Below are 111823 nucleotides of genomic sequence, written 5' to 3'. Positions count from 1 at the left end.
TCAGGCGCCAATTGGCCAGGCCCAGCCCGCAGGTGTGCGCGGGCGGTCTGATATCACGGCCGAATACAACGGATCGACCTGGGCGTTCTCATCGGAAGAAAACCGCGCAAAATTCCTGGACAACCCCGCGTTTTACGCGCCGCAATATGACGGTCACTGCGCTTATGGGGTGTCAAAGGGTGGCAAGGTTCCCGGAAACCCGAACCTGTGGCGGATTGTTGACGACAAGCTGTACCTGAATATCACGGATGTCGTGGTTGGCTTCTGGGAAGAAGATGTCCCCGGCAATATCAACCTGGCCGAAGGGAACTGGCCGGGTATCGAGCCCGCGGATGCCTCGACCAACGTCATTCCGAAATTCACGTCGGAAGGTCCGGTCAAGAACTGAACTGAAACAAAGCAAAAAGCCCGGTCCAACAGACCGGGCTTTTTCAACAGGCGATACCGTCAGCTGGCAATCCAGAATTCGTCGCGTATCTGCTGATCTGCTTCGAACCGGATTTTGACGCTTTTGGCGCCGGGAAACTTCCGCTCGCGGATCGTGTCGGGAATGACGACGTCGCCCGATCCCGAATCCCTGGACTGAAAGGACAAGATCTCGGTCTCGTTGTGACGGCGGCTTGTCAAAACCGATGTCGGCAGGGCGACACGGTTTGCGCCCTCGCAGACCGGGGTCGCGACGAAAAAGGTCAGGTCCCGCCCGAAACAGCCGACGGCATCGGGAACATGGTCGGATTCGCATGTCTTGTCGCGGCAGGTTCGGTCGCCGCAATCGGCGTCCGGCGCGTCTGGCAGGTGCGACAGGGCTAGGTCGGGGTTCAACCGCGCCCGGCAGGCTGCGATCTCTTCCGCGGCCAGTTCGATCACCCGTTTCTTGAGGCGCGGCCGCCGGGGCATGGTCGAAAACTCGGCGCCCTTGCCGGTCAATCCCTCTTTGCGCAGGAAATCATAGGCGGATTTCGCTTGCGAGAAATCGGAATAGTCGCCCCCTGTGTGGTCAGGATGCGCATGAAACGCAATCTGACGCCAGGCCTCGCGAATATCTTCCGGTCCCGCCGATTGGTCCAAGCCCAGCGCATTCAGCGCATCAGCCCGAGCCTTTATCTTGTCAACTGGCTCCATAAAAAGGCACTCGTAAAAAAACACTACACGGGTACCATTTTTAGAAGTGACATCTTTTTGTCAAATTTTCCAAAGTATTGAGGCAGTTTGCGGGAACAATATTCGGGTGTCTTCGGGCATTGTTCTCTGAACGGCGTGGATCAAGGCTTTGCGTTTGGGGTTTAAAGGCCTGGCGGGGGGCTGAAACGAAAAACGGGCCGTTCAAGCGACCCGTTTCCAGACTTTGTGCAACCGTCAATCAGGCGACGTTTTGCAGCTGCGTTTTGGGCGTGATGCCAAGGGCAAAGCAAACATCCCGGGTCAGCTCGGGGCGGTTCAGCGTGTAGAAATGCAACTTGTCCACGCCACCGTCGATCAGCTCGGAACACAATTCGGTGCACAGCGCAGTTGCCAGCAAGTCTTCGCGGTTGTCACGCGTGGCCTTGTCGAATGCCTGCTCGACCCAGGCCGGGATACGGGCGCCACAGCGGCGGGCAAAGTTGCGGGTGCCTTTCCAGTTCTCGATCGGCAGGATGCCGGGGACGATGGGCTTGTCGATGCCCGCCTTTTCACAGGCATCGCGAAAACGAAAAAAGGTTTCGGCCTCGAAGAAGAACTGGGTCAAAGCCTCGTCAGCCCCGGCGTCCAGCTTGGCCTTGAGCCAATCAACATCGGCCGTCGCGTTTGGGGCTTCGGGGTGAATATCGGGATAGGCCCCGACCCGAATGGCGAACTTGCCGGTATCGGCCAGCGCCGAGATCAGTTCGACCGAGTTTTCGAAGCCGTCGGGATGAGGCACAAAGCGATCATGCCCGCGTGGCGGGTCGCCGCGCAGGGCCACGATGTCCTTGACCCCGGCCGCTGCAAAGGTCTCGGCAATCTCAAGGGTTTCCTGCCGGGTCGCTTCGACACAGGTCAGGTGCGCCGCAACCGACAGACCGGACGATTTGTGCAGCGTAGCAACCGCATCCCGTGTCAATTCGCGGGTTGTTCCGCCCGCACCATAGGTGACCGAGACGAAACGCGGATCCAGCGGCGCCAAGGTCTGCACCGTATCCCACAGCCGAAACGAAGCCTCCAGCGTCTGGGGCGGGAAGAATTCAAAGGAAATTTCTGGCTTGGTCATGGGTATCTCACAGGTTGCGGCAGGCACCTTGTGCCACGACACGCATTGTGAGACAAACTCATATTGCTCAAGAACAACATGAGTCAGACTACATGCATATCGAATTTCGGCATCTCCGCACCATCAAGGCCATACATGATTGCGGCGGGTTGGCGCGGGCTGCCGACCAGCTGAACATTACGCAATCGGCGCTGAGCCACCAGATCAAGGGGCTTGAAGATCAGGCCGGGGTCGAATTGTTCCTGCGCCGGTCAAAACCGATGAAGCTGTCGGCGGCTGGTCTGCGCCTGCTGCGCTTGGCCGAACAGATCCTGCCCCAGGTCGAGGCGATGCAGGACGAGTTTTCATCCTTGCGCGATGGGCGCACCGGCCGGATGCATATCGCGATCGAATGCCATGCCTGTTTCGAATGGCTGTTCCCGGTGCTCGAGTCCTTTCGCAAGTCCTGGCCCGATGTGGATGTCGATATCCGCCCTGGGCTGGCTTTCGATGCCTTGCCTGCCTTGCAAAAGGAAGAGGTCGACCTGGTTGTCTCGTCAGACCCGGAAAGCCTGCCAGGTGTCGAGTTCGTCGAGCTTTTCGATTACAACCCTGTCTTTGTGGCCGCGTCCTCGCACCCGCTGGCCGAAAAACCGTTCATCGAGGCCGAGGATTTTCGCGGCCAGACGCTCATTACCTATCCGGTCGAACGCACGCGGCTGGACGTGTTCAGCCAGCTGTTGATCCCGGCACGGGTTGAACCCGCGACGATCCGGCAGGTCGAACTGACGGCGGTGATCTTGTTGCTGGTTGCGTCGAACCGGGGGATATCCGTGCTGCCCGACTGGGTCGTGCGCGAGGTCAAGTACAGTTCCGACTATGTCACGCGCCCGCTGACGCGCGACGGGATCACGCGCAGGCTTTTCGCGGCGGTCAGGACGGAAGACCTGGAAAAACCCTTTGTCCAGGAATTGGTGAAACTGGCCCGGACCGAGGCGCGAAAGCTTCAGGAGCAATAGGCGCAAAACAAGGGTCCGGTATGCGCATCATTCCTCTTGGCAAGGACGCATTGCCCCAGTATACGCGCGGTTTGACCGGACAGGAGCCTTTGGACAATGGTTGGCAGTGCAAACCTCAACATCATGATCAAGGCCGCGCGCAAAGCGGGGCGTTCACTGGTCAAGGATTTTCGCGAAGTCGAAAACCTGCAGGTGTCGATGAAAGGTGCCGGTGACTTTGTGTCCAAGGCCGATATCGCCGCCGAGGCGATCCTGAAAGAGGAGCTGCTGGGCGCGCGTCCGACCTATGGCTGGCTGGCCGAAGAAGGCGGGGCGATTGATGGCGAAGACCCGACCCGCCGCTGGATCGTCGATCCGCTGGACGGCACCACCAATTTCCTGCACGGCCTGCCGCACTGGGCGGTCTCGATCGCGCTGGAGCACAAGGGCAAAATCGTCGCCGGTGTGATCTATGACGCTGCCAAGGACGAGATGTTCTTTGCCGAAAAGGGCGAGGGCGCGTGGATGAACGAGACGCGTATCCGCGTCTCGGGCCGTCACCGGATGATTGAATCGATCTTTTCAACCGGACTGCCCTTTGGGGGCCGTGCGGACCTGCCTGAAACCCTTCAGGACCTGGCCCGCCTGATGCCTGCCTGCGCCGGTGTACGCCGCTGGGGCGCGGCGGCGTTGGACATGGCCTATGTGGCCGCGGGCCGCTACGAAGGGTTCTGGGAACGTCGCCTGAACGCCTGGGATATGGCGGCGGGTATCATCATCGTGAAAGAGGCCGGCGGCTTTGTTCAGCCGCTGAACCCCGAAGGCCGTGTGTTGGAAGATGGCGAAGTGATCTGCGCCAACGAGCCGATTTTTGACACGTTCGCAAAAGTGATCCGGGGCTGATACGTCCACCCCGGTCAGCGTTTTCGCAATAGGCGCGCCCCGGGCAGGGCGCGCTTTTTTGTTCAGAGGTCGACCTCGGTCGCAATCCCGTGCTGGACGGCCAGATCGACGACCGCAGCCGCGACAGCCAGATCCTGCAGCCCGACGCCGGTGCCATCGAACAAGGTCACCTCATCATCCGAGCTGCGGCCGGGATGGGTGCCGTTGATGACCTCACCGATCTGCCGGATATCGCTTTGTGTTTTCAGACCCGCAGCAATGGCGTGCTGGCTTTCGCCCAATGTGACGGCCTGAGCGACCTCGTCGGTAAAGACGCGGGCCCGCGCGACCAGTTCGGCTGCGACCTCTTGCTTGCCCACGGTATCGGTGCCCATGCACGCAATATGAGTGCCGTCGGCGGCGTGTTCTGACATCAGGATGGGCGCAAAAGAAGAGGTGATCGTGATGATCACATCCGCCTCGACCATGCCGGGCAGATCGACCGCTTGGAAGGGCACACCGCCCTCGGTTGCGACCTTTTCGATATTTGGCAGCATCTCGGGGTGCAGGTTCCAGCCGATGACTTTCTCGAACCTGCGTTGTTCCAGGGCGGCGCGAAGCTGGAACGTCGCCTGATGCCCGGCACCGACCATGCCGATCACCTTGGCATCCTTGCGCGCAAGGTGGTTGATCGACACGGATGAGGCCGCCGCCGTGCGAAGCGCGGTCAAAAGGTTGCCGCCCACAAGGGCCTTGACCCGTCCTGTATCGGGATCAAACAGAAACACCGTTGACTGGTGATTGATCAGCCCGTGGGTTTCCAGATTGTTCGGCCAATACCCCCCGGCCTTGAGGCCCAGCGTCATACCCGCGCGGTCAAACCCGCCCTTGAACCCATAAAGCGCATCGGCATGGCCGATGGCCTCGCGCACCACCGGAAAATTACAGGCATCACCAGCCGCCATGGCGGCGAATACCTGTTCAACCGCCTGATAGCTTTCCTTCCGCCCCATAAGGGCGCCGATTTCCTTTTCAGGAACAATGATCATCGCGTTTGTCTTTCTTACTGATGGCAGCGAAAGGGCGGCGCAAAACGCCCGCCCGTGTTTTCACCTTTGGATCAATAGGCCTTGCCGCGTGCGGAAACCGGCCACAGGGTTTCGACCTTTCCGCCCCGCACGCCCACATACCAGTCATGGACATTGCAGGTGGGGTCACAATGGCCGGGCACCAGCCGCAGCTTGTCATTGACCTTGAGCACGCCGCCGGGGTCACCGATCACCCCGTGTTCATCCGAACATTTCAGGTATTCCACGTCGTTCCGTCCAAAGACAAAGGGCAAGCCGCTATCGACCGATTGCGCCTTGAGGCCCGCATCGCAGATGGCCGTGTCGGCCTTGGCGTGGCTCATCACGCTGGTCAGAATGAACAGGGCGTTTTCCCATTCGCCCTGGTCGATGCGCTTGCCGTCCTTGTCCAGAATCCGGCCATAATCGGCGTCCATAAAGGCATAGGACCCGCATTGCAGCTCGTTATAGACGCCCGAGTCGCTCTCGAAGTAATACGAGCCTGTGCCGCCGCCCGAGACCAGCTCGCATGCGATCCCTTCGGCATTCAACCCGTCGACGGCGTCCTTGACCATGGCGATGGCCGTATCCAGCTTTTCCTTGCGCGCCGCGTAGCTGTCGAGATGCTGCATCGCGCCCTGATAGGCCTGAATGCCGGTGAATTTCAGGTTCGGCGCGGCCGCGACCGCCCTGGCAATCTCGATCACGGTCGATGTTGTCGTCACGCCACAGCGGCCAGCGCCGCAGTCGATCTCGACAAAGACCTCCAATTCGGTGCCGTGTTTCACCGCGGCGGCAGACAGATCGGCCACGTTGTCGATATCGTCGACGCAGACGATGGTGCGCGCGCCCAGCTGGGGCAGGCGGGCCAGCCGGTCGATCTTGACCGGATCGCGGACCTGATTTGAAACCAGAATGTCCTTGATGCCGCCGCGGGCAAAGACTTCGGCCTCGGACACTTTCTGACAGCAGACGCCGATCGCGCCGCCCAGCTTTTCCTGCAGCTTGGCCACGTCGACCGACTTGTGCATCTTGCCATGCACCCGGTGACGCATCCCGTGCGCCTTGGCGAAATCGCCCATCTTCCTGATGTTGCGTTCCAGCGCATCCAGATCAAGGATCAGGCAAGGTGTCTGGATTTCGCTTTCATCCATGCCGATGGCGGCCGGGATGTCATAGCCGACCTCGCGTTCGTCGAAATGTGCAGGCTGGTTCATCTTGTTCCTCCTTGCCCTTTCAGCCAGGGCAGTTTGTCCAGATCCACGTTGCCGCCCGTGATGATCACGCCAACCCGCTTGCCCCTGAAAACGTCGGGGTTCTTGAGGATCGTGGCCAGCGGCACTGCCGAGGATGGCTCCATCACCACGCGCAGGTATTTCCAGGTCAGTTTCATCGCGTCGATGATCTCTTGCTCGGACGCGGTGAAAATGTCGGTCACGTTGCGCGACACAAAGTGCCAGGTGTTTTCCTTGAGCGGCACCAAAAGCCCGTCGGCGATTGTTTTGGGGGCGTCATCGGCAATGATGTGACCGGCCTTGAACGAGCGATAGGCGTCATCGGCCTGTTCCGGCTCGGCCGCATAGATCGCCGTCTGCGGCGCCAGGGTCGAAACGGTCAGGCAGGTGCCGGACACCATTCCACCGCCGCCAATGGGCGCAATCACGGCGTCCACCCCACCTGTTTGTTCCAGCAGTTCAGCCGAGCAGGTCGCCTGACCGGCGATCACGCGGGGGTCGTTGTAGGGATGCACAAACGCGCCGCCGGTGCGGGCCTGCACCTTGGCAAAGGTCGCCTCTCGCGATGAGGTGGACGGCTCACATTCCGTGATCGTGCCGCCAAAGCGCCGCACCGCGTCCTTTTTGGCCTGCGGGGCCGTGCGCGGCATGACCACGTGGCACGGGATGCCGCGCCGCCCGGCGGCATAGGACAAAGACAGCGCGTGGTTGCCGCTGGAATGGGTGCAGACACCCTTTTCGGCCTTATCATCGCTCAAGCCGAACACGGCGTTGCACGCCCCGCGTACCTTGAATGCGCCCGCTTCCTGAAAATTCTCGCATTTGAAGAACAGCTGGGCGCCCGTCTGATCGTTCAGGAACTCCGAGGTCATGACCGGTGTGCGACGGATATACGGTTTGATCCGTTCATGCGCCGCGTGCATGTCGTCAATCGTCAGGTCTGCGGCAGGGATATGATCCAACATCAAACCCTCCTCAGGCCGCGGCTTTGGCCTGTCCCGAAGGACCGGTGCGGAAATATTCCTGTGCGGCGGCCACACCGCTGCCCAGCTTGATCGGATAGTTCAGGTCTGCCATCGCCATTTCAATGGTGCCAAGGCCGGACAGAACCATGACATCCGTCAGACTGCCCAGATGACCAATTCGAAAGGCCTTGCCGTTCAACTCACCCAGGCCAATGCCAAAGGACACGCCATAGGCGTTGAACGCATGGTCGGTCAAAACGTTGCTGTCGTAACCGTCTGGCACGTAGATGGCGCTGACCGTATCCGAGTAGAGATCGGGCGACTGCGCGACCAGGCCGAGCCCCCAGGCATCCACCGCGCGGCGCACGCCTTCGGCCAGCCGGAAGTGGCGGGCATAAACGTTGTCCAGACCTTCTTCGAACAGCATTTTCAGGCTTTCGCGCACGCCATAGATCAACTGCAACGGAGGGGTATAGGGAAAGCCGCCGGACGCATTTGCCGCCATCATGTCGCGGAAATCAAAGAAAGTTCTGGGCAGTTTGGCCGTTTCCATCGCGTCTTGTGCCTTGGGGCTGACGCACAGGATTGCCATGCCGGTGGCCAGCATGAACCCCTTTTGCGACCCCGACACCGCGATATCGACGCCCCATTGGTCGAATTCGAATGGCATCGACGCCAATGAACTGACGCAATCCACAAACATCATCGCGGGATGGCGGGCCGCATCCATTGCGCGGCGCACTGCCGCGATGTCCGACCGCACCCCGGTGGCGGTTTCGTTATGGGTGATCAGCACGGCCTTGATCTGATGGCCGGTATCTTTCGATAGCGCCTTTTGGAACTGGTCGGCAGGTGCTCCGGTGCCCCAGGGGCAATCGATGACCTGAACGTCCAGCCCGTGCCGTTTGCACAGGTCGATCCAGCGATGGCTGAAGACACCATACCGTGCGACCAGAACCGTGTCGCCGGGGCTGAGGGTGTTGGTGACGGCCGCCTCCCACCCGCCGGTGCCGCTGGCGGGGAAAACCATGACCTGGGCCTTGTCGGTGCGAAAAACGCGCTTTGCGCCGTCCAGTGCCGGGGCAAAAACCTCGACAAATTCCGGGGCGCGGTGATCTTGTGTCTGGACCTGCATGGCCAGCCGCAGCCGGTCGGGAATGTTCGTCGGTCCGGGGATGAAAACCGGGTTTTGGTTAGACATCTTCAATCCTCCAATCTCGGCAAAACAGTGCCGGGGAAGGATGTATTTTGCAATTTTCTTGAAAAATATTTCCATTTTCGTGGTTTTTCACGTAACCTATTGTTAAGGAAGCAATTTGGGTTTCTCATTTGCCGGGTGTGGGAATTCGCGCCCAGAAAAAATGCCCAACAGCCCGTCACGATTTGCACGAAAGCACCCAGGATGGAGACACAAAAAAGACCGCGTGGCCGACCCAAATCCCTGTTCAAGGAAAGCTCGGCTGGAACGATGCAATCACTGGATCGCGCCTTGGGTGTCCTAAGCGCAGTTGCCCGGGTTGAACATGTCGCGCTGAGCGATCTTGCGCGTGAAGTCGACGTGCCGACCGCGACGACGCATCGCATCCTGACGACGCTGCAAAAGCACGGTTTTGTCAGCTTTGACGACGAACGGCAGGAATGGATGATCGGGATCGAGGCCTACAGGACCGGGGCGGCGTTCCTGCGGCGCAACAGCGTGCTGGAAATCGGGCGTCCCATCCTGCGGCGTCTGATGCAGGACAGTGGCGAAACGGCCAATCTTGCGGTTCCGGACGGGGCGCAGGTCGTGTTTGTCGGTCAGGTTGAAACCCCGAACCCGATCAGGGCCTTTTTCCCGCCGGGTGCCCGCACGCCGATGTATGCCTCGGGCACGGGCAAGGCGATTTTGGCAGCGATGAGCGAAACCCGTCGCAACAAGGCGCTTGAGGCGGCAGACCCCGTTCAATTCACCGATCACACGCTTTTGCCCGCCTCGGGGTTGAACGCAGATTTGGCGCGGACGCGTGATCGCGGCTGGTCGCATGATCGCGAAGAGCGCTATGAAGGCATGTCTTGTGTCGGTGCGGCAATTTTCGACAACCGGTCCGAGCCGTGTGCCGGGATCTCGGTCTCGGGGCCGACCGCCCGGTTCAACGGCGAACGGGTGGTCGAGCTGGGCCAGCTTGTCACCCGTGCCGCGCGTGAGATTACCCAGCTCAGCGGCGGGCAGTTTCCGGGTCAACCCGGTTTGTCAGAGGGGTGATTGACGCCGTCATTCCATGGGATGGGGCCATGCGTTCGGGGGTTGCCACCCTGGATGCAACCCAGGTTCACACCGCATTCGCCGGGGTCGGACCGTCTTTGGTGATAAACATATATCCCGCAGGTCTGGCAGAAATAGTGTTTGGCGGTATGCGTTCCCCAGGTGTAAAGGCGCAGGTTTTCCGCTCCTTTCAACACCTGCAAGGTCTCGGTGACCGCGGTTACGGCTGCAGCCCCGCGACGAATGCAAAAGGAACAATCGCAGCGCGCGGCGGATTGCAGGCCGTCTGGAAAATCAGCCTCGATCTCGACCGCGCCGCAATGACAGGTTGCACGCAGGCGGGTCATCGGCGGGGAACTCTGGGTATGCGGGACCGCGTCAAAGTATATGCGTGTTCAGGATGTGGCGGATGCCCGTGGGTGCGCGCCCAGAACGTGCGCCCGCCCCGCCTGAGCCACAGGGGCACCGAAAAAAGCAACCCGGCAAGAAATCCGCCGGTATGGGCCCAATAGGCCACGCCGCCTTCGTCCGGGTTGCTGCTGAGGCTGCCGAGGAACTGCATGCCCAGCCAGATGCCCAGCATGACATAGGCCGGAATCGTGAAGACCCGAAAATAGATGATCAGGATCAGCAGGATATCCACTCGCGCCCTTGGGAACAGCAAAAGATACCCGCCCATGACCCCTGCAATCGCGCCTGATGCGCCGATTGTCGGCACCCCGGAACCGGGCGCGGTCAGGATATGAATCACTCCGGCGCCAATGCCTGCGGCAAGGTAGAATACCAAGAACGGCAGATGCCCCATCTCGTCTTCAAGGTTGTCTCCGAAAATCCACAGAAACAGCATATTGCCTGCCAGATGCATCCACCCGCCGTGCAGGAACATCGAGGTCACCAGCGTTTCATAACCATGCCCCTCGGCGATCCGGGCCGGGATGATGGCATAGGCCCCGTAAATTCGGCCGATCAGTCGCGGGTCATCCATCGCCCCGGCATAGCTGAGGAAGATCAGGATGTTGGCCGCCATCAGCAGGTAAACAACATAGGGTCTTCGCCCCGAAGGGTTATGGTCACGAATAGGAAACATGGCGTGACGCTGGGCCTTTCCCGGCCCAGCGTCAAGTCAGGCTTGGTCAGCGCCGCCCAAAAGTGCGGCATTGCCGCCCGCTGCGGTCGTGTCGACACATACGTGGCGCTCGCCCAGCACGCGGGCGCGGTCCGGTTTGCCCGGTACAAGGGGCAGGATCGGGCCGTCACGGCGCGACAGGTGGCGTTCGATCTGGCGGGCCGCGTCATCATCGCCCCACCACAAGACGCCGGAAAACCCATTGGCGGTTTCAAGCTGTTGCAGGTCGAACGATCCGGTCGCCTGGATGGCGGTTCCGCCCAACGCGGTGACGGTGTCGGCCTGTGCGCGGACCGCCTCGGGGCCGGGACCCAGACACAGCAGGGGCGCACGGGGAAACTCGGTCAGGCGGTTGGATTCTCCGGTCGGGCCGGGCATGGTCCGGGTCACGGGATTGCGCGGCGCGCCTGTGGGCGCGGGTAGGCTTGGCATGGCCCTGTCCCAAACCGTATCGCTCATCTGCCTGTCCGGGGCGCAGAAACGGGCCATGTAATTGGGGCCACCCGCCTTGGGTCCGGTTCCCGACAGGCCTTCGCCGCCAAAGGGCTGCGATCCGACAATGGCCCCGATCTGGTTGCGGTTCACATAGATGTTGCCCGCATGTATCGCCTCGGTCACGTGCTGTACGCGGTCGTCGATACGAGTATGCAGCCCGAAGGTCAGGCCATATCCCGTGGCGTTGATGTCGGCGATTACCTTGTCGATGTCCTGCGCCTTGAAGCGGGCAACATGCAGGACGGGGCCGAAAACCTCGCGTTCCAGGGCTGTGATGCCCGGAACCTCGATCAGGGTGGGGGCGATGTACGTGCCTTGGGGCGGCGTCAGCAGTTCTTTCAGGACGCGACCCTGGGCGCGGGCAAGCGCGACATGCTCGGCAATGGTTTGCCGGGCCGTGTCGTCTATGACCGGGCCGCAATCGGTCGAGATCAGCCAGGGGTTTCCAAGGGCAAGCGCATCCATGGCGCCCTTCAGCATCGTCAAAACGTCGTCGGCGATATCGTCCTGCAAATACAGGCACCGCAGCGCCGAGCACCGTTGGCCGGCGGATTGAAAGGCGCTTTCGATGATGGACTGCACCACTTGTTCCGGCAATGCGGTACTGTCCACGATCATTGCGTTCAGCCCCCCGGTTTCGGCGATCAAAGGGGTGCCCGGGCGCAGGTTCTCGGCCATAGACGCGCGGATTTTCAAGGCAGTCGCGGTCGAGCCGGTAAAGGCCACGCCGGACACGCGCGAATCCGATGTCAGGGCTGCGCCGACCGATGGCCCGCCGGGCAGCAGTTGCAACGCGTCACGTGGAACACCGGCGCTGTGCAGCAGTTGAACGGCCCGGTGCGCGACCAGCGGCGTCTGCGGCGCGGGTTTGGCCAGCACCGCATTCCCGACGGCCAGAGCGGCCGAAATCTGACCTGTGAAAATCGCCAGAGGGAAGTTCCACGGGCTGATACAGGTAAAGACCCCGGCCGGATCGGCGTCGGGTATGTTGGCGGCGTAATAGCGCAGGAAATCCACCGCCTCGCGCAGTTCCGCAACGGCATCGGGCAGCGTTTTGCCCGCTTCTCGGGCCAGCAGGGCGAACAGCTCTCCGAAATGCTCTTCGTACAGATCGGCGGCTGCGTTCAGGACGCGCGCGCGTTCGTTGGCCGGTGCCTGCCAGCGCTGGGCGGATGCCAGTGCCAGGTCGACATCTGCGGTGCTGGCTAGCTGAACCGAGCCGGGCCTGTCCTGTGGGTTGGCCGGATTGATCACGGCCTGCTCGTCCTGCGGTCGGGCCTGGCCTGCAAGCAGGGGCTGCGCAAGCCAGTGATGCGAGGCAAATCGGTCCCGCGCTGCATTGACGGTGTTCAGGGTCTGGGTGTGGTGCAGGTCAAAGCCTGCCGAGTTCTTGCGCTCGGGCCGGTAAAGCGCGGGGCCGGTCGGCAAGTCCGGCGCAGGGGCGCTGATTGCGGCGAACGGGTCCGCGGCGACCACTTCGGGCGGTACGTTTTCATCGACGATCTGGTTGACAAAGGACGAATTCGCACCGTTTTCCAGCAGGCGCCGAACCAGATAGGCCAGCAGGTCGCGATGCGCACCCACCGGCGCGTAGATGCGGCAGCGGGTGTTTTGCGTGTCCTTGACGATGTGATGCAAGGTTTCGCCCATGCCATGCAGGCGCTGGAACTCAAACGGCTGTCCGTCGGACATGTGCAGGATCGCGCTGACGGTATGGGCATTGTGGGTGGCGAATTGGGGGTAAATCCGGTCGGTCATCCCCAGCAGTTTGCGCGCGTTGGCGATATAGGACACATCCGTCGCGGCCTTTTGCGTGAAGACCGGAAACCCGTCGACACCTTCGACCTGGGCGCGTTTGATTTCCGTATCCCAATACGCCCCTTTGACCAGTCGCACCATAAGCTTGCGGTCATGGCGCTGTGCCATGTCATACAGCGTGTCCAGCACCAGCCCCGCCCTGGGGCCATAGGCCTGAACGACAATTCCGAACCCGTCCCAACCGGCAAGGGCCGGTTCGGCCATGACGGCCTCGATGACCTGAAGCGACAGCGCAAGCCGGTCGGCCTCTTCGGCATCGACATTCAGCCCCATTCCGGCCGATTTGGCCAACAGGGCCAGGGATCGCAGCCGGGGCACCAGTTCTTCCATCACGCGCTGTTCCTGCGGCAACTCATAGCGCGCGTGCAGGGCCGACAGCTTGACCGAAATCCCTGGATTGGCGCGGATATCGTCGTGCTGGCAGGCATCTGCAATCGCCGTGATCGCCCGAGAATAGGAAAGATGGTACCGCGCCGCGTCGGCCTCGGTGCGGGCGGCCTCGCCCAACATGTCGTAGGAATAGGTATAGCCCTTGGCCTCCATCCCGGCGGCGCGGTCCATGGCCGAGCGGATGGTTTCACCCAGCACGAACTGGCGCCCCATCTCTTTCATCGCGCGGGCAACGGCGGTGCGGATCACCGGTTCGCCCAGCCGCTTGATCGCCCCGCGCAGGGCTCCGACGGGCGAGGCCTTGCCTTCGTCCAGAACCTTGCCCGTCAGCATCAGCGCCCAGGTCGAGGCGTTGACCAGCGACGACGAGGAATGCCCCAGATGCTTGCCCCAATCCGACGGCGCGATCTTGTCTTCGATCAGCGCGTCGATCGTATCGGCATCGGGAACCCGCAACAGCGCTTCGGCCAGGCACATCAGCGCAATGCCTTCGTCGGTGGACAGGCCGTATTCGGCCAGAAACACCTCCATCAACCCCGGAGATGTGCTGGACCGGATGTCCCGCACCAATTGGGCGGCACTTGAGCATATCGCGGAACGATCAGCGTCCGACAGCGCCGCCCCGGCGACCAGACGGTCAAGCGTTTGGGCCTGGTCGGCATAGGTTTGGCTGTCAATCTGGCTGCGCAGGTGGTTTGTCATGTATCCTCCGGTGCTTTTGTTCAGTATACATGGCACAAGGCAGGACAATCGACTGAACTGATCGAAACCAAGGTCGAATGGACCGAATTTTGGAGGGGACATGATATCAAAGGACTTTCCCGGCATGGATAGCTATGACCGCGCGATTCTGGCGATTCTGGCGGGGCAGGGGCGTATTTCCGTGGCCGATCTTGCGCGCCGCATCGGCTTGTCGAAATCCCCGACCCAGGCGCGGCTGAAACGGCTTGAGGCAGACGGCATCATTGCCGGGTACAGGGCAATACTGGACCCGATCCGCCTTGGCCTTGATCATATCGCCTTTGTCGAAGTGCGGCTGACCGACACCCGCGAAAAGGCGCTGGAAGAGTTCAATGCGGCGGTGCGCGAAATCGCCGAGATCGAACAGGCCCATATGATCGCGTCCAATTTCGACTACCTGCTGAAGGTGCGTACCGGTTCCATGTCGGAATACCGCTCGGTCCTTGCGGAAAAGATCTCGGCCCTGCCGCATGTTTCGAACACGTCGACATTCGTCGCGATGGAGGCGGTGAAGGAAACCGGATTCCTGGGGCCGGTTGATGATACAGGTTGACGGCATCCGGTATCGCCACATCATTGGGGGATGAAAAGGATATTCTTTGCCTGCTTTTCCTGGGTGTTGCTGTGGGGTCCTGCCGGAGCGGCGGACTGCCCGCCGGCGCCGGATCATTCTGCTGATCTGGACGCACTGATTGCCAAGGTTCAACAGGCTGAAACCGAAAGGGCCGCGCAAGAGATATCCAACCGGATGTGGGAGTTTTGGGCCGATGCCCCTGACGAAAGCGCGCAGGCGGTCCTGGACCGGGGCATGAGCCGCCGGAGCGCCTGGGACCTGCTGGGCGCGCTAGAGGATTTCGACCGGCTTATTGCCTATTGCCCGGCTTATGCCGAGGGCTACAATCAGCGGGCATTTGTCAATTTCCTGCGCCAGGACTATCAATCCGCGCTGACCGATCTGGACCGCGCGCTTGCGCTGTCGCCCAATCACATTGCTGCGCTGAGCGGGCGCGCGCTGTCCCTGTTGGGGCTGCAAAGGGTCGAAGAAGCGCGCGTTGCGCTCCGGCGGGCGCTTGACCTTAACCCCTGGCTGCCGGAACGGCATCTGGCCGCGCCCGGCGGTCCGCTGGCACCGCCCGGTGACGACATCTGAGATCCGGCAGAAATCAGGGCCGCGGCTTGTAACGCAAACGGTGTCGGCGGCGCTGCGGCCATAGGTTTGGTCGCGCCAATCGTGACCGATAGAAAAGCCCGATCGGGGATGATTTCGGTTCTTGACGACCGCAGGCGCATGGACTACTCAGCCCAAACGCTGAGCGGGTATAGCTTAATGGTAAAGCCCCTGCCTTCCAAGCAGGCTATGTCGGTTCGATTCCGTCTACCCGCTCCAGTTCAGCCAATCCTTTTCGGTTACAATCGGTCCTGTTGCGTCAAATGGACCTGTTGGCCTGTGGTTGCGCCCTGTACGCTTGACCGCGCGCGTCGCTGCGGCCAAGAAGCTTGAACTCAAGACCGATCCAGACGCAAGGTCCAGAAATGGCAAGATCCCGAACCACGAAACCTGCAACCACTCCGGCACCCGGCGCGAGCGAAGAACGGGCGGGTTCCAAGAAAATCGGTGTTCTGGCCTCGCTTTGGCCTTTCATGAAACCGTATCGCTTGCTGATGGTCGGCGCGACCCTGGCATTGGTGCTGACGGCAAGCATGTCGCTGACGCTGCCGCTGGCCGTGCGTCGCGTCGTGGACAACTTCCGCGTCGAAGACGGAGAGCTGCTGGATCGGTATTTCCTGGCGGCGCTTGGGATTGCGGCGATCCTGGCTGTCGGGACAGGGGTCCGCTATGCCCTGGTGACCCGGCTGGGCGAACGCGTCGTCGCCGACATTCGCAAGGCGGTTTTCGACCGGGTCATCGGGATGAGCCCGGAATTCTATGAACGCATCATGACCGGAGAAGTCCTGAGCCGTATCACGACCGATACGACCCTGATCCAGTCGGTTCTTGGCTCATCCGTGTCCATTGCGCTGCGCAATATGCTGATGTTTGTCGGCGGTCTGATCCTGATGTTGCTGACCTCGGCCAAGCTGACGGGCCTGGTGCTGTTGCTGATCCCGATTGTCGTGGTCCCGATTCTTGTTCTTGGCCGCCGCCTGCGGGTCATCAGCCGCGAGAACCAGGACTGGATCGCGGCCTCGTCCGGTAATGCAGGCGAGGCGCTGGGCGCAGTTCAGACGGTGCAGGCTTTCACCCATGAAACGGCCAGCCGCAAGCAGTTCGGCGATATGACCGAAACCTCTTTCACCGTATCGCTGCGCCGTATCCGGACACGGGCCGTGCTGACGGTCATCGTGATCTTTTTGGTCTTTACCGGCATCGTCGGGGTCCTGTGGATGGGCGCGAATGACGTGCGGAACGGGGTGATGACCGAAGGCGTTCTGATCCAGTTCGTGATCTATTCGGTCATCATGGCCGGTTCGGTGGCCGCGCTTTCCGAAATCTGGAGCGAGCTGCAACGTGCAGCCGGGGCAACCGAACGCCTGGTCGAGCTGCTGAACGCGCAGGATTCGGTTGCAGACCCGGCCACGCCTGTTCAACTGCCACATCCGGTTCGTGGTGAAATTCGGTTCGACGATGTCACGTTCAATTACCCTGCGCGCCCGGATGTCAAAGCGCTGGACCATATGTCGCTGACCGTCAAGCCGGGGGAAACGGTGGCCTTTGTGGGGCCGTCAGGCGCGGGAAAAACCACCGTTATCCAGATGATTCAGCGCTTTTATGACCCGGATGCAGGCGGCGTCAGCCTGGATGGTGTCGATTTGCGCGACATCGACCGCGCGGATTTCCGTCAACACATGGCGCTTGTGCCGCAGGACCCGGTGATCTTTGCCACTTCGGCCCGTGAAAATATCCGTTTCGGCCGCCTGGATGCGACGGATTCCGAGGTCGAAGACGCCGCACGCGCGGCTGCGGCCCATTCGTTTATCTCGGCTTTGCCCGACGGGTATGACAGCTTTGTCGGGGAACGCGGCGTCATGCTGTCGGGCGGCCAAAAGCAACGCATCGCCATCGCGCGGGCCATTCTGCGCGACGCGCCTGTATTGCTGCTGGACGAGGCGACTTCGGCGCTGGATGCGGAAAGCGAACGCGCCGTTCAGGGGGCGGTTGACCAGATGCGCGCAGGCCGGACGACCCTGATCGTCGCGCACCGGCTGGCAACGGTCAAAATGGCCGACCGCATCGTGGTGATGGAGGCCGGGCAGATCGTGGCCCAGGGCACCCATGACGACCTGGTGTCCCAGGGCGGGTTGTACGCGCGGCTGGCGCGTCTTCAGTTCACCGACGGTGTCGCCGCCGAATAGAGTGACGTGCCGGAACCTTGCGATCCGCCGTAGCGTAATTCTACCGATTTCGCGGCTGTGCCGCTAAGCCCTCGCTTGCACGGGCCGGGATTTGCTTCCATCTTGGGTGGTATCAAAAGCCCGTGCACGACATGGGAGATAATCGGGGAGGAACCACATGGCATTTGTGGGGAAGGAAGACAAAGCACGTATTGAATCTGAAATGGCCTGGGAAGACCGTGACCTGCCTGTCACCTTCCATCAGCTGTTGTCGCGAACGGCGAACCGTTTTCCCGACCACAAGGCAATCAGTTTTCAGTTGATGTCAGGCCCGACCGACAAGGCCGAAACCCTGAGCTGGGCCGAATTGCTGGGCCAAGTGAACCAGGCGGCCAACCTGTTCCGGTCGATGGGCGTGGGCGAAAAGGACGTGGTGGCCTATGTGCTGCCCAATTGTAACGAAACGCTGGTCACCATGATGGGCGGTGCCATTGCCGGTATCGTCAACCCCATCAACCCCTTGCTGGAACCGGAACAGATTGCCGCCATCCTGCGCGAAACGCGTGCCAAGGTGGTCGTGACGCTCAAGTCGTTTCCAAAAACCGATGTGGCACAAAAGGTCGAAGAGGCCGTGCGCCACGCGCCCAGCGTGAACACCATCCTGGAAATCGACCTGAACCGGTACCTGACGCCGCCGAAATCGTGGCTGGTTCCGTTCCTACGCCCCAAGATGGGCGACAAAGAGCATCTGGCGCATGCGGATTACAAAAGCTTCCACTCGGAAATCGCCAAACAGCCCACGACGCTGACTTTCGAAGACAGCAAAGAAGACCGGGTCGCGTGCTATTTTCACACTGGTGGGACAACCGGCATGCCCAAGGTGGCGCAGCACAAGTATTCCGGGCTGATCTACAACGGCTGGCTGGGCAACACGCTGCTGTTCGACGAAAACGACGTGATCATGTGCCCGCTGCCCATGTTCCATGTTTTCGCCGTGCATGTCATCGTCATGGCCGCCGTTTCCTCGGGCGCGCATGTGATTTTCCCGACCCCGGCCGGATATCGCGGCGATGGGGTCTTTGACAATTTCTGGAAGCTGATCGAACGCTGGAAGGTCACGTTCATCATCACGGTGCCGACCGCGATTTCGGCCAAGATGCAGCGCCCCGTCAACGCCGATATCTCAAGCGTCAAAACAGCGTTTTCCGGATCGGCTCCGCTGCCGGTGGAACTGTTCCGTCGCTTTGAAGAGGCAACCGGCGTGACCATCGTCGAAGGCTACGGGCTGACCGAAGCGACCTGTCTGGTTTCGTGCAACCCTGTTGATGGCGAAAAGAAGATCGGGTCGATCGGGATTCCGTTCCCCTATACGGATGTGAAAATCCTGCGCGATGGCCCGGATGGGCCAACCGAATGTTCCGAAGACGAAGTCGGCGAGATCTGCGTGTCCAACCCCGGTGTCTTTCCCGGAAATACCTATACCGAGGCGGACAAGAACACGAACCTCTATCACTTGGAAAAATACCTGCGCACAGGTGATCTGGGGCGGTTTGATTCCGACGGCTATCTTTGGATTACTGGGCGCGCCAAGGACCTGATCATTCGTGGCGGTCACAATATCGACCCTGCCGAGATCGAAGAGGCCCTGCTGGGCCACGAGGCGGTGGCCTTTGCCGGTGCGATCGGCCAGCCGGATGCGCATGCGGGCGAAGTTCCTTGCGCCTTTGTCGAACTGGTCGAGGGTGCCTCGGTCACCGAAGAGGCCCTGATCGAATATTGCAAGGTTCACGTCCATGAACGGGCCGCTCAGCCCAAGCATATGACGATCCTGACGGAACTGCCCAAAACGGCGGTTGGCAAGGTTTTCAAGCCTGAGCTGCGCAAGCAGGCGATCACGCGGATCTATAACGGTGCGCTGGACGCGGCAGGGCTGAGCGCGCGCGTTGTGTCGGTCATCGACGACAAAAAGCGCGGCCTTGTCGCCCAGCTTGACGCGAATGGTTCATCCGAGGACGATGTCAGCAAGGTGCTGGGGACGTTCACCCGGCCATGGGAGTGGGCTGACTGATCGGAGAGAGAATGGACTATGAACGTCTGATCGACGAAGAGACCTGGGCGTTCATTCGCCGGACTGCCGAGTGCTATCCGGATGATGCGGTTGACCTGACCATTGCAGATCAGCGTCGCGTCTATGACGAGATGTGCGAGGTGTTCCGGCAACCCCGGCCCACCGGGATCGAGGTGCAGGACCTCAGCGCCGATGGGGTCCCGGTTCGGGTCCATTCATCAGGCAGCCCCACCCGGACCGTGGTCTATACCCACGGCGGCGGGTTCGTCGTTGGCGGGTTGGACAGCCATGGCGACGTCTGCGCCGAGCTATGTGCGCAGACGGGCTATCGCGTGGTATCGGTCGACTATCGGTTATGTCCCGAATACCCGCATCCGGCGCAATTTCTTGATGCCTGGGCGGCAACGAGTTGGGCCATTGGCGAATATGGCGATCCGGTTGTTCTGGCGGGGGACAGCGCCGGGGGCAACCTTGCCGCGGCCGTCGCGCATCATGCGCGCGGGCGTACCGAACAGGTGATCGGTCAGGTCCTGATCTACCCCGGTTTGGGTGGGGATACGGATGCCGGGTCCTATATCGAACATGCGCACGCGCCGCTTTTGACGCGGGATGAGGTTCTTTTCTATCAAAACGTTCGGGTCAGGGGCGACTTGCCTGTCAACGATCCAACCTTTGCCCCCTTGCAGGACACCGATTATTCAAACCTGCCGCCCACCGTGGTGGTCACAGCCGATTGTGATCCGTTGCGCGATGACGGGCGGGTCTATTGCGACAGGATAACCCAGGCCGGTGGGCAGGCCCATTGGATCAACGAACCGGGCCTGGTGCACGGGTACCTGCGCGCGCGCATGACGGTCACGCGGGCGCAGGAGAGCTTTGAGCGGATATCGGTCGCGATCGAGGCGTTGGGCCAAGGGCTTTGGAACTATGATTGACGCTTGCTCGGGGTCGCTTTGGTCCCGGGCTTTGGGTCATTCCAGAAACGGTGTCGCCGTCATGGTATCCGCCAGCGGCGCCCCCATGCGTGACAGCACTGTCGGTGCCAGCTGAAGCTGATCGATCACGACATCTGAACTGGGGCCGTTGGCCTGGCCGAAATAATACAGGGCCGTATCCTGCTGCAACGCGTCGCGCCCGCCATGGTGGCCGCGTTGGTCCTGCCCATGATCCGCCGTTACGATGACCTCGTACCCCATCTGGCGCCAGCGGGGGATGAAGGGGGCCAGCATCTCGTCCATGACAAAACAGGCGTGGTCCATTTCCTGGCAATCGTGGTGGAACCGGTGCCCCATGCTGTCGAGCGTGCAGGTGTGCAGGATGCCGTAATCCAACCCGTGGCGCAGGCACATGTTGGTCAAAGTGGCAAAAAGATCGACATCGGATGGCGTCATCTGGTTGGCGACCCCATAGCCGGTCATGGTGTGAAACCGGCCATGGTTTATCGTCGGGCTTTCGGGTTCGTCATATTCGATGTCGCGGACCTGATCGAATGGGTGACGGTTAAAGAATTCCGACCAGAAACTGTGGGCCACCGCACCGGTCACGCCACCCGCCGCGCGAACCTGGCTAAAGATGTCCTTGTGGCCCAACCGGAAAACATTGCGGTTTCCGGTGCATCCATGGTCCTGCGGGGACACTCCGGTATGGATCGATGCATAACAACTGGCCGATATCGACGGCAGGACCGAGCGGTGTTTCCAGACGCGCGCCTCTCCGCTGTCTACCCACCCTTCCAGATTGCCGAACAGACGCCTGAAATTGCGCCAGGGAACGCCGTCCAGAATGATCAAAAGCAGTTTTTGGTCCATTGCGCGGTCCCGGTGACCAGATTGTTCGTGCCCAGCTTAGCGGCCAATCCAAGCCGGGGCCACCTGTTCGCGACGCATTGATCTGTTCCCGACACAGCACAAAGGTCCGGCGGGCCAAACCCCGCGCGTTTCGGAAAAAGCCGCCAGAAAGGCCGGGATCAGTTCCCGGCGCTTTCCATTTTGCGGTGGGCGACGACCTCTTCCAGCCACCCCAGGTGCATTTCGGGCACCGAGCTGAGCAGAAGGTCGGTATAGTCATCATAGGGCGGGCTCAGCACCTCAGATTTTGAGCCATAGCGCACGACGCGCCCCTGATACATTACCGCAATACTGTCGCTGATGGCCCGAACCGTCGCCAGATCGTGCGTGATGAACAGATACGCCACATCTTCGATCTTTTGCAGGTCCAGCAGCAGCTTGAGAATGCCGTCCGCCACAAGCGGGTCCAGCGCCGAGGTCACCTCATCGCAGATGATCATCTTGGGCTTGGCCGCCAGTGAACGGGCAATGCAGACGCGTTGTTTCTGGCCGCCGGACAGTTCGGCCGGGTAGCGGTCGATGAATTTTTCGCCCAGCTCGATCTCGTCCAGCAGTTCCACGATACGCTTGCGTTTCTCGGACCCGCGCATGTTGAAGTAAAACTCCAGCGGCCGCCCGATGATCGTGCCCACGGTCTGTCGTGGATTCATCGCCACATCGGCCATCTGGTAGATCATCTGCAATTCGCGCAGGTCTTCGCGGGTGCGCCCCTTGAGGTCGGCAGATATCTTGCGCCCGGCAAAAGTGATCTCGCCGTCGCGCGGCGGCAGCAGGCCGGTGATCACCCGCGCCAATGTCGACTTGCCCGAGCCGGATTCACCCACAACCGCCAGCGTCTGCCCAGGGTGAAGCTCGACATTGACGTTGTGCAGCACATCGAAATTCAACCCCTTGTAGCGCGCGGTGATCCCGTCAACGCTCAGCACCGGTTCCGGCGTGGGTTTCTTTTCTTCATGCTCGATCGAACGGACCGAGACCAGCGCCTTGGTATAGTCTTCCTGCGGGCTGTTGATGATCTGGTCGGTGCTGCCGTATTCGACCGTATTGCCCATCCGCAAAACCATGATGTCGTCGCTGACCTGTGCAACGACGGCAAGGTCGTGCGTGATGTACAGCGCGGCAACGCCGGTATCCGCGATTGCTTCCTTGATCGCCATCAAAACATCGATCTGCGTGGTCACATCCAGCGCCGTGGTGGGTTCGTCGAACACCACCAGATCGGGTTCCGGGCAAAGCGCCAGCGCCGTCATGCACCGCTGTAGCTGACCGCCCGAGACCTGGTGCGGGTAACGATCACCGATATTGTCAGGGTCCGGCAGGCCGAGCTTGGCAAACAGATCGCGCGCGCGGGTTTCGGCCTCTTTGCGGCTGAACTTTTTCTGTTCAACGGCGGCTTCGACAACCTGATCCATGATCTTCTTGGCCGGGTTGAAGGATGCGGCGGCGGATTGGGACACATAGGTGACCTCACCCCCGCGCAGCTTGCGAATGTCGCCATGCGACGATTGCAGGATATCGCGCCCGTTGACCCAAACCTCGCCGCCGGTGATTTTTACACCGCCCCGGCCATAAGCCATCGAGGCCAGACCAATGGTCGATTTGCCAGCGCCCGATTCACCGATCAACCCAAGCACCTTGCCGCGTTCCAGGTCAAAACTGACCCCGTGCACGATTTCGATGTCATGGGGTTTTTCACCCGGCGGATAGACTGTCGCGCCGATTTTGAGGTCGCGGACCTTGAGAAGGGTATCACTCATCCCCGACCTCCTTTCAGCGATGTCGTCCGGTTCAGAACCCAGTCAGCCACCAGGTTGACCGAGATAGCCAGTGTCGCGATGGCAACCGCGGGATACAGCGCCGCGCCGATACCATATACGATGCCATCCTTGTTTTCCTTCACGATGCCCCCCCAGTCGGCCAGTGGCGGCTGAACGCCCAGCCCTAGGAAAGACAGGGTCGAGATGAACAGGACCATGAAAATGAACCGCAACCCAAACTCGGCCACCAGCGGTGACAGGGCATTGGGCAGGATTTCCCGGAAAATGATCCAGACCCGACCTTCGCCGCGCAGCTTGGCGGCTTCGACGTAATCCATCACGTTGATGTCCACCGCAACGGATCGCGACAGTCGATAGGGCCGCGTGGCATCCAGCAGGCCCATCACCAGGATCAGCGTCGGAACCGTCACGGGGACGATGGCCAGAATGACAAGTGCCAGGATCAGCGTCGGGATCGACATGATCAGATCAACTGTCCGGCTGAGCGCCTGATCGGCCCACCCACCCAGAACGGCAGCAAGCAAGCCAAAGGATGTTCCGGTGACAAAACTGAGGATCGTGGCCGCAGCAGCGATCAAGATCGTCGTTCGCCCACCGTAGATCATTCGCGTCAGAAGGTCGCGACCGATATTGTCGGTCCCCAACAAGTGCTCGGCGCTTGAGGGTTCCCAGACATCGCCGACCACTTCGGCCATGCCATAGGGGGCAATCACCGGGGCGGCAAAGGCCACAAAGAAATACAGGCCCGTGAAAAACAGACCGATCATGGCCGAAATAGGTATATTCTTCATCATTTCGGATGCCTCAGTCTGGGGTTGGCGACGATCGAGACAATATCGGCAACCATGTTCAGCCCGATATAGACCGCAGCGAAGACGACGCCACAGGCCAGAACGACCGGCACGTCGCGCTTGGTCACGGAATCCACCAGGTATTGGCCCATGCCGGGATAGACGAACACCACTTCGACCACGACGACGCCGACGACCAGATAGGCCAGGTTCAGCATCACCACATTGACGATCGGAGAAATGGCATTGGGGAACGCGTGGCGTGCGATGACCTGAAAATTCGACAGGCCCTTGAGTTCAGCCGTTTCGATATAGGCCGATTGCATCAGGTTCAGGATCGCCGCGCGGGTCATCCGCATCATCTGTGCCAGAACCACCAGTGTCAGCACGAAGGCGGGCAAGGTGATCGCATTGAGCTTTTCGCCAAAGCTCATCGAATCGTTGATCATGGCGAGCGAGGAAAACCACCCAAGCTTGACCGATACGAAGTAAATCACGACATAGCCGATCAGGAATTCCGGGATCGAGACCGTGGTCAGCGTGATTGCAGAAATCAGTTTGTCAGGCCAGCGGTTGCGGAACCGGACGGCCAGCAAGCCCAGAAAGATCGCAAGCGGGACGGACACGATCGCTGCTGCACAAGCCAGAAACAGCGTGTTGCCCAGCCGTTTTCCGATACTTTCAGCGATGTCCAGTTTGTTGGTCAGGGATTGACCCAGATCGCCCTGCAAAATGCCTCCTAGCCATTCGAAATAGCGGGTCAGGGCAGGGCGGTTCAGGCCCATTTCTTCGCGCAGGTTTGCCAGCGCCTCGGGGGTTGCGGATTGACCAAGGACCGCTTGCGCAGCATCCCCGGGAAGGGCTTCGGTGAGGCCGAAAATCAGAGCCGATGCACCGAAGAGAAGCAGGAGTCCCAGCGCAAGGCGCTGGGAAACCAGTTTGATGATAGGATGCATATCCTGTGGCCTGACTTATGCGAACCACATCTTGCGCGACATGTTCCCGTTCATCATCTCTTGGGTAGGGTCGGTTTCCCAGCCTTCCAGCTGGTTGCTGACACCCTCGACAAAGTCGTTGAACATGGGGCAGATCAGGCCGCCCTGATCGCGTACCATCATGCCCATGCTGCTGTAGATATCCTTGCGCTTGTCGTTGTCCAGTTCGGCCCGCGCGGCAAACAGCATCTCGTCAAACTCCGGCACTTTGAACCGGGTGTCGTTCCAGTCGGCGGATGACAGGTACGCGGTCGAATACATCTGGTCCTGCACAGGGCGACCGCCCCAGTAGGATGCGCAGAAGGGCTGCACGTTCCAGACTTCGGACCAATAACCGTCATTGGGTTCGCGCTTGATTTCCAGCGGAATTCCAGCCTGCGCTGCGGTCTGCTGGAACAGAGCTGCCGCGTCCACGGCACCCGGGAAGGCCCCATCGGCCACACGCAGAATGATGGGCGACCCGTCATGGCCGGATTTCTTGTAATGCTCGGCGGCTTTTTCAATGCTGAATTCGCGCTGCGGGATGGACCCGTCAAACAACGGATAAGCGGCGTTGATCGGCATGTCGTTGCCCACCGAGCCATACCCGCGCAGGACCTTGTCGACCAGTTCCTGACGGTTGATCGCGTATTTCAGGGCCAGGCGCAGTTCGTTGTTGTCGAACGGCGCGGTGTCGCAATGCATGATGAACACGTAATGACCGCGGCCAGCGGTCGAATGTACCGTCAGGTTCGGCGCGCGACCCAGCAGATCGGCCACTTTCGGTTCGACCCGGTTGATCGCATGAACCTGACCGGATTGCAGCGCAGCCGTCCGCGCGGTCGCATCGTTGATGACGATCACTTCGACGCTGTCGAAATTGCCGAAATCGGGGTTCCAGTGGTTCTCGAACTTGGTGAACAGGTGACGCACGCCGGGCTCGTCAACCTCAACCTTGTAGGGGCCTGTGCCGATACCTGCGGCGGGGTCGTCCATGCCGCCATCAGGCTGAATGATCAGGTGGTAATCGGCCATCAGATAAGGCAGGTCGGCGTTCGGCTCAGCCAGGGTAATCTGGAAGTTGTCGCCATCGGCCTTCATCGACTCGATGCCTTTCATGATGCCCAAGGCACCGGATTTCGAATCTTCGTTCGAATGACGCTGCATGGTCTTCAAGGCGTCTTCGCTTGTCATGGTCTTGCCGTTGTGGAATTCCACGCCCTGACGCAGCTTGAAGGTCCAGACCTTGGCGTCCGCGCTGCCCTCGACGCTTTCGGCCAGGCGCGGCTCGATCGACCCGTCGGGGGCGACTTCGACAAGGGTGTCGCCGAACTGCCTGCCGTTCTGGAACGGGACCGAGCTGGCATATGTGGCTGGGTCCAGAGAGTTGGTGGATTCACCGCCCTGCAACCCAAGTTTCAAATCACCGCCCTTGTTGGGACCGGCCGCTCGGGCCGCATCGGCAAACAGCGTGCTGGCCATTGCGGCGGAAACGCCCAATGCGGTGGCTTTTCCCATGAACTCGCGGCGGGTCATTTTCCTTGCGGTTACCTGACTGGCCATATGAGTGAGTTGTTCGTTCATTCGGTATTCTCCCAGTTGCTGGATTATCGCCCTTTGGGCATTTTTATTGACGCATGAGTCAACGTTGCGCATTTCCGCCCGTCGGGCAAGGTTAAATGTCCCGCCGAACAGGGGCGGGAACTATAAGTTATCGCGTGGAATTTCGTCCTCCAATTCGCGTGAAAACACCTCAACGTCGTTTTCAAAGGCCTGCATGGTGGCCTTCAGGAAAAACGACCGGTGATCTGACCACATTTCACAGCGGGCCTCGGTGCGCAGAATTGTGCCTTCGCGCTGCTGTTCCGAGGTCCAGTGGCACGCGCCTCTTGCCGATAGCGGGTCGTCGGGATGGATCGACCACGTTTCACGCGCCGAGCCGCCGCTGATCAGCCCGTGGCCGCCGTCTTTGACCAATCCAAAATCGTCCTTGAGGACCAATTGGGTGACGCCTGTATTCATATCCGTTTCCACGCGCCGCGAATGGCTGGGCGCGCGCAAGGTTTCGCACGGGCGCGGCGGGTCTGCTTCCGGTGGGGGGAACTGGTATTCATCCGTCGAACCCGATGCGCGGTGGGGAAGCGTGATCTCGCCGTCCTGCAGGTGCAGTTCAGCGGTCTCGGGCGAGGGCCAGATCAGGGGCCAGTAGGCACTGGAAACCGCCACGCGCAGCTGGTGGCCCTTTGGCACGCGATAGGCAATATGGTCCAGCGCCAGATTGATCTCGACCGGCGTGCCCGGCGTCAGCGGGGCGGGGTGGGCATGGTCGTCCCGGTGGGCCAGATTCAACAGGCCATAGGTTATTCGGGTCGATGCGCCGTCCGGGTGTACGTGGTTCAGCCGAATGGCGATTTGCGCCTGCGCCCTGTCGGCGCTTAGTTTCAGCCACACCTTTGGCGCGCCGACGATATCAAGATCCTGGGCCAGCAGTTCGCCGTCGAAACAGGCCGAAAGGGCATCATCGGGGCGCTGGTCTCCGGGCATGTCCGGGCCCAGCCAGATCGCGCAGTATTCCCCGCTGTCCATCCCGCAATGATGCGGCGAGCGGACGCGTCGGTTCAAACCGATGGACTGGCCCAGGCCGGTGTCGCTCAGGCTCAATGTCAGTTCCGGCAGATGCGCTGTGGCCCCTGCGTCTTCGGCAATCCATCGGCCGGGGCGGTCTGCATACCAGCGGGCGGGACGTACCCCATCCATAAGATAGGCGCGGTAATCCGGGTCGTTTTCAACGCCGGTATCCCTGCCCTTGAGCCAGCGGTCCCACCAGCGCAGCGCCTCTTGCAGAAAGCCGATGCGCGGCTCGGGCACGGCGAAATGCGGGTATTTATGTACCCAGGGGCCGACGATCCCCTTGACCGGGGCCTTCAGGTTTTCGACCAGGGTCGGCACGGTGTTCTTGTACCCGTCCCCCCAGCCGCCGACGGCAAGGGTCGCGGCACGGATGGCACCAAAGTCTTCGCAGACTGACCCGTGCTGCCAATAGGCGTCCCTGGTCTGGTGGCGCAGCCAGACCGATGGCAGGAACGGTTGGGCCTTCAGACGTTCCAGCCACAGCGCGCGCCAGTCGGTGCACAGCGCGGGATCGGGCGCGCGCGACGAATAGGACCACATGGTCGCGCCCCAGCCCAGGTTTTCATTCAGAAGGCACCCGCCCTTGTAATGGATGTCATCGGCAAACCTGTCCGCGGTCGAACAAAGCGTGATGATCGCCTTCAACGGATCGGGCTTCAGGGCCGCAACCTGTAGGGCGTTGAACCCGCCCCAGCTGATGCCCATCATGCCGACCGCTCCGCTGCACCATGGCTGCCGCGCCAGCCAGTCGATGACCTCGACGGCATCGTCCAGTTCCTGCTGGGTGTATTCGTCGGACATCAGCCCCTGGCTGTCGCCATTGCCCCGCATGTCCACACGAATACAGGCATATCCGCGCCTGGCCAGCCACGGATGGGTCAGCGCATCACGATCGGCGGTTCCGTCGCGTTTTCGATAGGGGAGGTATTCGAGGATTGCCGGCACCGGTGACTGCGAAGCATCGACAGGGCGCCAGACGCGGGCGGAAAGACGACACCCATCCGACAAGTGAATTGTCTGATCCGGGTCTTCCTCGATTTCGCATAACACGTTTGGCGGTGACGACATTTGCCAAGCCTTCGACGCTTTGATGCTTTGGGTAATGTAAAAAGCGCCAAATTACCGCTTTAATGCGACAACAAGGTCCATCACGTTGGTGCCGGTCGGCCCCGTCGTCAAAAGGGCCTGATTTTTGTGCAGATAAGTCCCGCTATCGGCGGCGAGAAGCGCGTCTTCGGCCTCTGGCGACCAGGTCGTTCCGTCCACAACCGCCCCGGCGGCATCCGTCGGGCCATCGGTGCCGTCCGTTCCCCCGACGACAAGGGTGATCCCCGGACACCCGGCGATTTCCTTTGCCAATGCCAGGCCCAGGGCCTGGTTCCTGCCACCCCGTCCGGGCGATTTGGGCAGAATGACCGTCGGTTCGCCACCGAAAATCATCGCGCCGGGTTCCATATCGCGAAGCCGCGCGCCCAATGCGGCAGAAACGGACAAATAGTCGTCATGCAATGCTTCTTCGTCGGCCAGAACGGTATATCCGGCCTGGATGGCGGCCTCGGCGGCGGCGCGTCGCGCATGTGCGTTCGAGGCGATGATCCGTGCTTGGCCCTGAAATGCGGGCGCGTCGGGCAGCGCGCCGATGCCGGACCCGACGACCCTGAGGTCGTCGCCCGGAACATCCGATATCGCCAGAACGGTCGCGCGGGCGCCCGTAAACCCGGACAGCAATCCGGCTCCCTTGATGCGCGACAGCTTGCGCCGTTCTTCGTTCATTGCGCCAATGTCCATCCCGGTGGACAGAAGATGCCGGTTGAGCGCGGCCAGATCCGACAGGGTTTTGCCGTCGACAAGATCTTCGGCCAATGACGAGGCCCCCCCCGAGACCAGCAAGAGGACGTGCGCGTCAGGGCCCAAACCCTCGACCGCTTGCCGCAGCGCTTGCCCGCCCGCAAGGCTGCGGGCGTCGGGAACCGGGTGCGCAGCTTCGATTGTCCGGACGTAATCCGGCAATCCGTCGCCGTGGCCGTCTTTGGTTACAACAAGCGTGTCGATCTGGCCGAAATGATCCAGCGCGGCGCGCGCCATGGCCGCCGCCGCCTTGCCAACGGCAAGGATCGCGTCGGGTTTTGACACCTCGGGAAGGGCCTGAAGGGTGGCATCGTACCCACCGACAGCGGCCACGCCGCGCTTCCAGATTTCTACGGCTTGCTCTTCCTGGCGCATCATATCTCCATCCAAATCGTGACCGGGCCGTCATTGACCAGTTCCACTGCCATGTCCGCCCCGAATATGCCGGTTTCCACGGCGATGTCACGGTGCGCCAGTTCCTGTGCGAACAGGTTGTAAAGGTTTTCGCCAATTTCGGGTGCGGCTGCCGCGGCAAATCCGGGGCGGTTGCCACGTGACGTGTCGGCGGCCAACGTGAACTGGCTGATCACCAGGGCCGCGCCACCCACATCCGTGATCGAGCGGTTCATCTTGCCTGCGTCATCGCGAAATATCCGCAGCTTGGCGATCTTGTCCGCCAGTTGCGTGGCCTGCTTGGTCCCGTCGCCTTCCATCGCGCACACCAGGATCATCAGACCGGGGCCACATTGCCCGACCGTGTTGCCGTCAACCGATACCGAGGCGCGGGTAACTCTTTGTATGACTGCGCGCACTATGAACGCCTTCCTTCCTGGTGTTTTGTTTGCGGCTTCAACCGCGCCAATCGACGAAATCCTCCAGTCCGGCCCTGTCGGTTCGGAACGCATTGGCCGCATGGGTTGCGTCGGGATACCCGAAAGAGATGGCGCATAAAACCAGCCGGTCATCCGGTATCTTGAAATACCTGTGCAGAAACGGACCATATGAGGCAACGGCTGCTTGCGGTATGGTCGCTATGTTCAGGGCCTGGGCGGCCAGCGCAAAGGCGGTGACAAACCCGCCGCAATCCATCGCGCCATAGGGGCCAAGCTCGGCCGGACTGGAAAGGATGGCGCAATGGGGTGCGCCAAACAGCGAGAAGTTCTGCATCATTTGCCGCGCTGAGGCGGCCCGGTCGCCCTTTTGAACACCAACCGCGTCATACAGCGCCCAGCCACAGGCGCGCCGCCGGTCCTGGTAGACACCTGAATATGAGCGCGGGAATGGCAGGTCCGGGGCCGAGGTGCCGGTTTCGGCCTCGTGCATCAGGGCGCGGCGAAACCTGTCGGTTTCTTCGCCGCTGGTGACAATGACATGCCAGGGCTGCGCGTTGCACCAGCTGGGAACGCGGCGTGCGCTGTCCAGAATTTCAGCGATTTCCGATCTGGGAACGGGATCCGGTCTGAATGCCCGGCAAGAGTGGCGCTGAGCAAGAAGCGTGTTCAGTGCAGAAAGGGTCACGTTGGCCTCTGGGTATCTTGTTGCTCAGCATGGCCCAAACTCCGTGGGGCTTCAAGGCGTTGCCCGGATCCGTTGGCGTCATTGCTGTCCGGTGGCGACCAGATAACCGATCCCGGCCGCAACCAGCAGTCCCAGGGCAACCGCAATGGTTATCTTGATCGCTGACCAGGGCCGCTCTCCCTGAACGCGCCCGGTCCGTCCGTTCACGACAAAGCGGTAGGTCTGGCCGCGATACTTATACGCGGCCATCCAGACCGGCAGCAGAATATGCTTGAAGGTCACGTCGCGGACGTCGGTGTCGACCGCGTGAATACGTTGCCTGTCGCCACCGATGTCGAAACGAACGTCGCGTTCGATCACGCGCGCCATATGCGCCCGCGCCTCGGCATAACCCTCTTGCAACTCGACCGTATAGGCTTCGGCCCGAAAACCCGCCAGGTATTCCGGCTGATAGGGTTCCAGCGCAGGCAAGTCCCACGGCTCCAACGCGTCGGTATAGGACTTGGGCAGCGATCGGGAGGCCAGGACCAGCACATCATCAAAGAACCGTGCCACCCGACCCGATTTTGGCGTCCAGCGGACCTTGGCCACCTGTTGCTGAACCCGCTTGCCATCACGCGTCACGGTGCGGGTTTCATAGTAGACGACGCCACGCTCGCCCCGATAACTGGAATTCGTGTCGGCATCGAAGGTCCAGTAGGGGACATAGATGCCCTGCATCTTGCGACCCTTGCGGGCATAGTCCTTCAGCCCGTTCGGCGCGAACCACAGACGGCCCAGCCAGGTGCTCATCGCCTTGTGGGCCGTGCGCTCGTCCAGAGCAAAAGGCAGAACGCCGCGCGGTTTGATATGGCGGCTGACACCGGTATCGGTCACCACGGGTGTCGCGCAGAATGGGCATTCCGCGGCATGCGTCGCGGGGTCAAACTCGACCTGGGCGGCACAATTGGGGCAGGTCAGGACCCGCGTTTCTTCCAGCTCGGCCTCGGGCAGCTGATCGGCAAGAGCGGCGTCAAAGTCCAGTTCACGCAGTTTCGCCCCACCCCAGGGGCCGGCACCGATCGGCCGTGCGTGACCGCAATGGTCACAGGTCAACGTGCCATTGCCCGGATCAAACCGGTAATCGGCCCCGCATTGGTCACAGGGAAAACGATGTTCGTCGTGGGTCATCGCACCGCCTTGCAAGTCGTTCCTGGCTTTGACACCTGAAATCAGGCGCCCGGAGGCGGTGGCGGAAGGATCGTGAACAGCTGTGCAAGCTCTTGCACGTCGCCTGCCTTTTTCCAGCCATCCTGACCGGCAGTCCACACGAACGTGTCCCGGTTGATTTCGCCCTCGCTGGCCATTCGGCCCATCTTGGCCTTGGAAAACGGGCCGCTGGTTTGGCCGTCAACCGCGATATGCCACACATGCTCGACCGGCGGCGGGGGCGGGGGGGCCGCATGTGCTGCCGGTTGCTGGGCAGCGGGGGCGGGCGCCCCCCACGGGCCGCGCGGCTGGCCCGCTGCCATGTTCGCCATCTGGTTGGCCATCGCCATGCCCATTCCCATGCCAAGGCCCGCGCCCATGCCGCCACCCTGACCGGGATTGCTGGCGGCGGCTGTCATGGCTTCGGCAGCCGAATACTGGGTGAATTTGCCCAGATCACCGGCAAGCCCCATCGACGTCCGCTTGTCCAGCGCGGCTTCGACCGCGGGCGGCAACGAGATGTTCTCGATATAGAATTCGGGCATTTCAAGCCCGTACCCTTCAAGCACCGGCGAAACCTCGGCTGCGATCAGCTTGCCCAGGTCGGCCGTGTTGGCGGCCATGTCCAGCACCGGAATACCGGAACCGGCAATCACGCGGCTGAATTCCTGAACGATGATGTTGCGGATCTGAAAACTGATCTCGTCCATGGTGAATTCGCCATCGGTGCCCACGATTTCAACCAGGAACCTGGCCGGATCCTTGACCCGGACGGTATAGGTGCCAAAGGCGCGAATTCGCGTAGGCCCGAATTCGGGGTCGCGCAGCATGATCGGGTTCTTGGTACCCCATTTCAGGTTGTTGAACCGGGTTGTGTTGACGAAATAGATTTCGGACTTGAACGGCGACTGGAACCCGTGATCCCAATGCTGCAACGTCGTCATGACCGGCATGTTGTTGGTTTCAAGCATGTAGAGGCCCGGCGTGAATACATCCGCCAGCTGCCCCTCATGCACAAAGACCGCCGCCTGACCTTCGCGTACTGTCAGCTTGGCGCCATACTTGATCTCGTGCCCTTCACGCTCAAAACGCCAGACCATTGTATCGCGGGTGTCGTCCACCCAATGAATGACGTCGATGAACTCTCCGGTCAGAAAGTCAAAAATTCCCATATTCGGTCTCCTGTCGTCGGGGTCAGAGCGACTGCCCCATCAATTCGCGTGCGATGATCCGAACGATGGGGCGGGCGTCTTCGGCGCTCATGCCCGGTTTCAGGCGCGGATCGTACAGCAAGGTCAGTAGCTTTTCGTCGTGGCTGGTCAAAAGCGCAAATTCGTCGTCATCGTTGAAAATGGACGGTCGCGCCGAAAGGCTGTCATTGGGCAGCCCCAGGCCCTGTGCAATTTCTTCGTGGATGCAGCTGAGGCGCACCAGGTCGGGATGCTCGGCCCGGACAAGGGCAACCGCACGGGTATAGCTATAGGGCGCGCCCGCCTGCGCCGAGGCAAAGACAAAGCAATAAAACGACCGGGGCAGATCCTCGAACAGGTCAAGCTGTTGCTGACCGATATTCGGGATCAGTTGCTTCAGCCGGGCCTGAACATAGGCCGTGTCATCCTCGCCCGCCACGAATACGTGGAAATTGGCGTTTTTTGTCACCGTCGAAACAGGGTGCCCCGTCAGCCGCGCCAGCCGGTTTGTATAGGCGATGATGCGGGCGGCATCTTCCTGGCGCAGTTCTGGCCGGACCGATGGCCCGAACTCGGCCATGACGCGGACGGAACCGGGCCAACGGCTCAGGTGACCGCTGGTACGGCGGCCGCTGACGGCCTGACCGGGATATTCGCTGAAAAACGCGATGGTCTCGAAATTGCGTGCCAGGTCGTCCGCGTCGTAGGGCGTGTCCGGCCCGCCGCCATCCGTGCGCAGCAACCCGCGGGTCAGCAGGTTGCTTTGTACCTGCCCGTAATAACGCGCCAGGTCCTGGCTGGCCGCCGAGGCAGGAACATAGGCATTGGCGGCGGCCTCAGGCACCGCCGGGCGGGGCTGCGGCGAAATCGAAGCCTTGAGGGCATCGTCGCAACCGGCCGCAGCCAGCAGTGACAATGCCGCCAGGACAGATTTCAGATTGCTGCCGAACCGCACGCCGTTTGCGCCCTTAGCCCGGAACCGCGGTTGCGGCCGTGTCGCCCAGCCCGTCACGCCGGGCCTTGGCCGAGGCCAGGGTATCGCGCAGATCGGCCTCCATCTTTTTCAGCTCTTCCTCGGCGGCGGCCCGTTTGGCTTTGCCCTCATCCGCGATGGCAAGGCTTTCGTTGATGGTGCCGATCAGGTCCGCGTTGGCCTGTTTGACGGCCTCGATATCGAACACGCCGCGTTCCATTTCCTGGCGGATCATCTTGTTGGACTCGCGCAGGTTTGCAGCGTTGGCTGTCAGCAATTCGTTGGTCAGGTCGTTTGCGTCGCGAACAGCCGCGGCAGCCTCGGCGCTGCGCTGAATGGTGACCGCCTGGGCAAGCTGCGTTTCCCACAGCGGCACCGTGTTGACCAATGTCGAGTTGATCTTGGTGACCAGCGACTTGTCGTTTTCCTGAACCAACCGGATTGACGGCAGCGATTGCATGGTGACCTGGCGGGTCAGCTTCAGGTCATGGACCCGCCGTTCCAGGTCGTCGCGGGCGGCGCGAAGATCGCGCAACTGCTGCGCGACCATGACTTGCTGGTCTTCGGCGGCGGCCTGAACGGCGGCTTCCTTTTCCGGGATGTCGTGGCTGTCCAGTTCGGTCAGCTTTTCTTCGCCTGCCGCGATGTAAAGCGCCAGTTCATCGTAAAAGCCCAAGGTCTTTTCATACAAAAGATCCAGCGACTTGATGTCTTTCAAAAGGGTGTGCTCGTGCCCCAGAAGATTGTCGGTGATCCGGTCGATCTGGTCCTGGATTTCCTCGTACTGGGCGGTGAACTTGGCGAACGGAGCGGCCCGGCCCAGCAGTTTTTCCCACCAGCTGCGTTCGCGGCGCACGTCCAGTTCGCTGACGGAAAAGCCACGGATTGTCGTGACGATGTCCCTCAGGCTGTCGCCTGCCGGGCCAACATCCTTGTTGCGTACATCGGCCAGCATCGCCTGGCTGATTTCCTGCAGCTCGGCCTGCGCTGACGATCCGAAGGACACGATCGAATTGGTGTTCGCCATGTCGATTTCGCCCATCCGCTTGCGAATTTCCGCGCTGACCGGTTCGTCCGCATCGGCCAGGGGGACCACGTCTGCCTTGGGTTCGGGCAGGGTAACGGCGGCAACCTCTTGCACCAGCGTTTCGGCTGCTACGGCCTTGGTCTTGATTTCATCCGACATGTGACTCTTCCTTGTTCAATAATGGCCGGTCAATCCAACCGGACGCCTTCACGCTGCAAACGCTCGCGCAGCACGTCGATTTCGACCGTCAGATCGCTGCGGTCATCCAGTAACATCTTGCGGGTCCGTGCCGCGAAATTCTGTTCAAGATCGTCCAGAAGCGCCGCGTAATCCGCCAGTGCTTTTGCATCGCGGGTGCGGGCGTAGACATCGGAAAACTTCACCGTCGCGTCCCGGGCCCCCTGCAAATAGACCGTCAGGTATTTTCGCGCCCCGGCAAGATCGCGCGGGTCTTCTTCGACCGTGCGGAACAGATCGCGCGCGGTGGCCTGAAAACGTTCGACGCGGGCTTCGATCCTGCGGTCACCGGCCCGCGCTATGGCGTTGGACATATCGGCCAGATGCGCCTCGGCGTCTTCGACGACCCGTGCCACGCGGTCTTGCTGATAGGTGTCTATCCCCTCCATGCCCTTGTCTTTCATCGGGTCCAGCCCAAAGGACGCGGCATGCAGGGCGGCGGCAACCAAACCGAAAAGGGCAGGTGCGATCACGCTGGTCTGGGCAATCGCCTGGGTATCGAGATAGTCAGAGCGGAACGCCGCCAGAGCGATGCCCGCCCCGGTCAGGGCGCTGGCAAACAGCTTGCGGGGAAAGGCGGGGCGGCGCGCGGAACGGCGCGCGTTAAACGCCGCTTCGGCGCGCAGGCCTTCGCGCAACAAAAGAGCGGCCGCAACCAGCACCCCGGCGGCCACAAGGCCCAGCGTCATGCCAATCGCGCCGTCATTGAGCGACAAAAACACCAAAGGAATGGCAGGCACGAACAGCAGGTTTGCACGGGCACCGGCCGGATTCACCTGTGCGCCGTCAAACTGCCCGCGCATTGCCGGTTTGCCGGTTGGCTCTTGTCCATCTGGGCTGAACTCTCCGCCGTATCGTTTGGCCATGTGCTAAAGCCCCCCCAGAACGCCGGTACAGACGCCAAACATCAGCACAAGCAGAGCCGCATAGGCCAGTTTTTGCACTCCGGTTCCGGACATGGAGTCCCCCAATTCATCGCACACAGTCAAAAACCTAGTGGATGGGCCTGTGTGGCGCTAGGGGGAAGCTTGGCAGATCGCCGTCAATTGCGAGATTTTCTGCCGGGTGCCGGTCTTTTCCTTTGGGGGCGGGCGGGGCGTTTGGCTGTGGCGGTGGGCGTTTCCGGCCCATCAAGGCCCAACTGGTCGCGCATGACCCGGCGGCGGATTTCTTCCACCGCGCCGGGTTTCAGATCGCCCAGCTGGAATGGCCCGTATGAAACGCGCAGCAGACGGTTCACCGCAAAGCCGACATCTTCCATGGCCCGCCGGATTTCGCGGTTCTTGCCTTCACGCAGGCCGATTGTCAGCCACGCATTCGCGCCCTGCTGCCGGTCCAGGGCGACGGTCATCGGCTGAAAACGCTCGCCGTCGATCACCAGGCCTTTGCGCAGCGGTGCGAAATCCTCGTCTTTGGGGCGGCCATTGATCCGAACCCGGTATTTTCGCAACCAGCCGGTCGACGGCAATTCCAGCTTGCGCTTGATGCCGCCATCATTGGTCAGCAACAGCAACCCTTCCGAGTTCAGGTCAAGCCGACCGACGCTCATGACCCGCGGCATGTCTTCGGGCAGATCGTCGAAAATCGTGGCACGGCCTTTTTCGTCGCGCGTCGTGGTCACCAGGCCTGCGGGTTTGTGGTACAGCCACAGGCGGGCGGGTTCGGGTTCGGAAACCGCCTTGCCGTCCACGGTGATTTTGTCCTTTGGCGTCACATTCAACGCCGGGCTGTCGATTTGCTTGCCATTCACTGACACGCGGCCTGCCGCGATCATGCGTTCCGCCTCGCGTCGCGAGGCAATACCGGCGCGCGCCAGGACTTTGGCGATCCTGTCGCCGGGTGGGGGAGTGTTGCTCATCCCTCGGCCATAGCGCATCCGGTCGGCTTGCGAAAGCCGGGTTTCTCGGGCAGTCAGGGGCATGGAGTTCAAATCGCATATGGATCACGCGCTGGAACAGGCGCGCGCAGCAGCCGACCGGGGCGAGGTTCCGGTGGGGGCGGTCGTCGTAGCACCGGGCGGAAAGGTCGTTGCCGCAGCTGGAAACCGCACCCGCGAATTGAATGACCCGACCGCCCATGCCGAGATCCTTGCGTTGCGCGCGGCCTGCGCGGCAGCCGGATCGGAACGTCTGCCGGATCATGACCTGTACGTGACGCTGGAACCCTGCGCGATGTGTGCCGCCGCGCTGGCAGCTGCCCGAATCCGGCGCGTTTACTACGGCGCTTCCGACCCCAAATCCGGCGGCGTGGCCCATGGCGCCCGCGTCTTTAGCCACCCGCAGGCGCATCACGCGCCCGAGGTCTACGACGGCATCGCCGCGACCGAAGCGGCCGCATTGCTCAGGTCGTTTTTCGCAGCACAGCGCAAACCGTCCGAACCGAATTAACACGCGAACCGGGCCTGTCAGCCCGCCTTGACGACCAGTTCGCGCGGGATATCTGCCAGCGGTTCGCCGCCGTCCGGCGTGACCACAAAGCTTTCGGTAATGGCAAGCCCCCAATCCGGGGTCCAAAGACCGGGCATCAGGTGAAATGTCATGTTTTCCTGCAAGATTGTCCGGTCGCCCGGACGCAGGCTCATGGTTCGTTCGCCCCAGTCCGGCGGATAGCTCAACCCGATCGGATACCCGGTCCGGTTGCCTTTGACATATCCGGCCCTGGCAAAGCTGTCATAGACACAGGATGCGATCTCTTCGCAGGTGACACCGGGGCGGGCGGCGGCAAGCGTGTCCTCGATGGCCGTCAAAACCGCGGTTTCGGCGCGCCGGATGTCGGATGGCGGCGTTCCCAGGAACAGGCTGCGGCTGGCTGGGCAATGATACCGCCTGAAACATCCCGATATCTCGAAATACGTGGCCTCGCCGGTCGTCAACGGCCGGTCATTCCACGTGATATGCGAAGCCGAAGCTTCGGGCCCCGAGGGGGCGATCGGAACGATCGCGGGATAGTCGCCCGCCAGCCCCGGCAATCCCGAAATGCCGGCGGCCTGAACCTGGGCTACCAGTTCATGCTTGGGCAAACCTTCGCGAAACGCATCGCGCAAGACCGCGTGCATATGCGCGGTCAGCCGCCCGGCCTTGCGCATCATCGCAATCTCTGCCTCGCTTTTGATTGCGCGCTGCCAGTTGACCAGCCCGGTTGCATCCGACAGCGCCTCGGCGCCAAAGGCCTGTTGCAGGATGCGGTGGCTTGCGGCCGAGTAATAGTAATTGTCCATCTCGACGCCCAACCCGGCGGTCCAACCGCGTGCACGCAGCAGGTCCGCCAGATGGTCAACCGGGTGGTGCATACTGTGCTGAACATGTTCCTCGGGCCAGTCGAACAGGTCGTCCGTGCTCAGCCATGTGGTTTGCCGGGCACCGGGTTTGTCCTGCGTGCGCCCCCACCACAGCGGCGAACCGTGCCTGGGAACAATGACCATCTGCGGGACGTAAAAGCTCCAACCGTCATAGCCGGTCAGCCACGCCATGTTCGATGGGTCGCTCACCAGCAGGGTGTCGATGCCGCGGTCGTGCATGGCGCTGCGGGTCGCCGCCAGGCGGTCGGCGTATTCGCGGGGACTGAAGTCGGACGAGGGCATCAGACCTTGATCGCCTGCATGAGCATCGGTTCGACCACATCGACGCCCGGCAAACCATCAATCAGATCTTTCGCGGATTGTTCAAGAATGGGGAAGGTTTTGTAATGACAGGGAATCACGGTCTTGAAATCGAAATACCGCCGCGCCGCATAGGCCGCCGCCTTCATGTCCATGGTGAAATGGCCGCCTGCCGACAGGATCCCGATATCGGGTTTGTAGTAATCTGCCATCCACTCCATATCCGCCATGATGTCGGTGTCCCCTGAAACATAGATGACGTGGTCCTCGGCCGAGATCATGAACCCGACCTCACTGCCGCCGGTGCGCAACCCCTCGGGTGTCGTAAAGGTGGAACTGTGCGAGGCCGGAACCATACTGACCTTGACGCCGTTCAGGTTGACCGTGCCCCCCTTGTTGAAGCCGACGGTTTCAATCCCTTCCGCCTCGCTCCAATACCCCATCAGGTCATATTGCCCGACGACCGGGATACCCAGATGCTTGCTCAGCGACAGGACATCGGCAACATGGTCGAAATGCGTGTGCGTCAGCAGGATATGCGTCGCACCGTCGATGGCCGCGTCATGCTGTGTTTCAGGAAGCGACGGGTTGCCCGTCAGCCAGGGATCGACCAACAGCACCTGTCCTTCGGTTTCGATGCGAAAGCTGCCATGGCCAAGCCAGATGATATTCATGAAATCTTCTCCTGAATGAGCATATCACCCCAGCGTATCACCCGGAATGTAAAAATCCATCGACAGGTTGAGCGAAAAATCGCACGCGATTGCAGGTCGTTGTGGCGATGGGCACTTGAACTTTGACCGTTCGAGGATTTGTTCGCATTGGTAGGCACATTGCCAAAAACGATCCGGGAATCGAACGGGGCCAGGCGGGCAGGCCTGCCCAGGACAAATGCGCGCCTTCGGGCCAGCCGCGATCAGGACCTAGCCGTCCGCATCATCCATCAACCCGCGTAACCAACGCCCCGCAAGCCAGGTCGCAGGCACGCCCAGGGGTATGGCCCACAGGATTGCCGTTACCGGCGGGATTGCAGCCTGACCCAGCCCATGGGCCAGCAGCCCCACCAGAAACAGGTTGATCGCCACGGTCAGCGCCGTGGCCGGGTACAGCAGCACGGCCAGCTTCCAGACTGGCCACCTGCCGTCAGTGGCTGGTGCCTTCCGAGAAGGTGATCTTGTTCCAGACATTGTATTTCCCCGAAGGTTTGCGCATCGGCAGGCGGCGGACCTCTTCCAGCGTCTGCGCGTCATAGACAATCACGGCGCCGTCATCCTCCCAGATCGAAACCAGCGCGTGACTGCCATCCTTGGTGAATTCCACATGGGCCACCGTTTTGCCGGGCGCCGGGCGCAGGGTTTTTACGATTTCAAGGCTTTGCTTGTCGATCACATGCATCGCGTCCTTGTTGGGGCCAAAGAACACATCGGCCCAGACGTAAGGCGAGTTTTCATGGCTGCGCATGAAAAATCCCGGCCCTTCCGTCTTGATCCGCTTGACGGTCTCCCAACTTTCCATGTCGATTACCGATACGGTGCCATCGGTCAGGTGCGGCGTGGCCATGACCGTTGTGTCGCCATGCCGCCATGTGATCCCCGAACCCAGATGAGGCATTCCGGGCAGGTCCAGATCAGCCATTTTCTGACCGATGACCAGATCAATGACCTGACCGCCCTCGCCACCGCGGGACGCCCCCATGACGTATTCATAGCTCTGGTCAAAAAAGAAATCGTCCAGGTAATCTGGCGTGGTGATCTTGCGCACCGGAAACGGGTCTGGATTCTTGAACTGACCCTCGATACGGAAATCATGGCCCAGACCGGATTGCGGAGGGTTGTCGCCATAAAACACCTCCCAGATCTCGGGAACGTCTTTCAGGGCCAGCACAAAGCTTTCGCGCGGCGGGGCCTGGTATACGGCAGAAACCCGACTGGGATCGCCGGTCTTGCCCCGAACGTCGATGACCTTTGCCACCGACAAATCGGCGGTCGACAACAAGGTCAGCGAATTGGGAAGGTAATTCGCCACTGCCACCCATTTGCCATCACCCGACATGGCGATGTTGCGGCTGTTCAGGCCCGCGCGGACCCGACCCACCTGCTGCAGCGCCCAGATGTCATATTTCTGCACCCAGCCATCGCGCGACATGATAAACACATAGCGCCCATCGGGGCTGAATTTCGGCCCGCCATGCACGGCAAAGGGTGTCTCGAACCGGTCCAGAATGTCGAACGTATCACCATCCAGAACGCTGACATGGTGATCGCCGGTCTCAACGGCCAACGTGATGTTCATCGGATCGCTCGTCCAGACCGGCGCATCGACCGGAACGTAATCCTCATCCAGCGTGCGGCTGGCCATGATCTCGGCCTCGCCCCATTCCGGGTCGGTCTCCAGCGGCGACTTCAGCCAACCCGCCAACTCTTCAATCTGCAAGGCATCCAATTCATGCGAAAAGGCCGGCATCTGCGTCGCGGTGCGCCCCTCGGCAATCACCGCAGCCACGCGCGGCCCGCGCATCCGCTTCAAGGTCTCCGGGATCAGCGCAGGACCAACCCCGCCCAAACGGTTCTCGCCATGGCACGAGGCGCAGTGCTCGGCGTAATCCGACGGCGCATCGGCAAGGGCCGCGCCAACGCTCAGGACCCAGCACAACACGCCCACTTTCATCTTTTCAAAAATACTCCCGCCGGAGGCGTCCCCCTTCGTCAAAGGCACAGCACAAAAGGGCTCGGTGCGGATGGTCTCAAAAGAACTGATGCGCCGGATCATGGCTTTTTCCCCTGAACGGTGTGACTTGCAGACGCTCACCCGCGCCCTCCACGCCGATTTCTTCGTTTGACAGGTAACAGGCCGGGTCTTCGGCCCAGGGATCACCGGTCAGTTGCAACGCCCGGATACGTGTGTTGCCGCCACAGACGTCTTTCAACTGGCAGGCCCCGCAGCGCCCTTTCAACGGGCGCGGACGGGTGCGCAGCATGGCCAGCATCTGGTCGTCACTCGTCCAAAGCTCGGAAAAGGATTTGGTCTTTACATTTCCGACCGTGTAATCCGACCAATAGGTGTCGGGATGCACCCGGCCCAGATTGTCGATATTGGCCACGCCCAACCCGCTGGAATTGCCACCCCAGGCGGCCAGATGCTCGCGCACATGCGCTGTTTTGCCGGCATCGAAATGCGCCCGGACCCAGTTCAGGAAATACCCTGCGTCGGCGTCGTTATTGCCGGTCACGATGTCCAGTGGACGCCCGCCCGAGGCTGCCTCCCAGGCACGGTCCAGCAGCAGGTCCAGCCCCTTGCGCGTACGCAGGTGTTCTGCATCCTCGCCCCGGTTCTTGTCGCCGCGTCCGGCATAGACGAGGTGAGACAGGTAGAACTTGTCGACGCCTTCGTCGTCGCACAACTGCAGCAGGTCTGGCAGATGATGCTGCGTGCCTTCGGTCAGACAAAAGCGCAGGCCAACCTTGATACCGCGTTTCTTGCATTCGCGCACCCCGCGCAGGGCATCGGCAAAGGCGCCCTCGACGCCACGGAACCAGTCATTCGTAGCGCCAATCCCATCCAGCGAGATGCCGACATAGTTGAACCCCACATCGGCAATCATGTCGGCGGTTTCGTCGTAAATCCGCGTGCCATTGGTCGACAGCGCCAGCATTGGCACCAGCTTGCGCGCACGGTTGGCGATGTCGAAGAAATCGAACCGATCAAGCGGCTCCCCACCCGAGAGGATCAGGGCCGGGACGCGAAATTGGCCCAGATCCTCAAGGGTGACCATGGCTTGCTCATGGCTGAGCTCGCCGGGGAACGCCACATCCGCCGAAACGGTATAGCAATGGCGGCATTTCAGATTGCAGCGGCGTGTCAGGTTCCAGATCACAACCGGTTTCACCGGGCCGGGTCGGCGTTTGCGAACCGGGGTCGGATTGACCAGTTGCTGCATGTACTCGGTCAGGCGGAACATATCTCAGCCTTTCGCTTTCAGGCGCAGCCCGGTCTTTTTCAGGATGCGGGTGGAATAGAGGATGTCCTTGGCGTGGCAGGCATCACCCAGGATGGCGGTGATCTCGGCGCGCTTGTCTTCGACTTCGTCCCGGTCCGCGCCATGAACCATGGCGAACAGGTTATAGGGCCAGTCGGGCAGGGCGCGGGGTCGTTCATAGCAATGGGTGACAAAAGGCAGGGCACCTACCAATGCGCCCAATTCGGTGACCCTGTTGTCTGCAACATCCCACACGGTCATCCCGTTGGACGTCATGCCCAGCTTGTAATGGTTGGGTGCGGCGGCAATGCGGCGGATCACGCCGCGCGCCTTCATCTCGGCCAGATGATACATCAGCAGGTCTTCATCCATACCCAATTCGGATGCCACGGCGGCAAAAGGCGCGGGCACCAGGGGCAATCCCCCCTGAAGCGCCTGAATGATCTTTCTGTCCGTTGCGTTGATCATGCCGCCACCCGGAAACCGATGAAGAACTCTTGCAATTTGGGGAATTGCCAGACTTTGAACCCGGTTTCCCCTTCGATCGCATCAGCTGCGGCTGCAATGCCTTCAGGCGTTTCGGTTGCCAGAACAAACCACATGTTCAGCCGGTGCGTGCGTTCATAATTATGCGCGACCTCAGGGTGCGCATTGACTTTGGTCAGGACGGTTTCGAAATCACATTCGGGCACGGCCATCGCGCACAGGCAAAAGGCGCCGCCCATTGCGGCGGCATCGAAAAACGGGCCGAACCGGGTGACCACCCGGTCTGTCTTCATCCGTTGCAGGCGGACCAGCAGGTCGCTTTCGGATATCCCAAGTTCGTCGGCCACGATGGCGAAAGGATGCGCCGTCAAAGGCAGGTCTTCTTGCATCCGGTTCAGAATGGCGCGGTCAGTTTTGTCCATCGGGGTCATGCCGCAACCTCCTTGGGTTTGATCAGTGCGCCGGTCTGTTTGAAACAGCGCGTTGAAAACAGGACCTTGTGCCGTGCCCCGGCCAGGTCCGGCAGGGCAACGGCACCTGCAAGCACATTTCCGGCCTCGTTCCGGGACCGGGCGTGGATCATCGAGTACAGCCGATAGGGCCAGGTGCCGGGAACAGGGCGCCGTTCATAGCACAGCGTCACGCCGGGATGTTCCGCCAGGGCAGGCCCTGCGCGGCCGACTTGCTCTGCCGGCAGGTCCCAGACGACCATTGCATTGGCAGACCACCCAAGCGCGCGGTGGCGTACGATGACCCCCAAGCGCGAGATGATGCCCGCGCCGATCAGGACCTCAATCCGCGCCATCACCTGCTGGGCCGTCCGGTCCAGCGACCGGGCCAGCGCGGCAAAGGGATCGGCCACAAGAGGCAGCCCGCAGCTGAGCGCCTGCAAAAGATCGCGGTCGCCCGGCTGCATGGCGGTTTTGTCCACCGTCCGCGCGCCCGGAACGGTTCGCGAATGACCGGACATGCGAAAGCCCAGATCAACATTGAAAGGCCGGACCAGGCGCAGGTCCAGAACGCGCAGACCGGTCCGCGCGCTTATTCGATCCAGCGTTTCGTCCACGTGGGCGCGGTCCGGGCCGGTGGCCACGAACCACAGGTTCCATTGATCTTCGCGCTGATAGTTGTGGTTGACGCCCGGTTCGGAATCGATGATCGCCGCCACGTCTTCAATCTGATCCTCGGGGGCCGCGACGGCGGCCAGGGTGCTGGCCGACACGGTGCCGGGCGCGATCGTTGCGCCAACGCGCGTGATCCGCCCGGCGGCGCGCATACGGGCCAGCCGGTCAATGACCTCATCTTCGGTCAGCCCCAGAACGTAGGCCAGGACCTGAAACGGGCGCTCTGTTACGGGAAAATCGCGCTGCCAGTCGTCCAGCAGGGCACGGTCGATCGGGTCGGTAATATGGCACATGGTCATAGCCCCGTTCTGTGCGCGCGGGCGGTGAAAAAGATGCCCGAGGGGCTGTCCGCCTCGATTTCGCGCAGCTTTTCGAATGTCTGCGTGTCGTAGACCATGACCTTGTTGGCGTCGCGCACGCTGATCCAGACCTCATGGCCGCGGGGTGTGAACTCCATATGCAGGACCGCCGGGCCGGGTTTGAACTCGTGGATGATGTCCTTGGTCACTGAATCAATGACCTGAATGGTGTCGTTCAGCGGGTGCGCAAAGTTCACCCAGACCTGCCGCCCATCCGGCCGCGCCATGGCAAAGACAGGCTGGCCATGGGTTTTGGTGCGCCCGGTTTCGGTCAGCGTGTCGGCGTCGATCCACAGAACCTCGTGATGACCAACGGCCGGCAGGACGAATTCGCGCCCCGTCAGGGCCCAGCCTTCGAGGTGGGGCATTTTGTAGACCGGCATTTCCTCCTGGCCGCGCCCGTAATCGGGCAGCACGCGGATCGGTTCGGGCGTCTCGGCCCACAGGTCCAGCGCGGTCAGGCCGTCTTCGCCGAACAGCCCGGTGATATAGGTCCGGCCATTGGCGGTGATCAGCGCGTCATAGGGGTTTTTGCCCATGTCGGTGATCTTGGTGATCGCGGGGTTGCCCTTGGCGAAATCGGCAATCCAGGTCTCGCCCGTGTCCCACATGGTAAAGACAAACCGGCGGCCCGGCGCGTCGACCAGACCGATGGTTTTGCTGTCGGTCGGGATGTCGGCCACCATCTCAAGCGTATCCGCATCAAAGACGCGCACACCGCCGGGTTCATAGTTCGACACGGCCACCAGCCTGCCATCATCCGAGATCGCGCCGCCAATGGCGTTGCCCGCCTGCACGACGCGGTTCACGACCGCGCGGGTGACGATATCGACCTTGGTCAGCCCGCCATCGCGGCCAAAGACATAGGCAAAGCGTTCGTCCGGGGAATAGACCAACGAGGCGTGGGACAGATCACCCAGGCCTTCGATCCGCGCCAATGCTGCGCGGTCGGATTGATCGACCAGCAGGACCGAGCCTTGCGCGCGTTCGATCACCAGCCCGAGGTCGCCGGTGGCGGTGGGTTCTGCCTGCGCGGTTGTCATCATCAAACCGGCTGCAAGGCCAAGGACAAGCTGTTTCATCGTGCCTCCGTGTCCAGAAGGTAGCGGGCGATCCATTCGGCCTCTTCTTCCGAAATAAGTGGCCGCCAGGGGGGCATCGCAGTATCGGGGATGCCATCGAGGATGACGCCGGTCAGAACCTCGGGATCATAGTGTTCCAGGGTTTCGGCGCGCAGGTCCGGGCCAAGCCCGCCTTTCAGGGACAACCCGTGACACGAGCCGCAATCCTGGTGCACCAGACGTTTCAGCGCATTGGGGTCCAGGGTGTCGGCGGCAAAGGCCGAGGTGGCAACAAGCACGGCCGTGGTCAGAACCGTGCGCGCAGCCCAGCCCGCACCAGCGGTCGGGCTTGCACTGCGCAGCCCCAGTTGCCTGTGCGCCAGACTAGCCATGGGCCTGCTCCAGTATCTGGTCCACGGGCCGTTCTGCATAAAGCGAGACGACCTTGCCGATGATGAACAGGGTGGGGGCCTTCAGGTCGGCCTCACGCACATCTGCCGCCAGACGGTCCAGCCGGGATACCAGGCGGCGCTCGTCGGGGGTGGTGGCCTTGCCCACGGCCAGAACAGGGGTCGAGCCGGGCAGGTTCTCGGTCATCAGCCCCATGGCGATCTGCCCGATATTGGCGACGCCCATGTAAACCACAAGTGTCGTGTCCGGATCGGCCAGACGCTTCCAGTCCAGATCCAGCACCTTGTCGGCCTGCCGATGCCCGGTGACATACTGGACCGAGGTCGCAAGCCCGCGATGGGTCAGCGGCACGCCGGTGGAACACGACGCCCCCTGCGCGGCGGTGATGCCCGGCGCGTATTCAACGGCAATGCCGTGGGCGGTCAGGTAAGCGGCCTCTTCCGAGCCGCGGCCAAAGATCATCGGATCGCCGCCTTTCAGGCGGGCGACGGTGTGACCGGCGCGGGCCTCTTCCAGCAGTATTTCGTTGATCCTGTCCTGCGGGACGGTGTGGCATTTGGGGGCCTTGCCGACGGGGATCAGCCGGGCGCCGTCTGCGTGCATGGCCAGGATCTCGTCCGAGACCAGCCGGTCATAGACCACCACATCGGCGTCTTGCAGCATCCGCAGGGCGCGCAGGGTCATCAGCTCGGGGTTGCCGGGGCCGGCACCAATCAGAAAAACCTTACCGCTCATGTGCAATCTCGCTTGGTCTGAATGTCTTCCGAGCCCGGTTTTCCGGCAGGTGCCACATATCGGTCGGGGACGTTGCTGGGTGTGCCGGGCGTGTCATGCGGGCAGATTGGCGGATTTGGAAACAGACCTCCTTGACATAAGTTAAGGAGCGCGGGATTTGCGCCCGCGCTCCTTTGAACTTGCCTGTAGTGCTGCCTCGGCTCAGGGTTCGACGGTGATCATTCCGATCATGTTCTGCGTTTCCCAATGCGGGCCGCACAGATATTCCTGCGGGCCGGGGGTGAGAAAGGTCAGGTCGACCGATTCTTCGGGGAAAAGCCGGTCGCTTTCCGGTTCGCTGCCGTCTTTCAGCAGAACGGAATGGCTGGTGCGTTTGTCCACGTTCACCCAGCGCACGGTGGTTCCGGTTTTGACGGTCAGCTCGCCAGGGCAGAAGTTGTACTTGTACATCAGCACCACCTCGGCATCCTCGACCGCCGATGAGGGCTGACCGAACAAATCGACATAGCGTTGCTCGGCCTCGGCGCAGATTTCGGCGGTTTCATCGGCCCAGGCCGGTGCGGCCAGCAACAGCAACGCAGGAAGAAGGCGGCTGGGGGTCATTGTCCATGTCTCCTGTCCAGATGGAAAAGGGGCCGGATCATCCGGCCCCTTCTAGGTTATTGTTTCACCACGTTGATGAAAGCCGCGTCATCATCCAGCGCCAGGCTGGTATTCAGCGTCACGTGGTGGAACCGCGCGGCGGCAAAGTCATCGTGGATGGCAAAGCCGACCGTATAGGTCTGACCCGCCTCCAGCGGCACGTCGCCGGGCGCGCCGGAATTCAGCGGGCGCGAGAAGACCACGGTCCAGATCCCGCCATCAAGGCTGGCCGAGGCGGCGATTTCGCCGTCATTGACCACGCGCTGTTCCAGCAGATAGCCATTGGTCGCGCTGCCATCGGCATAGACACGCATCAGGTCAAGATAGGTGCCGTCCTCAAGGTATTGCGCGATCTCTTCCTCGGCTTTCAGCTTGTCCCAGCCACCCAGGGCCTTGCCGCGGCGACCTTTGACTTCGACTTCGGTGCGGCTTTCGCTGATATATTTGGTCACTGTGTCCTGTGTGGCCAGGCGGCCTGCCACGTCACCATTACCTGCAATCGCATCCGCTTCCGGTGCAAAGGGCATATAGGTGTTGTCGGCGTGGCAGGATGACCAGCACCCAACCTGGTCGCCCATCTCGATCCCGGTGCCCGTGATCATCATGGCAACCTTGATCTGGTTGTCGGGGTCCATCTTGCCGCCCTCGACAAAGGGTGCAGGGCTGTGGCCCGCATCCGGCCATTGCAGACGGACATACAGGTTCTCGTCATCATGGGCGGCCTGCACGGTCGCGTCGATCACGCCGCGCTTGCCGGGGATCGGTGTGGGTTCCAGCTCTCCGCCTGCGACGATCTTGTTGCCGATCGCATCCAGTTCCTTGGCGTGACAGGTCGAGCACTCATCGCCACCTTTGGTCAACGGGCGTGCGCCGCCGTGGTACTTGCCGTTCTGTACCCATTCGAACGAGGCCTGACCGGGGTAGAACAGTTTCAGGTCCGAACCGGCCACAGCGTTCCAATCGACATTGCTGGCGACATCGCTGCCACCGACTGCTGCCGGGGCTGCGGCTTCTTCACCGTTTGCCTTGGCCCGCTCTTCGGCCACTGCGGCATCGACCGCGGCGGCAATCTGGGCCTGCACGGCCTCTTGCTGGGCTTTTTTGGCGGCTTTCTCGGCTTCGGCTTCGGCGGCCTCTTCGGCTTCGATCCGTGCCAGGCTTGCCAGGTATTCGGGCGGAATCGGGCGGATGAAGTCCGGGTTCGGCGCTTCCAGCTCCTCAAGATACTCATCGGTCGCCCGGTCGCGGATGTTCGAGTGCGCGATACCCTTGTGGCAATCGATACAGGTCTGGCCGGTCTCCATCGCGTTCAGGTGCTGCTGACGGGCGCGGGGGCGCTGAAACTCGGGCATCATCGATTCAAAATCGTGACAGTTGCGGCATTCGCGCGAGTCGGTCGCCTTCATCCGCTCCCATTCGTTCATCGCCAGATGAATGCGCTTGGCTTCGAATTTTTCAGGCGTGTTGATCGTGCCGACCACCTTGCCGTACAGCTCTTTCGAGGCCTTGATCTTGCGGATGATCTTATGTGTCCAGTCCTTGGGAACGTGGCAGTCAGAACAGACCGCCCCCACGCCGGACCGGTTCACGTCATGGATCGTGCCGGCATATTCCTCATAAACAAAATCGCGCATTTCGTGGCATGAAATGCAGAAATCCTTGGTATTCGTGGCTTCCATGGCGGTGTTGAACCCGCCCCAGAAGATGATGCCGGCGACAAAGGCCGCGGCAATACCGGCCACTGGCATTCCCCACAGGAAATACCGGCGCCAGATCGGTTTTTTCTTTTCCGGTTCCGAGGTCATATCCGGGCTCCGTTATGGCTGTCTTGTCTGGCCTTGGTTGGCAGGCCGGTGAATTTGGCTGTTTGATCAAACGAGGAAAGGGCGGGCGAGGGGCCCGCCCTTTCCGATAGTGCTTGCGATCCCGTCAGGTGACGTGGTTCGAGCGGTTGTAGACGTTGAACTTGCCGGTCGGGGCATACAGCCCTTCGATGCGGCCAATTTCTTCCAGCGTCTTGGCGTCGAAGATCACGATCTCGCCGTTGGGCTCTTTCGAGTCCGCCAGGTTCCACTTGGATACCCAGACCTCGGTGCCGTCGGCGTTGAACTCAAAGTGGACGGCGGCGTTGCCTTCCTCTTCGGTGATCTGGATCGTTTTCACGATCTCGCCGGTCTCTTTCGAGATGACCTGAACCGATTGCTGCACTTCCGGCTCGGGGTGTTTGGTCTGGTCAGCCCAGATGTAATCCGAGTTCGGGTGGGTGCGGACAAACAGGCCGGGGCCGTCGGTTTCCACTTCGTAGCAGGTTTTCCAGGCCTGATCCGGGTGGCCTTCGGGGTCGTTGCCCCAAACGGTCACTGTGCCAACGCCCAGGTGGGTTGTACCGGCAACCGGGCCGCAATTCGGATCGTTCCAGTTGGCGCCCGGTCCGGGGTGCGGCAGGGCTGCGGTGTCGATCATCGCTTCCAGCTTGTGGGTTTCGGTGTCGACAACCACCATCTTGTTCGATGCGTTCGCAGCGATCTGGAAAAACCGGCCTGTCGGGTCAAAGAACCCGTCGTGCAGGAACTTGGCGCTGTCGATCTTGTCGATGCTCAGATTGTCCAGGTCGGTATAGTCAACCTGCCACAGCTGGCCCAGTTCTTTGATCGCAACGATCCAGGTCGGCTCGTTCGGAGTGGTGTAGATCGCGGCCACGCGGGCCTCTTCGACATACTCGCCGTCCACGTTCACGCCGCGGGTCGATACGACCTTGAGCGGTTCCATGGTCTGCGCGTCGACGATTGCGAAATGCGGCGGCCAGTAACCACCACCGATGACGTATTTACCGTCGCCGGACACCGCGACGTCGCGGGCGTCATAGGCAATCTTGACTTCGGAAACCAACATCTTGTCCGGCGTCTGCCAGAGGTCGATCTTGGTCATCTTGCCGTCGCGGCCCATTGTGTACCAGAAGCGGCCGGGCTGTTCCGGTTCTTCCAGCGAATGGTGTTCCGAGGCTTTCAGGACGTGCACCGCATACCCGGTCGGGATATGGGTCAGAACCTCTTTGGTGTCGCCGTCGATCACCGCCACCTTGCCTACGTCACGTTCGATGACGACAAAGAAGTTTTCCCAGTTGCGGCCATGCAGCGGCTCGGTCGGATAGTCGGCTTCTTCGACATAGACCTTGCGCGTGGCTTTCATCTGTTCCAGCGACATCTCGGGCGGCTTGGGGGCCTCCATCATGATGTAGGTCGCCATATCCTTGATTTCCTGCTCGGTCATGATGTCCGAGAAGTTGTTCATACCGCCTTCGGTTCCCCAGGCGATAATCTTTTCAAGGCGTTCCTGGCCAAGCGCCAGCGTGCCGCCTTCGGTCACGGTGCCGTCGGCTGCGGTTTTCTTCCAGTGGGGTTCAAGGTTCTTACCGGTGGCGCCTTTGCGCAGAACACCGTGGCAGCCTGCGCATTGCTCAAAATAGAGCTGCTTCGACGCCTCAAAGGCTTCGTCGCTCAATGTTGGCTCTTCGGCAAAGGCCGGTGCGGCGACGCTGCCTAGCAGCATTGCCAAACCGACCCCGAAGGCGCGGCCAGTTTTATTGTAGCTGATTCCAAGTGACATGATCACTCTCCATTTGCGTGGTGAGGCAACACGGAGACTGCGGCAGCAGGCGGCCACCCGCCTTGACAAAAGTCAACGGAGGGGCGGCAAAACCTGTCCGATGCGCCATTTTCTATCAAAATATTGCCCGCTAAATCCTGTGTTTGAAGGTCATGTTTTTTTCACCGGCTTGATTTTTGTTAAGGGCCCGGCCCGCTGCGGGGCGTAGACATCCAAAACAACCGCAAACGTCACGGAGAGATCTGATGTCGGCAATGATCACGCGTATCCTGAGCGAAGGGTTTCGGGTCTTTTTCCTGTCGGCGGGCCTTTATGGCCTGTTTGCTGGCGGGGCCTGGGGGGTCTGGCTGGCGATGCAGTCCGGCGCATTGTCCTATTCCGACCCGACCTACGCCATGTCGCCGCCCATGTGGCACGCCCACGAGATGATCTTTGGTTATGCAACTGCGGCGCTGGGCGGGTTCTTTCTGACTGCGGTTCCAAACTGGACCGGCGCCCCGGATGCCCGCGCGCGTTTCATTATGCTTGCCGCCTTTCTCTGGCTGGCGGGGCGGGCGGCCATGTGGTTCTCGATGGCCCTGGCCCCCTGGCTGGTGGCGGTGATCGACCTGATGTTCGTTCCGATTCTGGCGGCCAAGATCGCGACTCAGCTGATCAAGAGGCCAAAGCCTCAGAATATGGTCTTTCTGCTGCTTCTCAGCTGTATCTGGATCGCCAATCTCATGACGCATCTGGAATGGATCGGGGTTTCGGACACGACGCTTGATACCGGCCTGCGTGCGGGTCTGGTCACGCTGTGCGCCATGATCGCAATTTTGGGCGGTCGCGTTACACCGGCCTTTACCCGCAACGCGATGAAACGCGCGGGCGCCCCCGAATCAAGCTGGCCCGTTTCTGTGGCCCTGCTGGACAAGGCCAGCATGATCACCGCGCTTGTTCTGCCGATTTCCGTTCTGGCCTTGGGTCCGGGACCGGTGGCCGGGGGTGTTGCTTTGATCCTGGGCGCGTTGCAGGTGCTGCGCCTGTCGCGTTGGCGGTCGGGGTGGGCGCTGCGGCAACCGATACTGATCGCCCTGCACATCGGCATGGGCATGCTGGCGCTGGGCCTTCTGTTGTGGGGCGCATCGCTGCTGGGCTTTGGCAGCGAAATCGGTGCCCTGCACGTGCTGGGCATCGGCTGTGTCGGAGGGATGACCCTTGCCATCATGAGCCGCGCCGCGCTTGGTCACAGCGGCCGCGACCTGGTGGCCCCGTTTCCCGTTACAATCGCCTATGGCGCCATGGCTTTGGCCGCAATTCTGCGCTGGGTCGGATCGGGGCTTGGCGATCACTACCTGACCGTCATGCTGCTGGCCGACGGGTTCTGGATCTGTGCCCTGACGTTATACCTGTTCGCCATGTGGCCCGCGCTGGCCGGGCCACGCCTGTCCAGTTCCTGAGTGCGGCTGTGACCGGGCGCTAGACGGCGTCGATCAACGGACGTTCGTTCCTGAGATGGCGATCCACCATGGTGCGCATCTGACGCCCCTTGGCCGGGATATGCCGCGCGGATGCAGGGATATGCCCGGAATTTGCCAGCTCAGGAAACAGGCCAAAGATTTCCGCCCGCGCCAGGGGCGGGATGCTTTTCAACGCCTCGGCCGTGTCGAACATGCGCATGGCGATGGCCGAACGAACCAGCATCCGGTGCTGCGGCGACACCAAAAGATCCCACGCGGGCAACCCCGAGCCCAAAGCGCCAGCCGCGATTCAGATTGGGCGCAGCTTGGGGCTGGCATCCAGCTGCGTGCGCTTCAGCGCGTGTTTTGCCCCCAGCCAAGCGCAACAGCCAAAGATTCCAGGCAGACAGAAGGCGTTTCAAAGGAAATCGGCCTGAACGCGGGTCGAAATCGCCACAACCTTGGCAGGCTTGACTTTCGTTAAGGCAGCACGCCCCGCCCCGGGTCATGATCCCCGCACTAGCAAAGCGGCGCAAAGGAGAGCGCAATGCGCGAAGTCATGACCAAGAGCATGGCCCGCAACATATTCTATGGCGGTTCACTGTTCTTTATTCTTATCTTTCTGGCTCTGTCGGCCCATTCCCACTGGTATATCGTGAATTCCGAAAACTCGGCGAAGCTCGATGAAAGTGTGGTTCGGGGCAAGCATGTCTGGGAAAAACACGCCTGTATCAACTGCCACACGATCCTTGGTGAGGGGGCCTACTACGCACCCGAAGTCGGCAACGTGATGACCCGTTGGGGCGTGCTGGACGACCCGGAATCAGCCTTTGAATCCCTCAAGGGCTGGATGGAGGCCCAACCGACCGGCATTCCCGGTCGTCGGCAGATGCCCAATTTCAACCTCAGCGACGAAGAAATCCGCGATCTGGCGAACTTCCTGATCTGGACGGACAATATCGACGCCCAGGACTGGCCGCCCAACGAGGCCGGCTGAGAAGGGAAACGGAGCAATGAAATACCAATCCCAAAAAATCGCCTATGTCTACTTTGCAGTCGCCATGGGCTTGTTTGCGATCCAGGTGATCGGCGGTCTGCTGGCCGGCTGGATCTATGTATCGCCCAACTTTCTGAGCGAGCTGCTGCCGTTCAACATCGTGCGCATGCTGCACACCAACGCGTTGATTGTCTGGCTGATTCTCGGCTTTTTCGGTGCCGCGTATTTCCTTATCCCGGAAGAGGCCGAACGCGAGATCCACTCGACCAAGCTGGCCTATCTTCAGCTTCTGATCCTTGTGGTCGGAACGCTGGGCGTGGTTGTGACCTATGTGTTCAACCTGTTCGAGGGCAACTGGCTGCTGGGCAAAGAGGGTCGCGAGTTTCTTGAGCAACCCAAATGGGTCAAGGCGGGCATTGTCGTGGCCGCGCTGATCTTCCTTTACAACGTGTCGATGACCGTTCTGAAGGGCAAGAAGACCGCGATCACCAACATCCTGCTGTTGGGCCTGTGGGGTCTGGCGCTGTTGTTCCTGTTTGCCTTCTACAATCCGGGCAACCTGGCACTGGACAAACAATACTGGTGGTATGTTGTCCACCTGTGGGTCGAAGGCGTCTGGGAACTGATCATGGCCTCGATCCTGGCCTACCTGATGCTCAAGCTGACCGGTGTGGACCGCGAGGTGGTCGAGAAATGGCTTTATGTCATCGTCGCCGCCGCGTTGTTCTCGGGTATCCTTGGCACGGGCCACCACTATTACTGGATCGGTACGCCTGCGTACTGGCAGTGGATCGGTTCGATCTTCTCGAGCCTCGAAGTGATCCCGTTCTTTGCGATGATGGCCTTTGCCTTCGTCATGGTCTGGAAGGGCCGCCGGGACCACCCCAACAAGGCCGCGCTGCTGTGGTCGCTGGGCTGTGCCACGCTTGCCTTCTTTGGCGCGGGTGTCTGGGGCTTTCTGCATACGCTGCACGGGGTGAACTATTATACCCATGGCACGCAGATCACCGCGGCGCACGGTCACCTGGCCTTTTACGGTGCCTATGTCTGCCTCAACCTGGCAATCTTCACCTATGCCATGCCGATCCTGAAAAACCGGGATCCGTATAATCAGGTGCTGAACATGGGTTCGTTCTGGCTGATGACCAGCGGCATGGTCTTCATGACCTTCGTGCTGACCTTCGGCGGTACTGTCCAGACGCATATGCAACGCGTGATCGGAGACTACTTCATGGATGTGCAGGACCAGATCTCGATCTTCTACTGGATGCGCTTTGGTGCGGGTCTTGTGGTTGTCATCGGCGCGCTGCTGTTCATCTACTCGATCTGGGTACCCCGGAAAGAGGTCATTGAACCCGGCGCTGCTGAAACGCCTGCGGAGTGATGGACATGGATGGATCCTTGAATCTGGGAACGGGGGCGGCTGACGCCCCCTTCTACCTGCCCCAGGGCGACGAATGCGATGTGTTCGCCGCCGCCTATACCAACAACCTGCCGGTTCTGCTGAAAGGGCCGACAGGCTGCGGCAAGACCCGCTTTGTGGCCCATATGGCCGCCAGCCTTGGCCGCCCGCTATATACCGTGGCCTGTCACGACGACCTTGCCGCCGCCGATCTGATCGGGCGCTATTTGCTGAAGGGCGGAGAAACCGTCTGGGTCGATGGCCCCTTGACCCGCGCGGTGCGCGAAGGCGCGATCTGTTACCTTGATGAGGTGGTCGAGGCCCGCAAGGACGTGACCGTCGTTTTGCACCCGCTGACCGACGACCGGCGTATCCTGCCGATCGACCGCACGGGCGAGGAACTTGAGGCCGCCCCCGGCTTTATGCTGGTCGCCTCGTACAACCCCGGTTACCAGAATATCCTGAAAACCCTGAAACCTTCGACCCGGCAGCGGTTCATCTCGCTGGAGTTCGACTTTCCTTCGCCTGAGATGGAGGCCGAAGTGGTCGCCCAGGAAAGCGGGCTGGCGCTGGAACGCTGCAAGCCGCTGATCCGGCTGGCGAACAAGCTGCGCGGGCTCAAGGGTCAGGATCTTGAGGAAGGCGTTTCCACACGTCTGGTTGTTTATGCCGCGACGCTGATCGCACAGGGCATGTCCACCGACCGCGCCATTCTTGCCGCCATGATCGAACCTCTGACAGATGACGAGGATATCAAACGCGGGCTCCTCGATCTTGTTACGGCCGTCTTTGGGTGAGGCCGGCCGATGGTCAAGATCGATTTTGAGCCATGGGAACCCGAAGAAACGATCGGGAAACTGTGGCACACCCTTGCCAGCCGCCTGGATGCACCAGAGGTGCACGAAGGAGCCGCGGTCGACCTGTCGCAGGTCGCTGGGCGGTTGGCCGTTCTTTTCCGCGGGCTGGGGGGAAACCCGGGCGTCGAATTGCGCCCGGTTTCCCCCGAGGTCTCGCACCACCGTCTAAGCTGGCGCCGCCGGCTGGGCACCGAAGTGGAACTGACGCCGCGCGCATCTTACGACGGCGAGGTTCTGCGCCTTCCGGACAGTTTGGCCGTTTTCCCGGCCCGCGAGGCCAACGGCGCCCTTTATGTCTGGCTGGCTGCTGCCGCCGCCCATGCAGGCACACGGATCGACGCGACCGACCCCCTTCGCGCCGATCTGTGTGCCTTGTCAGCCGCGCGGGACATGGTGGCCGCAACGCTGGATGATGCACCGGGCCTGCGCCCGTTATATTCCGAACTGTGCAAAGGCGTGCTGCATCAGCGCGACCTGCCCGACCTGCCGCCGGTCGAAGCCGCGGTCGAAGAGGTCGTGCGCAACATGCTGGGTGATCCCGCCCCATTGTCGGCAAGAGCCCGGCAGCTTTTGTCGCCAGACGATGACCTGAATGCACCGCGCGGATATCAGCCATTGCGCCCGGTCCCGCTTTGGCCGGAATTGCGCGCCGTATCAAAGTCGGAACATCACGAGGTCGAAAACCCCGAAACCGAAGGCCCGCCCGAAGAATCAAGCGAGAAAACCCACAGGGCAAGGCGCCGCAAGTCTGATCAGGCCGAGCGCAATGACAGTTTCATCCTGCACAAGTTCGAAGCGATCCTCAGCTGGGCCGAGTTTCTCAACCTCAATCGCCGCGTGGATGACGATGATCCCGACAACGCCAAGAAGGCCGCAGACGACCAGAACGAAATCGGTCTGGGCCAGATATCAAAAGCACCGCCGACGCGGTTGAAGCTGCACCTTGATCTGGCACCCGAAGACGTCAACCGAGAGCGCCTTTCGGGCCGCATTCTCTATCCTGAATGGGATGTGCGCACCGGCCAATACCTGCCCGATCACGTCAATGTCCTGTTGTCGGATGCCGATATCCGCGCGGACGCGGCCGAGTTTGGCAAGGACCCGGCAACCGCCCGCCGCATCCGCGCCGTCAAACGCCAGTTCGAGGCGCTGCGGCCCGGCCGGGTGATGACGCGAGGCCATCTGGACGGTGATCAACTGGATATCGAAGCCGCCGTGCGCGCCGAAACCGACCGCCGCGCCAGCGGCGAGGGCAATGAACGGGTCTGGATGCAGTCCCGGCCCGTGGCGCGTGATCTGGCGGTTTCCATCCTTTTGGATGCCAGCCGCTCGACCGAAAGCGCCGTCACGGGCCGCGCGGTGATCGACATCGAACGCGAGGCGCTGGCCGCGCTGGCCTGGGGTCTGAATGCCTGCGGCGATGACTTCGCGATCCACGCGTTCAGTTCGCTGAAACGCCAGCGGGTCTTTGTTCAGCGCTGCAAACGGTTTGATGAACCGATGGGGTCGCTTGTCGAACAGCGCATCGCTTCGCTGCGGCCCGGGCATTATACCCGGCTGGGCGCTGCAATCCGCCATTGCTCGGCCGATCTGGCGGACCAATCACGCAAGCGCAGGCTGTTGCTGGTGATCACCGACGGCAAGCCCAACGATCTAGACCATTATGAAGGTCGCCACGGCATCGAGGACACGCGCCAGGCCGTGGCCGAGGCCCGCCGCAGCGGGCAATCCGTCTTTGGGGTCACGATCGACAAGACCGGCAAAAGCTGGTTCCCGCGTATGTTCGGGCAGGGCGGCTTTGCCGTTGTCCCCGATCCGCATCGTCTGACCATGGCCTTGCCGCAGATCTATCGCCAACTGGTCGGCGCATGAGCGACGCCAGCCGCACAAGCAGCCCATCGGACACTCTGCCCGGCGAGCTTTTGATGTGGGTCCTGATCGTATCCGAGCTGATGGTTTTCGGGGCAGGTCTGATCGCCTTCATGGGCGTGCGCCTCACCGATCCGGCGGGTTTTGCCGAGGCGCAGTCGCATCTTTACCGAACGGGGGCGGCGCTCAATACGCTGGTGCTGGTCACATCAGGCCTTTTGGCAGCGCTGGCCTTGCAATGGCGACTGGCGGGGCAGCGCGGTGCCGCGCGGCTCGCTCTGGTCGGGGCCGCTGTTTTGGGCGTTGTGTTTCTTGCCATCAAGGGCGCGGAATATGCCGGTAAGGCCGGGCAGGGGATCACTTATGAAACCCACCCGTTCTTTATGTTCTATTACCTTCTTACCGGGTTCCATGCCGCCCATGTTTTGGCAGGGGTTGCCATTCTTCTTGTCGTCGCATGGCGGGACAATCCCCGCAATATCGAGGCCGGTGCCCAATTCTGGCACATGGTCGATCTGGTTTGGGTGATGTTGTTCCCCGTTGTCTACCTGCTGGGGTAAGCCGATGCCTGAACGCTCTTCTTTGCCCAATTCCACCCTAGGCGGAGGTCCGCGTGCGCTGCTGACCACATGGGGGGCTCTGGTCGCGCTCAGCCTTTCGACGGCGGCGCTGACCCTGTTTCAACTGCCCCCCGCGCTTGTCGGCGCCGGTATCCTGCTATTGGCACTGGCCAAGATGCGCCTGATACTGGCGCGCTATCTCGACCTGCGGCGTTGCCCCGCCTGGCTGGGCGGGTTCACGGCGGTTCTGACGGGGTTTACGCTGCTTGTATTCGGTCTCTACCTGATCTGACGCAGGACCTTGGCATCAGCCTCAGGCCCTGAAAGCGGCGGCCAGGTCTTCGGGCAGGTCGAATTCCGCCAACACCCGGTCCCGCGCTTCGGGCGACATTTTGCGCGCCGTCTTTTCCACGATCCGCTGGATTTTCTCGGCCGAGTATTTCTTGGCGAACGGGGCAAAGTACCATTTCAGAAAGACAAAGCAGATGACGTCTTCAAGCGACTGAACCATCGGATCGCGCTTGATGCCCTCTTTGCGCAACATCCGCCCCGCCGCTTCGATGTCGTCGGCCTCGTACCCGGCCTCTTGCATCATGCGCATGACGACATCGGCATGATGGACCCCTTGCGCCTTGCGCCAGGCCAGGTATCCGGCGCGGCCTTCGGGATATTCGGACCGGGCCAGTTTCCACCGTTCGACATGTTGGCCACGGGCGGCAATCGCCAGAACATCCGGCGCGTCGGGAAACAGCCTGTCCAGTTCGGCGGTCATCCGTTCGCCATACAAAAGCGCCTCGGGGCGCCCGTCTTCCAGGTTCGGGTCGATGGCGTTGGCTGCGTCGATCGCACCCAGCACCGCTGTCTTCCGGTCGGTCATCATCTGCTCCAATTCTCTGCCGGGTCGCTTTCGGCATATTCTCTCAACATCTCGACATCGCCAATTTCGGCATGGTTGCGATTGACGGTGACCCCGGCCGGTTTCAACCGCGAAAAGGCGCGGCTGAGGCTTTCGGGTTTCATGCCAAGGCGTCCGGCGATCAGCATCTTGTCATAGGGCAGGGTCACGGCGCAGGCGCCCTCGTCGCTGTCGCACAGGCTCAGCAGAAACTCGGCCACGCGCTGCGCTCCGGTCTGCGCCTTCAACTGTTCCAGCTGCGCCACCAGAGAATGCAGGTGGCTGAACGTTGCCGCAAGGATGGATATCCCGATCTCGCTGTCTTCTCGGATCAAGGCAACAAGCGCCGGGCTTGGGATATGCATGATTTCACAGGTCGAAACAGCCTCGGCGGACACGGGGTAGGGCATGTTGCGCAGGGCGACGGCCTCGCCAAAACTTTCGCCGCGGGTGAAAACGCTGACGACGGCCTCGGCCCCTGTCGGCGTCATGCGGAACAGCTTGACCCAGCCATCCAGCATGACGTGAATCGCCTGCGCCTTTTCCTCTTGCAGGAAAATTGTCTCGCCCCGGTCATAGGTGCGCCAAATGGCATGGCTCAGCAATGTATCCACGTGCTGCTCTGGCAAAGAGCGCAGCAGAAGCGATTGCCGCGCGACCGCTTTTTGTCTTTCATGCGACATGAAAGGCCCCCAATTCTCTGTCCAACCCAAGCGGGTCGTTCCATCTGTCCCCGGCCAAGCTATGCCAAACTGCGCGCTGGCGCATCAGGCTTTTTTGTCCGGGCTTACTTGACCATAGTCATGTTACACCCGCGCCGCAGTTCCTAGTCTGCGTTCAAAGCCAGTAATTCCGGGAGTGTATGTCATGGACTACGAGCGATATTTCAGCCAGAGCCTTGATGATTTGCAGGCGGAAGGGAACTACCGCGTGTTCATCGATCTGCAACGCCGCCGCGGGGCGTTCCCCAACGCCCGCCAGACCGATGGGTCGGTTCAGCGTGACGTGCGTATCTGGTGTTCCAACGATTACCTGGGCATGGGGCAGCACCCGAAAGTGATTGGCGCAATGCATGATGCGCTGGATCGGTGTGGCGCCGGCGCGGGGGGAACCCGCAACATTTCCGGCACGACCCATGACCACGTGATCCTTGAAAATGAACTGGCGGACCTGCACGGCAAGGAAGCCGCGCTTTTGTTCACATCGGGCTATGTGTCCAACTGGGCCGCATTGGGAACCCTGGCCGCGAAGATCCCGAACATGATCGTGTTCTCAGATGCGCTCAACCATGCCTCGATGATCGAGGGCATCCGCCATTCCCGCGCGCAAAAGGTGATCTGGAAACACAATGACGTGGCTGACCTGCGCGCCAAATTGGCCGCCGCCGACCCCGACGCGCCCAAGATGATTGCCTTCGAATCGGTCTATTCGATGGATGGCGACATCGCCCCGATCCGTGAAATCTGCGATCTGGCGGATGAATTTGGGGCAATGACCTATCTCGATGAGGTCCACGCCGTGGGGCTGTATGGTCCACGGGGCGCCGGTATCGCCGAGCGCGAGGGCCTGATGGATCGGCTGACCGTTATCGAAGGGACATTGGGCAAGGCGTTTGGTGTCGTGGGTGGCTATATCGCGGCGTCGGCGGCGCTGTGTGACTTTGTGCGCAGTTTCGCCAGCGGGTTCATCTTTACCACCGCACTGCCCCCGTCGATTGCAGCCGGTGCCGCGGCCTCTATCCGGCACCTCAAGCAGTCGCAAACGGAACGGGACCAGCAAAAAGTCCGTGTGGCGCAGGTGCGCGCGCGGCTGGATGCCGAAGGGATCCCGCACCTGCCCAATCCCAGCCATATCATCCCGGTCATGGTTGGTGACCCGGTCAAGTGCAAGTTCATCTCGGACACATTGCTGGAAGAGTTCGGGATCTACATCCAGCCGATCAATTATCCGACTGTCCCCAAGGGGACGGAACGGCTGCGGATTACGCCGTCGCCGGTGCATTCGGATGCTGATGTCGATCACCTTGTCGGCGCATTGTCGGCGCTATGGCAGCGATGCCAGATTGCCCGGATGCCAATCGCGGCGCAGTAACGCAGCTCTGGCTCTTTGAATGCTGAAACGGCCCTCGGTTCCGGGGGCCGTTTTGTCGTGACGCCCCGACCGTTTTCGGGGCTGCCCGGGCGGGCCGGTCGCCCGCGGCGCAGGACCCGATTTCTTCGGTCCACATGACGTAAGTCAAGTTGGGGTCCGGACGGTGGCGGTAGGTCTGGGGAACGAAACCCGAGTCGGAGTCTCCATGTTTTCCCGCTGCCACCTCCCTGAAACTGCCGGTTGCACTTTCCGTGCGCTGGCGGGGCTTGCGGGCATCTTCCTGCTGTTGCTGCAGCTGCTCGGACCGGCGCTGGCGAGTCCCGGCCAGGGCGTATGGATGGAGATCTGCTCGGAGGCAGGGGCGGTCTGGGTTCAGGTCGATCCCGAGGAGGAGACCGACGATCCCGCCGCGCCCTGTCCGAAATGCGCCGATTGCGCGCTTTGTGCCGTGACATCCACAGCCCCGCTGGCTGACCCCGTCGAAGTGGCGCTGTGCGAAGGTCTTGCCGTCGTGCGCCCCAACCAAACCCGCATATGCACCCCATATGTATCCGCCCGCCTTTGGCCCGAAACCCGAGGGCCCCCGTGCGGAACCCATCATAGAACCGAACGCGCCCGGTGCGCGTCCATGGCGTCAACCCAAGTTTCCGGAGGTGCGCCGTGGTCGTAAGTCGCGCAATCCAATTCCTGCTGGCCCTTGTCCTGTCCTGCCTGATGGCGATCAGCGCCCATGCCGACAGCCTTGCCAGCTTCCTGCCCGAGATTGACCCCGCCGATCTGGCCCCCGGTGCCGATGCCTTTGGCCCGGTGCGCGATGATGTGCCGGTCGCCCCTGTTTTGAAGGGCGGGGAAACCGTCGCCTGGGCCTTCCTGACCTCGGATTTCGTTGGCACGACCGGGTATTCCGGCAAGCCGATCCATGTGGTCGCCGCCATCGACGATGATGCGGTGCTGACCGGCGTGCAACTGGTCAAACACTCGGAACCGATCGTTCTGATCGGCATCCCCAACGCGCGCATGGTTGAACTGACCGAAGGCTATGCGGGTCTGGACCTGAAGGTCGAGGCCGAAACCGGCGGCGAGGGGCATGACCTTGACATCATCTCGGGCGCGACGGTCACCATCATGGTGATCGACGACAGCCTTGTGCGCGGTGGCATCAAGGTGGCGCGGGCGCTGGGTCTGGGCGGGTTGTCGCCGCTGCAGGCTGATGGCCCCAGGCGCGAAATCGATATGGCACAAGATGCGGTCTATGACTGGGCTACGCTTTCGGGCGACGGTTCGGTCCGGCGGCTGACGCTGGATATCGGGCAGGTCAATGCGGCATTCGAGGCCACAGGCGATCAGCGCGCCATCAAACGCCCCGAACCCGGCGAGCCGGATGACACGTTTATCGACATGCATATGGCACTTGTTTCGGTGCCTTCAATCGGCAAGTCCCTGCTGGGCGAGGCCGAGTATCAGAACCTGACCGCGTGGTTGGACGAAGGCGAACAAGCCATTCTGGTGCTGGGGCGCGGGGCCTACAGCTTTAAGGGCTCTGGTTACGTGCGGGGCGGGATTTTCGACCGCATTCAACTGATCCAGGGCGATAGCTCGGTCCGGTTCTTTGACAAGCAGCAACGGCGCCTGGGCACGGTCGCCGCGCCTGATGCGCCCAGCTTTACCGAGCTGGATATTTTCAAGATTCCGGCAGATGCCGAGTTCGACCCGGCGGAGCCGTTCCGCATGCAATTGCTGGTGCAGCGCGCCGTGGGCGCGGTGGAAAAGACATTCCTGACCTTCGATCTGGGCTACAAGCTGCCCGAGCAGTATCTGCTGCCGGTCGCGGCCCCCGCAATGGTCGATGATGCCACCGGCGAGGCCGCCGCCAAGGCCGCGCTGTGGAAACGCATCTGGAAGGACCGCACCGTCGAAATCGGCGTCCTTGGCGTCATGCTGCTGGTACTGACCGCGACCTTCTTTTTCCAGTTCCACGCCACCATGAATGCACGCGTCTTTTACTGGTTCCGCATCGGATACCTGACGATGACCCTGTTCTTCATCGGCTGGTACGCCAATGCACAGCTGAGCGTGGTGAACCTGATGGCGCTGGCCGGCAGCCTGCGCAGCGGTTTCACCTGGGACGCGTTTCTGATGGACCCGCTGGTGTTCATCCAGTGGTTTGCCGTGGCCGCCGCGCTGCTGTTCTGGGGGCGTGGGGCCTATTGCGGCTGGCTGTGCCCGTTTGGGGCCCTGCAGGAACTGACCAACAAGATTGCGCGGGCGCTGAAAGTGCCGCAATGGACGCTGCCATGGGGTCTGAATGAACGCCTGTGGCCCGCCAAATACATGATCTTCCTCGGTCTTTTCGGGCTCAGCTTTGTCTCGATCCCGCTGGCCGAGCAATATGCCGAGGTTGAACCGTTCAAGACCGCGATCATCCTGAAATTCATGCGCGACTGGCCCTTCGTGGTCTTTGCGGTGGGTCTGCTGGTGATCGGCCTGTTCATCGAACGGTTCTATTGCCGCTATCTCTGCCCGCTGGGCGGGGCGCTGGCGATCCCGGCCCGTATTCGCATGTTCGACTGGCTGCGCCGCTACAAGGATTGCGGCAGCCCCTGTCAGACCTGCGCCAATGAATGCCCCGTTCAGGCAATCCATCCCACCGGTGAGATCAATCCGAACGAGTGCGTCACCTGCCTGCATTGTCAGGTGCTTTACCAGTCCGAGGACAAATGTCCCGTCGTTATCCGCCAACTCAAACGGCGGGCCAAGACAGGGTCGGTCAACCTCAAGACCCCTCTCGGACAACCACCGGCGAACCATCCGAACGCCAAACCGCAAACCGTTTCCTAAAAGGAGGAACGAAAATGTCGGAACATGACAAGAAACTGAACATCACCCGCCGCGGGATGCTGGGGGCAACAGCCACCGGCGCCGTGCTGGCCGGGACCGGTCTGGGATCGACCCTGATGACCGCCAAAGAGGCCAGCGCCGCCGCCAAGCTGCACCTGGAGCCGGGCGAGTTGGACGAATATTACGGCTTCTGGTCTTCGGGCCAAACTGGCGAGCTGCGCATTCTGGGCGTGCCTTCGATGCGTGAACTGATGCGTGTTCCGGTGTTCAACCGGTGCTCGGCCACGGGCTGGGGTCAGACCAACGAATCGCTGAAAGTCCTGACCGAGGGCCTGCTGCCTGAAACCAAAGAGTTCCTGGCCGCAAATGGCAAGGTCACCTATGACAATGGCGACCTTCACCACCCCCACATGTCCTTTACAGACGGCACCTATGATGGCCGTTATCTGTTCATGAACGACAAGGCCAACACCCGCGTGGCCCGTGTGCGTTGCGATGTGATGAAATGCGACAAGATCATCGAAATCCCCAACGCGCATGATATCCACGGCCTGCGTCCTCAGAAATACCCCCGCACCGGCTATGTCTTTGCCAATGGTGAACATGAGGCACCTCTGGTCAATGACGGTCAGGTTCTCGACGACCCGTCGCAATATGTGAACATTTTCACCGCCATCGACGGCGACACGATGGAAGTCGCCTGGCAGGTGATCGTTTCGGGCAACCTCGACAACACCGATTGCGACTATCAGGGCAAATATGCCTTCTCGACCTCGTACAACTCGGAAATGGGTATGAACCTGGCCGAGATGACCGAGAACGAGCTGGACCATGTGGTCGTATTCAACCTCAAAGGCATCGAAGACGCGATTGCAGCAGGCAATTATCAAGAGCTGAACGGCGTCAAGGTCGTGGATGGCCGCAAAGAGGCAAGCGGCAACCTGACCCGCTATATCCCGATCCCCAACTCGCCGCACGGTGTGAACGCGGCACCCGACAAGAAACACATCATGATCAACGGCAAGCTGTCGCCGACCGTTTCCGTGATCGATGTGGAAAAAGTCGACGCGCTGTTTGCCGACAATGCCGATCCGCGCTCGGCCATCGTGGCGGAACCGCAGCTGGGTCTTGGCCCGCTTCACACCGCGTTTGACGGTAAGGGCAATGCCTACACCACCCTGTTCCTGGACAGTCAGGTGGTGAAATGGGACATCGCCAAGGCGATCGAAGCCTATGCCGGTGCAGATGTTGACCCGATCCTTGACAAGGTCGACGTACAGTACCAGCCGGGCCATAACTCGACCTCGATGGGTGAAACCGCCGAAGCCGACGGCAAGTGGCTGATTTCGATGAACAAGTTCTCGAAAGACCGCTTCCTGAATGTCGGGCCTCTCAAGCCGGAAAACGAGCAGTTGATCGACATCTCGGGCGACAAGATGAAGGTGGTCCATGACGGCCCGACCTTTGCGGAGCCTCATGACTCGATCATCGTGCACCGGTCCAAGGTCAACCCGGTCAATGTCTGGGATCGCAACGACCCGACATGGGAAGACGCACGTAAACAGGCCGAGGCCGATGGCGTGGACCTGGAATACGGCGCAGATGAGCCGATCCGGGATGGCAACAAGGTCCGGGTCTATATGACCTCGGTCGCGCCGACATTCAGCCTTGAGAAGTTCACCGTCAAGCAAGGTGACGAGGTCACGGTCTATGTCACCAACCTGGACGATGTGGATGACGTGACCCATGGCTTCTGCATGGCCAATTTCGGTGTCGCGATGGAAGTCGCACCGCAGGCCACCGCCTCGGTCACCTTCATTGCGGATCGCCCAGGCGTACACTGGTTCTATTGCCAGTGGTTCTGCCACGCGCTGCATATGGAGATGCGCGGCCGCATGTTTGTTGAACCACGGAGCGCGTAATCATGCGTTGGTCCCTGCTCATACCGCTCCTGCTCGGCTCGCCCCTTTGGGCGGCGGAATGGGATGTGCCCAACCGGGCGGGGGCCATCACTGAAATACTGGCGCAGGCGGCGGATGGGGACACTCTCCGCCTGCGCCCCGGAACGTATAACGAGCAGTTGGTACTGGACCGGCCTGTCACCATCGACGGGCAGGGCTTGGCCACCATTGACGGACAAGGTGAGGGCAGCGTCATCACCGTGATCGGGCCGGGCGTAACCGTACGCGGGCTTACGGTGATCGGTTCCGGCTCAAGCCATGACGGGATCGACAGCGGTATCCAGCTGAGCAAGACGGCCCATGCGCCGGTGGTCGAGGATAACGTGCTGCTGGGCAATCTTTACGGTGTCGACATCCATGGTGCCAAGGACAGCATCGTGCGGGGCAACCGGATCGAAGGGCGTCAGGATCAGCGGATGAATGACCGCGGCAATGGCGTTTATGTCTGGAACGCACCGGGTGCGCGGGTGGAAGACAACGACATCCGCTTTGGCCGCGACGGGATCTTTGTGAACTCGTCCAAAAAGAACAGCTTTACCGGCAACCTGTTCCGCGATCTGCGGTTTGCGGTGCATTACATGTATGCCGATGACTCGGTCGTCAGCGACAATGTCTCGATCGGCAATGATCTGGGTTATGCGGTGATGTTCACGACCAATGTGACCGTGGCCAACAATGTCTCGATCAATGACCGCGAACATGGCGTGATGCTGAACTATGCCAACAAGAGCGTGATCACCGGGAACGTGGTGAAAGGTGCCGAAGAGAAATGCACCTTCCTGTATAATTCGAACAAGAACGAATTCACCGACAACTGGTTCGAAGGATGCGGCATCGGCATCCACTTTACCGCCGGGTCCGAGCGTAACCGCATCGTTGGCAATTCCTTCATCGGGAACCGGACGCAGGTGAAATATGTCTCGACCAAATGGGTCGAGTGGTCCGAAGACGGGCGCGGCAATTACTGGTCCGACTTTGCCGCTTATGATGTGGATGGCAACGGCATTGCCGATGCTCCTTATCGCCCCAATGACAGTATGGACCATGTGCTGTGGACCCAACCCGCAGCCAAATTGTTGCTCGGCTCGCCTGCCGTGCAGCTGGTGCGCTGGTCGCAATCGGCCTTTCCGGCACTGCTGCCGGGCGGCGTGATGGACAGCAACCCATTGATGCAAGCCCCTGAACCCCCAGCTATGAAAAAGGTGCCTCATGACGGATAAGGCCCTGACGATAAACAACGTCTGCAAGGACCGTGGCAAGACCCGCGTTCTTGACGATATCACCCTGTCCCTTGCCCCCGGTCAGCGCGTTGCGCTGTTGGGCCATAACGGCGCGGGCAAGTCGACCCTGATCAAATCCATCCTCGGCCTGACACCGATCCAGGACGGCGCCATTCGGATCGGGCACGCCACCCCCGGCAGCGCACAGGCGCGGCGCGAGACCGCGTATCTGCCCGAGGCGGTGTCATTTCATCCCGCATTGACGGGCCGCGAGCAGTTGACCTTGTTTGCCAAGCTTTCAGGGGTCAAGGCCGATGTGACCGGCCTGTTGGAACGTGTCGGCCTCAGCGACGCGCTGGACCGCCGCATCGGGACCTATTCCAAAGGTATGCGACAACGTCTGGGTCTGGCGCAGGTGCTGCTGGGCCAGCCAAAAGTGGCGCTGCTGGATGAGCCTACATCGGGCTTGGACCCCATCTCGCGCCAGGATCTGTACGCCATCATCGACGAACTGGCCGGGCAGGGCACCGCTGTCCTGATTGCCAGCCACGCCCTGACCGAGGTCGAGGCCCGCACAGACCGCATCGCCATCATGCGCAAGGGCCGGATGGTCGCCAACGACACCCTAAACAGCCTGTCGGCACTGGCGGGTCTGCCGATCCGTCTGAAGGTGCGCGCCAGCGCCAACGCAGATGCCCTGGCCGCCGAACTGGGCGGCAACCGGATCAACGGCGCCTCGGTGGAACTGCTTTGTTCACCCGCCGACAAGATGGAGGCGCTGCGCCGTATTGCCGGGCTGGGCGACGCGGTGGCGGATGTGGAAATGACCCCGCCCAAGCTGGAAGACCTGTATCGCCACTATGCTCAGGAGGATATGCAATGACCCGCTTCCTCGCTATCACCCGCACCGAATTGCTGATCCTGCGCCGCAACCGCTGGCTGCTGGTCGCCACACTGATCATGGTGCTGTTTGCGCTTGCGCTGACCTTTGCGGGCAGTGCGCCCACGGGCACTTTGGGCGTCGATATGCTGACTGTCTCGGTCGCGTCGATGACCACATTGTCGGTCTACCTTGCGCCGCTTCTGGCGCTGATGATCGCCTTTGACGCCATCGCAGGCGACGTGGATCGCGGCAGCCTGTCGCTGCTGCTGTCCTATCCGGCGGGGCGCGGAGAAATCCTGCTGGGCAAGTTCACCGCCCATCTGGCGGCACTGGCGTTTGCCATGACGGTCGGTTTCGGCACCGCAGGCGCAGTTGCCGCATTCTTTGGCGGGGCGGGGCCCGAAAGCCTGATGGCGCTGGTCCGCCTCATCCTCACATCCATCCTGCTGGGCGCCGTGTTTCTGGCGCTGGGATACCTGCTGTCCGCCCTGGCAAAGGGGGCCACGGCAGCGGCAGGTCTGTCGGCCGGGCTCTGGCTGGTCTTTGTCGTCCTCTATGATCTGGGCCTGTTGGGGGCCGTCGTCATGGACAAGGGCGGCGCCTTCACCCAATCCGTCTTTCCATGGGTGATGGTGGCCAACCCGGCCGACGCTTTCCGTCTGTGGAACATCGCCGCGACCGAAGGTGTCGCGATGGCGTCGGGCATGACCGGCGCGGCGCAGGCGCTGCCGGTCTGGGCCGCGCCCGCCTCGCTGCTGATCTGGCCGGTGCTGGGCTTTGCCCTGGCCCGGCTGGCGTTCCGGAGGGTCGAGCCATGAAACGCCTGTGCCTGATCGCGCTGGTTGCGCTGGCGGCCTGCAAGGAAGACGTGGCCGAGGCCCCGGACCCGGTCGACCTGACCCCGGACGCGCTGAGTCACTTTTGCCAGATGAACATCGCCGAACATGGCGGGCCAAAAGGGCAGATCCACCTCAAGGGCCACCCCGCCCCGCTGTTCTTTGCTCAGGTGCGCGACATGGTGGCTTACCTCAAAAGCCCCGAGCGAGACGCCGATATTACCGCGATCTATGTCAGCGACATGGGGGCCGCCCCGAACTGGAGCCAACCCGGTATTTCCAACTGGATCAAGGCCGACGGTGCCATCTTTGTCGTTGGCTCGAACGTGGCGGGCGGTATGGGCGCGCCGGAAATCGTGCCCTTCGCGGATCGGGACGCTGCCTTGGTATTTTCTGAACGATACGGCGGAACGACCATGCCGCTGCCGGAAATCCCGGAAGACGAGGTTCTTGGCCCCGTCGATCTGGGCTTGAAACTGGAGACCCCCGAATGACCCGGATGAACCGCCGCCGTTTCCTGACAGTCTCTGCCGCCTGCGCGGCACTGCCCGCCGTCGCGTCATCCGCCCAGACGGCCCGGTGGCAGGGGACAGCGTTGGGCGCATCGGCAAGCTTGCGCCTCGAAGGTCTGACGGACGCCCGGGCCGCGCCAATCATTGCCGCGGTCGAGGCCGAGCTTGAGCGGTTGGAACTGATCTTCAGCCTGTACCGGCCAGAATCCGAGCTGACCCAGCTGAACAGCCATGGGGTTCTGAATGCCCCATCGCCGGAATTGTTGAGCGTATTGAGCCTGTGTTCAGCCCTGCATGATGCCACGGGCGGGGCCTTTGATCCGACTGTACAACCGCTGTGGATGGCCGCCGCAATGGGCGCAGGCAGCGCAGAGCTGCGAAAAGCGCGGTCGCTTGTCGGTTGGCGGACCGTGTCCGTTCGACCAGACCGGATTGCGTTGGGCGTGGCCGGGCAGTCGGCCCTGACCCTGAACGGCATCGCGCAGGGCGAAATTACCGACCGGATTGTTGCGCTGCTCAAAGGATATGGGCTGCGGGATATTCTTGTCGACATGGGCGAGGTGGCCGCGATGGGGCTGCGCGCCGATGGCATGAACTGGAAGGTCGGCCTGTCCAGCCCGGACGGGATTGTCCGCCAAAGGATCACGCTGCAAGACCGCGCGGTGGCTACGTCCGCGCCTGCGGGGACCATGCTGAGCGACAGCCAGGGCCACATCGTCGGCCCGATAGGGCAGGCGGCCCGGCATCAGCTCGTATCCGTGTCGGCACCCCGGGCGGCCGTCGCAGATGGGCTGTCGACGGCGCTGTGCCTGATGCAGCCTGACCAAATCGACCCGGCATTGGCGCATTTCGCCGGCGCGCGCCTGGAAATACTCATGTGACGGATCGTCTGGCCATTTCGTGAAAGCGCCCAGATTTGATGGGCTGGACCGGTGGTCGGGGCCTCGGTCCAGCCCGCCCGTCACCGTGGCCGGTCACTTGGGCGAGGGGGTCAGGCCTTTGGTCACCGGTTCAGCGGGTTGATCCGGGAAGGTCAGCGACGGGATAAGGTTTGTACCCGGCACACCCAGCGCCATCACGGGCGCTGCGAGGGCGGCAAACGAAAATGACAGTGCGATCATCAGGGGTTTCATGGGGATACTCCAAACTGAACTGTTCCGTTCAATTTAGGTGGGGCCAAAATGCGGTACATTCAATGCAAAAAGTGAACTATTCGGTTCACCAGATCGCATAGCCGGTATTCAAATTCGATTGGCAGTGCATTGATTGCCCACCCAAAGAATGCGCGCGCTGCCTGAACGTGAATTTCAGGGCCTTCGTTGCGTATGTCTGCCCGGTTCGGGATTGCCGGTCTTGCGACTGCGGCGGCAGACGGGTAAACGCCCTGCTTAAGCGTCTATGAGGTTTTCCGATGTCGATTGACCAAAGCACCGCCGCCAAGGTGGCCAAACTGGCCCGGATCAAGGTCGAGGATGAAGCGCTGCCCGCGCTGGCAGCCGAATTCAACACCATCCTAGGGTTTATCGAGCAACTGAACGAGGTCGATGTCGACGGGGTCGAGCCCATGGTTTCGGTGGAACCCATGCGCCTGAAGCGTCGCGAGGATGTGGTCACCGACGGAAACCAGCAGGACAAGGTTCTGGCCAACGCCCCCGACGCCCGCGAGGGCTTTTTCGCAGTCCCCAAAGTGGTGGAGTAAGACATGAGCGATCTGAACAAACTGGGCCTGGCCGAGGCCCGCGATGCGCTGCGTGCCGGTGACGTGACCTCGGTTGAGTTGACCGAAGCCTGCCTGAAGGCCATCGATGACGCCGATGCGCTGAACGCTTTCGTCCACAAAACGCCCGAAATCGCGCTGGAGCGCGCCAAGGCGGCGGACGTGCGGATCAAGGACGGCGACGCGCCTGCCATGTGCGGCCTGCCGATCGGCATCAAGGATCTGTTCTGCACCAAGGGCGTGCCCTCGCAGGCGGCCTCGAAGATTCTGGAAGGTTTCAAGCCCGAATACGAATCCACCGTGTCGCAGCAACTGGCCGATGCCGGTGCGGTGATGCTGGGCAAGCTGAACATGGACGAATTCGCCATGGGAAGCAGCAACGAAACATCCGTTTACGGCAACGCGGTCAGCCCGTGGCGCCGCGGCAATGACGACGCGCAGTTGACACCGGGCGGCTCGTCGGGTGGTTCGGCCTCGGCTGTGGCGGCTGACCTGTGCCTTGCGGCGACCGGCACCGACACCGGCGGCTCGATCCGTCAGCCTGCCGCGTTCACCGGCATCACCGGCATCAAGCCGACCTATGGCCGCTGCTCGCGCTGGGGCATCGTGGCGTTCGCGTCTTCGCTGGATCAGGCCGGTCCGATGACCAAGAATGTGCGCGACGCGGCGATCATGCTGGAAACCATGTGTGGCCACGATCCCAAGGATTCCACCAGTGCCGAACTGGCCGTGCCGGATTTTGAGGCGATGCTGACCGGCGATATCAAAGGCAAGAAAATCGGTATCCCCAAGGAATACCGCATGGACGGCATGCCCGCCGAGATCGAAAAGCTCTGGGCCGATGGGGCCGAGATGCTAAAGGCCGCGGGCGCCGAGATCGTCGACATCTCGCTGCCTCACACCAAATACGCGCTGCCTGCGTATTATGTGATTGCACCGGCCGAGGCGTCCTCGAACCTCGCCCGCTATGATGGTGTGCGTTATGGCCGCCGGGCGCAACTGGCGCAGGGTGATGGCATCACCGAGATGTACGAAAAGACCCGCGCCGAAGGGTTCGGTCACGAAGTGCAGCGTCGCGTCATGGTCGGTACCTATGTGCTGTCGGCGGGCTTCTACGATGCCTATTACAACCGCGCGCGCCGCGTCCGGACCCTGATCAAGAAAGATTTCGAAGATGTCTTTGCCGCAGGCGTCGACGCGATCCTGACCCCGGCCACACCGTCGGCGTCCTTTGGCCTGGGCGAGATGACCGAGGCCGATCCGGTTCAGATGTACCTGAACGACGTCTTCACCGTGACCGTGAACCTTGCCGGGCTTCCCGGTGTGTCCGTGCCTGCGGGCCTGGACGGGCAAGGTTTGCCGCTGGGGCTTCAGTTGATCGGGCGCCCCTGGCAAGAGGGCGATCTGCTCAACACCGCCTACGCGCTGGAAAACGCCGCGGGCTTTGTGGCAAAACCCGGTAAATGGTGGTAAGCCTCGCGGCAAGCAAGGCAAAGCAGAACGGAGCAGCGAAATGCGCAAAATGCTTGTGATTCCCGTGCTCGGATTGCTGGCGGCATGCGACACGGTCGCACCGGTTGCAGGAACAGGGTTCAACACACCCGCCTACCAGGCCCAACGCGAGGCGCAACTGGCAGGTCAGGGGGCGACAGGTGATCTGCTTTTGCCACCCGCCACGGTTTCGCAATCCCCGCTGTCGGCCACAGGCGATGGCGCGGCATCCGACATTGCCGACCAGACCGCCGCGGCGCTGGCCAGCACCTCGGCGCAGCCGACCGTTCCCGCACCGGTGCCCGGAACGCCGACCAATCCAGGGATATCCGACGAACAGGATTTCGCAGCGGTCTCGGAACGGCGCAGCATCGAAACAGATGCGCAGCGGATCGAACAGAACCGCCAGACCTACGAAGTTGTCGCGCCCACAGCCGTACCGCAGCGCGGCCAGGACGGTCAGCCCAACATCGTCCAGTATGCGCTGTCCACGACCAACCCCGTGGGCACGCAACTTTACAGCCGCGCGGGCTTCAACCTGCAGGCCAAGGCGCAACGAAATTGCGCCAAATACCCGTCCCCTGACCAGGCCCAGATCGCCTTCCTGACCAATGGCGGGCCGGACCGCGATCGCAAGGGGCTGGATCCCGACGGCGACGGTTTTGCCTGCGCCTGGGACCCCAGCCCGTTCCGAAGTGCCGTCAGCAACTGAACCCGTGACGCCGATCTGGCACCCGTCGCCCAATTTCGGCCCACGGCGGGACGGGCTGAAACCAACGCTGCTGGTCCTGCACTATACCGCCATGCGTGACGCGGCATCAGCGCTCAGGCGCCTGTGCGACCCCGCCGCCGAAGTGTCGGCCCATTACCTCATCGGAAATGACGGATGCCTGTGGCAGATGGTGCGCGAACAGGACCGTGCCTGGCACGCCGGCGCAGGCACATGGTGCGGGATGGAAGATATCAATTCCCGGTCCATCGGGATCGAGCTGGATAATACCGGGGCCCATCCCTTCACCGAACCACAAATGGCAACCCTGGAAGACCTGCTCGTGCCCCTCATGAACCGCTGGGCAATCCGCGCCGATGGCGTCATCGGCCATTCCGACATGGCACCGGGCCGAAAAATTGACCCCGGCTTGCGGTTTGACTGGCAAAGGCTCGAACGGCAGGGCCTGGCGGCCCCCCGTGGCACGCCTCCGGCCCAAGACCCCGAAACAATGGACAGGTTCCGCGCATTGGCGCAACAACGGGGTTATGGCATTGACGTGCCCGAGGACACCCTTCTGGCCGCAACGCGCGCGCGCTACCGGCCCTGGGGAAGGGGGCCGCTTGAACAGGCCGACCTGATCGCGATATCTGGCGGCTCGGGGCGAACCTGATCCGCTCTTCATCTGGCTGAAAATATCCCGGGGATGAATTGGCCAAAGGCCAAGAAGGGGCTGGCCCCTTTGCCTTTCCACCCTTGACGCGGCGCAGCACGACGCATACCCAAACCCGGCGCGGAGGGCCGGATGGCCGCTGGGGTCAAATGGCCCGAGAGGAAAGTCCGGACTCCACAAGACAACGGTGCCGGGTAACGCCCGGGCGGGGCAACCCGACGGAAAGCGCCACAGAAATCAGACCACCTGCGACCTTGGTCAAAGGTAAGGGTGAAACGGTGGGGTAAGAGCCCACCGCGCCCCTGGCAACAGGGGCGGCACGGCAAGCCCCACCGGGAGCAATGCCAAATAGGGTCCCCGCGCGGGTTGGTCGGCGCAAGCCGATACCACCGCTAAGCGCGTCTTGGCCGAGAGGGACCGGGTTGGCAGCTTGAGCCGCGCAGCAATGCGTGGCCTAGAGGAATGGTCATCAAAGGGGGCAACCCCGGAACAGGATCCGGCTTACAGGCCCTCCGCGCAGATACTTCCAGCTTCATCGCCCGGCGCCGAAAATCCCATGGTACCCGTGTATCGGTTCAAATGCTAAGCTGCCCCACAGAAACCTCAAACCCGGGAGGAGCGTTATGAGTTTCATGAAGGCATTGGCGTCGGTCGCCGTCGGTTTCGCAGCGGCGAAAGGTCTTGAGAAATACAAGGAAATGGGCGGGATGGCCGGATTGCAGGACATGATGCAGGGCTCGGGCGGCGGCATGGGATTGGATCAGCTTGGCAAGATGGCCGAACAGTTCGGGATGCCGGGCGGCGCGTCAGGTCTGCAGGACATGTTCGGGAAAATGGGGCTCGGCGGGGGCGCTGCCGGTGCCGCCGGTCTGGGCGGATTGCTGAACGCCATGCAGGGGGCCGCCAAAACTGGCAGCCAGCAAACCGCCGATATGATGGACACTGTTTTTCAGGGAACACCCGCCGGGGCTGCGATCGAAGAGCAGGCCAAACTGATGCTGCGCGCGATGATCCAGGCCGCCAAGTCGGATGGTGAACTGGACGAGCAAGAGAAACAGACCATCATCGGAGAGCTTGGCGATGACATCAGCGATGACGAGCGCGCCTTTGTGCTGGAACAGCTCGAAGCGCCGGTCGACGTGATGGGCCTGGCGGCCGAGGCCGGCGCACCTTTGAAGACCCAGGTCTATGCCACATCTCTGGCCGCGATTCGGTTGGACAACCAGCAAGAGGCAGCCTATCTGCTGCAACTGGCAACGGCTTTGGGCCTGTCCGACGCGGAACGCGACCAGATTCATACGTATATGGGCGCGCCCAAACTCTCGACCTAAGGAACGGGTCATTTCCCAAGGTCCTCGCGGCCGATTGGTCTTGACACGGGCCGTGCAGCGCGTAAAAGCGCACGCTCAAGAGGATTCAACCGAAAGGCCCCTGCCTTTTCGGACGCAGGAGATAACCATGGCGAAGCCGACGACAATCAAGATCCGTCTGAACTCGACCGCGGGCACGGGCCACTTCTACGTGACCAAGAAAAACGCACGCACCATGACCGAGAAAATGACCGTTCGTAAATACGACCCGGTCGCTCGCAAGCATGTCGAGTACAAGGAAGGCAAGATCAAGTAATCTGCTTTCAAGTTACAGACTTCGGGAAAAGGGTTCTGCCGGGCAGAGCCCTTTTTTCTTGCGCGCGCGCCGTTTCCCCTTGGTCTATTTCCCTGGGTCAACGGCATTCAAGCCGTTGCAGTGGCGCATCAGCCCCGCAGGCAATCTGCGCGCCTGTGGCTTGCATTTTCAGGCGGCCTGCCGCTACGCTTCAGCAACCCGATGCAAAATGTTGACCGCCATGAAAAAAATCTTGTTACCAGCAATCGCCGTTCTGACCCTTTCGGCCTGTGAAGATCCGTTCAACCGAGAAGGTGTCGGTTTCACCGGAATCGACGGCGAACCGCGCACGGTCTCGGATGTCAAAGGCGCGGTGGCCTTTGTACCGCCAGCCACCAATGTGCCCGCGGAACTGGCCGAACTGCCCACGGTTCACGTGCAGTCAGACAAGGTCGACTTTGAAAAGATCGCAGGCGTTGCCATAGACAATGGCGGTCGCAGCGATACCAGTGCGGTCCACCTGTCCGGCAGCAGCACCGATATGTTCCTGAGCACCGTCAGGGTCAACGGAACGCTGTTCGGTGTTCTGCGCACGCCGAACAACAGCGTCAAGGTCAGCAACTCTGTCGGCGCAACCTTTGGCAGTGAAACCGAACGGTTCACGGGATGCCTGCCGGCAGGCGACGTATATCGCAAGGGCGGGTCGTCCAGAAGTTCGGGATTTGCGGTGCCGCTGAACTGTAGCTGAAGCTGACGACAGTTCTTCAATCCAGCCCCTGCCAACCGGCGGGGGCTTTTTTGTTGTGCTCGTGTGACATGCGCCGCGCAGGGTCTGAACCTCGTGGGGGGCAGGAAGCCGCCAATAAAAAAGGGCGGCTCCGTCAGGAACCGCCCCCGGTCATTCAGTCGCGAAATCAGCGTTATTCGCGGTTTCCAAGCAGTTGCAGCAGGAACATGAACATGTTGATGAAGTCGAGATACAGGTTCAACGCCCCCATGATCGCAGCCTTGCCCAGCCATTCCTGATCACCGGAATGCGCCATTTGCAGGTAGGTCGTCTTGATCTTTTGCGTGTCATAGGCGGTCAGGCCCGCGAAAATCAGAACGCCAAGGATCGAGATTGCAAAGGCCATGCCCGGCATCGGCCAGATAAGGTTGATGATCGACGCCACGATCAGGCCGATCACGCCCATGATCAGGAAGCTGCCCCAGCCCGAAATGTCCTTTTTGGTGGTATACCCCCACAGCGACAGACCCGCAAATGCGATCGCGGTGATCAGGAACACCTGTATGATCGACTGACCGGTGAAGACCAGAAAGATCGAGCTGATCGACAGGCCCATCACGGCGGCAAACAGATAGAAAACCGTTTGTGCAGCTGCAGCCGACATTCTGTTGATTGCAGCGCTGAAGCCAAAAACAAAGGCCAGCGGGGCGAACATTATCACCCATTTCAGCGGCGAAGCGTAGATCGCATAGCCAGTCGAAGTTAGATACAGCCCCTCACGCAGTTGCGCGGACGCAGCAGAGGGATCGCTAGTAACAGCCAGGCCCGAGATCGCCCAAGCCGCAGCAAACGTGATCAGCATGCCGACCGACATCGTGCCGTAAACTTTGTTCATGTGGGCGCGAAGGCCCTCGTCGATCTCGGCGGCACGGGTTCCGGTTGCTGTCCGGATCGTGTCAAATTGTGCCATTAAGGGTCTCCCTTCGATATTCGCGATTCAGCCCGCACATGCGGGCGGATTTCCCTGTAAATATCGGAGAGAGTGGCAGGTGTTTCAAGGGTTTTAAGGCTAAAACTCGTGAAAACCTCGGGCATTCCCGACGGCCTTGGCAGGAAAGCCGCGGAAATGCCCGGTCGGGCCGATCAGGACGATGTGTTCAGCCAGGTGTCAGGTGCGTCCCAGAAGGGGCGGTTTGCCTCTGCATTGGCCTGGGCGCGGGTTACGCCGATGTCTTGCAGCGCACGGTCATCCAATTGAGCAAGGCGGCGCCGCTGTCGGGCGAGGCCCAGCAGGCTCAGCACGCGGGTCGCGGGAAATGCGGGTTTTGCGGCCAGCGGCCTTGAAACGGTAACTTGGGTCATTTGACGTTTCCTTCCATGGTTGGTGATGAAAACTGCGGGTTCAATCAACTTCCTTGATCTATATGGCGCGGCGTGGCATATTTTAAAAATGAATGTTTTTGCACAATGCCATCAGGAAATGTGAAGTATGAGAAATCTGGACATAACGACACTGCGATCCTTTGTTGCCGTCGCCGATCATGGCGGGGTAACCCGCGCGGCCGGTTTTCTTCATCTAACCCAGTCCGCCGTGTCGATGCAGCTCAAGCGGCTGGAAGAGTTGCTTGGGATTGATCTGCTGGATCGCAGCGGCAGGACAATCGCCCTGACCGCTTCGGGCGACCAGTTGCTGACCTATGCGCGGCGCATGATCGCCCTGAATGACGAGGTCATGTCCAAGCTGACAGACCAGGCCTTTGAGGGCGAGGTTGTGCTGGGCGTGCCGCATGACATCGTTTACCCCGCGATTCCGCGGGTGCTTCAGCGGTTCAACGCCGATTTCCCGCGTGTGCGGGTGCAGCTGGTATCGTCCTATTCGCTGCAGCTGAAGGATATGTTCAAAAAAGGCGATTGCGACCTGATCCTGACCACCGAACCGTCAACGGCCGATGGGGCGGAAACCGTGGCCGAGCTGCCGTTGCGCTGGATAGGGGCCCCTGGCGGGTCGGCGTGGCGCCGCCGCCCCATTCCGCTTGCGGTCGGAAGGCGCTGCATGTTCCGACCTCAGATCATTGCGGCATTGGATCAGGCTGGAATCCCGTGGGAACTGTCCGTGGAAACGGAAAATGACCGCACGATCGAGGCAACCGTCAGCGCCGACCTTGCCGTGCACGCGGTGCTGGAAGGGACTGAGGCGGCCCATCTCAAACAGATCGAATGCGGCGGTGTCCTGCCAGAGTTACCGGCCCATAAGATCAACCTTTATGGTGGTGACATTGGGCGCGGCCCGGTGGTCGAAGCTTTGGCGGACCTGGTCAGGCAGAACTTTCAGATGCTGGGCAGCCCGACCCTGCGTGCGGTTGCCGGGTAATGCCTTTCAGGGCGTAATCACGACTTTCCCGGTCGATTTCCGGTCTTTCAACAGCGCCATTCCCCGGGCCGTGTCGGTCAGGGGAAGGACATGGCTGACATGCGGTTTGATCAGGCCCTCTGCCAGCCAGCGGAAAAGCGTGTCGAAACTGTCCTGCACGATCTCGGGGCGGAACTTGAGATATCCGCCGATATAGACGCCGATAACGGTCAGGTTCTTGACCAAAAGGTGGTTGGCAGGGATTTGCGGGACATCGCCGCCTGCAAAACCTATGGGCAGCAACCGGCCCTCGGGGTTGGTCGCGCGAAAGGCCGCTTTGAATACATCCCCGCCGATCGCGTCATAGACGACATCTGCGCCCCCAAGGTCCCGAACCCGTTGGCGCAAATCCTCATCCGCATCTATCAGGTGATCCGCGCCAGCCGCACGGGCGACCTCCAGCTTGTCTTTGCCGCGGGCCTGGGCAATGACGGTTGCGCCCATCAACTTGCCGATTTCGACGGCGGTCAGACCAACGCCGCCTGCCGCGCCGGTCACCAAAAGGGTTTCGCCTTTTTGCAGCCGCGCGCGATGGCTCAGCGCAATATGGCTGGTTCCATAGGCAATCATGATGGCAGCGGCATCTTGAAAACTGACATTGTCCGGCAACAGAATCACCCGCTGCGCGTCAAAGATGCCAAACTCCGCCAATCCGCCCTGGCCCGAGTAGATCGCAACCCGGTCGCCCGGCTTCAATCCCGCAACACCCGGTCCGATTTCGTCGATGACGCCTGCGATTTCCATGCCCAGCGTAAACGGGGCAGGCGGGGTGTCCTGATAGGTTCCCTTTTGCATAAGCAGATCGGCAAAATTCAACGCACAGGCCCGAATGGCCACGCGAATCTGGCCCTTGCCCGGAACCGGCAGGTCGATATCGCACAAGGCCGCCGTGGCATTTTCCGACTGTATTCGATAGGCCAGCATTCTTTTTTCCTCTGTTCGGACGACATAGGCCACCGATAGGCAAGATGTGTCAATCACGCAGGTGAATTGGCTGTTGTCACGTCCGGCGATAGCTTTGTCGCCGGTCGCGAAACAATGCCGTAGTGTCTCAGCGCGATACAACCACAAACCATTGTGCGGTGCCGCAGATTCAACCTTCTTGAAAAATTTCCCAAAAAGCGCAATATTGTGCCATGGTGCCGTTTCGGGGGGCACGATCCGATTAAACAGTTCTTTAGAAGAGGTCCGATAAAGTCGGGCTCTCGGGTCCTGTCGCGTTTTCCCGGGCGGTTGTTTGAGTAACAGAGGAGAATACCAATGACCCATCACGTCGATGTCCATGTGGGCAAGCGCGTCCGGCATCGCCGCTGGCTGATTGGCATGACTCAGCAACAGCTGGCGCAGCAAGTTGGTATCAAGTTTCAACAGATTCAAAAGTATGAAACGGGTGCCAACCGGATCAGCGCATCGCGCCTTTGGGATATCGCCGAAGCGTTGGAGGTTCCGGTCAGTTTCTTCTTTGAGGGCCTGGAAGAATCGCAAAAGGAAGATGCCGGCAAGAAATCCGTTCCGGCAGACCTGATGGGCGACAAAGAGGCTTTGGATCTTGTGCGCTCCTACTACGCCATTCCGGAAAATCAGCGGCGCCGCCTGTTCGAACTTGCGCGTGTTCTCAGCGACGTCGCCTGAAACAACACCTTGACACCGCAGGATGTGTTCCGCACGGGTAGCCCATGCAAAACTCACATCTGAGCGATCTGGAAATAGCCGAGAAAATGGCCGACGCGGCGCGTGCGGCCATTTTGCCGTTTTTCAGGCAGACCAACCTGGAAACATCCAACAAGCTTCATTCCGGGTACGACCCGGTGACGGTTGCCGACCGCGAGGCCGAACAGGCCATGCGCGCGGTGCTTGCGGAATTCCGTCCCGATGATGGCGTTCTGGGCGAAGAGTTCGGCACCAGCAAAGGCAGTTCCGGGCGCATATGGGTGCTCGACCCCATCGACGGAACCCGCGGGTTTGTCAGCGGGACGCCGACCTGGGGTGTGTTGATCGCGCTCGGGCAGGGCAAAGGCCCCATGCTGGGGATCATCGACCAGCCCTATATCGGCGAAAGGTTCATCGGCAGCCCGGATGGCGCCTTCATGACTGGCCCCCTGGGCCGGACCGCGCTTGAAACGCGCGCGCCCCGTGGCCTTGATCAGGCGATCCTTTTCACCACTTTCCCCGAGGTTGGAACCGAAACAGAGGCGCGCGCCTTTCGGGCCGTCGCGGACAAGGTAAAGCTGACCCGGTACGGGATGGACTGCTATGCCTATGCCCTGTTGGCCGCCGGTCAGGTCGATCTGGTTATCGAGGCCGGGTTGAACGCCTATGACATCCAGGCCCCGATTGCGGTGATCGAGGCCGCAGGCGGTATCGTGACCGACTGGCAGGGCGGCCCCGCCCATGATGGCGGTCGTGCCCTGGCAGCCGCCAATCCCGAAATTCACGCCGCGGCGCTGGAAATCCTGCGCCAATACTGAATCCTGTTGTCGCGATGACCGGACCCGGCTAGCCTGTGGGCGGCCGGTTCTTATGCCCGTTTTCCACCGGCCAACGCACTCATGGCATGAGGCGGGCGGATGCAGGAGTGCACGCGATGACTGAAATTCTCATCAGGAACGCCCACACAATACTGACCATGGACGAAGACAGGCGCGAACTGACCGGCGCCGATCTTTTGATCCGGGACGGCGAAATCATTCGCATCGGCCACCAGCTTGAATGCGACGGCGAAACCCTGGACGCCTCAGGCTGCGTGGTCACGCCGGGGCTGGTGAACACCCATCACCACCTTTACCAGACGTTGACCCGCGCCGTGCCCGGCGGGCAGGATGCGCTGCTGTTCGGCTGGCTCAAGACGCTTTACCCGATCTGGGCACGATTCGGCCCGGACGAGATGTTTGTCTCGGCGCAGATCGGCCTGGCTGAACTGGCGCTGTCGGGATGCACGCTCAGCTCGGACCACCTGTACCTTTACCCAAACGGCGCGCGCCTGGATGACACTATTGCTGCGGCGGCCGAAATCGGCCTGCGCTTTCACCCGACCCGAGGCGCGATGAGCATCGGCGAAAGCGCCGGCGGGTTGCCACCCGACAGCCTGGTCGAGGCCGAACCCGCCATTCTCAAAGACATGATCCGCGTGGTGGACATGTTTCACGACCCGTCACCCGGTTCGATGTGCCGCGTCGGTCTGGCACCCTGTTCACCCTTTTCCGTCAGCCGTGACCTGATGCGTGACACCGCGCTTCTGGCGCGGGACAAGCGCGTGATGCTGCATACCCACCTGGCCGAAAACGACGAAGACATCTCTTATTCTCAATCTCAGTTCGGATGCCGCCCTGGGCAATATGCCGAAGACCTGGGATGGACCGGATCCGATGTCTGGCACGCGCATTGCGTCAAGCTGGACCAGAATGAAATCGACCTGTTTGCGCGGACAGGCACCGGTGTCGCGCATTGTCCGTGTTCCAACTGCCGGTTGGGGTCGGGCATCGCGCCCGTCCGCAAGATGCGCGACTGCGGTGTCCCGGTCGGGCTGGGCGTCGACGGTTCAGCCAGCAATGACAGCGGCAACATCGCGTCCGAGGCACGGCAGACCATGCTGCTGCAACGGGTTGCCTATGGCGCAGACGCCATGTCCGCGCGCGAGGCGCTTGAAATCGCGACAAGAGGCGGGGCCGATGTGCTCAACCGCCCCGATTGCGGACGTCTGATGCCGGGAAAGCGCGCGGATATTGCCATTTGGGATGTCGGCGGGATCGACAGTGCCGGCAGTTGGGACCCCGCCGCGCTGCTGCTGGCGGGCCCCACACGGGTCAAGCATCTGTTCGTCGAAGGACGCCAGATCGTGAATGACGGGCAAATCGCCACCATTGATCTGCCGCGCACCATAGAAACCCAAAACCGGTTGGCACGGCGTTTGATCACCTAGCGGGGTCCGCTTTTCACCTGGCCTGAAATATCCCCGCCGGAGGCATGCGCCGCAGGCGCATTTCAACCCGATTTACACAGGGCGACCGGCGATCCAAACCTCGGAAATCGCCCTGTCATCGCCCATCATGATGGTTGGAAATACCGCCTCCCAAATATCCTCTGCCCGGGCCGTGCGCTGGGCGATTGCGGGGGTCGAGCCCAGGTTCACCACGATCAGGTCGGCCTCCATGCCCGGTGCGATATTGCCAATGCAATTATCCAAGTGCAGGGATCTTGCCGACCCCACCGTGCCCAGCCAAAGCAACTGGGCCGGATGCAGCGGACGCCCCCGCAATTGGCCGATTTCATAGGCGGCTGCCATGGTACGCAGCATTGAGAAACTGGAGCCGCCGCCCGTATCTGTCGCCAACCCGATCCGGTGCCCGTCCCGCATCAGCCCGTTCATGTCAAACAGGCCCGAGCCGATAAAGGTGTTCGACGTGGGACAGTGGACCAGCGACGCGTCGACCTCGCGCAGGCGGTCGCGTTCGCGTGGCTCAAGGTGAATGACATGCCCGTAAACCCCGTTTTTCCCCAGCAGTCCGAACTTTTCGTAAGTGTCCAGGTAATCGCGCGCTTCGGGGAACAGGGATCGGACCCATTCGATCTCATCCGTCTGTTCGCTCAGATGCGTTTGCATCAGGCAATGCGGATGTTCCGCCCACAAGGCTCCCATCGCCTCAAGCTGATCCGGGGTCGAGGTGGGGGAAAACCGGGGCGTGATGGCATAGGACAGGCGATCGACCCCGTGCCACTTTTCCAACAATGCCGCCGATTGGTCATAGGCGGTCTGCGCCGTGTCCCGCAGCCCCTCGGGTGCGTTGCGATCCATGCAGGTCTTGCCCGCGACAACGCGCTGGCCCCGTTTCCGGGCTGCGGTGAAAAAGGCATCGACGCTTTCGGGGTGGATGGTGCAAAAACTGCACATGGTTGTCGTTCCATGGGCGGCGGTCAGGTCAAGATAGCGCTCGGCAATCTCGGCGGCATAGCCGGGGTCCGCGAACTTCATCTCTTCGGGGAAGGTATAGCTGTTCAACCAGTCGATCAGCCGTTTTCCCCAACTGGCGATCATGGCCGTTTGCGGGTAATGCACATGCGGATCGACAAAGCCGGCCATGACAAGCTTGTCGCCGACATCGCGGATTGACGCATCGGGGTGGCCGGTCTTCAGGTCGTCCGCCGCGCCCATTGCCACGACCTTGCCGTTCTCGACAAGGACGGCCTCGGACATGCTGGCAGCCTCGGTCGGGTCGCCGTCAAAGGGTGACCGATCAAAACTCAGCACCCGTCCCATAAGAAGCGTCTTTTGCGACATCAGCCCTGGTCTCCGCATGTTTGGAACCGCATTCCTGCATAAGCGGACAGCATAAGAGGACGAAAGATGCGGGTAAATCGGCCCATTGTCATTGTTTTCCGGTAGCTGCTTCTTCTATTTAGAAGCCAATCACCGATTGGAAGGGGGCAGCGCATGACGACAGGCACTGACGAGATCAGACCCGAACAGCCCCGTGAAGAAGATGCCTATGCGCTGGACCGGCGGACCGTCGCGGCCATTCTGTATGCGGTGGATGTCGATGATCGCGACAAGCTGACCGAGTTGATGGAGCCGCTGCACGCTGCGGATATCGCCGACCTTCTTGAGCAGATCAATCCCTATGACCGGGCCCGCCTGATCCGTCTGTACGACAAGGAATTCGACGGTGATATCCTGTCCGAACTGGACGAGGCCGTCCGGGAAGAGGTGATCGCCGTCCTGAAACCGGATGTTCTGGCCGAGGCCGTCCGAGAGATGGAAAGCGACGACGTCGTCGATCTGCTTGAGGATCTTGAAGAGCCGCAGCAGGAAACGATCCTTGATGCGCTGGAAGACGCCGAACGTCTGGCGGCGCAGCAGGCTTTGTCCTTCCCCGAGAATTCAGCCGGGCGCATGATGCAGCGCGAGGTGGTTATGTCGCCCGATCACTGGACGGTCGGGCAGGCCATCGACTTTATGCGCGCCAATGACGATCTGCCCGAACAATTCTATCACGTTGTTCTGGTTGACCCGCGCCTCAAGCCGGTTGCGCAGGTGACGCTGGGCAAGCTGATGGCAACCCGGCGCGACGTGCCGCTGAGGTCTATTTCAGAAGAAGAGTTTCACGTCATACCTGTCGACCAGGACGAAGAAGACGTGGCCTATGCCTTTAACCAATACCACCTGATTTCCGCGCCCGTCATCGACCCGGACGGGCGTCTGGTCGGGGTGATCACCATTGATGACGCCATGGTGGTTCTGGATGAGGAACACGAAGAAGACATCCTGCGCCTTGCAGGGGTAAGCGACGAAAGTTCGCTGTCCGACAGTGTCGCCGCGACCAGCAGGCGACGGCTGCCCTGGCTGGCGGTCAACCTGTGTACCGCCATCTGCGCATCGCTGGTGATTTCCCAGTTCGAAGCCGCGATTGATCAATTGGTCGCGCTTGCGATCCTGATGCCGATCGTCGCGTCGATGGGCGGCAATGCGGGGACGCAGTCGCTGACCGTTGCCGTGCGGGCCCTGGCCACACGCGACCTGACCGGCGCAAATGTTGCGCGCGTGATTCGCAGGGAATTGCTGGTGGGCATGCTGAACGGGCTGTGTTTCGCCATCGTTCTGGGAACTGTCGGCATGCTGTGGTTCGACTCTCCGCTGCTTGGGGTCGTGATCGGATCGGCATTGGTCGTGAACATGATCATCGCGGGTTTTGCAGGTACGGTAGTACCTGTCGTGCTGGACCGGCTGGGCGTGGACCCGGCGCTGGCATCGGGAACCTTTGTGACGACCACGACGGATGTCATGGGGTTCTTCATATTCCTTGGGCTTGCAAGCGTGGTGCTGCTGTGACTGACATTTCCGAATTGGCGGCGCGCAAATCCGCCGCGCGCAAAGCGGCCTTTGCGCGGCGCAAGGCGGCCTTTGATGCGCGCGGCCCCGGTCTGGCCGGGCGATTGTCCGAAGTTCTTGCGGGGTTCCGCGGGGTTCCGCTGTCGGGCTACATGCCCATCAGAACCGAGATAGACCCGCTGCCCGCCATGGCCGAAGCAGTCGCCTATGGTCCGGTCGGCGTGCCCGTCATCCAGCGTGCGGGCCACCCCTTGCGCTTTTCCAACTGGACACCGGAGGGGGCGTTGACAGAAGGTCCCTTTGGCGCGATGGTCCCGGTCGAGGATGACTTTTTCGATCCCGAAATACTGATCGTCCCGCTTGTCGCTTTTGATGCGAAAGGCGGGCGGCTGGGCTATGGCGGCGGTTTCTATGACCGGACCTTGCAGGGATTGCGGGCCAAGCGATCAACATTGGCCATCGGTTTCGCATTCGACGCGCAGCAAGACGATGCGCTGCCGCTGGAGCATACCGATCAACCGCTGGACATGGTCATCACCGAAAGCCGGATACTGACGTTCTGAGCGCTCAGTGGTCGAAATGCGCGCGCAGGTAATCCCAGGCGTCCACCTCGGTTCCATCGGTCAGAATGCAGACGCCGTATTGGCTGCCATCTGCGTTGGTGCGTAATTCGTAAGTGCCATCATTTTCGACGCAGAACGTGGCCGCGGGGTTGGCCATGGTTGTCTGTGTCGCGCCTTGCGCGCTGGCGGTTGCCGCGGCCAGCAGGCTGGCGAAAATCACAACTGTTGATCTCATCGGGCCATTCCCTCTTGGGTTGCGGGGCACTGATCCAGATTGGCACCCGCCCGCCGAATTGCAACCCCGCAGGTGGGCCTGAAAATTGCATGCTCCCGCCTTGTTATTGCCGCCCGCAGCCCCTAGGACCGCATATATGAGGATTTTGTTTCTGGGTGATGTCATGGGGCGTGCAGGTCGCGCCGCCGTACAGCAGCATTTGCCACGTCTGCGCGACGAATGGCGGTTGGATTTCGTTGTGATCAACGGTGAAAACGCGTCGAACGGGATGGGCCTGTCGGCCGATCATGCAAAGCTGTTGCTTGATTCCGGCGCCGATTGTCTGACGCTGGGCGATCATGCGTTCGACCAGAAAGACATGCTGCAATTCATCGAAAAAGAACCAAGGATCGTGCGCCCGCTGAACTTTGCCAAGGGCGCGCCGGGGCGGGGCCATCGCCTTTATACGGCACCGGGGGGGCGCAAGGTTCTGGTGGTTCAGGTGCTTGGCCAGGTCTTCATGAAACGCCCCTTTGACGATCCGTTTTCAGCGATTGAGCCGGTCCTGAAATCCCACCCTCGCGGCGGTCAGGCACAGGCCATCATCGTCGACATGCATTGCGAGGCCACCTCGGAGAAGATGGCCATGGGGCATTACTGCGACAAGCGAGCCAGCCTGGTTGTCGGCACCCATACCCATGTTCCGACGGCCGATGCGCAGGTCCTGCCCGGCGGCACCGCCTATCTGACCGATGCCGGAATGTGCGGCGATTATGATTCAGTCATCGGCATGGACAAGGTCGAACCGATGCGCCGGTTCATCACCGGCATGCCGAAATCGCGGTTTACCCCGGCAAATGGCGAGGCCACTCTTTCGGGTGTGTTCGTTGAAACCGACGACCGGGACGGGCAGGCCAAGGCGGTCCGTATGATCCGTGTGGGCGGGCGGCTGGAACCGGCTGCGCCATAAAAGCACGTCGGGCTTGCCCTGCGGCGTTCTATACGTGAAACTGTTCTGCAGGCGCTTGGGCCGGTATAGGGTTCGGATCGAATACCACGAATGCATTTCCTTCAACTGACAGAAACGGGCAGCGCAATTCTGGCGTTGATGGTCGTTGCGGGCATGTTCGTGATGTTCCTGCGCGAGGTTTATCCGACCGAGGTCGTGGCCATTGGCGGTGTTGCCCTGATGTTGGTCACCGGCATTCTGCCGTATCAAAGCGCGCTTGCTGTTCTGTCCAACCCCGCCCCCTGGACCATTGCCGCCATGTTTATCGTCATGGGCGCGCTTGTCCGTACCGGGGCGCTGGATGCCTTTACGTCGACGGCGCAGAAACAGGCCCAGGTCAACCCGAGGATGGCCATCGGGCTGTTGATCGGCTTTGTCATTCTGGCCTCTGCGGTGGTGTCGAATACGCCCGTCGTGGTGGTGATGATCCCCGTTTTCGTACAGATCGCCCGCACATTGAATGTTCCGGCGTCAAAATTGCTTATTCCACTTAGCTATGCCGCGATCCTGGGCGGGACGCTGACCCTGATCGGAACCTCGACCAACCTGCTGGTCGATGGCGTCGCCCGTTCGCAGGGTTTGCAGCCCTTCACCATCTTCGAAGTCACACCGCTGGGCATCGCGCTGGTCATCTATGGGATGGTTTATCTGCGATACGTAGCGCCTCGTCTGCTGCCAGATCGCGACAGCATGGCGACGATGCTCAGCGACCGTTCGAAAATGAAGTTCTTTACCGAGGCGGTCATCCCCCCTGAAAGCAACCTAATCGGGCGCGAAGTCACAGGCGTGCAGTTGTTCAAGCGTCCCGGCGTGCGGTTGATCGACGTGATCCGAGGGGATGAATCGCTGCGGCGAAACCTGAAGGGCGTGACCCTCAAGCTGGGTGACCGGGTGGTTCTGCGGACCGAAATGACCGAGTTGCTGAGCCTTCAGCGCAATCGCGAACTCAAGCGTGTCGACCAGGTTTCGGCCGTGGAAACCAAGACGGTCGAAGTTCTGATTACCCCCGGATGCCGTATGGTCGGGCGCACGCTGGGTGCGCTGCGGCTGCGCAGGCGTTATGGCGTCTACGTTCTGGCTGTTCATCGGCGGAACCAGAATATCGGTCGGCAGTTGGATGATCTTGTGGTGCGGGTCGGCGATACGCTTTTGCTGGAAGGCGCACCGGCGGATATCAAGAAACTGGCCGCCGATATGGACATGGTCGATGTCACCCAGCCCTCGGCCCGCGCCTATCGCCGCAGCCATGCGCCAATCGCCGTGGCCGCGCTGATCGGCATCGTCCTTTTGGCGGCGCTGGGTGTTGCACCGATTTTCCTTCTGTCGATCCTGGCGGTGGCCCTTGTGCTGGTGACCCGCTGCATCGACGCGGACGAGGCGTTTTCCTTTGTCGAAGGCCGGTTGTTGGCGCTGATCTTCTCGATGCTGGCAATCGGCGCCGCGCTGGACAGTTCCGGGGCGGTGTCCCTGATCGTCGATGCGGTCGCACCGGGGCTCAGCCAATTGCCGCCGTTCCTGATCATTTGGGCGGTGTATCTTTTGACATCGGTCCTGACCGAGCTTGTCTCGAACAATGCGGTGGCTGTGGTCGTAACCCCGATCGCCATTGGGTTGGCGCAGGCTGTCGGCGTCGATCCGCGCCCGTTGGTCGTGGCGGTGATGGTGGCTGCCTCGGCCTCTTTCGCCACGCCTATCGGGTATCAGACCAACATGATGGTTTACGGCCCCGGCGGGTATCGGTTCGTTGACTTCATGAAGGTTGGAATCCCGTTGAACCTGACAGTTGGTCTTTTGGCATCCCTGTTGATCCCGTTGATCTGGCCGCTCTGAAACCGGCGCGGTTTCGCCTGCTTGGCGGGCCGGGCTTGCAAACCAGCCAATCGATACGATCTTCTGGGTCAGAATGGCTGAACAACGGAGATCTGCCCATGCCCGGAATTCGACTTGTCCCAATCATCGGAGCGGCTCTTGGCGCCGTGCTGGGCGGCGTCGCGGCAGCAGGAACGGTGCAAGGGTCAGCCACCTATCGCGAGCGGATCGCTGTTCCCCCCGACGCGACGCTGGTGGTCGAGCTTCAGGATGTATCGCGCGCCGATGCCCCGGCGACGGTTCTGGCCGCACAGCGTTACGCGCTGAAGGGCGTGCCCGCGCAGTTTGAACTGACATATGATGATGCGCTGATCCGCGAAGGGATGCGCTATGTGCTGCGCGGGTCGATCTATCGGGGCGACAGCCTTTGGTTCACAACCGACACGGCCTATCCGGTTCTGACGCAGGGCGAAGGAAACGCTGCCGATTTGGTTTTGGTTCAGGTCGGATCTCAGGGGGCGGCGATGCTGGATAACACGAGTTGGACCGTTGCAGAGTTGGGCGGGGTTGTGCTGGATACCGAAAAGAAGCCTGAAATCGTGTTTGCAACCGACGGCGTCTTTGGCGGAACCGGCGGCTGCAACCGGTTTCGCGGCCAAGCGGAAATCTCGGGCAACAGCATCGATTTCCCGGACAATATGGCGGCCACTCTGATGGCCTGTCCGCCGCCGCTGGACGAGATCGAACGGCAGTTTTTCAAGGCGCTGCAGTCGGTGACGACCTTTGCGCGCAAGGATGACAGCCTGGCGTTGCTCGATGCCTCTGGCGCGCCGGTCATGCTGTTGGTCGGCAGCCCGTAACGCGGGTTATCAGGCGACGGCGCGCGACCGGCCGGCGTTGCGCCCCGAGAATATGCAGCCGCCCAGAAACGTGCCTTCCAAGGCGTTATAGCCGTGGTAGCCACCGCCGCCGAATCCCGCAACCTCGCCTGCGGCAAACAATCCGGGTACGATCTGGCCATCTGCGCCAAGCATCTGACTGTCCAGGTTGGTTTGCAGACCGCCCAGCGTTTTGCGGGTCAGAACGTGCAGTTTGACGGCGATAAGCGGACCGTTCGCGGGATCAAGAAACCGGTGCGGTTTGGCCGTGCGGATAAGCTTGTCGCCGCGATAGTTGCGCGCCGCAAGGATCGCCATCATCTGCGCGTCCTTCGAGAACGGATTGTCGACCTGCGAATCCCGCGCTTCGATCTGGGCGCGCAAATGGGCCTCGTCGATCAGGCCGCCGCCCAGGTGGTTCATGCCGTTGACCAACTCGGTCAGCGTATTGGCGACGACAAAGTCCTCGCCCTTTTCCTTGAACGCCTCGACGGGTCCCGTGGCCTTTGACCCGGACAGAACGCGTTGTCGGATGACCTCTTTCCAGCTGCCGGATGTAAAGTCGGGGTTCTGTTCCGACCCTGAAAGGGCGAATTCCTTTTTGATGATCTTTTGGGTCAGAACGAACCAGCTGTATTCATATCCTGTCTTCAGGATTTCGCGCAGCGTGCCCAGCGTGTCGAATCCGGGCAGGCAGGGCGGTTGCAGGCGGTTCCCGGTTGCATCAAACCACATCGAGCTTGGCCCCGGCAGGATGCGGATACCGTGGGCGGGCCAGATCGGGTCCCAGTTGCGGACGCCTTCGGTATAATGCCACATCCGGTCGCCGTTGATGACCTGGCCCCCCGCCTTTTCGCTGATCTCGATCATCCGCCCATCGACGTGAAAGGGAACGCCTGCCACCATGTCCTTGGGCGGCGCGCCCAGACGGTCGCGCGGCCAGTTCCTGCGCACCATCTCGAAATTGCCGCCAATCCCACCAGAGGTGACGATGACCGATGGCGCGTAAACCTCGAATTCGCCAACCTCGTCCCGGTTGGTTTTGCCGCCGCGTTGCGCGGCATCATCAGCCAGAACCTCGCCCGAAACGCCTTTGGCGCAGCCATTCTGCATGATGATGTGGCTGACCTGGTGACGGAACTTCAATTCGATCAACCCTGCGCTGACATGGGCGCGAACGCGGCGGATGAAATGTTCCAGAACACCCGGCCCGGTTCCCCAGGTGATATGGAAACGCGGCACCGAATTGCCGTGCCCATCTGCATAGGAACCGCCCCGTTCCGCCCAGCCGACAACCGGGAACCACCGCAGGCCCATTTCGTACAGCCAGGGCCGCATTTCACCAGCGGCAAATTCGACATAGGATGCGGCCCATTTGCGCGGCCAGGCATCCTCGGGGCGGTCGAACTGTGCGCTGCCCAGCCAGTCGCGCAGGGCCAGGTCGTGGCTGTCGCGGATGCCCATGCGCCGCTGTTCGGGGGTGTCGACCATGAACAGGCCCCCAAGGCTCCAGAATGCCTGGCCGCCAAGGAAATGTTCGGGCTCCTGATCGACGATGATCACCGATTTGCCCCGATCCCCCAATTCTGCGGCTGCCGCCAGACCGGCCAGACCCGCGCCGACAACGATTGCATCTGCGGTGTTATTGGTCATCTGTCGTCCTTTCAGCGGTTGCGAAACCAGGCCAGGAACGGGATCGCGACGGCGTACATGGTTATGCCATATACCGCCGACGGCAGCGCCAGCGGACTGAACCCGCTTTCGGTGCCGGTTATCAGCGCCGCCAGCGTGATCCCCAGGGTCGAGTTCTGAATACCCGTTTCGATCGAGATTGTCTTACTTTCCTTCCACGACAGATGCGCCGCGCGCGACAGCCCAAGACCGATCAGTAGCAGGCACAGGTTCAGGGTGATCAGCCCGGCACCCATCTGGCCAAGATTGTCCACGAACAACTGCCAGTTCCCGGCCAGCGCCGCGATCACGATCAACACGAACAGGACCGTTGCAATCCGCGACAAGGGCGCGTCGATCCGGTCGGCCAGTTGTTTGGCGAAATGGCGCAGGCTTACCCCGATGCAAACTGGCAGGGTGGTGATCAGAAACATCGCGACGGCAAGGCCGCCAATGGATACTTCGGGCGCGGCCTCGCCCATGAAATGCCGGATCGACCACGCCGCCAGGATTGGGACCGTCGCAATGGACAAAAGGCTAATCACCGCGGTCAGGCTGACCGACAGGGCCACATCCGCCTTGGCCAGTTTCGACAGGATGTTGCTGGTGACGCCGCCCGGGCAAAAGCTGAGCAACATGAAACCGACCGCGATTTCGGGCGGCAGCGCGAATATCTTTACGGTCGCAAAGGCGGCCACCGGCAGCAGGACAACCTGGCAAAGTGCGCCGATGGCGAACGGGTATCGCCTGTTCAGTACCCGGCGAAAATCGGCAATCTCCAGTCCGATCCCCAGGGACAGCATGATGATGGCCAGCGATACCGGCAACCCGACATTTATTAGCAGATCCAAAACAACCCCTCCCAAAGTCATTTCGTATCAACCTAGGCGAGGGCGAACCGCGCAGGCAACAGCGCCGTTAGGTCACCCGTATCGCCGGGCAAAGCGCCGGAGAATTTCGCCGGGTTGCGTCACGTCGGCCGCGTGGCACATTTCGATCAGGCGCTGCGCATCCTGGGGCGGAAAATACCCGTGGTGCTTGTAAATATTGATCCGTTGTTCAAAGTCCAGCGCGTCCGCCTCGGGGTGAAACTGGGTGGCATAGACGTTTTGCCCCCAACGGATCATCTGGAACGGGCAGGGGTCCGAGGCCACCAGATGCACACAATCCCTGGGCAGGTCCTGCACCGCTTCTTTATGCCCGACGAATGCCTGAAAGACCGGGTTCAGACCGGCGGTTATCGGGTCGGTTTCGCCGTCCGGTGTCAGCCGGCAGGTCGACGGCCCAACAGGTTCGCCAAACCGTTTCTTGCTGACATTCCCGTCAAGATGGGCCGCCAGGATGCCCAGCCCATAGCAGCACCCCATAAAGGGATGATCCCGCGCGGTGATCTGGGGCATCAGCCCCATGATCGCGTTTTCGATGCGGGTATCGACCTCGGATTTGGTGGCCGGGTCGTCGCTGACGCAACCGGGGCCGCCGCCGACAATGACACCGGCATAGTCGGTCACATCCAGCCCTTGCGGCAGGTCTTCGCAATCAAGCCTGATGCGGTGGGCGCGGTCGGGGGTCAGCCCGGCCTTGTCCAGGATCGAGGCATACTCGGCGTCGGAAGCATCCGCTTCGGGGCGCAATTGCAGGATGAGAAATTGTTTCATACCGGGCCTTTACCTGTCAAAGCGGCCAAAACACAAGAATGGCAGGGACCGAAACGGCTATGATCAGGATCTCAAGCGGCAAACCCATGCGCCAATAGTCACCAAACCGATACCCGCCCGGCCCAAGCACCAGCGTATTGTTCTTGTGCCCGATGGGCGTGAGAAACGCGGCGGAGGCCGCAACGGCCACCGTCATCAGAAACGGATCAGGAGAGACCTCCAGCGTGCGGGCCATCTGAATGCCAACCGGGGCGGCGACAATGGCCGTTGCCGTATTGTTAAGGACGTCCGACAGGGTCATCGTGACCACCATCAGCACCGTCAGAATGGCCCAGGCGGGCAGGCCATCGGTCAGCCTGATCAACCCCGCCGCAATCAGTTCCGTCCCGCCCGAGGTTTCCAGCGCGCTGCCCAGCGGAATCATCGAGCCAAGCAGCACGACAACCGGCCATTCGATATGGGTGTAAATCTCGGCAATGGGCAGAATCTTTGTCAGCACATAGGCTATTGCCACCAGACCAAGCGCAACGGGCAGATACACCAGACCGATGCTTGCCGCCAGAACGGCCGCCGCAAACAGACCGATGGCCAGCCACGCCTTTTCGTTGGCGGTGACATTCAACCCGCGTGCAGCCAGCGGCAGGCAGCCCAACCATTCGGTCACATCCGGGCCCTTGTCGCGTTGGCACAGCAGCAACAGGATATCGCCCGGCTCAACCTCGGTCTTTCGGACTTGTTTCGTGATCCGGCGGCCCTGGCGTGAAATGCCCATCAAAACGGTGCTTTGCCGCCATGCAAGGCCGATGCCCTGGGCCGTGCGCCCGTTGATGCGGGCGCTTTCGGGGACGACGACCTCGAACACTTCCAGCCCCTCACCGGCGGCGGTCAGCAATTCCTGACGCCGGGTATCCGAAAAATCCAGGTTTAGTGCCGCGCGAAATTCGTCCAGGGCTTCGGGCCGGGCCTCAAGCACCAGCGCATCGCCTTCGCGCAGGCTGGCATTGGCGGCGCGGCCGTAACGCCGCTTGCCGTCGCGGATCAGCCCGATTATGGCAACGTCCGACTTTTCGGCGGCTTCGTCCAGCTCTCCGACCCGTTTGCCAATCAGCGCCGAGTCGGGCGGGACGGTCAGTTCGGCGATGTATTCGGCCAGCGCTTCGGATGTATCCGTTTGCTGGCCGCGATTTGGTATCAGCCGCCAGCCGATCAGCGAGACGAAAGCCAGTCCGGCAATGGCCGCGATTCCGCCAACGGGCGCGAAGTCGAACATCCTGAACGGTTCGCCCAAGGTCTCGGCCCGGATCGAGGCGATGATGATGTTCGGCGGTGTCCCGATCAGCGTCGCCATGCCGCCCAGGATGGTGGCAAAGCTGAGCGGCATCAGCGTCAGGCCGACCGACCGCCCCGCCTTGCGCGCGGTCTGAATATCCACCGGCATCAGCAGCGCCAGCGCGGCAACATTGTTCATGAAGGCAGACAGAACCGCTCCGATCCCGCCCATCAGCGCGATATGGGCGCCAAGGCCGCGCGAAGCGTCGACCAGTGTTCGGGTGATCAGGAATACGGCCCCCGACCGGACCAACCCGGCAGAAACCACAAGCACCAGCGCCACGATGATGGTGGCAGGGTGGCCAAAGCCTGCAAAGGCGTTGTCGACGGGCACCACGCCCAGAACGACGCCGATCATCAACGCGGCAAAGGCCACCAGATCATACCGGAACCGCCCCCACAGCAGCATTCCGAAAACCGCAAGGAAGAGCGTAAATAGAATGATCTGATCCGTCGTCATCCCGCCACCATACCCGTCCGGTCGTGGCGGGCAAGCCGATCCCTTGATCCCCGACCCCGCAACCGTCTATATGTGCGCGAAACACGCAATTACTATCACGAGGACGCATTATGGCAGGCCACTCCAAATGGGCCAATATCCAGCACCGCAAGGGACGTCAGGACGCCGCGCGGTCCAAGCTGTTTTCCAAGCTGTCGAAAGAGATCACCGTCGCCGCCAAGATGGGCGACCCCGATCCCGACAAGAACCCGCGCCTGCGTCTGGCTGTAAAAGAGGCCAAGTCGAATTCGGTCCCCAAGGACGTAATCGACCGCGCGATCAAGAAATCCGTGGCGGGCGAGGGCGACGAATACGAAGAAATCCGGTACGAGGGTTATGGCCCCAACGGTGTGGCCGTGATCGTCGAGACCATGACGGATAACCGCAACCGGACCGCATCGACCGTGCGCTCGACCTTTTCCAAGAACGGTGGAAACCTGGGCGAGACCGGCTCGGTCGGGTTCATGTTCGAACGCAAGGGCGAGGTGGTCTACCCGGCAACTGCGGGCGATGCCGATACGATCTTCGAAGCTGCCATCGAAGCGGGTGCCGAGGATGTCGAAAGCTCGGAAGACGGCCATATCATCTGGTGCGCCGATACCGACCTGAACGAAGTGTCGAACGCTTTGGAAGGGAATTTGGGCGAATCCGATTCCACCAAGCTGGTCTGGAAACCCACCACGACGACCGAGTTGGGTCTGGAAGATATGCAAAAGTTGATGAAGCTGGTGGATGCGCTGGAAGATGACGATGACGTTCAGCGCGTGACCACGAATTTCGAGGCCACGGACGAGGTTATGGCCCAGCTCTGACGCCCCGCGACGGGAATGACGGATTGAAGCCCGGCCAACGCGGCCGGGCTTTTTTGTCTGCCATCCCGGTCGCTTTTCTGGTCGAAGGTGGCCAGCCCGTCTGCCTGTTGGCGTTTCAGAAAAACGACGAGATCTCTTCCAACGGTTTTTTCAGCTTGGCGACGGACGGCACGGTGGCGTTTTTGGCTGGATGCCCGACCGCGATGATCATGGTCGGCTTTTCCGAGGCCGGCCGATCAAGCGCCGTGTTCAGAAACCGCATCGGGTTCGGCGTGTGCGTCAGAGTGCACAGCCCGGCATTGTGCAGGGCGGCCAGCAGAAAACCGGTCGCGATATTCACGCTTTCGGGCACATAATAGTTCTTGTAGCGCGTGCCGTCTTCGAACTGGCCCCAGCGCTGGGCGAAGACCACGATCAGCCAGGGGGCGATGGTCAGGTGTTCCTTGACCGCGTTGGTCCCGATGGGTTCCAGCGCCTTGATCCACTCGTCACCCGCGCCGCCTTCATAGAACTTTTTCTCTTCTTCTTCCGCTTCGGCCCGTATCCGCTGCTTGAGCCCTGGATTTGAAATCGCGGCAAAGTGCCAGGGCTGATGGTTGGCGCCCGAGGGCGCAGTGCCAGCCGTGCGGATACAGGTTTCGATCACCTCGCGGGGCACCGGGCGGTCGCAATAGTCGCGCACCGAATGTCTGCGGCGCATCAGGTCAAGAAACCCCGACGCGGCGTTGACCATCTGTGTATCGGTCAGGTCGCTGCGGTCGGGCAGGGGGATCGGGTCATAGTTGAGCGTATCGCGGGAAAACATAGCATCACTCCGGGTGTTTCCCCTGTTATCCGGCTGGATCAACCCTGGATCAAGCCCTGTTTGGCGGCTTGCCTGACGGCCTGGGTCAGGGGGCGCAATGCCGGGGACAGCACGCGCCCGACCTGCCAGGTCAAGGCAACATCAAGCTGCGTGTTTGCGCGTATCTCGCGCAGCCTTCCGTCTTGGATTGCCGGTGCGGCCAGCGTTTCCGGGTTCATGCCCCAGCCCAGGCCCGCGGATGCGGCAAAGATAAACCCGTGGGTGGACGGAATGAAATGCGATGGCGGCGATAGCCTGCGGTCGGTCTGCGTGCTGATCCAAAGCTTTTGCAGGTTGTCCTTGTTGTTGAACGTCAAACAGGGGGCCTTGGCCAATGCGGCCGAGGTAACGCCGCCTGGAAACCAACGCTGAATGAAATCGGGGCTGGCCACCGCCAAATAGCGCATGGCGCCCAGCGGTATTGCATCGCAGCCGGGGATGGCCTGCCCGCCGACTGTCACGGCCGCGCTGACCTCGCCCCGTTTTAGCCAGTTCGCCGAATGGTCCTGATCGTCGATCACCAGTTCGAACAGCAAGCTGTCGACCCGCGCCATGGCGTCCACGAACCAGGTTGCCAGGACATCGGCAGGGACGGCGATCTTGACCCGCGCGGGCCCTGCGGGTTGGCCAAGCGTCAAATCCCGCCCAAGCTGTGCCTCAAGAAGACCGACATCTTCGGCATGCCGGGCAATCCGCAGACCGGCCGGTGTCCCCGTGCAGGGCGCGCCGCGTTGCACAAGCGCGACCCCGACCCGATCCTCAAGCGCCTTGATCCGTTGCGAAATCGCCGATGGGGTTACAGACAGCTCATCAGCGGCAGCCTCGAAACTGCCATGCCGCAAAATGGCGGACAGGGCGTTCAGGTGATGAGGGTCCAATGACATTAGAAGTGCTTAATCCGGTACAGACTGTTTAATTTGATAAAGGTTCGCCCGCAGGCTAGTCAATCAGGCAATTCGAAGGAGTTCCCATGTCTTCATCCGCCTTTGCCGGTTTTGCGCTTGGCTTCAGCCTGATCCTCGCCATCGGGGCGCAGAACGCCTTTGTGCTGCGCCAGGGGCTGCGGCGCGAACATGTCTTTGCGCTGTGCATGACATGTGCGGTATCCGACGCCATCCTGATCGTAGTGGGGGTGGCCGGTTTCGGGTCCCTTGCACAGGCGGCCCCATGGTTCGAACCGGTCATGCGATACGGTGGCTCAGCATTTCTGGTCTGGTATGCCTTGCGCAGTTTCCGGTCGGCCTGGCAGGGCGGCGATGCGATGTCGGTCGACCGGGGGCCGCGCAGCAGCCTGCGCACGGCGCTGCTGACCGTGCTGGCCTTTACCTGGCTGAACCCGCATGTCTATCTGGACACCGTGGTTCTGATCGGATCGATCTCGGCGCAATATGACGACCGGTTGGGTTTCGCGCTGGGCGCTATCCTGTCCAGCTTTGTTTTCTTCTTTTCCCTGGGCTACGGGGCGGCGGTGCTTTCGCCGATTTTTGCGCGCCGAAAAGCGTGGCAGATTTTGGATATCGTGATCGGGGTCGTCATGTTGGGCATCGCGGCAAAACTAGTTGTCATGTGAAGGGTTGTCCCCCGCATCTTTTGTGTGTTCAAACCAATCCATGACTACACTCGCCGCCCAAACGCGCCCGTTTGCCGGGATGTTCTGGATGTTTGCCGCCGGGTTGTCCTTTGTTGCCATGACAGCATTGGTCAAGTCCCTGGGCACATCCATGGACCCGATTCAGGCCGCGTTCCTGCGATATGCGCTGGGCCTGGTCTTTTTGCTGCCCGCCATGCGCGCGATCCTGACCGCGCATCTGACACGGCGGCACGTGGCCCTTTTTGGTCTGCGCGGCGTTATACACGCAATCGGGGTCATGTTGTGGTTCTTTGCGATGACCCAGATACCGCTGGCCGAAGTCACGGCGATGAATTACCTGACACCGGTCTACGTGACGTTGGGGGCCGCGCTGTTTCTGGGTGAAAAGCTGGCCTTGCGCAGGATCGCCGCGGTCCTGGTCGCACTGATCGGCACCGCAATCATCCTCAGGCCCGGTTTCCGCGAGGTGTCGCCCGGACATTTGGCAATGCTGGGGACCTCGTTGATGCTGGGCGGTTCGTACTTGCTGGCCAAGGCCATGGTTCAGGATGTCAGGCCCTCGGTCGTGGTGGCGCATCTGTCCATCTGGACCACCCTGGCCCTGATCCCATTTGCGGTGGCCGTGTGGTCCCCGCCCACGTTCAGGGACATCTGCGTCTTGTTTGCGGTGGCCTGTTTCGCCACCACAGGCCACTATTTCATGACACTGGCGCTTCAGGCGGCGCCGGTTGCGGTGACGCAGCCGGTTACCTTTCTTCAACTGATCTGGGCCACCCTGCTGGGCGCAACCGTGTTTCACGAGGGGATAGACATCTGGGTTGTCTTCGGGGGGACACTGATCCTGGCCGCGGTCAGCTTTATCACCTGGCGCGAAGCGGTCCTGAACCGACGGCAACTGACCCCGCCCAGCATCGCGCCCAAGCTGTAGGACGGCTCTCTGTTATTGATTGACGAGTCAATAAAATCTCCGTAGCGTCTTCGGGATACTTGTGCTGTGGGAGCAGAGATGCCGAAACTCGGAATGGAACCGATCCGGCGTGACGCAATTGTAAGGGCAACGATTGCCGAACTGGGTTCGAAAAAATCCCTGGACGTGACGGTCAGCCAGATCGCCAAACGGGCAGGTATGTCCAGCGCGCTGGCACATCACTATTTCGGGGGCAAAGACCAGATTTTCCTGGCCGCAATGCGCCGTATCCTGTCCGATTTCGGGGCCGAGGCCCGGGCCGAGCTGAAAGGCGCCAGCCCCCATGAAAGGGCGCAGGCCATTATCCGGGCCTGTTTCGCACCCTCTTGCTTTACACCGGATGTCATTGCCGCCTGGATGACGTTCTACGTCTTGGCCCAAACCAACAATGACGCGCTGCGGTTGTGGCAGATATACCAGGCGCGGATCCGGTCGAACCTGGTCGACGCCCTGCGTCCCCACCTGAGTGACCCGACCGAAGCGGCCGAGAACATGATTGCGCTGATCGACGGGCTGTATATCCGCGCCGCACTGAGCGCCCCGGAAGAGCCGCAGCTGGCCGTCAGCCATGCGCTGCGCGTTCTCGATACCTTGCTCGAGGCTGAGAAATGACAAAACCGAATGTTCTGATCCTGATGGTGGATCAGTTGAACGGAACCCTTTTCCCTGACGGTCCCGTAGACTGGCTCCATACGCCAAACCTCAGGAAGCTGGCCGACCGGTCCACCCGATTTGCAAACGCTTATACGGCCTCGCCGCTTTGCGCGCCGGGCCGGGCAAGCTTTATGTCGGGTCAGTTACCGTCACGGACAGGTGTCTATGACAACGCGGCCGAATTCCGCAGTGATATCCCCACCTATGCCCACCATCTGCGCCGGGCCGGGTATTACACCTGCCTGTCGGGCAAGATGCATTTTGTCGGCCCCGACCAGATGCACGGGTTCGAAGACCGCCTGACCACCGACATCTATCCAGCCGACTTTGGCTGGACACCCGATTACCGAAAGCCCGGCGAGCGGATCGATTGGTGGTACCACAACATGGGGTCGGTCACCGGCGCCGGCGTAGCCGAAATCTCCAACCAGATGGAATACGACGACGAGGTCGCCTATAACGCCAAGGCCAAGCTGTACGATCTGGCCCGGGGCAAGGACGATCGCCCATGGTGCCTGACCGTCAGCTTCACACACCCGCACGACCCCTACGTGGCGCGCCGAAAATACTGGGACCTCTACGAGGATTGCGAACATCTGCTGCCCGAGGTCCCCGACCTCGGATACGAAAACCAGGACCCGCATTCCAAGCGCATATTCGATGCCAATGACTGGCGCAGCTTCGACATAACCGAGGAAGATATCCGCAAGTCCCGCCGGGCCTATTTTGCCAACATCTCGTACCTGGACGACAAGATCGGCGAGATATTGGAGGTCCTGGAAACCACCCGGCAAGAGGCGATCATCCTCTTCGTTTCCGATCACGGCGACATGCTTGGCGAGCGGGGGCTGTGGTTCAAGATGAACTTCTTCGAGGGCTCGGCGCGTGTGCCCCTCATGATCAGCGCCCCCAACTTGCCCGCGACGCGCATCGACGCGCCGGTCTCGACAATCGACGTGACCCCCACGCTTGGGGCTCTTGCAGGTGTCGACATGGCCGAGATCGCCCCCTGGACCGACGGCGAAGACCTGGTGCCGCTTGCCGGGGGCGGGGAACGCTCGGCGCCTGTCAGGATGGAATACGCCGCCGAGGCATCTTATGCGCCGCTCGTTTCCTTGCGGTATGGCAAGTGGAAATACACCCGCTGCGCCCTGGACCCCGATCAGCTGTTCAACCTGGAAACCGATCCGCAAGAGCTGCACAATCTCGCCGAAAGGCCCGAACACGCGGGCACGCTGCAAACCTTGCGAGCCAAGTCCCAGGCGTTTTGGAACCTGGATGATCTGGATGCGGATATCCGCGCCAGCCAGGCCCGCCGATGGGTCGTATACGAGGCGCTGAGGCAGGGCGGGTATTACCCCTGGGACTACCAGCCCCTGCAAAAAGCATCAGAGCGTTACATGCGCAACCATATGGACCTGAACACGGTCGAGGAAAGCCAACGCTACCCGCGCGGGGAATGACCGTTTCATCTTTTCAAAAATACTCTCGCCGAAGGCTGTTCTTGCACGCCCGGCGGGCCAGGGGGTCGTAACCATGGAAGCAGATTTTGTCATCGTCGGCGCAGGGTCCGCCGGTTGTGCGATGGCCTACCGGCTAAGCGAGGCAGGCGCCTCGGTTCTGGTGGTGGAACATGGCGGTACGGATGCCGGGCCGTTCATCCAGATGCCGGCGGCGCTCAGCTATCCGATGAACATGTCCCGCTATGACTGGGGGTATTCGTCCGAACCCGAACCGCACCTGAATAACCGTCGTCTGGCCTGTCCGCGGGGCAAGGTGATCGGCGGGTCTTCGTCGATCAACGGCATGGTCTATGTCCGGGGCCACGCGCGTGATTTCGATACATGGGCCGAGATGGGCGCCGACGGCTGGGCCTATGCCGACGTGCTGCCCTATTTCAAACGCATGGAGACTTGGCATGACGGCGGCCATGGTGGCGATCCGGCCTGGCGCGGCACGGATGGGCCGCTCCATGTGTCGCGCGGCCCCCGCGCCAACCCCCTGTTCCAGGCCTTTGTCGATGCAGGTCGCCAGGCAGGTTACCAGGTGACCGATGATTACAATGGCCAAAAGCAAGAAGGTTTTGGCCCCATGGAACAGACCGTCTGGAAGGGCAGGCGCTGGTCCGCGGCCAATGCCTATCTCAAGCCCGCGCTAAAGCGGCAAAACTGTGAAATCATCCGCGGACTGGCCGCGCGCGTGGTGATCGAAGATGGCCGGGCCACCGGTGTCGAGGTGATCCGGGGCGGCCAGCGTCAGATTGTCCGTGCCCGGCGGGAAGTGGTCCTTGCCGCGTCTTCGATCAATTCGCCAAAGCTGCTGATGCTGTCCGGCATCGGACCTGCCGCGCATCTGGCCGAGCACGGCGTCAAGGTGGTCGCCGACCGGCCCGGCGTCGGTGCCAACCTCCAGGACCATCTTGAACTTTACATTCAGCAGGCATCGCTGCAGCCGATCACGCTCTATAAACACTGGAACCTGGTCAGCAAGGGGCTGATCGGGGCGCAATGGCTGTTTACCAAGACCGGTCTTGGCGCGTCCAACCAGTTTGAAAGCGCGGCCTTCATCCGGTCAAAGGCGGGTGTCGAATATCCCGATATTCAATACCATTTCCTGCCCATCGCGGTACGCTATGATGGCAAGGTCGCAGCCGAAGGCCACGGGTTCCAGGCCCATGTCGGACCGATGCGGTCGCCGTCGCGCGGGTCGGTGACCCTGCGATCAGCGGATGCCGCCGAGGCGCCGGTCATCCGGTTCAATTATATGAGCCATGATGAGGACTGGGCGGATTTTCGCACTTGTATTCGCCTGACCCGCGAGATTTTCGGGCAGGATGCTTTTGCCCCGTTTGCCGGTGCCGAAATTCAACCGGGTGCGGAGGTGCAATCGGATTCCGAGCTGGACGCGTTCATCGCCGAGCACGCCGAAAGTGCATTTCACCCCTGTGGGACCTGCCGAATGGGGCGTGCGGACGATCCTGCCGCTGTCGTGGACCCCAAGGCCCGGGTGATTGGTGTGGACGGGTTGCGGGTCGCCGACAGCTCGATCTTTCCGCAGATAACAAACGGCAACTTGAACGCCCCGTCGATCATGGTTGGGGAAAAAGTGTCCGACCTGCTGTTGGACCGGGGCGAATTGCCACCGGCGAATGATCGCCCCTGGATACATCCGGATTGGGCGACTGCGCAGCGGTGAAATCGCGATGATCCTGTCTGATTTTGATCGTGGTCAAGGCGGTCTTGGGGCCGGGCAGGTATGGTTGGGGTGCATTCACCAATAAGGAGCGAACAGGAATGTCCCATACCCCGCACGAGCTGGCCGAAGAATTCCCGGACAAGGTGGAATTGATGAGCCAGCTCAAGCAAACCGATGCTCACTTTGCCCGGCTTGCGGACGAGTATCACGACATCAACCGCATCGTACACCGTGCGGAAACCAATGTTGAACCGATGGAAGAATTGGCCGAGGGCGAGATGCGCAAGAAACGCGCCGTGCTCAAGGATGAAATCTGGGCGATTCTGTCCAGGGCCTGACAATGACAAGCGGGGGCTCTGCCCCCGTCGCGGCCAGCCGCGACTCCCCCGGGATATTTGCGGGCCAGGTGAAGATCAGGTGACTTCGTAGGGAAGCGTGCCGCGTTTATGCGCGTCGATGGTCAATCGACGCTCGAGCGGCGGGACCGAGCGTTGGTGGCAGTTTTGGCGCTCGCATATCCGGCAGGAAATGCCGATCGGTTCGTAGGCGCTGGCGTTGTTTATGTCGAGATTGTCGGCATAGATCAGTGCATCGGCGTGACGGATCTCGCACCCCAAGGCGATGGCATAGCGGCGCACCGGCGCGCCGAACGAGCCGCCGGATTTCGATATGTCGCGCGCCAGAGAGATATAGCGCACCCCGTCGGGGGTCTCGGCCAGTTGCCGCAGGAAATGCCCGGGCGTTTCAAAGGCCCGGTGGACGTTCCACAAGGGGCAGGCCCCGCCGAACCGGGCGAATTGCAGCCGCGTGGCCGAGTGGCGTTTGGTAATTGTGCCGGCCTGGTCGACCCGCACGAAGAAAAAGGGAACACCCTTGGCGCCGGGGCGTTGCAGGGTCGAGAGGCGATGCGCGACCTGTTCGACCGAGGCCCCGAACCGGTTGCTGAGCACTTCGAGGTCGTGGCGGGCGTCCTGTGCCGCGGCCAGGAACGCGGAATAGGGCATGAGCGATGCCCCGGCAAAATAGTTTGCGAGGCCGATCTTGGCGATTGCGCGGGCCTCGTCACTTTGGAACCTGGCAAAGTCCAGGGTTGCCTCTAGCAGTTTGTCCTGACTGATCAGGGCAACCTGCAGCAACATCTGAAAAACCTGTGTTTGCGGTGCGGCGCGTGACGAAAGCTGCAACATGCGCCCCGATGCGTCGAAACTGCGCATCGTTTCGACGTCGGCAAAGGTGACGTTTACCCCCCGCTCGGACAGGCTGTTGAGTGCGGCCTGGCGGATGCCTCCGGGGCCTTCGGCGCGTGCGGCAAACCGTTCTGCGGCGCGGTCGACCGCGTCGATATAGTTGTCGCAATAGTGGAAAAAATCGCGCACCTCTTCCCAGGGGCTGGCCTGAATGCGGGCATCTTCGCGCCCGAGCGCCTCGTCAAGCGAAGCCAGGCGTTCATGGGTTTGGCGATAGGCCTTGTGTAGTTCGATAAAGGCCCGTGCCAGCGCCGGTGCGTTTGATGCGGTGAGCCGCAGATCAGCCAGCGGCGGGGTTGCGTCGGCGAATACCGGGTCGGCCAACGCCTCGCGCATGTCTGATATCAATCGCTCGCTGTCACCGGTGCTGAGCTCGGTGACATCCATCCCGAATTCCTGCGCCAATGCCAGCACAACCGTCGTTGATATGGGACGGTTGTTGTTTTCCATCTGGTTGAGGTACGGAAGCGAAACGCCGAGTTTTGTTGCGAAATCCTTTTGCGTCAGCGACAGACGGGTGCGCATTTCGCGCAGTTTCGCACCGGCATAGAGTTTCTGGGTTGGCATCGCGATTCTTTGCAGCTTTCCTGTTGCGGTAGGCTAACTTTGCAAATCGCGTTGCGCAAGGCGGCCTATAGGCCGAGCCGACGTTCCCGCCGGATCACGCCGCTTATGGCGAAAATCGCAAGGACCGCTGTTGTCAGCATCAACCAAAGCAAGGGCATCGCGCCGGTTTCGCGGGTCAAAAGAGCGCCTGCAAGCGCGCTCAGGGCAGCGCCGCCGCCCAGCATGATCGCACCGCTCAGCCCAGAGGCCGTGGCCGCCAGGTGTGGGCGTACCGACAGCGACCCCGCCGTGGCGTTTGGTATCGACATGCCGTTGCCCAGGCCAACGAATGTCATGAAGCCGAAAAAGATGAACTCGGTGCCCAATCCGGCAAGAAACAAGATTGCCGAAAGCCCGATGCCAATTGCGTTCAGCCAGCACCCCCACAGCACCATCCGGTTGACGCCGAACCGGACCGAATAGCGCCCGCTGATGAAGTTGCCAAAGAAATACCCGACCGCAGGTGCGCCGAAATAGATGCCGACCTCGGCTGCGGACAGCCCAAAAACCTCGGTTCCGATAAAGGGGGCGCCGCCGAGATAGGCAAAAAACGCCCCCGACGACAGGGCCGACGACAGAGCGTATCCCCAAAACCGCGGTGAGGTAAGCAGCTCGGGGTATTCGCGGAATTGTTGCATCAGGGTCTTGCCGCTTTTGGCCGATGTTTCCCCGAAATCAAGATAGGTGAGTGCAAAGGCAAAGGCGGCCAATCCGAAGGGCAGCCAGAAATTGGCCTTCCACCCAAAGGCCTCTTCGAGCAATCCGCCAATGGCCGGGCCGATCATCGGGACCACGGCCATGCCCATCGTGACATAACCGATCATCGACGCGGCCTGGTCCTGGTCGTACATGTCCCTGACAGCAGCCCGGCTGAGAACCATGCCGACGACCACGACGGCCTGGCACATGCGAAAGACCAGAAACGCCTGGACGCTGGGCGCATAGATGCAGCCTAGTGTTGCCAGCAGGAACAGCCCGAGCCCCCACAACAGCACGGGCCTGCGCCCGGCTTTGTCGGCGATGGGTCCGATCAGAATTTGCAGGACGGCATTGACCATCAGATAGAGCGCGATGGACAATTGCATTAGCTTGTAGTCGGCCTCGAAATAGAGCGCCATGAAGGGCAGGCTGGGCAGGAACAGGTTCATGCTCAGCGCGGATAGCCCTGACAACAGGACGAGTGTTGCAAGCGTCGGCGGTGTGCGACTGATAGTAGGTGAACTGAACTGCATGGTTCACTCTTAGTGCGGGCAATCGGGAAATGCCATGCACATTGTTCGGCGGTGAAGAAATTTGCTGATTTGCACTTTATCATTGGAGTGTTTTCAAAGTTTTGCAAATTTGCCGAAAAAGGCTTTGGTCCGCCGCTGTGCCCCGGTATTGTCCAGCCAGATTTCACAGGGGACTATCGTGATGAAGGACATCCTTTCCGAGCTGGAAAGCCGCCGCGAGAATGCGCGGCTGGGAGGCGGCCAAAAACGGATCGACGCACAGCATGCGCGCGGCAAGCTGACGGCGCGCGAGCGGATCGACCTGTTGGTGGACGAGGGTAGCTTTGAAGAATTTGACATGTTCGTCAGTCACCGCTGCACCGATTTCGGGATGGAAAAACAAAAGCCTGCCGGTGACGGCGTCGTAACCGGGTGGGGTACGATCAACGGGCGGATGGTTTATGTTTTCAGCCAGGATTTCACCGTGTTCGGCGGGTCTCTTTCGGAAACGCATGCGCAGAAGATTTGCAAGATCATGGATATGGCCATGCAGAACGGTGCGCCCGTCATCGGGATCAACGACTCGGGCGGTGCGCGAATTCAGGAAGGCGTGGCCTCGCTGGCGGGATATGCCGAGGTGTTTCAGCGCAACATCATGGCCTCTGGGGTCGTGCCGCAGATCAGTGTGATCATGGGCCCCTGCGCGGGTGGCGCCGTATACAGCCCCGCGATGACCGACTTTATCTTCATGGTCAAGGACACGTCCTATATGTTCGTGACAGGCCCGGACGTGGTCAAGACGGTGACAAACGAAGTGGTCACGGCCGAAGAACTGGGCGGTGCGTCAACCCATACGCGCAAATCCTCTGTTGCCGACGGCGCGTTTGAGAATGACGTCGAAGCGCTGGCCGAGGTTCGCCGGCTGGTCGATTTCTTGCCGCTGAACAACAAGGAAAAGCCGCCGGTGCGCCCATTCTTTGACGAGCCTGATCGGATCGAGGCCTCGCTGGACACGCTGGTTCCTGAAAACCCCAATACCCCCTATGACATGAAAGAACTGATCACCAAGGTGGCGGATGAAGGGGATTTCTACGAAATTCAGGAAGATTACGCCAAGAATATCATAACCGGGTTCATCCGGCTTGAGGGTCAGACCGTGGGCGTTGTTGCCAATCAGCCGATGGTGCTGGCCGGGTGTCTGGATATCGACAGCAGCCGCAAGGCCGCGCGCTTTGTCCGGTTCTGCGACTGTTTCGAGATCCCGATCCTGACCTTTGTCGACGTTCCGGGATTTCTGCCGGGTACCAGCCAGGAATATGGCGGCGTGATCAAGCACGGCGCAAAGCTGTTGTTTGCCTACGGAGAGGCCACGGTGCCAAAGGTAACCGTGATCACGCGCAAGGCCTATGGTGGGGCCTATGACGTCATGGCGTCCAAGCATTTGCGGGGCGATTTCAACTATGCCTGGCCAACGGCGGAAATCGCGGTGATGGGGGCCAAGGGCGCGACCGAAATCATCCATCGCGCCGATCTGGGCGATGCCGAGAAGATCGCGCAGCATACACAGGATTACGAAGACCGTTTCGCCAACCCGTTTGTTGCAGCCGAGCGCGGCTTTATCGACGAGGTGATCATGCCGCAATCGACCCGGCGCCGGGTGTCGCGGGCCTTTGCCAGCCTGCGGAACAAGCAGCTCAAGAACCCGTGGAAGAAGCACGACAATATCCCGCTGTAAGCCGGACTTGCCCCGGTGACCGGGGCGTTCGCAAAGCGCAGGTTGGACAATTGACATAAAACTGTTACATGCTCAGGCCGGATAGACATAGAACAGCGCAGGCAAAGATCGCCGCGCCCGCGACCCCGGATGGAGGAGCCCGCTTCTGGTGGGTCCGGGGTCGCGCCCTGTCTTTTGCTTTTTGGCTGTGTTCCGCGCCCGGTTTTGCGACGGCGGGCAACCTGTTGCCGGTGCCGTCGGGTCAGGATGTGGAACTGAGCGATGTTCTGCTGGACAACAATCCCGGCGAATTATGGGTCAGGTTTCGTTTCGTCGCGCCGAAAATCGGGGCTGCCGTCGGGCGGATCGGGTATGATGTCGCGTCGATAGATATGGCGCATCTGTGCGAGACATTGGCGGTTCCCTATGTGGCCCAGCATCAGTTAGAGCCCGCACTGGTCGTGATATCGATGTCGGACCGCGCGATTGAATTTGGCCGCACAGCGCCCGATACCACGCAGTTTTTCGAAGCCTATCGCCTGGAACAGGCCCGGTGCATCTGGGAGGGGCTTTGACCATGCCCGCCAAGCCTTGTAACGCACGATCCGGTTCGGTGACACGAACCCGCTTCGCGGCACGGCGGTCGGCAGGGTCTGACCGGTGCAATTTGAATGCATGTACCGCAGGTCCGGTACAAGAGGTAAAACCATGTTGAAACATCGCGGGTTTCCCGGTCGTCTGCCCGGAACCGATTTTCAGTTTACGATCCGACGGGCAAACCCCAAAGGGGTCACGCCTTTGACTGTGCGCGAACGGTTTCGCGACCGAAAGCCGGCCGACAAGCGCGCTGATGTCGGGTTTCTTGAGGCGTTGTGGAAACAGTTCGGGGACCAGCCGTTTGAACGCGGCAACCTGGATGCCGGGCGCCTGAGCTGGCTTTTTGGGCGCGAAGTCGTGCCCGCCGAAGATCCGTTTGATCCGGCAAGCTATGACGCCCTTTTGGTGATCGACCTGCCCGCGGCGCGGCAATCCTTTCCGGATCTTTTCAGGGATGAGCCGTGAACATGACCGGTCCGGTTGGGCATAAACTGTTGCGCGAAAACCCGGATTCCGGGGCGTGCCTAGGCGCAAACCTGCGCGGGTTTTTGCCATATGGGCAGAATTCAGCCGGAATCCCGGATGGAAACAATCATGTGTTGGCGGGCGAAATTGTGCCGTGCAAGGTGGCTGGGCTGTGCGGCTCTGTTTTGCCTGCGTCGCATGTGCACCTACTATTCCGTACCCCTTCCTTCCGCGGGCAGGCATGTGTTCCCCACGTTGTCCTGCCCGCGTTTTTCTTTGCCCCGGACATAGGCGAAAAGCAGCAAAAACCTGCGCATAATGCGGTTGGTTTGCATCGTTTCTTGCGCGCCGGGGCGTCCTGCGTGCATCTGGTTCCAAAGCAGTTAAAAAACTCAAAGGGGCAGAAAACATGCAACTCTCACGAGCTTTCCTTGCACTGGCAACCTGTGCGGGCCTTGCAGCCTGCGGTGATACAACCGGCGAACAGGCGTTGCTTGGCGGTGGCGCGGGCGCGGTCGGCGCGGCGGTTCTCAGCGCGGACCCGATATTCGGTGCCGCTGTGGGCGCGGCAGGCAACGTCTTGTACTGCAAGACGCAGGGCACCTGTAACTAACCCAGATTTTTCGGGGCGCACCTTGCCCCGGTCGTTATTGCGCAAAGCGCCGTTTCGGGGTTGCCGCCCCGTGACGGCGTTTTTGCGTTTCCCGAGCTTCAAGACAAAGGACGTAGCATGTTCAACAAGATCCTGATCGCCAACCGGGGCGAGATCGCCTGCCGTGTTATCAAGACCGCCCGGAAGATGGGCATCGGAACGGTTGCCATCTATTCGGATGCGGACAAGAACGCCCTGCATGTCGAGATGGCGGACGAGGCGGTTCATATCGGCCCGCCACCGGCCAATCAGTCCTATATCGTGATCGACAACGTCATGGAGGCCATCCGCCAAACCGGTGCACAAGCCGTGCATCCCGGTTATGGGTTTCTGTCTGAAAACGCCAAATTCGCCGAGGCGCTCGAGGCGGAGGGCATTGCCTTTGTTGGCCCGCCCAAAGGTGCGATCGAGGCGATGGGCGACAAAATCACGTCGAAGAAAATCGCGCAGGATGCCGATGTCAGCACGGTTCCGGGATATATGGGTCTGATCGAGGACGCGGACGAGGCGGTTCGTATCAGCCAGCAGATCGGTTACCCGGTGATGATCAAGGCAAGTGCCGGTGGCGGCGGCAAGGGCATGCGCATTGCCTGGAGCGACGAAGAGGCGCGCGAAGGGTTCCAGTCATCCAAGAACGAGGCGGCGAATTCATTCGGTGATGACCGGATCTTTATCGAGAAATTCGTCACCCAGCCCCGGCATATCGAAATCCAGGTTCTGTGCGACGGTCACGGCAATGGCATCTACCTGGGCGAACGGGAATGTTCGATCCAGCGGCGCAATCAGAAAGTGGTCGAGGAAGCGCCGTCGCCATTTCTGGACGAGGCGACCCGGCGCGCGATGGGGGAACAGGCCGTGGCCCTGGCCAAAGCCGTGGGCTATTCCAGCGCGGGCACTGTCGAATTCATCGTCGATGGCGACAAGAACTTCTATTTCCTGGAAATGAACACACGTCTTCAGGTCGAACACCCGGTTACCGAGCTGATTACCGGTGTTGATCTGGTCGAACAGATGATCCGGGTCGCCGCGGGCGAGCCGCTTTCGATCACGCAGGACGACGTGCGTCTGACCGGATGGGCCATCGAAAACCGGTTGTATGCAGAAGACCCCTATCGTGGGTTCCTGCCGTCGATTGGCCGCCTGACCCGGTATCGCCCGCCGCAGGAAACCGCAGCGGGTCCGATGCTGACCAATGGCAAATGGCAGGGCGAGGCGCCTCAGGGCAAAGCGGCCGTGCGCAATGATACCGGTGTCTTTGAGGGCGGCGAGATCAGCATGTACTATGACCCGATGATCGCCAAACTGTGTACCTGGGCCCCGACCCGGGATGAGGCGATCGAGGCGATGCGCGTCGCGCTGGACAGCTTCGAAGTCGAAGGCATTGGGCATAACCTGCCGTTCCTGTCGGCGGTTATGGACCATCCGAAGTTTATCAGCGGCGACATGACAACCGCCTTTATCGCCGAAGAATACCCCGACGGGTTCGAAGGCGTGACCCTGCCCGAGGCTGATCTGCGCCGAATCGCTGCCTCTTGCGCGGCGATGCACCGGGTCGCA

General features: G+C 61.2%; 109 protein-coding genes, 1 tRNA gene and 1 other RNA gene (2 of these 111 running past the window's edge). 56 read left to right on the top strand and 55 right to left on the bottom strand.

Features of this window, described 5'->3' with window-relative positions:
* A protein-coding gene (locus ACXAG8_RS07160) for a YHS domain-containing (seleno)protein (RefSeq protein ID WP_475223099.1) crosses the window boundary here: on the top strand, positions 1-388 show its 3' portion. Its footprint begins 131 nt before the window's first position; the window shows 388 of its 519 coding nt (coding positions 132-519); its start codon lies beyond the left edge, outside the window; its stop codon occupies positions 386-388.
* A gap of 59 nt (positions 389-447) precedes the next feature.
* Here ACXAG8_RS07160 and ACXAG8_RS07155 read toward each other — a convergent pair whose 3' ends face one another.
* Entirely contained in the window at positions 448-1122 is a 675-nt protein-coding gene (locus ACXAG8_RS07155; protein WP_475223098.1) for a J domain-containing protein, read from the bottom strand.
* Between the two features lie 238 nt (positions 1123-1360).
* Entirely contained in the window at positions 1361-2227 is an 867-nt protein-coding gene (gene metF, locus ACXAG8_RS07150; RefSeq protein WP_475223097.1) for a methylenetetrahydrofolate reductase [NAD(P)H], read from the bottom strand.
* A gap of 92 nt (positions 2228-2319) precedes the next feature.
* Here metF and ACXAG8_RS07145 point away from each other — a divergent pair, with 92 nt between their 5' ends.
* Both ACXAG8_RS07145 and ACXAG8_RS07140 read left to right on the top strand, forming a co-directional pair.
* Complete coding sequence (locus ACXAG8_RS07145) at positions 2320-3225, top strand: LysR family transcriptional regulator (RefSeq protein WP_475223096.1); 906 nt, start codon at positions 2320-2322, stop codon at positions 3223-3225.
* 96 nt (positions 3226-3321) lie between these two features.
* The gene (locus ACXAG8_RS07140; protein ID WP_475223095.1) at positions 3322-4107 is read left to right on the top strand and encodes an inositol monophosphatase family protein; all 786 of its coding nucleotides are present in this window, start codon (positions 3322-3324) and stop codon (positions 4105-4107) included.
* 62 nt (positions 4108-4169) lie between these two features.
* Here ACXAG8_RS07140 and bhcD read toward each other — a convergent pair whose 3' ends face one another.
* The 4 genes from bhcD to bhcA form a co-directional block, all read right to left on the bottom strand.
* Complete coding sequence (gene bhcD / locus ACXAG8_RS07135; RefSeq protein ID WP_475223094.1) at positions 4170-5135, bottom strand: iminosuccinate reductase BhcD; 966 nt, start codon at positions 5133-5135, stop codon at positions 4170-4172.
* A 71-nt stretch (positions 5136-5206) separates the two neighbouring features.
* On the bottom strand, positions 5207-6370 hold the full coding sequence (gene bhcC / locus ACXAG8_RS07130; RefSeq protein WP_475223093.1) for a 3-hydroxy-D-aspartate aldolase BhcC: 1164 nt from the start codon (positions 6368-6370) through the stop codon (positions 5207-5209).
* Positions 6367-7353 (bottom strand): beta-hydroxyaspartate dehydratase BhcB, encoded by a 987-nt coding sequence (bhcB, locus tag ACXAG8_RS07125; RefSeq protein WP_475223092.1) that lies wholly within the window; start codon positions 7351-7353, stop codon positions 6367-6369. The genes bhcC and bhcB overlap by 4 nt, the downstream gene beginning before the upstream one ends.
* Positions 7354-7363: 10 nt before the next feature.
* Positions 7364-8554: an L-aspartate--glyoxylate aminotransferase BhcA gene (bhcA, locus tag ACXAG8_RS07120; RefSeq protein ID WP_475223091.1), complete on the bottom strand. Its 1191-nt coding sequence runs from the start codon at positions 8552-8554 to the stop codon at positions 7364-7366.
* Between the two features lie 201 nt (positions 8555-8755).
* On the opposite strand from bhcA, the gene ACXAG8_RS07115 reads away from it, so the two are divergent.
* Positions 8756-9595, top strand: a complete 840-nt coding sequence (locus ACXAG8_RS07115) for an IclR family transcriptional regulator (protein WP_475223090.1) — start codon at positions 8756-8758, stop codon at positions 9593-9595.
* Here ACXAG8_RS07115 and ACXAG8_RS07110 read toward each other — a convergent pair.
* The 3 genes from ACXAG8_RS07110 to putA are packed head-to-tail and all read right to left on the bottom strand — an operon-like array spanning position 9571 to position 14126.
* Entirely contained in the window at positions 9571-9942 is a 372-nt protein-coding gene (locus ACXAG8_RS07110) for a GFA family protein (protein WP_475223089.1), read from the bottom strand. The genes ACXAG8_RS07115 and ACXAG8_RS07110 overlap by 25 nt on opposite strands.
* A complete protein-coding gene (locus tag ACXAG8_RS07105; RefSeq protein ID WP_475223088.1) occupies positions 9939-10682 on the bottom strand; it encodes a rhomboid family intramembrane serine protease in 744 nt (247 codons plus the stop codon). The genes ACXAG8_RS07110 and ACXAG8_RS07105 overlap by 4 nt, the downstream gene beginning before the upstream one ends.
* Positions 10683-10718: 36 nt before the next feature.
* Positions 10719-14126 (bottom strand): bifunctional proline dehydrogenase/L-glutamate gamma-semialdehyde dehydrogenase PutA, encoded by a 3408-nt coding sequence (gene putA, locus ACXAG8_RS07100; RefSeq protein WP_475223087.1) that lies wholly within the window; start codon positions 14124-14126, stop codon positions 10719-10721.
* A gap of 100 nt (positions 14127-14226) precedes the next feature.
* On the opposite strand from putA, the gene ACXAG8_RS07095 reads away from it, so the two are divergent.
* From ACXAG8_RS07095 to ACXAG8_RS07070, 6 genes are all read left to right on the top strand, one after another.
* Positions 14227-14718 (top strand): Lrp/AsnC family transcriptional regulator, encoded by a 492-nt coding sequence (locus ACXAG8_RS07095; protein ID WP_475223086.1) that lies wholly within the window; start codon positions 14227-14229, stop codon positions 14716-14718.
* Positions 14719-14748: 30 nt separating this feature from the next.
* Positions 14749-15315: a tetratricopeptide repeat protein gene (locus tag ACXAG8_RS07090; protein WP_475223085.1), complete on the top strand. Its 567-nt coding sequence runs from the start codon at positions 14749-14751 to the stop codon at positions 15313-15315.
* Positions 15316-15478: 163 nt separating this feature from the next.
* Positions 15479-15552, top strand: a tRNA-Gly gene (locus ACXAG8_RS07085).
* Between the two features lie 146 nt (positions 15553-15698).
* Positions 15699-17519, top strand: coding sequence for an ABC transporter transmembrane domain-containing protein (locus ACXAG8_RS07080; RefSeq protein ID WP_475223084.1), 1821 nt, complete (start codon positions 15699-15701; stop codon positions 17517-17519).
* 157 nt (positions 17520-17676) lie between these two features.
* Positions 17677-19566, top strand: a complete 1890-nt coding sequence (locus tag ACXAG8_RS07075; RefSeq protein ID WP_475223083.1) for an acyl-CoA synthetase — start codon at positions 17677-17679, stop codon at positions 19564-19566.
* An 11-nt stretch (positions 19567-19577) separates the two neighbouring features.
* Positions 19578-20501 (top strand): alpha/beta hydrolase, encoded by a 924-nt coding sequence (locus tag ACXAG8_RS07070; RefSeq protein ID WP_475223082.1) that lies wholly within the window; start codon positions 19578-19580, stop codon positions 20499-20501.
* Between the two features lie 36 nt (positions 20502-20537).
* Here ACXAG8_RS07070 and ACXAG8_RS07065 read toward each other — a convergent pair whose 3' ends face one another.
* From ACXAG8_RS07065 to ACXAG8_RS06995, 15 genes are all read right to left on the bottom strand, one after another.
* On the bottom strand, positions 20538-21374 hold the full coding sequence (locus ACXAG8_RS07065; protein WP_475223081.1) for an alkaline phosphatase family protein: 837 nt from the start codon (positions 21372-21374) through the stop codon (positions 20538-20540).
* Positions 21375-21532: 158 nt separating this feature from the next.
* Positions 21533-23170 (bottom strand): ABC transporter ATP-binding protein, encoded by a 1638-nt coding sequence (locus tag ACXAG8_RS07060; RefSeq protein ID WP_475223080.1) that lies wholly within the window; start codon positions 23168-23170, stop codon positions 21533-21535.
* Positions 23167-23982, bottom strand: a complete 816-nt coding sequence (locus ACXAG8_RS07055; protein ID WP_475223128.1) for an ABC transporter permease — start codon at positions 23980-23982, stop codon at positions 23167-23169. Before ACXAG8_RS07055 ends, ACXAG8_RS07060 begins: the two co-directional genes overlap by 4 nt.
* Complete coding sequence (locus ACXAG8_RS07050) at positions 23982-24938, bottom strand: ABC transporter permease (RefSeq protein WP_475223079.1); 957 nt, start codon at positions 24936-24938, stop codon at positions 23982-23984. The genes ACXAG8_RS07055 and ACXAG8_RS07050 overlap by 1 nt, the downstream gene beginning before the upstream one ends.
* Positions 24939-24953: 15 nt before the next feature.
* Positions 24954-26540 carry an ABC transporter substrate-binding protein gene (locus ACXAG8_RS07045; RefSeq protein WP_475223078.1) on the bottom strand — a complete coding sequence of 529 codons (1587 nt, stop codon included), beginning with the start codon at positions 26538-26540 and terminating at the stop codon, positions 24954-24956.
* Positions 26541-26660: 120 nt separating this feature from the next.
* A complete protein-coding gene (locus ACXAG8_RS07040; protein ID WP_475223077.1) occupies positions 26661-28655 on the bottom strand; it encodes a CocE/NonD family hydrolase in 1995 nt (664 codons plus the stop codon).
* A 51-nt stretch (positions 28656-28706) separates the two neighbouring features.
* The gene (locus ACXAG8_RS07035) at positions 28707-29813 is read right to left on the bottom strand and encodes a DUF4147 domain-containing protein (RefSeq protein ID WP_475223076.1); all 1107 of its coding nucleotides are present in this window, start codon (positions 29811-29813) and stop codon (positions 28707-28709) included.
* Complete coding sequence (dtd, locus tag ACXAG8_RS07030) at positions 29810-30247, bottom strand: D-aminoacyl-tRNA deacylase (RefSeq protein ID WP_475223075.1); 438 nt, start codon at positions 30245-30247, stop codon at positions 29810-29812. The genes ACXAG8_RS07035 and dtd overlap by 4 nt, the downstream gene beginning before the upstream one ends.
* A 37-nt stretch (positions 30248-30284) precedes the next feature.
* Positions 30285-30953: a nitroreductase gene (locus ACXAG8_RS07025; RefSeq protein ID WP_475223074.1), complete on the bottom strand. Its 669-nt coding sequence runs from the start codon at positions 30951-30953 to the stop codon at positions 30285-30287.
* A 78-nt stretch (positions 30954-31031) separates the two neighbouring features.
* Entirely contained in the window at positions 31032-32123 is a 1092-nt protein-coding gene (locus tag ACXAG8_RS07020) for a TFIIB-type zinc finger domain-containing protein (protein WP_475223073.1), read from the bottom strand.
* A 41-nt stretch (positions 32124-32164) separates the two neighbouring features.
* On the bottom strand, positions 32165-33313 hold the full coding sequence (locus ACXAG8_RS07015; protein ID WP_475223072.1) for an SPFH domain-containing protein: 1149 nt from the start codon (positions 33311-33313) through the stop codon (positions 32165-32167).
* 22 nt (positions 33314-33335) lie between these two features.
* Positions 33336-34286: a DUF2927 domain-containing protein gene (locus ACXAG8_RS07010; RefSeq protein WP_475223071.1), complete on the bottom strand. Its 951-nt coding sequence runs from the start codon at positions 34284-34286 to the stop codon at positions 33336-33338.
* 13 nt (positions 34287-34299) lie between these two features.
* The gene (locus tag ACXAG8_RS07005) at positions 34300-35490 is read right to left on the bottom strand and encodes a toxic anion resistance protein (RefSeq protein ID WP_475223070.1); all 1191 of its coding nucleotides are present in this window, start codon (positions 35488-35490) and stop codon (positions 34300-34302) included.
* Between the two features lie 29 nt (positions 35491-35519).
* Positions 35520-36434, bottom strand: a complete 915-nt coding sequence (locus ACXAG8_RS07000) for a 5-bromo-4-chloroindolyl phosphate hydrolysis family protein (RefSeq protein WP_475223069.1) — start codon at positions 36432-36434, stop codon at positions 35520-35522.
* Positions 36435-36610: 176 nt separating this feature from the next.
* Positions 36611-37426, bottom strand: a complete 816-nt coding sequence (locus ACXAG8_RS06995) for a pseudouridine synthase (RefSeq protein WP_475223068.1) — start codon at positions 37424-37426, stop codon at positions 36611-36613.
* A 61-nt stretch (positions 37427-37487) separates the two neighbouring features.
* Here ACXAG8_RS06995 and ACXAG8_RS06990 point away from each other — a divergent pair, with 61 nt between their 5' ends.
* Positions 37488-37955 carry a nucleoside deaminase gene (locus ACXAG8_RS06990; RefSeq protein ID WP_475223066.1) on the top strand — a complete coding sequence of 156 codons (468 nt, stop codon included), beginning with the start codon at positions 37488-37490 and terminating at the stop codon, positions 37953-37955.
* 17 nt (positions 37956-37972) lie between these two features.
* Here the strand turns inward: ACXAG8_RS06990 and ACXAG8_RS06985 are convergent, their stop codons facing one another.
* From ACXAG8_RS06985 to ACXAG8_RS06920, 14 genes are all read right to left on the bottom strand, one after another.
* Complete coding sequence (locus tag ACXAG8_RS06985; RefSeq protein ID WP_475223065.1) at positions 37973-39148, bottom strand: M24 family metallopeptidase; 1176 nt, start codon at positions 39146-39148, stop codon at positions 37973-37975.
* The gene (locus ACXAG8_RS06980; RefSeq protein WP_475223064.1) at positions 39148-39840 is read right to left on the bottom strand and encodes a metal-dependent hydrolase; all 693 of its coding nucleotides are present in this window, start codon (positions 39838-39840) and stop codon (positions 39148-39150) included. Before ACXAG8_RS06980 ends, ACXAG8_RS06985 begins: the two co-directional genes overlap by 1 nt.
* A gap of 249 nt (positions 39841-40089) precedes the next feature.
* The gene (locus tag ACXAG8_RS06975) at positions 40090-40281 is read right to left on the bottom strand and encodes a hypothetical protein (RefSeq protein ID WP_475223063.1); all 192 of its coding nucleotides are present in this window, start codon (positions 40279-40281) and stop codon (positions 40090-40092) included.
* A gap of 28 nt (positions 40282-40309) precedes the next feature.
* Entirely contained in the window at positions 40310-41833 is a 1524-nt protein-coding gene (locus ACXAG8_RS06970; protein ID WP_475223062.1) for a cytochrome D1 domain-containing protein, read from the bottom strand.
* 76 nt (positions 41834-41909) lie between these two features.
* The gene (nirJ, locus tag ACXAG8_RS06965; RefSeq protein ID WP_475223061.1) at positions 41910-43124 is read right to left on the bottom strand and encodes a heme d1 biosynthesis radical SAM protein NirJ; all 1215 of its coding nucleotides are present in this window, start codon (positions 43122-43124) and stop codon (positions 41910-41912) included.
* A 3-nt stretch (positions 43125-43127) separates the two neighbouring features.
* Positions 43128-43610 (bottom strand): siroheme decarboxylase subunit beta, encoded by a 483-nt coding sequence (ahbB, locus tag ACXAG8_RS06960; RefSeq protein ID WP_475223060.1) that lies wholly within the window; start codon positions 43608-43610, stop codon positions 43128-43130.
* Positions 43607-44059 carry an Lrp/AsnC family transcriptional regulator gene (locus tag ACXAG8_RS06955; RefSeq protein WP_475223059.1) on the bottom strand — a complete coding sequence of 151 codons (453 nt, stop codon included), beginning with the start codon at positions 44057-44059 and terminating at the stop codon, positions 43607-43609. Before ACXAG8_RS06955 ends, ahbB (ACXAG8_RS06960) begins: the two co-directional genes overlap by 4 nt.
* A complete protein-coding gene (gene ahbB / locus ACXAG8_RS06950) occupies positions 44056-45045 on the bottom strand; it encodes a siroheme decarboxylase subunit beta (RefSeq protein WP_475223127.1) in 990 nt (329 codons plus the stop codon). The genes ACXAG8_RS06955 and ahbB (ACXAG8_RS06950) overlap by 4 nt, the downstream gene beginning before the upstream one ends.
* Positions 45046-45047: 2 nt before the next feature.
* On the bottom strand, positions 45048-46193 hold the full coding sequence (locus tag ACXAG8_RS06945) for a cytochrome D1 domain-containing protein (RefSeq protein WP_475223058.1): 1146 nt from the start codon (positions 46191-46193) through the stop codon (positions 45048-45050).
* The gene (locus ACXAG8_RS06940) at positions 46190-46564 is read right to left on the bottom strand and encodes a c-type cytochrome (RefSeq protein ID WP_475223057.1); all 375 of its coding nucleotides are present in this window, start codon (positions 46562-46564) and stop codon (positions 46190-46192) included. The genes ACXAG8_RS06945 and ACXAG8_RS06940 overlap by 4 nt, the downstream gene beginning before the upstream one ends.
* A complete protein-coding gene (gene cobA, locus ACXAG8_RS06935) occupies positions 46557-47318 on the bottom strand; it encodes a uroporphyrinogen-III C-methyltransferase (protein ID WP_475223056.1) in 762 nt (253 codons plus the stop codon). The genes ACXAG8_RS06940 and cobA overlap by 8 nt, the downstream gene beginning before the upstream one ends.
* Positions 47319-47519: 201 nt before the next feature.
* Positions 47520-47921, bottom strand: a complete 402-nt coding sequence (locus ACXAG8_RS06930) for a cupredoxin domain-containing protein (protein WP_475223055.1) — start codon at positions 47919-47921, stop codon at positions 47520-47522.
* 56 nt (positions 47922-47977) lie between these two features.
* Positions 47978-49765, bottom strand: a complete 1788-nt coding sequence (locus tag ACXAG8_RS06925) for a NapC/NirT family cytochrome c (RefSeq protein WP_475223054.1) — start codon at positions 49763-49765, stop codon at positions 47978-47980.
* Between the two features lie 124 nt (positions 49766-49889).
* Entirely contained in the window at positions 49890-51566 is a 1677-nt protein-coding gene (locus ACXAG8_RS06920) for a cytochrome D1 domain-containing protein (protein ID WP_475223053.1), read from the bottom strand.
* Positions 51567-51811: 245 nt separating this feature from the next.
* Here ACXAG8_RS06920 and ACXAG8_RS06915 point away from each other — a divergent pair, with 245 nt between their 5' ends.
* The gene (locus ACXAG8_RS06915; RefSeq protein WP_475223052.1) at positions 51812-53005 is read left to right on the top strand and encodes an NnrS family protein; all 1194 of its coding nucleotides are present in this window, start codon (positions 51812-51814) and stop codon (positions 53003-53005) included.
* A 19-nt stretch (positions 53006-53024) separates the two neighbouring features.
* On the opposite strand, the gene ACXAG8_RS06910 is transcribed toward ACXAG8_RS06915, so the two are convergent.
* The gene (locus tag ACXAG8_RS06910) at positions 53025-53315 is read right to left on the bottom strand and encodes a Hint domain-containing protein (RefSeq protein ID WP_475223126.1); all 291 of its coding nucleotides are present in this window, start codon (positions 53313-53315) and stop codon (positions 53025-53027) included.
* A gap of 237 nt (positions 53316-53552) precedes the next feature.
* Between ACXAG8_RS06910 and ACXAG8_RS06905 the strand changes: the two genes are divergently transcribed.
* Genes ACXAG8_RS06905 through ACXAG8_RS06880 form a run of 6 tightly spaced genes read left to right on the top strand, consistent with a single transcriptional unit; the run spans position 53553 to position 58982 of the window.
* Positions 53553-54002, top strand: a complete 450-nt coding sequence (locus ACXAG8_RS06905) for a c-type cytochrome (RefSeq protein WP_475223051.1) — start codon at positions 53553-53555, stop codon at positions 54000-54002.
* Positions 54003-54018: 16 nt separating this feature from the next.
* Positions 54019-55386, top strand: a complete 1368-nt coding sequence (locus ACXAG8_RS06900) for a cbb3-type cytochrome c oxidase subunit I (RefSeq protein ID WP_475223050.1) — start codon at positions 54019-54021, stop codon at positions 55384-55386.
* A 5-nt stretch (positions 55387-55391) separates the two neighbouring features.
* Entirely contained in the window at positions 55392-56201 is an 810-nt protein-coding gene (locus ACXAG8_RS06895; RefSeq protein WP_475223049.1) for an AAA family ATPase, read from the top strand.
* 9 nt (positions 56202-56210) lie between these two features.
* On the top strand, positions 56211-58133 hold the full coding sequence (locus tag ACXAG8_RS06890) for a nitric oxide reductase activation protein NorD (protein ID WP_475223048.1): 1923 nt from the start codon (positions 56211-56213) through the stop codon (positions 58131-58133).
* Positions 58130-58690 (top strand): cytochrome c oxidase subunit 3, encoded by a 561-nt coding sequence (locus ACXAG8_RS06885; protein ID WP_475223047.1) that lies wholly within the window; start codon positions 58130-58132, stop codon positions 58688-58690. The genes ACXAG8_RS06890 and ACXAG8_RS06885 overlap by 4 nt, the downstream gene beginning before the upstream one ends.
* Before the next feature lie 4 nt (positions 58691-58694).
* A complete protein-coding gene (locus ACXAG8_RS06880) occupies positions 58695-58982 on the top strand; it encodes a cytochrome C oxidase subunit IV family protein (RefSeq protein ID WP_475223045.1) in 288 nt (95 codons plus the stop codon).
* A gap of 21 nt (positions 58983-59003) precedes the next feature.
* Here the strand turns inward: ACXAG8_RS06880 and ACXAG8_RS06875 are convergent, their stop codons facing one another.
* Together ACXAG8_RS06875 and ACXAG8_RS06870 are read right to left on the bottom strand one after the other, a co-directional pair.
* Positions 59004-59567, bottom strand: coding sequence for a DUF4202 domain-containing protein (locus tag ACXAG8_RS06875; RefSeq protein WP_475223124.1), 564 nt, complete (start codon positions 59565-59567; stop codon positions 59004-59006).
* Complete coding sequence (locus tag ACXAG8_RS06870; RefSeq protein WP_475223043.1) at positions 59567-60268, bottom strand: Crp/Fnr family transcriptional regulator; 702 nt, start codon at positions 60266-60268, stop codon at positions 59567-59569. Before ACXAG8_RS06870 ends, ACXAG8_RS06875 begins: the two co-directional genes overlap by 1 nt.
* Positions 60269-60452: 184 nt before the next feature.
* Here ACXAG8_RS06870 and hemA point away from each other — a divergent pair, with 184 nt between their 5' ends.
* The 9 genes from hemA to ACXAG8_RS06825 all read left to right on the top strand — a co-directional run bounded on the left by hemA (position 60453) and on the right by ACXAG8_RS06825 (position 70807).
* Entirely contained in the window at positions 60453-61676 is a 1224-nt protein-coding gene (gene hemA, locus ACXAG8_RS06865) for a 5-aminolevulinate synthase (RefSeq protein ID WP_475223042.1), read from the top strand.
* 205 nt (positions 61677-61881) lie between these two features.
* Positions 61882-62346 carry a DUF2946 family protein gene (locus ACXAG8_RS06860; protein WP_475223041.1) on the top strand — a complete coding sequence of 155 codons (465 nt, stop codon included), beginning with the start codon at positions 61882-61884 and terminating at the stop codon, positions 62344-62346.
* 44 nt (positions 62347-62390) lie between these two features.
* Positions 62391-64514, top strand: a complete 2124-nt coding sequence (locus ACXAG8_RS06855; RefSeq protein ID WP_475223123.1) for a 4Fe-4S binding protein — start codon at positions 62391-62393, stop codon at positions 64512-64514.
* A gap of 14 nt (positions 64515-64528) precedes the next feature.
* Positions 64529-66436 (top strand): TAT-dependent nitrous-oxide reductase, encoded by a 1908-nt coding sequence (nosZ, locus tag ACXAG8_RS06850; protein WP_475223040.1) that lies wholly within the window; start codon positions 64529-64531, stop codon positions 66434-66436.
* 2 nt (positions 66437-66438) lie between these two features.
* Positions 66439-67695, top strand: coding sequence for a nitrous oxide reductase family maturation protein NosD (locus ACXAG8_RS06845; protein ID WP_475223039.1), 1257 nt, complete (start codon positions 66439-66441; stop codon positions 67693-67695).
* Complete coding sequence (locus ACXAG8_RS06840) at positions 67685-68578, top strand: ABC transporter ATP-binding protein (RefSeq protein WP_475223038.1); 894 nt, start codon at positions 67685-67687, stop codon at positions 68576-68578. The genes ACXAG8_RS06845 and ACXAG8_RS06840 overlap by 11 nt, the downstream gene beginning before the upstream one ends.
* Positions 68575-69396, top strand: a complete 822-nt coding sequence (locus ACXAG8_RS06835) for an ABC transporter permease (RefSeq protein WP_475223037.1) — start codon at positions 68575-68577, stop codon at positions 69394-69396. Before ACXAG8_RS06840 ends, ACXAG8_RS06835 begins: the two co-directional genes overlap by 4 nt.
* Positions 69393-69908, top strand: a complete 516-nt coding sequence (locus tag ACXAG8_RS06830) for a nitrous oxide reductase accessory protein NosL (protein WP_475223036.1) — start codon at positions 69393-69395, stop codon at positions 69906-69908. Before ACXAG8_RS06835 ends, ACXAG8_RS06830 begins: the two co-directional genes overlap by 4 nt.
* Entirely contained in the window at positions 69905-70807 is a 903-nt protein-coding gene (locus ACXAG8_RS06825) for an FAD:protein FMN transferase (RefSeq protein WP_475223035.1), read from the top strand. The genes ACXAG8_RS06830 and ACXAG8_RS06825 overlap by 4 nt, the downstream gene beginning before the upstream one ends.
* A gap of 93 nt (positions 70808-70900) precedes the next feature.
* On the opposite strand, the gene ACXAG8_RS06820 is transcribed toward ACXAG8_RS06825, so the two are convergent.
* Complete coding sequence (locus ACXAG8_RS06820; RefSeq protein WP_475223033.1) at positions 70901-71059, bottom strand: hypothetical protein; 159 nt, start codon at positions 71057-71059, stop codon at positions 70901-70903.
* Positions 71060-71337: 278 nt separating this feature from the next.
* Between ACXAG8_RS06820 and gatC the strand changes: the two genes are divergently transcribed.
* From gatC to ACXAG8_RS06780, 8 genes are all read left to right on the top strand, one after another.
* Positions 71338-71625 carry an Asp-tRNA(Asn)/Glu-tRNA(Gln) amidotransferase subunit GatC gene (gene gatC, locus ACXAG8_RS06815; RefSeq protein ID WP_475223032.1) on the top strand — a complete coding sequence of 96 codons (288 nt, stop codon included), beginning with the start codon at positions 71338-71340 and terminating at the stop codon, positions 71623-71625.
* 3 nt (positions 71626-71628) lie between these two features.
* Positions 71629-73116 (top strand): Asp-tRNA(Asn)/Glu-tRNA(Gln) amidotransferase subunit GatA, encoded by a 1488-nt coding sequence (gene gatA / locus ACXAG8_RS06810; protein WP_475223031.1) that lies wholly within the window; start codon positions 71629-71631, stop codon positions 73114-73116.
* Between the two features lie 40 nt (positions 73117-73156).
* Positions 73157-73846 (top strand): hypothetical protein, encoded by a 690-nt coding sequence (locus ACXAG8_RS06805; protein WP_475223030.1) that lies wholly within the window; start codon positions 73157-73159, stop codon positions 73844-73846.
* On the top strand, positions 73830-74516 hold the full coding sequence (locus ACXAG8_RS06800; protein WP_475223029.1) for an N-acetylmuramoyl-L-alanine amidase: 687 nt from the start codon (positions 73830-73832) through the stop codon (positions 74514-74516). The genes ACXAG8_RS06805 and ACXAG8_RS06800 overlap by 17 nt, the downstream gene beginning before the upstream one ends.
* Positions 74517-74636: 120 nt before the next feature.
* Positions 74637-75036: RNase P RNA component class A (gene rnpB / locus ACXAG8_RS06795), an RNA gene on the top strand.
* 103 nt (positions 75037-75139) lie between these two features.
* Complete coding sequence (locus tag ACXAG8_RS06790; RefSeq protein WP_475223028.1) at positions 75140-75847, top strand: DUF533 domain-containing protein; 708 nt, start codon at positions 75140-75142, stop codon at positions 75845-75847.
* Positions 75848-75974: 127 nt separating this feature from the next.
* Complete coding sequence (gene rpmG, locus ACXAG8_RS06785) at positions 75975-76142, top strand: 50S ribosomal protein L33 (RefSeq protein ID WP_005630270.1); 168 nt, start codon at positions 75975-75977, stop codon at positions 76140-76142.
* Between the two features lie 220 nt (positions 76143-76362).
* The gene (locus tag ACXAG8_RS06780; RefSeq protein WP_475223027.1) at positions 76363-76869 is read left to right on the top strand and encodes a hypothetical protein; all 507 of its coding nucleotides are present in this window, start codon (positions 76363-76365) and stop codon (positions 76867-76869) included.
* A gap of 172 nt (positions 76870-77041) precedes the next feature.
* Here the strand turns inward: ACXAG8_RS06780 and ACXAG8_RS06775 are convergent, their stop codons facing one another.
* Positions 77042-77818, bottom strand: coding sequence for a Bax inhibitor-1/YccA family protein (locus ACXAG8_RS06775; RefSeq protein ID WP_475223026.1), 777 nt, complete (start codon positions 77816-77818; stop codon positions 77042-77044).
* A gap of 173 nt (positions 77819-77991) precedes the next feature.
* On the bottom strand, positions 77992-78210 hold the full coding sequence (locus tag ACXAG8_RS06770; RefSeq protein WP_475223025.1) for a DUF1127 domain-containing protein: 219 nt from the start codon (positions 78208-78210) through the stop codon (positions 77992-77994).
* Between the two features lie 127 nt (positions 78211-78337).
* Here ACXAG8_RS06770 and ACXAG8_RS06765 point away from each other — a divergent pair, with 127 nt between their 5' ends.
* Positions 78338-79219, top strand: coding sequence for a LysR family transcriptional regulator (locus tag ACXAG8_RS06765; RefSeq protein WP_475223024.1), 882 nt, complete (start codon positions 78338-78340; stop codon positions 79217-79219).
* Between the two features lie 6 nt (positions 79220-79225).
* Here the strand turns inward: ACXAG8_RS06765 and ACXAG8_RS06760 are convergent, their stop codons facing one another.
* A complete protein-coding gene (locus ACXAG8_RS06760) occupies positions 79226-80182 on the bottom strand; it encodes an NADPH:quinone oxidoreductase family protein (RefSeq protein ID WP_475223023.1) in 957 nt (318 codons plus the stop codon).
* A 336-nt stretch (positions 80183-80518) separates the two neighbouring features.
* Between ACXAG8_RS06760 and ACXAG8_RS06755 the strand changes: the two genes are divergently transcribed.
* The 3 genes from ACXAG8_RS06755 to ACXAG8_RS06745 all read left to right on the top strand — a co-directional run bounded on the left by ACXAG8_RS06755 (position 80519) and on the right by ACXAG8_RS06745 (position 83177).
* A complete protein-coding gene (locus ACXAG8_RS06755; RefSeq protein ID WP_475223022.1) occupies positions 80519-80890 on the top strand; it encodes a helix-turn-helix domain-containing protein in 372 nt (123 codons plus the stop codon).
* Between the two features lie 44 nt (positions 80891-80934).
* Entirely contained in the window at positions 80935-81726 is a 792-nt protein-coding gene (gene hisN, locus ACXAG8_RS06750) for a histidinol-phosphatase (protein ID WP_475223021.1), read from the top strand.
* A 116-nt stretch (positions 81727-81842) separates the two neighbouring features.
* Positions 81843-83177 carry an 8-oxoguanine deaminase gene (locus tag ACXAG8_RS06745; protein WP_475223019.1) on the top strand — a complete coding sequence of 445 codons (1335 nt, stop codon included), beginning with the start codon at positions 81843-81845 and terminating at the stop codon, positions 83175-83177.
* Positions 83178-83249: 72 nt separating this feature from the next.
* Here the strand turns inward: ACXAG8_RS06745 and guaD are convergent, their stop codons facing one another.
* On the bottom strand, positions 83250-84533 hold the full coding sequence (gene guaD, locus ACXAG8_RS06740; RefSeq protein WP_475223018.1) for a guanine deaminase: 1284 nt from the start codon (positions 84531-84533) through the stop codon (positions 83250-83252).
* A gap of 153 nt (positions 84534-84686) precedes the next feature.
* Here guaD and mgtE point away from each other — a divergent pair, with 153 nt between their 5' ends.
* Together mgtE and ACXAG8_RS06730 are read left to right on the top strand one after the other, a co-directional pair.
* Positions 84687-86081, top strand: coding sequence for a magnesium transporter (gene mgtE / locus ACXAG8_RS06735; protein ID WP_475223016.1), 1395 nt, complete (start codon positions 84687-84689; stop codon positions 86079-86081).
* A complete protein-coding gene (locus ACXAG8_RS06730) occupies positions 86078-86644 on the top strand; it encodes a 5-formyltetrahydrofolate cyclo-ligase (RefSeq protein ID WP_475223015.1) in 567 nt (188 codons plus the stop codon). The genes mgtE and ACXAG8_RS06730 overlap by 4 nt, the downstream gene beginning before the upstream one ends.
* A 4-nt stretch (positions 86645-86648) precedes the next feature.
* Here the strand turns inward: ACXAG8_RS06730 and ACXAG8_RS06725 are convergent, their stop codons facing one another.
* Positions 86649-86879, bottom strand: coding sequence for a putative hemolysin (locus tag ACXAG8_RS06725; RefSeq protein ID WP_475223014.1), 231 nt, complete (start codon positions 86877-86879; stop codon positions 86649-86651).
* Positions 86880-87015: 136 nt separating this feature from the next.
* Between ACXAG8_RS06725 and ACXAG8_RS06720 the strand changes: the two genes are divergently transcribed.
* The 3 genes from ACXAG8_RS06720 (at position 87016) to ACXAG8_RS06710 (ending at position 90536) form a co-directional block, all read left to right on the top strand.
* Positions 87016-87828 (top strand): TIGR00282 family metallophosphoesterase, encoded by an 813-nt coding sequence (locus tag ACXAG8_RS06720; protein WP_475223013.1) that lies wholly within the window; start codon positions 87016-87018, stop codon positions 87826-87828.
* Between the two features lie 90 nt (positions 87829-87918).
* Positions 87919-89697: an SLC13 family permease gene (locus ACXAG8_RS06715; protein WP_475223012.1), complete on the top strand. Its 1779-nt coding sequence runs from the start codon at positions 87919-87921 to the stop codon at positions 89695-89697.
* 98 nt (positions 89698-89795) lie between these two features.
* Complete coding sequence (locus ACXAG8_RS06710; protein ID WP_475223011.1) at positions 89796-90536, top strand: YbaY family lipoprotein; 741 nt, start codon at positions 89796-89798, stop codon at positions 90534-90536.
* 9 nt (positions 90537-90545) lie between these two features.
* Here the strand turns inward: ACXAG8_RS06710 and ACXAG8_RS06705 are convergent, their stop codons facing one another.
* The 4 genes from ACXAG8_RS06705 to ACXAG8_RS06690 all read right to left on the bottom strand — a co-directional run bounded on the left by ACXAG8_RS06705 (position 90546) and on the right by ACXAG8_RS06690 (position 95672).
* A complete protein-coding gene (locus ACXAG8_RS06705) occupies positions 90546-92207 on the bottom strand; it encodes an FAD-binding dehydrogenase (protein WP_475223010.1) in 1662 nt (553 codons plus the stop codon).
* An 11-nt stretch (positions 92208-92218) separates the two neighbouring features.
* Positions 92219-93076: a bile acid:sodium symporter family protein gene (locus ACXAG8_RS06700; RefSeq protein WP_475223009.1), complete on the bottom strand. Its 858-nt coding sequence runs from the start codon at positions 93074-93076 to the stop codon at positions 92219-92221.
* 72 nt (positions 93077-93148) lie between these two features.
* A complete protein-coding gene (locus ACXAG8_RS06695) occupies positions 93149-93883 on the bottom strand; it encodes a glutamine amidotransferase (RefSeq protein ID WP_475223008.1) in 735 nt (244 codons plus the stop codon).
* Between the two features lie 16 nt (positions 93884-93899).
* Positions 93900-95672, bottom strand: a complete 1773-nt coding sequence (locus ACXAG8_RS06690) for an SLC13 family permease (protein WP_475223007.1) — start codon at positions 95670-95672, stop codon at positions 93900-93902.
* Positions 95673-95782: 110 nt separating this feature from the next.
* On the opposite strand from ACXAG8_RS06690, the gene ACXAG8_RS06685 reads away from it, so the two are divergent.
* Positions 95783-96523 carry a YebC/PmpR family DNA-binding transcriptional regulator gene (locus tag ACXAG8_RS06685; protein WP_475223006.1) on the top strand — a complete coding sequence of 247 codons (741 nt, stop codon included), beginning with the start codon at positions 95783-95785 and terminating at the stop codon, positions 96521-96523.
* A 115-nt stretch (positions 96524-96638) separates the two neighbouring features.
* On the opposite strand, the gene ACXAG8_RS06680 is transcribed toward ACXAG8_RS06685, so the two are convergent.
* Entirely contained in the window at positions 96639-97328 is a 690-nt protein-coding gene (locus tag ACXAG8_RS06680) for a nitroreductase family protein (protein WP_475223005.1), read from the bottom strand.
* Between the two features lie 38 nt (positions 97329-97366).
* A complete protein-coding gene (locus tag ACXAG8_RS06675) occupies positions 97367-98251 on the bottom strand; it encodes a LysR family transcriptional regulator ArgP (RefSeq protein ID WP_475223004.1) in 885 nt (294 codons plus the stop codon).
* Positions 98252-98337: 86 nt separating this feature from the next.
* Between ACXAG8_RS06675 and ACXAG8_RS06670 the strand changes: the two genes are divergently transcribed.
* The 6 genes from ACXAG8_RS06670 to ACXAG8_RS06645 all read left to right on the top strand — a co-directional run bounded on the left by ACXAG8_RS06670 (position 98338) and on the right by ACXAG8_RS06645 (position 104112).
* Positions 98338-98937, top strand: a complete 600-nt coding sequence (locus ACXAG8_RS06670; RefSeq protein WP_475223003.1) for a LysE/ArgO family amino acid transporter — start codon at positions 98338-98340, stop codon at positions 98935-98937.
* Between the two features lie 40 nt (positions 98938-98977).
* A complete protein-coding gene (locus tag ACXAG8_RS06665) occupies positions 98978-99886 on the top strand; it encodes a DMT family transporter (RefSeq protein WP_475223002.1) in 909 nt (302 codons plus the stop codon).
* 78 nt (positions 99887-99964) lie between these two features.
* Complete coding sequence (betI, locus tag ACXAG8_RS06660; RefSeq protein WP_475223001.1) at positions 99965-100537, top strand: choline-binding transcriptional repressor BetI; 573 nt, start codon at positions 99965-99967, stop codon at positions 100535-100537.
* Complete coding sequence (gene betC, locus ACXAG8_RS06655) at positions 100534-102042, top strand: choline-sulfatase (RefSeq protein WP_475223000.1); 1509 nt, start codon at positions 100534-100536, stop codon at positions 102040-102042. Before betI ends, betC begins: the two co-directional genes overlap by 4 nt.
* Before the next feature lie 73 nt (positions 102043-102115).
* Positions 102116-103774 carry a choline dehydrogenase gene (gene betA, locus ACXAG8_RS06650; RefSeq protein ID WP_475222999.1) on the top strand — a complete coding sequence of 553 codons (1659 nt, stop codon included), beginning with the start codon at positions 102116-102118 and terminating at the stop codon, positions 103772-103774.
* A gap of 98 nt (positions 103775-103872) precedes the next feature.
* A complete protein-coding gene (locus ACXAG8_RS06645; RefSeq protein ID WP_475222998.1) occupies positions 103873-104112 on the top strand; it encodes an HP1242/YdcH family protein in 240 nt (79 codons plus the stop codon).
* A gap of 75 nt (positions 104113-104187) precedes the next feature.
* Here the strand turns inward: ACXAG8_RS06645 and ACXAG8_RS06640 are convergent, their stop codons facing one another.
* Both ACXAG8_RS06640 and ACXAG8_RS06635 read right to left on the bottom strand, forming a co-directional pair.
* A complete protein-coding gene (locus ACXAG8_RS06640) occupies positions 104188-105588 on the bottom strand; it encodes a helix-turn-helix domain-containing protein (RefSeq protein ID WP_475222997.1) in 1401 nt (466 codons plus the stop codon).
* A 65-nt stretch (positions 105589-105653) separates the two neighbouring features.
* Positions 105654-106859 carry a multidrug effflux MFS transporter gene (locus ACXAG8_RS06635; RefSeq protein WP_475222996.1) on the bottom strand — a complete coding sequence of 402 codons (1206 nt, stop codon included), beginning with the start codon at positions 106857-106859 and terminating at the stop codon, positions 105654-105656.
* A gap of 181 nt (positions 106860-107040) precedes the next feature.
* Here ACXAG8_RS06635 and ACXAG8_RS06630 point away from each other — a divergent pair, with 181 nt between their 5' ends.
* From ACXAG8_RS06630 to ACXAG8_RS06610, 5 genes are all read left to right on the top strand, one after another.
* Positions 107041-108573, top strand: a complete 1533-nt coding sequence (locus ACXAG8_RS06630) for an acyl-CoA carboxylase subunit beta (RefSeq protein WP_475222995.1) — start codon at positions 107041-107043, stop codon at positions 108571-108573.
* Between the two features lie 230 nt (positions 108574-108803).
* Entirely contained in the window at positions 108804-109127 is a 324-nt protein-coding gene (locus tag ACXAG8_RS06625; RefSeq protein WP_475223121.1) for a DUF6497 family protein, read from the top strand.
* 133 nt (positions 109128-109260) lie between these two features.
* Positions 109261-109614, top strand: coding sequence for a hypothetical protein (locus ACXAG8_RS06620; RefSeq protein WP_475222994.1), 354 nt, complete (start codon positions 109261-109263; stop codon positions 109612-109614).
* A gap of 409 nt (positions 109615-110023) precedes the next feature.
* Positions 110024-110227, top strand: coding sequence for a hypothetical protein (locus tag ACXAG8_RS06615; RefSeq protein WP_475222993.1), 204 nt, complete (start codon positions 110024-110026; stop codon positions 110225-110227).
* A 117-nt stretch (positions 110228-110344) separates the two neighbouring features.
* A protein-coding gene (locus tag ACXAG8_RS06610) for an acetyl-CoA carboxylase biotin carboxylase subunit (protein WP_475222992.1) crosses the window boundary here: on the top strand, positions 110345-111823 show its 5' portion. 567 nt of this gene lie beyond the right edge of the window; only the first 1479 of its 2046 coding nucleotides appear in the window; the start codon lies at positions 110345-110347; its stop codon lies beyond the right edge, outside the window.

Source organism: Ruegeria sp. ABD4_443, assembly GCF_056160865.1.
Note: the sequence above shows the minus strand (reverse complement) of the source record. Positions and strands in the feature narration are given on the sequence as shown.

What these genes read in the sequence shown, in the direction of transcription:
- ACXAG8_RS06770 (WP_475223025.1), bottom strand. Translation starts at nt 78,210, where the DNA reads ATGACCCAAGTTACCGTTTCAAGGCCGCTGGCCGCAAAACCCGCATTT.
- ahbB (WP_475223060.1), bottom strand. Translation starts at nt 43,610, where the DNA reads ATGATCAACGCAACGGACAGAAAGATCATTCAGGCGCTTCAGGGGGGA.
- ACXAG8_RS07140 (WP_475223095.1), top strand. Translation starts at nt 3,322, where the DNA reads ATGGTTGGCAGTGCAAACCTCAACATCATGATCAAGGCCGCGCGCAAA.
- ACXAG8_RS07040 (WP_475223077.1), bottom strand. Translation starts at nt 28,655, where the DNA reads ATGTCGTCACCGCCAAACGTGTTATGCGAAATCGAGGAAGACCCGGAT.
- ACXAG8_RS06820 (WP_475223033.1), bottom strand. Translation starts at nt 71,059, where the DNA reads ATGAAACCCCTGATGATCGCACTGTCATTTTCGTTTGCCGCCCTCGCA.
- ACXAG8_RS06985 (WP_475223065.1), bottom strand. Translation starts at nt 39,148, where the DNA reads ATGCCCTCGTCCGACTTCAGTCCCCGCGAATACGCCGACCGCCTGGCG.
- ACXAG8_RS06880 (WP_475223045.1), top strand. Translation starts at nt 58,695, where the DNA reads ATGCCTGAACGCTCTTCTTTGCCCAATTCCACCCTAGGCGGAGGTCCG.
- ACXAG8_RS07065 (WP_475223081.1), bottom strand. Translation starts at nt 21,374, where the DNA reads ATGGACCAAAAACTGCTTTTGATCATTCTGGACGGCGTTCCCTGGCGC.
- nirJ (WP_475223061.1), bottom strand. Translation starts at nt 43,124, where the DNA reads ATGTTCCGCCTGACCGAGTACATGCAGCAACTGGTCAATCCGACCCCG.
- ACXAG8_RS07105 (WP_475223088.1), bottom strand. Translation starts at nt 10,682, where the DNA reads ATGTTTCCTATTCGTGACCATAACCCTTCGGGGCGAAGACCCTATGTT.
- ACXAG8_RS07055 (WP_475223128.1), bottom strand. Translation starts at nt 23,982, where the DNA reads ATGAAGAATATACCTATTTCGGCCATGATCGGTCTGTTTTTCACGGGC.
- ACXAG8_RS06870 (WP_475223043.1), bottom strand. Translation starts at nt 60,268, where the DNA reads ATGTCGCATGAAAGACAAAAAGCGGTCGCGCGGCAATCGCTTCTGCTG.
- ACXAG8_RS06725 (WP_475223014.1), bottom strand. Translation starts at nt 86,879, where the DNA reads ATGAGATCAACAGTTGTGATTTTCGCCAGCCTGCTGGCCGCGGCAACC.
- ACXAG8_RS06695 (WP_475223008.1), bottom strand. Translation starts at nt 93,883, where the DNA reads ATGAAACAATTTCTCATCCTGCAATTGCGCCCCGAAGCGGATGCTTCC.
- ACXAG8_RS06925 (WP_475223054.1), bottom strand. Translation starts at nt 49,765, where the DNA reads ATGACCTCGGAACCGGAAAAGAAAAAACCGATCTGGCGCCGGTATTTC.
- ACXAG8_RS06840 (WP_475223038.1), top strand. Translation starts at nt 67,685, where the DNA reads ATGACGGATAAGGCCCTGACGATAAACAACGTCTGCAAGGACCGTGGC.
- ACXAG8_RS06900 (WP_475223050.1), top strand. Translation starts at nt 54,019, where the DNA reads ATGAAATACCAATCCCAAAAAATCGCCTATGTCTACTTTGCAGTCGCC.
- ACXAG8_RS06715 (WP_475223012.1), top strand. Translation starts at nt 87,919, where the DNA reads ATGCATTTCCTTCAACTGACAGAAACGGGCAGCGCAATTCTGGCGTTG.
- ACXAG8_RS07090 (WP_475223085.1), top strand. Translation starts at nt 14,749, where the DNA reads ATGAAAAGGATATTCTTTGCCTGCTTTTCCTGGGTGTTGCTGTGGGGT.
- ACXAG8_RS07155 (WP_475223098.1), bottom strand. Translation starts at nt 1,122, where the DNA reads ATGGAGCCAGTTGACAAGATAAAGGCTCGGGCTGATGCGCTGAATGCG.
- ACXAG8_RS07050 (WP_475223079.1), bottom strand. Translation starts at nt 24,938, where the DNA reads ATGCATCCTATCATCAAACTGGTTTCCCAGCGCCTTGCGCTGGGACTC.
- hisN (WP_475223021.1), top strand. Translation starts at nt 80,935, where the DNA reads ATGCAAAACTCACATCTGAGCGATCTGGAAATAGCCGAGAAAATGGCC.
- ACXAG8_RS06620 (WP_475222994.1), top strand. Translation starts at nt 109,261, where the DNA reads ATGTTGAAACATCGCGGGTTTCCCGGTCGTCTGCCCGGAACCGATTTT.
- bhcB (WP_475223092.1), bottom strand. Translation starts at nt 7,353, where the DNA reads ATGTTGGATCATATCCCTGCCGCAGACCTGACGATTGACGACATGCAC.
- ACXAG8_RS06680 (WP_475223005.1), bottom strand. Translation starts at nt 97,328, where the DNA reads ATGTTTTCCCGCGATACGCTCAACTATGACCCGATCCCCCTGCCCGAC.
- ACXAG8_RS06755 (WP_475223022.1), top strand. Translation starts at nt 80,519, where the DNA reads ATGACCCATCACGTCGATGTCCATGTGGGCAAGCGCGTCCGGCATCGC.
- rpmG (WP_005630270.1), top strand. Translation starts at nt 75,975, where the DNA reads ATGGCGAAGCCGACGACAATCAAGATCCGTCTGAACTCGACCGCGGGC.
- ACXAG8_RS06775 (WP_475223026.1), bottom strand. Translation starts at nt 77,818, where the DNA reads ATGGCACAATTTGACACGATCCGGACAGCAACCGGAACCCGTGCCGCC.
- ACXAG8_RS06875 (WP_475223124.1), bottom strand. Translation starts at nt 59,567, where the DNA reads ATGACCGACCGGAAGACAGCGGTGCTGGGTGCGATCGACGCAGCCAAC.
- putA (WP_475223087.1), bottom strand. Translation starts at nt 14,126, where the DNA reads ATGACAAACCACCTGCGCAGCCAGATTGACAGCCAAACCTATGCCGAC.
- ACXAG8_RS06720 (WP_475223013.1), top strand. Translation starts at nt 87,016, where the DNA reads ATGAGGATTTTGTTTCTGGGTGATGTCATGGGGCGTGCAGGTCGCGCC.
- bhcA (WP_475223091.1), bottom strand. Translation starts at nt 8,554, where the DNA reads ATGTCTAACCAAAACCCGGTTTTCATCCCCGGACCGACGAACATTCCC.
- ACXAG8_RS06705 (WP_475223010.1), bottom strand. Translation starts at nt 92,207, where the DNA reads ATGACCAATAACACCGCAGATGCAATCGTTGTCGGCGCGGGTCTGGCC.
- ACXAG8_RS06745 (WP_475223019.1), top strand. Translation starts at nt 81,843, where the DNA reads ATGACTGAAATTCTCATCAGGAACGCCCACACAATACTGACCATGGAC.
- ACXAG8_RS06780 (WP_475223027.1), top strand. Translation starts at nt 76,363, where the DNA reads ATGAAAAAAATCTTGTTACCAGCAATCGCCGTTCTGACCCTTTCGGCC.
- ACXAG8_RS06805 (WP_475223030.1), top strand. Translation starts at nt 73,157, where the DNA reads ATGCGCAAAATGCTTGTGATTCCCGTGCTCGGATTGCTGGCGGCATGC.
- ACXAG8_RS07075 (WP_475223083.1), top strand. Translation starts at nt 17,677, where the DNA reads ATGGCATTTGTGGGGAAGGAAGACAAAGCACGTATTGAATCTGAAATG.
- nosZ (WP_475223040.1), top strand. Translation starts at nt 64,529, where the DNA reads ATGTCGGAACATGACAAGAAACTGAACATCACCCGCCGCGGGATGCTG.
- ACXAG8_RS07110 (WP_475223089.1), bottom strand. Translation starts at nt 9,942, where the DNA reads ATGACCCGCCTGCGTGCAACCTGTCATTGCGGCGCGGTCGAGATCGAG.
- ACXAG8_RS07070 (WP_475223082.1), top strand. Translation starts at nt 19,578, where the DNA reads ATGGACTATGAACGTCTGATCGACGAAGAGACCTGGGCGTTCATTCGC.
- ACXAG8_RS07035 (WP_475223076.1), bottom strand. Translation starts at nt 29,813, where the DNA reads ATGATGCGCCAGGAAGAGCAAGCCGTAGAAATCTGGAAGCGCGGCGTG.
- ACXAG8_RS07015 (WP_475223072.1), bottom strand. Translation starts at nt 33,313, where the DNA reads ATGGGAATTTTTGACTTTCTGACCGGAGAGTTCATCGACGTCATTCAT.
- metF (WP_475223097.1), bottom strand. Translation starts at nt 2,227, where the DNA reads ATGACCAAGCCAGAAATTTCCTTTGAATTCTTCCCGCCCCAGACGCTG.
- ACXAG8_RS06675 (WP_475223004.1), bottom strand. Translation starts at nt 98,251, where the DNA reads ATGTCATTGGACCCTCATCACCTGAACGCCCTGTCCGCCATTTTGCGG.
- ACXAG8_RS06920 (WP_475223053.1), bottom strand. Translation starts at nt 51,566, where the DNA reads ATGTCACTTGGAATCAGCTACAATAAAACTGGCCGCGCCTTCGGGGTC.
- ACXAG8_RS07020 (WP_475223073.1), bottom strand. Translation starts at nt 32,123, where the DNA reads ATGACCCACGACGAACATCGTTTTCCCTGTGACCAATGCGGGGCCGAT.
- ACXAG8_RS07095 (WP_475223086.1), top strand. Translation starts at nt 14,227, where the DNA reads ATGATATCAAAGGACTTTCCCGGCATGGATAGCTATGACCGCGCGATT.
- ACXAG8_RS07115 (WP_475223090.1), top strand. Translation starts at nt 8,756, where the DNA reads ATGGAGACACAAAAAAGACCGCGTGGCCGACCCAAATCCCTGTTCAAG.
- ACXAG8_RS06760 (WP_475223023.1), bottom strand. Translation starts at nt 80,182, where the DNA reads ATGCTGGCCTATCGAATACAGTCGGAAAATGCCACGGCGGCCTTGTGC.
- ACXAG8_RS06895 (WP_475223049.1), top strand. Translation starts at nt 55,392, where the DNA reads ATGGATGGATCCTTGAATCTGGGAACGGGGGCGGCTGACGCCCCCTTC.
- ACXAG8_RS06915 (WP_475223052.1), top strand. Translation starts at nt 51,812, where the DNA reads ATGTCGGCAATGATCACGCGTATCCTGAGCGAAGGGTTTCGGGTCTTT.
- ACXAG8_RS07080 (WP_475223084.1), top strand. Translation starts at nt 15,699, where the DNA reads ATGGCAAGATCCCGAACCACGAAACCTGCAACCACTCCGGCACCCGGC.
- ACXAG8_RS06945 (WP_475223058.1), bottom strand. Translation starts at nt 46,193, where the DNA reads ATGAAACAGCTTGTCCTTGGCCTTGCAGCCGGTTTGATGATGACAACC.
- ACXAG8_RS06845 (WP_475223039.1), top strand. Translation starts at nt 66,439, where the DNA reads ATGCGTTGGTCCCTGCTCATACCGCTCCTGCTCGGCTCGCCCCTTTGG.
- ACXAG8_RS06640 (WP_475222997.1), bottom strand. Translation starts at nt 105,588, where the DNA reads ATGCCAACCCAGAAACTCTATGCCGGTGCGAAACTGCGCGAAATGCGC.
- cobA (WP_475223056.1), bottom strand. Translation starts at nt 47,318, where the DNA reads ATGAGCGGTAAGGTTTTTCTGATTGGTGCCGGCCCCGGCAACCCCGAG.
- ACXAG8_RS06835 (WP_475223037.1), top strand. Translation starts at nt 68,575, where the DNA reads ATGACCCGCTTCCTCGCTATCACCCGCACCGAATTGCTGATCCTGCGC.
- ACXAG8_RS06670 (WP_475223003.1), top strand. Translation starts at nt 98,338, where the DNA reads ATGTCTTCATCCGCCTTTGCCGGTTTTGCGCTTGGCTTCAGCCTGATC.
- ACXAG8_RS06615 (WP_475222993.1), top strand. Translation starts at nt 110,024, where the DNA reads ATGCAACTCTCACGAGCTTTCCTTGCACTGGCAACCTGTGCGGGCCTT.
- ACXAG8_RS06665 (WP_475223002.1), top strand. Translation starts at nt 98,978, where the DNA reads ATGACTACACTCGCCGCCCAAACGCGCCCGTTTGCCGGGATGTTCTGG.
- ACXAG8_RS07005 (WP_475223070.1), bottom strand. Translation starts at nt 35,490, where the DNA reads ATGTCGGATGAAATCAAGACCAAGGCCGTAGCAGCCGAAACGCTGGTG.
- ACXAG8_RS06885 (WP_475223047.1), top strand. Translation starts at nt 58,130, where the DNA reads ATGAGCGACGCCAGCCGCACAAGCAGCCCATCGGACACTCTGCCCGGC.
- ACXAG8_RS06690 (WP_475223007.1), bottom strand. Translation starts at nt 95,672, where the DNA reads ATGACGACGGATCAGATCATTCTATTTACGCTCTTCCTTGCGGTTTTC.
- gatA (WP_475223031.1), top strand. Translation starts at nt 71,629, where the DNA reads ATGAGCGATCTGAACAAACTGGGCCTGGCCGAGGCCCGCGATGCGCTG.
- ACXAG8_RS06855 (WP_475223123.1), top strand. Translation starts at nt 62,391, where the DNA reads ATGGCGATCAGCGCCCATGCCGACAGCCTTGCCAGCTTCCTGCCCGAG.
- ACXAG8_RS06860 (WP_475223041.1), top strand. Translation starts at nt 61,882, where the DNA reads ATGTTTTCCCGCTGCCACCTCCCTGAAACTGCCGGTTGCACTTTCCGT.
- hemA (WP_475223042.1), top strand. Translation starts at nt 60,453, where the DNA reads ATGGACTACGAGCGATATTTCAGCCAGAGCCTTGATGATTTGCAGGCG.
- gatC (WP_475223032.1), top strand. Translation starts at nt 71,338, where the DNA reads ATGTCGATTGACCAAAGCACCGCCGCCAAGGTGGCCAAACTGGCCCGG.
- ACXAG8_RS06995 (WP_475223068.1), bottom strand. Translation starts at nt 37,426, where the DNA reads ATGAGCAACACTCCCCCACCCGGCGACAGGATCGCCAAAGTCCTGGCG.
- ACXAG8_RS07000 (WP_475223069.1), bottom strand. Translation starts at nt 36,434, where the DNA reads ATGGCCAAACGATACGGCGGAGAGTTCAGCCCAGATGGACAAGAGCCA.
- ACXAG8_RS06980 (WP_475223064.1), bottom strand. Translation starts at nt 39,840, where the DNA reads ATGAATATCATCTGGCTTGGCCATGGCAGCTTTCGCATCGAAACCGAA.
- ACXAG8_RS06765 (WP_475223024.1), top strand. Translation starts at nt 78,338, where the DNA reads ATGAGAAATCTGGACATAACGACACTGCGATCCTTTGTTGCCGTCGCC.
- guaD (WP_475223018.1), bottom strand. Translation starts at nt 84,533, where the DNA reads ATGTCGCAAAAGACGCTTCTTATGGGACGGGTGCTGAGTTTTGATCGG.
- ACXAG8_RS06710 (WP_475223011.1), top strand. Translation starts at nt 89,796, where the DNA reads ATGCCCGGAATTCGACTTGTCCCAATCATCGGAGCGGCTCTTGGCGCC.
- ACXAG8_RS07045 (WP_475223078.1), bottom strand. Translation starts at nt 26,540, where the DNA reads ATGAACGAACAACTCACTCATATGGCCAGTCAGGTAACCGCAAGGAAA.
- ACXAG8_RS06630 (WP_475222995.1), top strand. Translation starts at nt 107,041, where the DNA reads ATGAAGGACATCCTTTCCGAGCTGGAAAGCCGCCGCGAGAATGCGCGG.
- ACXAG8_RS06905 (WP_475223051.1), top strand. Translation starts at nt 53,553, where the DNA reads ATGCGCGAAGTCATGACCAAGAGCATGGCCCGCAACATATTCTATGGC.
- ACXAG8_RS06930 (WP_475223055.1), bottom strand. Translation starts at nt 47,921, where the DNA reads ATGACCCCCAGCCGCCTTCTTCCTGCGTTGCTGTTGCTGGCCGCACCG.
- ACXAG8_RS06970 (WP_475223062.1), bottom strand. Translation starts at nt 41,833, where the DNA reads ATGAAAGTGGGCGTGTTGTGCTGGGTCCTGAGCGTTGGCGCGGCCCTT.
- ACXAG8_RS06685 (WP_475223006.1), top strand. Translation starts at nt 95,783, where the DNA reads ATGGCAGGCCACTCCAAATGGGCCAATATCCAGCACCGCAAGGGACGT.
- ACXAG8_RS06635 (WP_475222996.1), bottom strand. Translation starts at nt 106,859, where the DNA reads ATGCAGTTCAGTTCACCTACTATCAGTCGCACACCGCCGACGCTTGCA.
- ACXAG8_RS07145 (WP_475223096.1), top strand. Translation starts at nt 2,320, where the DNA reads ATGCATATCGAATTTCGGCATCTCCGCACCATCAAGGCCATACATGAT.
- ACXAG8_RS07060 (WP_475223080.1), bottom strand. Translation starts at nt 23,170, where the DNA reads ATGAGTGATACCCTTCTCAAGGTCCGCGACCTCAAAATCGGCGCGACA.
- ACXAG8_RS06645 (WP_475222998.1), top strand. Translation starts at nt 103,873, where the DNA reads ATGTCCCATACCCCGCACGAGCTGGCCGAAGAATTCCCGGACAAGGTG.
- ACXAG8_RS06825 (WP_475223035.1), top strand. Translation starts at nt 69,905, where the DNA reads ATGACCCGGATGAACCGCCGCCGTTTCCTGACAGTCTCTGCCGCCTGC.
- ACXAG8_RS06955 (WP_475223059.1), bottom strand. Translation starts at nt 44,059, where the DNA reads ATGACCCCGATGGACAAAACTGACCGCGCCATTCTGAACCGGATGCAA.
- betI (WP_475223001.1), top strand. Translation starts at nt 99,965, where the DNA reads ATGCCGAAACTCGGAATGGAACCGATCCGGCGTGACGCAATTGTAAGG.
- betC (WP_475223000.1), top strand. Translation starts at nt 100,534, where the DNA reads ATGACAAAACCGAATGTTCTGATCCTGATGGTGGATCAGTTGAACGGA.
- ACXAG8_RS06990 (WP_475223066.1), top strand. Translation starts at nt 37,488, where the DNA reads ATGGAGTTCAAATCGCATATGGATCACGCGCTGGAACAGGCGCGCGCA.
- bhcC (WP_475223093.1), bottom strand. Translation starts at nt 6,370, where the DNA reads ATGAACCAGCCTGCACATTTCGACGAACGCGAGGTCGGCTATGACATC.
- betA (WP_475222999.1), top strand. Translation starts at nt 102,116, where the DNA reads ATGGAAGCAGATTTTGTCATCGTCGGCGCAGGGTCCGCCGGTTGTGCG.
- bhcD (WP_475223094.1), bottom strand. Translation starts at nt 5,135, where the DNA reads ATGATCATTGTTCCTGAAAAGGAAATCGGCGCCCTTATGGGGCGGAAG.
- ACXAG8_RS06890 (WP_475223048.1), top strand. Translation starts at nt 56,211, where the DNA reads ATGGTCAAGATCGATTTTGAGCCATGGGAACCCGAAGAAACGATCGGG.
- ACXAG8_RS06830 (WP_475223036.1), top strand. Translation starts at nt 69,393, where the DNA reads ATGAAACGCCTGTGCCTGATCGCGCTGGTTGCGCTGGCGGCCTGCAAG.
- ACXAG8_RS06790 (WP_475223028.1), top strand. Translation starts at nt 75,140, where the DNA reads ATGAGTTTCATGAAGGCATTGGCGTCGGTCGCCGTCGGTTTCGCAGCG.
- ahbB (WP_475223127.1), bottom strand. Translation starts at nt 45,045, where the DNA reads ATGTGCCATATTACCGACCCGATCGACCGTGCCCTGCTGGACGACTGG.
- ACXAG8_RS06940 (WP_475223057.1), bottom strand. Translation starts at nt 46,564, where the DNA reads ATGGCTAGTCTGGCGCACAGGCAACTGGGGCTGCGCAGTGCAAGCCCG.
- mgtE (WP_475223016.1), top strand. Translation starts at nt 84,687, where the DNA reads ATGACGACAGGCACTGACGAGATCAGACCCGAACAGCCCCGTGAAGAA.